The following is a 93,971-nucleotide window of genomic DNA, read 5'->3' on the forward strand; positions in this document are numbered from 1 at the left end:
TGCCGCAGTTCAAATTGTTTGGTGCTGCCCGCCAAAAAAGGAGGAAAAAGAAATGGAAGAAAAGAAAAAATTCAAACTCGGATTACTGCCCAAGCTCATCATCGCCATCATTGTCGGCATCCTGTTCGGCCAGTTCCTGCCGGAAGGCTTCTGCCGCTTTGTGGTAACGCTCTCGTCGTTCTTCAGCCAGTTCCTGTCGTTTATCATCCCGCTGATGATCCTCGCGTATGTTACCATGGGCATTGCTAACCTCAAGAGCGGCGCGGGCAAGCTGCTGCTCATCACGGTTGCCATCGCCTACTGCTCGACCCTGATCGCAGGCTCGGCTTCGTTCTTTGTAGCCGACACCCTGTTCCCGCACTTCATGAGTGCGGATGCGCTCGACAAGATCGCCGCAACCGCAGGCAACTCGCTGGAGCCGTACTTCAGCCTGGAAATTCCGGCGCTGATGAACACGCTGTCCGCTGTTGTTACGGCGTTTGTGCTCGGTCTGTGCATGTCCAGCCTGCGCGGCAAGACCATCGGCAACACGCTGTACAACGGTGTGTCCGACTTCTCCGGCATCATTGACTGCGTACTGCACAAGGTCATCATTCCGCTGCTGCCGCTTTACATCTGCGGCACGTTCACCGATATGACCAAGTCCGGCAAGACCTTTGCTATCCTCGGTATTCTGTGGAAGGTATTCATCGTTGTTATCATCATGCACCTGATCTGCATCTGCATCCAGTTCGTAATTGCAGGTCTGGTCAGCCACAAGAACCCGTTCACGCTCATCCGCAACCAGATTCCGGGCTACGCAACCGCACTGGGCACCCAGTCCTCTGCGGCTACCATTCCGGTCAACCTGCAGTGCGCTGAGGCAGACGGCGTTTCCTCGGAAATCCGCAACTTTACGGTTCCGCTGTGCGCGAACATCCACATGGCAGGCTCGATGATCACCATTACCGCCTGTGCGACTGCCGTCTGCCTGATGAACCAGCTGCCGATCTCCATCGGCACGGTCATTCCCTTCATCATGACCCTCGGTATTGCCATGGTGGCGTCTCCCGGTGCGCCGGGCGGCTCCATTATGACCGCCCTGCCCTTCCTGTACATGATCTTCGGCACCGAGGCCGGCGACCCGAGCGGCCCGATCTGCGCCATCATGGTTGCACTGTACATCACGCAGGACTCGTTCGGCACCGCATGCAATGTTTCCGGCGACAACGCGATCGGCGTGATCGTGGAGACCATCTACCGCAAGTTTATCTGCAAATCCTCCGCTCAGTAAGGAGAATCCCCTATGTCCTTTATCAGTGTTTTTGATGTGCTGGGACCGAATATGATCGGTCCCTCCAGCTCCCATACCGCCGGCGCAGCCGTTATCGCGTATCTGGCGCACAAGATGATCGCGCCGCCGCTTAAAAAGGTAGATTTCACGCTGTACGGCTCATTCTCCAAGACCTATCACGGCCACGGCACTGACCGTGCGCTGCTCGGCGGCATCATGGGCTTTTCGACCGATGACACCCGCATCCGCAATTCGTTTTCGATTGCGACCGAGCGCGGTCTGTCCTACTCATTCACGCCGTGTGAGACCGAGACCGATGTCCATCCGAACACCGTGGACATCCGCATGGAGAACGTCGCCGGTCAGGTGATGACCATCCGCGGCGAGTCGCTCGGCGGCGGCAAGTGCCGCATCGCGCGCATTAACGGCGTTGAGGTTGACTTTACCGGTGAATACAGCACGGTCATCGTCGTTCAGCAGGACAAGCCGGGCGTTGTGGCGCACATCACCAAGGTGCTCAGCGACAAGGGTGTAAACATTGCGTTCATGCGCCTGTTCCGCGAGTCCAAGGGCAACACCGCTTACACGATCGTCGAATCGGACGGTCATTTCCCCGAGGGCATTGAGGAACCGCTCAAAAACAATCCCAACGTCCACGATGTCATGATCATCGAACCGTAAGGAGGAGAGCAGATTATGGATTTCAAAAACGCATCCGAGCTGCTTGCACTCTGCACGCAGCAGCAGCTCCCCATCTCCGAGATCATGCGCCGCCGCGAGTGCCAGCTGGGCGAAACCACGCGTGATGAGGTCACGCACCGTATGAAGAAGGCACTCGAAATCATGCGCTCATCCGCGCTGACACCGCTCAAAACGCCGGTCAAGTCCATGGGCGGCCTGATTGGCGGCGAGGCAAAAAAACTGGCGCAGCACGCGGCCAAAGGCCGCTCCATCTGCGGAGATGTACTGCACAAGGCGGCACAGTACGCGATGGCCGTCCTCGAGGTCAACGCCTCAATGGGCCTTATCGTGGCCGCGCCGACCGCAGGCAGCGCCGGTGTTCTGCCGGGCATGCTGTTTGCCTTGCAGGACTGCTACAACATCTCGGACGAACGGCTGATTGACGCCCTGTTCAACGCCGGTGCGATCGGCTACCTTGCCATGCGCAACGCAACCGTTGCAGGCGCGGTCGGCGGCTGTCAGGCCGAGGTCGGCATCGCATCCGCAATGGCGGCCAGCGCAGCTGTCGAGCTGATGGGCGGCAAGACTGAGCAGTGTCTTGACGCGGCCTCCACCGTGCTGATGAACATGCTCGGTCTGGTCTGCGACCCGGTCGGCGGACTGGTCGAGTATCCGTGCCAGAACCGCAACGCGGCAGGCGTAGCCAACGCGCTCGTTGCCGCTGAGCTCTCGCTCGCAGGCATTCACCAGTTTATCCCGTTCGATGAAATGCTCGATACCATGTACGCGGTCGGTCGCCGCATCCCCATCGAGCTGCGCGAGACTGCCCTCGGCGGCTGCGCTGCCACACCGTCTGCATGTGCGAAATGCGGACTGTGCTCTTAAATCAGATCATATCGATACTCTTTTTCGCAGGACATTCCCACCCCTCGGGAATGTCCTTTTCGCTCTTCATTTGCCAAATGAAATGATATAATGAAGCATCTCTATGGGTAATGCCGGACGGAACCGTGCAGGATGTTGCAAAAATGGTGCACATCGCACAGAATATCAACTTCTACGAGCAGGATTACTATACGCCGTCCAACGATGGCTTCAAGGTGTTCCGCACGCCGTTCGACAACGTCATCTGCTTCGATCGCCATGTGCAACCGTGTCGGCACAGAAGGCAAAATGCAGTTTGCCGGCGAATCGCTCGTCATTCATCCGAGCGGCAAGGTGCTTGTCAAAGCAAACGACACTGAGCAGCTGCTCATCTGCGATATCAATCTGCAGGAGGTGCAAAAAATCCGCAGGAATCCGGACTATCTGTCGCTCCGCAGACCGGATATGTACGTCATATAAGCCAAAAAAATCCCTCCTGATCATAAACCGGGAGGGATTTTTGTATCATTTGATTATCACTGATACTCCGCATTGAGGAATATGGGCTTGATGGCGACAACCTCATCGTATTCCTCCTGCGAGACGGTGACATCCGCGTTCAGCGCCTTCAGGTCTGCCTTCACAACGTCGAGCGCCTGCGCAGCGGTCACTGCGCGGCCATCCATGACGGCACGCTGCATGCGGCGCAGCACAACCGGATGTGCATAGCGGGCCGGCAGCGGGAAATTCATATAATCCGCAAGGTAAGCCTGCATTTTCTCCTGTGCCTGCGCATCATTCTGCATGATGGAGGTACGGTTGTTGCGTGCTGTCGGCAGGACGCTGAAGCCTGCAAACGTGAAAATCGCGGCAAGACCGAACAGCGTAAAATAAATCGAGAACGAGCCGTGACGCACGAAGGAAACGATACCGTAAGCCAGCGCCGCAAATCCCAGCAATGTGATCGCCATAGCGGCCCAGCGGTAGCTGCCGTTCGTACACTGAAAGTTCCGGCGGCGTTTTGCGGCTGCGCTCAGTCGTTCGGTCAGCTCAGGACGGCGCTCCAGATAGTCGATTGCGTTATCGAGTGCCTGCACGGTTTTCTCCGCCTGTGCGCTCATCGGCGGACGATTGCGCTCTTCTTCCTCCCGGCGAGCCTTCTCCTCGGCAATGCGCTGCTCTGCCGCCGCGCTGACACACGGAATAGACGGGTGCTCAGCTCGGATAACGCTCAGAAACTCATCGACCTGCTGCTCATACTTGAAATTGCACACCTTCTGTCCGCCGTCGAACTCCACGACCAGATAGGACAGCGTGGCGAAAATGCCCTTGCCGGAAAAGCCGCCCTTGCTCATCGCAACGCGCTTGTACACACGCGTTACCATGGAAAACGGAACATAATACCGCCGGTCAACAAAAAAGCTGTTCAAATAGAGGGCATGCCTGCCGATGCCGCACGGACCGATTTTCCGACAGGTTTTTTTATCCTCGGCAAGCGACGCGTCATCAATACGTCCCGCGCTGAGCGGATAAGGTTTCAACATTTTCCGTCACCCCGCAATTATCGTTATGGATGGCCGCAGCCGACCGCACAAAGGAACGGCCGGCTGCAGCAATGCTATTATATTCAAGCAGATTTCTTTGCGCCGCGCTTCTTGGTCGCACGGATGAACAGTGCGAGCAGCAGTGCCGCGAATACAATACCGATCGGGTACGCCACTTCGGTATTGTAAATTACCGCGCCGTCCGCCGTCTTGCTGTTCAGCAGGCTGCCGAGGCACTCCGGTGCGAGGATGAAATAGGTGCAGGAAACTGCACTCATGAACGTAGCCGGAACAGCTGCAATCCAGAAGTTCTTCTTTTCGGTAAACAGGTACATAGCTGCTGCCCACAGAACGATCATAGCGAGCGTCTGGTTGGTCCAGCTGAAGTAACGCCAGATAACCGTGTAGTCGATCAGACCGGTCGCATTGCCGATGCCGAGGATAGCGCCGATACCGAGTACCGGGATGCACAGCTTCAGGCGGTTTGCGTACGAACTCTGATCCATGTGGAACCAGTCGGACAGCGTCAGACGAGCGGAACGGAATGCGGTATCACCGGAAGTAATCGGGCAGATAACAACGCCGATCATGGCCAGAGCAATACCAACGCCGCCCATGGTCTTGGAGCATACATCGTAGATCGCTGCGGACTGACCGCCTGCCAGCGCTTCCGCCAGACCGGTGTTGAGACCGCCGGTGACCTCATACAGAGCACAGCCGGCTGCCGCCCAGATCAGTGCGATAATGCCTTCGGCTACCATTGCACCGTAGAATACGAAGTGACCCTGCTTCTCGTTTTTCATGCAGCGCGCCATCAGCGGCGATTGCGTGGAATGGAAGCCGGAAATTGCACCGCATGCAACCGTGATGAACATGAAGCTCCATACCGGCGTACCGGACGGGTGCATATTGTACAGGTGAGACCAAATCTCCGGAATGGTGTAATTCGGGTTGGTGAAGATACCGATGATAACACCGACCGCCATGATGATCAGGCACATGCCGAACAGCGGGTATACCTTACCGATGATCTTATCGATCGAAATAAAGGTTGCAATAAAGTAGTAAACCAGGATGAGGATCAGCCAGAACAGCGTGGTCGAAAGCACACCGGACACACCGTTGCTCTTGCACAGCGTAACGATCAAACCGGCCGGGCCGACTGCAAATACCGTACCAACCATGATCAACAGTACAACTGAGAACACACGCATGATATTCTGCATGGTGTGACCGAGGTACTTGCCGGTAACCTCTGCGATGGAGGCACCGTCGTTTCGCTCACTGATCATGCCGGAGAAATAATCGTGTACGCCGCCGGCAAAAATGGTACCGAATGTGATCCACAGGAATACGACCGGACCCCATAGAGCGCCCTGCAGTGCGCCGAAGATCGGACCAAGGCCGGCGATGTTCAGCAGCTGTACCAGAAACAGCTTCCACTGCGGCATGACAACGTAGTCAACTTTAATTCCTCTTTTCCCTTTCGGCAATCCCTATTATGAACCTATGATATAAAAACCACAAGGACAATATGTTATAATTTTAACAAGAAAAATTTGCCGAAATTTGTTTCCTTTAGAAAAAAACTATCAGCGCAATAAAATCCCCCGACCAATGGCCGGGGGATTCGTTCGCCCTTATAGGAAAGTATTTACTTTTCCAGTTCGGTCCAATCACGAGTTTCGCGCAGCTTGCTCCACTTCTCGTGCTTGTTTCCCTTGATGTCGTAATAGTGGCTGTTCGTAGCCTCCTGTACGGCCAGGTAATACCATGCGGAAGTATCGGAGTTGTCGCTCCACTTGATCATGTTGTTGTGCAGATCCTTTGCAGTCTCCGGAAGGCGCTTGAGGACGCGGTTTACGAGCGTCATCGCCTCGGCACGGGTGATCTTGTTATTCGGACGGAAGGTGCCGTCGGTATAACCGTTGATCCAGCCGTTGTTGGAAGCGGCGCTGATTTCGTTCTTTGCCCAGTGGGATGCAATGTCGCTGAAGTCAACAGCAGTCGTGTTGGCCTTGTCGTCAAAACGAGCTGCGATCGCAGCGAACTCCGCACGGGTGATCGGCGCATTCGGATTGAACTTGCCGTGGCTGTCACCCTTTACAATGCCCATAGCGCTCAGCGTAGAAACTGCGTGGTTGTACCATGCACCGGCTGCTACGTCGGAGTAGCTGTTGGTCTTCGTAGAGTTTGCATTGCGGGTCTCGTCGGTCAGCAGACGGAAGAAGATGGTTGCTACCTCAGCACGGGTAATGCCGTTCTGCGGACGAACGGTGCTGTCCGGATAGCCTACGATGTAAGCATAGTGGTCATCGCCGTTCAGACCGGTCGGTACATTATCCGGAATGGTAACGGTAGGCTTGCGGCCGCCGCCGCCACCGCCGCCGCCGGAGGAGGATTTTTTCGCATAGGTATAGGTGAAGACGGTGTCCTTCTCAACCTTTGCATTACCGACAGGAGTCGTATCCCAAGAACCAGCACGGTAGCCGGAGTTCGGCTTGTCACCCACGGCCGGGATACGGGTGATCGGAACCACAACGTATTTGAGCTCATCGCCGTTTTTATAGTCCTTGAACGGAACGTAAACAACGATGTCAGCGTTGCCGCCGTTGTTCCACTCGCCGTTTACAACCTTGAATGCAAGACGGTACTCCCATGCGTCCGGGGTGCCATTGCCGGTCTCGTCCGGCTTCTCACCGCCCTTGACGTCAAGGTAGTAGTACAGGTCGATGGTAACGTCCTTGGTCAGCTTTTCAAGGTTATCGGTAACCTTGGTCAGACCCGGAACGTAAACGTAGGTCTTGCCGTCAACGGTCTGGTTTACCGCATCATTCTTGTAAAGCTCAGCAACCAGTGCATACTCATTGCCGGTCTTGGTCTTACCGTTCTCTACCTTAACCTCAACGTCCTTCTCGTTGTAGAAGTGCTTGTTGATGGTGTAATGCTGCGTATTCTGTGTAAAGAAGCCTTGGATGATAACGTTGCTCTTGATATTGAATTCCTTTGCAGCTTCGTTACCAATCTTCCAGCCAGAGAAGGTGTGGCCTTCCTTAACAGCGTTGTCACGAATCTTTACCCGAGTGCCGTAGTTATAAGTCTCCTCGTCACCCTGCTTCTCGCCGTCAACGTAGTAGGTTACGGTATACTGGCGGGTAATCGGCTTAAATACTGCGATGTAAGTTACGTCCTTAACCACTGCGATAGTAGTCGGGTCAACCAGTGCAGTATCTGCGGTGCCTGCCAGCTTCCAACCTGCAAACTCGTAAGTATACTGCGCGTCAGAAGCCTTGCTTGCCTGATCCTTCGGGTCCTTGGTCGGCTTGTTGTTGTAAGCAACCGTCTGAGTATCGAGAGCATTTACAGCGTTATCAGCATTCTTCCAAGTTACGGTGTACTGGCGGGCAATCGGCTTAAAAACTGCAATGTAGGTTACGTCCGCAGTAACTGCTTGTTCCTTCGGATTAACCAGTGCAGTATCTTCAGTGCCTACCAGCTTCCAACCTGCAAACTCGTAAGTATACTGCGCGTCAGAAGCCTTGCTTGCCTGATCCTTCGGATCCTTAGTCGGATAACCATTGTAGTTTACCGCCTGAGTATCGAGAGGATCTACAGCGTCATCCGAGTTCTTCCAAGTTACCGTGTACTGGCGCGTTACCGGCTCGAATACCGCAATGTAGGTTACGTCCGCAGTCACTGCGCGTTCCTTCGGATTAACCAGTGCAGTATCTGCAGTGCCTGCTAGTTTCCAACCCTTGAACCTGTAATCATACTGAGTGTCAGAAGCCTTGCTTGCCTGATCCTTCGGATCCTTAGTCGGATAACCATTGTAGTTTACCGCCTGAGTATCGAGAGAATCCTCTGCGTCCTCAGAAATCTTCCAAGTTACAGTATACGGATTCGGAATCCACTTTGCGTACAGATGCAGGTCGGTCATCAGAAGATGCTTAGAGCCAACTTCATACTTGTTACCGTCAACATACCAGCCGCCGAAGCTGAATCCGGTCGGGACGGTGAACATGTTATCAAGAACGGTATATGTATCACCGCTCATTGCAGCAACTTCGCGGGAATCGTCGGTCGTGCCGGGGATAGTACCATAGTTAGAATGATAAGTAACCTTAACCGGAACACCGGCTACATAGCCGTCGACATGATAGCCGTCTACCTGATACTTAATGGTGTACCATACAACTCTAATATTATTCACATTAAAGTTTTCGCCCAGTACCGAGAACGGATCAGAGGGATTGGAATCCTTGATGTAGGTTTTGCCATCTTCCGACCAGTTGGCCTTGGTGAAGAAACCGAGGTTTTCCGGAGGATCCAGATATTCGCTTTCAACGCCATCAATCTTGGTATAACCGTTCGTGGCATCGTAGATGCTGTAATTCTTATCAGCAATCTTCTTGCCCTTCGCGGTCAGATAGCCTTTGTAGCCTTTGAAATTGTCGCGGTCGGTAACGCCGCCGTCCGAGGTGTCATTCGGCAGGTAGCTTTCTTGGCCCTGGCTTTCGCCGCTCGTCGGCTTATCACGGTTCGGCAGAAGCACGAAGTACTTGGCTTCCTGCTGCCAATTCCATGCGCGGTCGATTTGAACCTCCTGCACGCTAATTGTATCCGTCGGAGAATTGCTTACTGCATCATTATTCTGAGAATCATTTTCATTGGAATTGCTATTATTGCCAGTCTCCTCGATGTCCGTACCGCCGGACGGTGCCTGTGCAGGATCCTGAGCCTCAGGCTGTCCTTGGGTCCCAGCATCGGGAGTTTGAATGGTGTCTTCTGCGGGAGTACTGTCGACAACCGGCATCTGGTCTTCCGGTGCCGGAAGGGTAGTGATGCCTTCATCGTCGGCCAGCGCCCAGGTCGGGCACATGGTCAGCGCCATGATAGTCGCAAGTGCTCCTGCGAGCAGACGTTTACGCATATTCTTTTTTAACATAGGAATACCTCCTTGGTCAGCGTGCATGCTGATCGAGAGGGATTGCAAATGTATTTCTGGCAACCGGCTGCCATGCGGAGAGAAAAAAACCTCCGTTTAGGCCCCTGGCTTTGCGAGACCGGCTTTCACCGATGGTGCCTTTGTCTGTACAACTTGCTCCTCAACGAGCCGCACAGATCATGTGTTTGTGGGTTTGCGATAATCTCAGAATGCAATGCAGTTTCAACCTCCAAATAAAATACCCCCTTTACAGCGCGCATAGCTCTGCAAGGGGGTATAAAGCACCTTTGGCAGCCGGCTGCCATGCGGAAGAAAGTCTTCCGTTTAGGCCCATTTAGCTTTGCGACACCGGTTTTCACCGGCTGTGCCTTTGTCTGTATCTGTACCCCTTTACGGAAGTCATGCACAGAATTTTACGATCTTTTCTGTCGGCAGATACGCCGGACTGCATACACAGCCCTTTGCCCGAGCCGGACAGAAATCCTCCGGATCCTCTTCTTCAGTATACCATAAATGCCCGCGAACAACAAGCAAATACTGTAAAAGCAAAGAAGAGTTTCAATCCGGAATCGTTTTTTATGCAAGAAATCGCCGCTGATTGGGCATAAACGTATCCCATCAGGACCATTTGCATACAAAATAAAATGAAAAAGTGTTAAGCCGCAGCTACTGCAAGCGCATCGCTGGTGTTGGTGTAGGTCAGCGGAGATACGCAGTCATGCAGGGTTTTGGCGTTCTTCACGCTGCGGGTAACCGCATAGGTCAGGTCAATCTGATACCACTTGCCATTCAGGTTTACCTTGTTCCAAGCGTGGTAGCTGGAGCCGGCGTAACCCTTGGTCAGTGCACACGGGATGCCCTGGCTGCGGCACATTGCTGCAAACAGCGAGGAAAAATCGTAGCAAATACCGGTGGTGCCCTTCAGGGTAGCGGCGGTATCCGGGATGTACTTGGTAATCTTGCCGCTGGTGATCTCATTTGCCAGCTTGTTATCATAAGTATAGCGGCTTGCCATGTAGTTGTAGATGGCGATAACCTTAGCCTCGTCGGTCTTGGCGTTCCTGCAGAGCTCAGCAGCCTTAGCGGATACCGTATCACCCTTGGAGAACTGAACCTCGGAAGTGGAAACCAGATACGGAGCGTAGCTGTCCTTAACGGTTACGTTCATGGACTTGGACTCGACCTGCTGATAGGACGTACCGGAAACGTTGCGGTACAGCGTTACGGTGTACTTGCCGTTGCCCTTATCGAGAGAGAAGGAAGCATCCTTGCCGCTCGGGCAATCATGGAATACGGTCTTGCCGTCGTTGTACTGAATACCAACCTTGAGCCTTGCACTCGAGGAGTAGTTTACGGTAACATAACCGTGGGTGGAATTACTCATATCCACAACATCATTTACTGCTGCTGCGGTAACGCCCATCGAGAGGGCAGCTGCTGCAAAAACTGCGCATACAATACGAAAAAGCCGCTTCATATCCGGCGATCTCCTTTCGGTAACTGGCTGCCAGCCCTCTCGATGAGGGGTAAGGCCCTATAGCTTTGCGTCGCCACCTTTCGGTGGGTTTGCTATTATCGTTTGAGATGCGGTCAAAGCGACTGCATCATCTTCTTTTATCCACACTATAGCGCATCTATCGTGTTTTGTCAACAGGGTTTGACAAAAAAAGAAGAAATTATGACACATTGCCGCAGATTTACCGAAAATATGACATTTTTCCGTCTCTTTCGCTCATATTGCAGCGGTTTGTCCGGGAATGCAGCTCGCTCCAAAGCGTGAAATGGCGGCAAAAAAATCGGTAAACAGACGGCGGCAGGGGAATTCCCCTGCCGCCGCTTTCCATCGGTTGATTTGCTTATTTGCTGCCGTACATTCTGTACAGGAACGTAACGATCTGTGCTCTCGTGCAGTTGTTATGCGGACCGAACAGACCGTTTCCGATGCCGTCGGTGATGCCCTTCTGCTCTGCCCATGCTGCCGCATCGGCGTAGTATGCATCGGCAGGTACATCGGTGAAGGCCGCGCTGCCGCTGACCGCCGGACTGCCTGCCGCACGGTACAGGAGCGCTGCGCCTTGTGCTCTCGTGCAGATGGTGCCGGGTGCAAACGCTGTATCGCTCGTGCCCTCGGTAATACCATTCTCAACCGCCCACGCAACCGCCTTGGCGTAGTATGCATCTGCCGGAACATCCGCGAAGCTGCTCAGCGCCTTCGGTTCAGGCGAACCCGCCGCGCGCCACAGGAATGTTACGATCTGCGCTCTGGGGCAGGCAGCGTTCGGAGCGAACAGCGTGTCGCTCATGCCGCCGGTAATGCCCTTCTGCGCCGCCCAGAGGACTGCGTCATAGTAATAATCCTCCGCGTGCACATCGGTGAAGAAGTTGAGCATGGTGTTGTCGTCCATAAAGACTGCCTTCACCGTGACCTTGCCCGCCGGCATGACGAAGGTGTACTTTCCGCCGCCCTTGTCGGTCAGTTCGAGCACCTTGCCGTCCTTGTCCAGCACGGTCAGGCTTTCGAGGGTGTAGCCCTTGTCGGGGATTGCCGTGATGGTCACAGTGTCGCCCTTGGACGCGGATTTGGGAGATACGGTGACAGTGCCGTGCTTTACATCATCTACAGATACCGAATAGCTGGGTGCGGAGAAGCCTCCTCCGCCGCCGCCACCACCGCCGCCGCCGGACGAGCCTCCGCCGGAGGTGGAGTCTGTGATGCGAATGATAATCTTCTTTTCCACGATCACATTGGTGTCTGTATTGACCGCAGCACAGATCAGGGTCATCGTGCCATCCTGATCACCAAAGCTGAGTGTATTTCCGCTGATAACGGCGTGCGTATCATTCTTTTCCAGCGTCCATCGTACAGAAGCCGGATAGGCCGCCAGCTCTTCCGGAGTAAAGGCCTTGCCGAACTGATCGAGCGTCGTTACCTTAACTGCAGACAGATCCAGCGTAGTGTTTTTCCGAACGGACGACGGAATTCCGTCTGCGGTGATCGCAATCAGCCGTCTCGGGGCATTGACCGTCAGCGTAATGTGGTTACTCTCGATGTCGCCGGAACGGGCATAGATCTCGGTAGAATCTTCTTTCAGTGCCTTGAGTGTTCCGTTTTCGAGCGAAACCACATCCGGCTTGGAGGTAATCCATTCAAAGCTGCCGCCGGTCATTTCTCTGCCATACTGATCGTAGCCGACAGCGGTAAACTGATCTGCAAGAACCGCATTTTCATCCAGCCGCAGGACAAAACCGTCCTTCATGTCGGCGCGGATTGTCTTGAGGGTCGGCTGCTGTTCGACCTTAACAACGACATTCTTTGCAGTCTTGCCGGCAGAGGCAGAGAAGGCTTCCAGAATCACATCCGCATAGGAGGCATCCGGGACACTGCCGACCGCAACGAGCAGTTTTCCGTTTTCAATCGTGGCATTGGTCTGATTGGTGTCTGCCAGCGTCCACTCGATGTCCGACGGAATTCCACAGGGATTGCCGTGCTGATCACGCGCCAGCAGCGGAATGCGGGACAGATCATACTCTGCGCCCTCTACTGCGGCGGGAGCGCCGTCATTATAATACAGCTCATTCAGATACGGTTTTGCCGTCACCTGTACAGGCAGCGGCTGTGCCGTCCGATAGACCTTTTCGCCCTGCTCGTCCTGTCCGACCGGATAATACAGGGTAACCGTATCCGTGCCGACTACAAGACCGGTGATTACGCTGCCGCTGATTTCGGCATAGCCCTTGTCCGTGGCAAGCCGCCACTCGAACAGGCCATCGTCAAGCGTCATGTCCTCGCCATACTGATCCTTGGCCTCCACATTGAGCGTGCTCAGGTCAAAGGTGTTCGCCGTATCATCATTATAGATGAGATTGGGAATCGTGCCGTTCACGGTCAGCGTATCGAGCTGCCGTTCGGGCAGAACCTGCAGCGGTACACGGTTGGATTCCGTGCCGTTCACTACGGCATAAACCTGATAGGTTCCCGGCGCGGTGAACTTGATGCTGCCCGTGGTTTCGTCAACCGTAATGTCATCGTTTGCTTCTGCATACCACTTGACCCTGTCGGTTACGTTGAAGTCGTTGCCGTTCTCGTCCTTAGCGGTCACGGTCAGGCTCGAAACATCGGCGGTGTTGCTGCCGTCGTTGAAGTAGAACGGCTCAAAGCTGCCCTCTACCGTAACCGAGGAAAGCACAACGGGCAGGATGGTCAGTTCAATCAGCTCGCTGTTGAAATCATCCGTTGTTTCGATCGTATCCTTCGGCTGATAGCGCAGGAACAGTTGCTTTTCGTCATTCGGCTTGAGTGCATTGAGGACGGGGTAGCCATTGCGGTTTGTCGTGACCTCGGCGTACTCCGAAGCGTCGTTCATGTCTTCGTCCACAACCGTCCATTCGCCGCTCAGGCGGGGATTGAAGCCGTACCAGTCCACGTCGTGTTCGTTTTTCGCCTCGACCTTGATGCTGTCCAGACGCAGGCTTTGCTGCTCGTACAGCGAGACCTGTTCGGTATCAGGCACCAGACGATCGAGCGCATAGATCGGGTACACCTTCTGCGGGGTGATGACGGTGTTCTTGGAGGTGTAATGGAACGAACCGAAGTACGGCGCAACCGGCTGACCGGAGCGCAGCTGATCGGCTGCCGTCTTGAATGCGCCCTGATACAGGGTGCTCATATCCAAACCGTCGGGGTCGTAGCCGGAGACATTCCGGTTTTCGATGCGGGCATCCAGATCTTCGATTGCGCTTCTGCCGTCTCGGCCGAAGGTATACTGCTTGAATTCCCGTCCCCTCCAGCTGTCCATCGAGACACCGTTCGACTTGGTTCGATGATAACCGGTAACTGAGAGGAGCATGGTCTTATACTTGATGTACACCGCGCCGGTATAGGGGATGGTCGTTTGCAGGTCGGTCACATCGACATTGATGTCAATGCCCGTATGTGCCGGCAGCGGTACGGAGATGGTATCCGTAATGGACTGCGCGTAGGACTCCTCCTTGCTGCTCTCGTAGGTCTTTTCCATGCCGTAGGAGTAGGAAAAGCTCTGCTCTACCTTGGCAGTGGGCGAAAGCGCGGTCAGAACGGGCACGCTGAATTCAACGCCTACCGTGGTCTCCTCGGTCCAGTTCTGCGAATAGGTATTGGAAACCGTAGTCGAGGTCGTGGTGCTCTTTTCATAGGTGTAGCTTTTCTCGACCGTGTTTTCAAAGTCGTTGCGGTTTTCCGCCGTTACCTTGTAGCTGTCCGAGCTGCCGCCCAGATTAAACCGGTAGCCCTTCTGTTCGAGCGATGCCGTTGTGTCATCCGTCTCGATGGAAGGCGTTTCAAACCGATTCGCAATACCCTGAATTTCAAAGTCGTAGAACGCCTGCACATAGTAGCCGTAGCCGGTACTTACATAAGAGTGATGGTCATCGCGTTCCTTCTCCGCTCTGGTAGAGACATAATAAACCGGGGTTTCTTCTTCCGGAAGGCTGTTCAAAACACCCGATCCGCTCAAAACCGCACCCTGGTCAACAACGCTGCTGACAGCATCCCGCAGGCCCTTGGATGTATACTGTACCTTTGCGTAATCTGCCGCAGTCAGAGCGGTATACGGCTCATGATAGCCGTGTTCATTGTTGTCGTTATCGTACGTTTTTGACAAAACATTGTTTGCAATAGCCGCCCACTGCTCCGCAAATTCGGGGCTCTTGATCATCTCCTGCAAAATCTGCTCCTGTGTGCCCGGCAGATTGTAGGTGTCTGAGGCATCAAAGATCTCCCAGTCGTTTTCTGCCGTCACCGCCGCCCCGGCTGTCGGGGGCATCGCCCCTATACACATCACCAGAGCCAGCAGTCCGCACAAACCTCGCCGTCGTATTATCTGCTTTTTACTCATGCCATTCTCCTCCTTTTCTGTTTCAGTGCTCCTGCTCGGCCATGGAAAACAGCTCGTTATGGCTCATCTCCACATCGCCGAAGCGGACAAAAATGCCGTTTGTCACCGCGCTGTTCCACACCTGCGGGTCAGAAAGTGACCGGAATCGGAATTTATCCAGATAGGGCTTCATATCCAGCAGCAGGCGGCTGCCGGAGATAAAATCGACCTGCAGAACGTGGTCGGTCAGCGGCTTGACTGACTGAATGTATTTCCGGTCCAAATGCGTACCTCCTCTCGCCTACACAAAATGAAAGGTTCACCGTACCTATAGGATACGGTGAACCTTTCAAAAAAACCATTCACAAGTTGTTAGTTTTTATCCGCAAGCAGGTCGAGCAGCAGCTTGCGCTTTGCGCGCGGCTCTCCTGCTATTTGCAGTTTGGTATAAATTTGATTCACATACTGCCGGATACTGCCCTCGGACAGATACAGCTTTTCCGCAATCTCGCGGTTGTTCAGCCGCTGTGCCATCAGCCGGACAATCTCATATTCCCGCTCGGTCAGCGCAGACAGGGCTTCCGGACGGTCAAATCCGGCCTTTCGCCGCTCTGCGGCTTCTCCCAGTTCGATGATCTGTGCAACCGTTCCGGTTTGCAGCCGCTCTGCCAGCAATGGCTTGAGATAGCGATAATTCTCCGCAAACGGGATGACAAAGCCGTCCGGTTCCGCGTCGGTCAGTGCCCGATCGAGCTGCGCCTGTGCCTCCGCGTGCTTACCCAGCATTTCATATGCCGCTGCCGTCTGGATACGGATATGCAGCGCGACCAGTGCGTAGTGCATACCTTCGCACACAGCGAGCATCCTTTCGCTCCGGCCGACGACACGGGCGTAGTCGCCCTGTGCCAGACCGACCTGATTTTCGATCATCTCGATCATCGGCTTGCCCGGTGCAAGTGTATGCACGGTTGAAAGCCTGTGCGCGCGGAAAACCTCCGGAATCTTGTCGGTTTTGCCAAGCAAAGCGTAATAATACGCCGCAATCGCGTTCCATAGGTTCAGCCAGGAAGCATTGTGCTGCCGCAGCAGCTCCGCGTGCCGCTCGGCAAGCGTGCAGTGATACTTCATCTCCGCAAACAGCGACAGCCGCCACGCCAGAAAATCACAGCACAGCGCCATATTGGCCTGCCCGTTGTCCTGAATCCGGGCGCACGCGCTTTCGAGTTCGATATGTGCATCCGTTAAGCGTCCCTGCAGGAACGCCGCCTCGGCACGCATGATAGTCTCGGCACCCTGACCGTGATTGCCGGTGATTTTATAATAGTGCGGCATGCACTCGTCCATCTCGGCAAGCTCACTCTGCAGCTCGCCCGGTGCGCGGTAAAACATCATCAGCACAGACGGCGAGCCGAAGGTCCAGCCGCCGCCGGACTGGATGCTGATCGCCTTCCGCGACATCTGCGCGCTGGCACTCCGGTGCAGGCGGCTCATGGCGCTGATATCGTTGTAGCAGAGAAAACTCATGATCAGGTCACATTCTCCCCGCAAATCGCCTTTTTCCTGTGCGGAAAGCGCTGCATTTTCGGAAATCGCCGTCAGCAGCAGCTCCTTCAGCTCCAGCATTTTCGGAATATTGCGCCAGTTGAACATACTCCGCATAAGCACCAGAATCGCCAGCGGATGACTTGCGAGCACAGCTGCCGGGCATTCGTCCAGCACTGCCAGCACTGCCTTCGGGGGCAGCGAGGAAAGCAGAATGCCTGCATCCTTCTGCAGCGTGCGCAGCATCGCATCGTAATCGCCGTTTTGCCGGTACTCGGTCATAGCATGCAGATACAGCCGGTGATCCTCATACCAGATGCCGAGCCGCCCGCGGTAGACGGTCTGCCGCTCCTTCGGCATGGACAGGAAGGTGTGCAGGGCGCATTCCTTCATCATGTGATGGAACCGGTAGGTCGCGCCGTCCGGCAGACGCTTGACAAACGCATTCTGCCCGGTCAGCGCGGCAAGCAGGTCCTCGGCGTGCGCGTCTGCCATGACGAACTGCGCCATTTCGACCGTAAATTCGTCGGCAAGTCCCATCACCGCAAGGAATTCCCGCTGTTTTTCGGGCAGCGGATCAATCATCGCAGCCGTAAAGATGGATGAAATATCCGAATTCGGGTCCGGCAGCACACCGTGCTCGGAAAACATCCGCAGATTCAGATAAACCGCCGAAAACCAGCCCTCGCTGTAATACAGCAGCGTATCTATCTGCTCGTCGGAAAGCGCGGTTCCGCACCGATTGGTGTAGACCGCCAGCTCGGTATGGTTAAGCCGAAGCTGCGCCGTGCCGATCTGGTACACCTTTCCGCCCAGTCGGACAAGCTCTGCCGCCGGCAGGAACAGGTCACGGCTGGCTAAAATCAGATGAACATTGGGCGGCAGCCGTCCGGCCAGCGCACACAGGAATCCCGGTGCGCGCTTGTCGGTCAGCAGGTGAAAATCGTCAATAAAAATATAGCAGGACTTCTCACCGGTCAGCGCATGACACAGATCGTCGATCAGCAGTCCGCCGCTCGCTCCGTCGGTCGGACAGTCATATTCCCGCAGAAAGGCAAAGCCTGCACGCGCAAAGGCATCCTGCACACTTTTCCAGAAAATCGCAAGATTGCCCGAGTACACACTGATGCGCACAATGTACGGTGCTTCGGCTCCGGCACGTTCCGCGAGATACCACTCCACCGCCGTCGTTTTGCCGTATCCCATGGGTGCAACCACGGTCGTCATGGCACAGCGCGAGATTGGCCGCAGGCTCTCCTGCAGTCGCTCGGATATGTAGATCGTGTTCAGATTCCATTTCGATTTTGGCATGGCGCACCTCCGAATACTGTAATGTGCTCTCCTGTCCGTTATACTGTCTAAATTATACGGGATTTCAGAGCGGGTGTAAACCGTGTATGCTGTTAAGGCAGCATGCATAAATAAGGGAGCCGCCTTCCGGCAGCTCCCCTGCAGCTGATGTTTTTATACCTTAAATATACGGTGCAGCAGCGTACCGCCAGCAGAGCATGCTGAACAGCCGTGCGTATATATGCCCTCAATTTGAGCGTCAAGCCGCTTTTCCAACCGGCAGTGTTACCAGAACAGTCGTTCCCGTATCTGCGCTCTGTTCAACGCGCACTGTGCCGCCATGCAGGCGGACAATCTCCTGCACGAGCGCCAGTCCCAGTCCCACGCCGCCCATTGCGCGGCTGCGCGACTTATCCACGCGGAAAAACGGCTGAAAGATGCTGTCCCGGTACTCCTCGGCAATGCCCGGACCGGTATCGCGCACGCGGATTGCCGCCTGACCGCCTTCCCGCTCGACAGACACTTCCACCGAACCGCCCGTGCGGTTGTACTTGATCGCGTTCTCTGTCAAATTGAACAGCAGCCGATACAGCAGCACATCACTGCCGATAAACTGCACGTTTTCGCCGGTCTGCGTCAGTGTAATACCGTTTTTCTGTGCCAGCGGTGTCAAATCGACCAACACCTCCTCAACCATCGGTGCAAGGTCGATACGGTCGGTGCGCGGCACCGACCGCAGGTCGCTCATCTCAAGCAGGGTACGCACAAGCGCACTCAGGCGCTCAACCTGCTCCTGCTGAAAATGCAGCAATTTCGCAGTTTCTTCGCTCATCTGCCGATGTTCCGCCGCAAAGAGCTCCAGCCTTGTCTGCATCAGCGCCAGCGGTGTCCGCAGCTCATGGGCGGCGTTGCCCGTAAACTGCCGCTGTGCATCGAACGCCTGCGCCAGCCGGTCCAGCATGCCGTTCACCGACTCGCTCAACTGCCGGAACTCGGCAGTCGTATCCTCCGGCAGACGGGTGTCCGTCAGGCTTTCTTCGTTGATCTGTTCGGTCTGCTGTGCAAAATCCTTCAGCGGCTTCAAAGCCTTTCCGCTGAAAAAATACGCGATAATGGCGCTCAGCAGTGTCACCAGTGCGGTGATGCACCAGCCTATGCGCTCAAAACGCACCTTTTCTTCATTGACCTGCTGCGAAAAGTCACTGAAAAATGCCTGCATATTCTCTTTGGGTATCTGAATGGTCATTTCCTGCTGGTTTTCCGTCTTGTATTCCACCACAAAGCCGTTCAGCGCATCCATGCTGTCCGAGCCTGAGTAAAACAGCAGCAAATTCAGGCTCACACACGCCGCCGCGATGAGCAGCGCGGTCAATATCGTAATGCGCCACTGGACAGAAATTCGTTTGCTCATTCGCCCGCTCCTATCTCGTAGCCCTGACCGATCTTGTTGCGAATCGGGTCGTATCCCAGTGCCGCACGCAGTTTTTTCCGCAGCATGGAGATATGCACACGGATGGAGTTGCTGAAGCTGTCCACGCTGCTGTCCCACACATGCTCGATCAGCTCCTCCTGGCTGACGGGCCTGCCGCGGTTGAGCAGCAGATATTCCAGAATGCCGCTCTCCTTGCGCGTGAGCGAAAGCGTTTGTCCGTCTGCTGTGGCCGTGCGGCTGCGGGTATCAAACGTCAGCCCGCCGCACCGCAGGCACACGTCCTGCTGCACAAATCGGCGGCGCGTCAGGCTGCGCACACGCGCTTCCAGTTCCTCTAAATGGAACGGTTTGGACAGATAATCGTTCGCACCGGCATCCAGTCCATCAACCTTGTCGGATATTTCACTGCGTGCCGACAGGATGAGCACGCCGGTCTCCTGATCGTGCTCCCGCAGAGTACGCAGCACCGTCATACCGTCCACCTTAGGCAGATTCAGGTCGAGCAGCACCAGATCGTATTTTTCTACCGTCAACAGCTCCAGCGCCGCTTCTCCGTCAAAGCAGATATCCGCCTCATAGCCGGACAGACGCAGTTTTTTTGCAATGTCCTCACACAGATCGCGCTCATCCTCTATCACCAAAAGACGCATGGTCCTTCCTCCTTGCCGTTTCGTTACCTTTATTATAGCAGATACGGATAAAGTTTGTGTTAATGAAACTGTCAAAAAACTTCATTTTTCCGAGCAGCCTTTGAACTTGCTTCGCAAATTCTATTTTATACGCGCTTCCGCGCGAAACACTGTATGCTCGAAAAATTGACTTTATCGACAGACTGTATGGAACTCTCACAAAAAATTTTCCGCATTTCCAGCCTGTTAACAAAGATTTTATGTCGTCCGCTGTATACTGTTCACAACAACTGTGAGAGGAGCACGACTATGCCGCGTTACAAAACCGCCGCTCAGCTGGTGCTGCTGCTGAGTGCTATTGCGATGATTCTTCTGGGCATCCGCCTCGGCGAAGCCGAAACCGTATTATCAAAGGCGATCCGCCTGTGTATGGAGTGTGTTGGCATTGGATAAGAAAAAAATCCCCTTTTTAGCCCGCTTTCGCGGTTGGATACAGGCGGCAGCCACCCTGCTGACCAATATCCACCTGCCGAATTTTGTACAGGGCAAACTATATCAGGGAAGCGGCAAGACCGTCTGCGTACCCGGACTCAACTGCTATTCCTGCCCCGGTGCAACCGGCGCGTGTCCGATTGGCGCGTTTCAAGCGGTGATCGGCTCATCAAAGTTTAAATTTTCCTATTATATCACCGGAATCCTGATTTTATTCGGTGTCCTGCTCGGACGGTTCATCTGCGGTTTTCTGTGCCCATTCGGTTGGTTTCAGGAGCTGCTGCACAAAATCCCCTCGCCAAAGCTGTCTACCAAAAGGCTGAAGCCGCTCCGCTATGTGAAATATGCGGTGCTGCTGATCATGGTGGTGCTGCTGCCCGCACTTGTCACAAACGAACTCGGCATGGGCGATCCGTTCTTCTGCAAGTACCTGTGTCCGCAGGGAGTTCTCGAGGGCGCATTGCCGCTGGCGGCGGTCAATTCCGGTATTCGTTCCGCGCTCGGCGCGCTGTTTACATGGAAAGCAGCCGTTCTGCTGACCGTTATCGTGTGCAGCGTACTGTTTTACCGTCCGTTCTGCAAATGGCTGTGCCCGCTCGGCGCTTTTTACGCCCTGCTGAACCGCGTTTCACTGTTTCAGATGCAGGTGGATACGCATAAGTGCGTATCCTGCGGCGCATGTGCCAAAGCCTGCAAAATGGATGTGGACATCACGAAAAACCCCAATCATGCCGAGTGCATCCGCTGCGGCATGTGCATGAAAGCCTGCCCAACCGATGCTATCTGCTACCGTTACGGTCTGGGCAATAAAACCCAAACGACTGACAAAGGAGAAACTATCTAATGAAAAAGAATCGACTGATCGCATTTGCCCTGTCCGTAAGCCTGCTGCTCGGCGCATCCGCCTGCGGCAAACCGGCAAAAACCGTCTCCGAGCTGATAGCGGAGGAAAACGCCATCCTCGACCAGCATCAGGAGCTGTGGACAACGGCTCTGAATTCGCTCGACAAGGACAATCTGTCGCAGAGCACCCAGAGCACCAACTACGCCGATGTACTCGATCTTGCGATTAATAACGTCAAGGACCAGCTCTCGGCCGAGGACTACAAGACGCTGACCGACGATGCCGCCAAGGTCCGCAAGCTGGAGGACCAGCTGCAGGAACTTCCGCCGGAGGAAGGCACCACCACACCCGCCAGCGACGCGTTCCCCGCTTTCGAAGGCAAAGACCTGGACGGCAACGCTGTGGACAGCAGCTTGTTCGCTGACAACGCGTTTACGGTCGTGAATTTCTGGTTCAGCGGCTGCAAGCCGTGCGTGGCTGAACTTGGTGATCTGGACAAGCTGAACCAGACCGTCAAGGCGCAGGGCGGCGAGGTTATCGGCATCAATACGGAAACGCTCGATGACAATGCGGATGCCATTGCTACCGCTAAACAGATTCTGCAGACCAAAGGGGCATCCTACCGCAACATTACCTTTGCATCCAGCAGCGAGGCAGGCAAGTTTGCACTGAACATCATGTCATTCCCGACCACCTATGTTATCGACCGGAACGGAAAAATCGTCGGTGAACCGGTACTCGGCGGCATCACGAACGAAAACAGCATGAAGCAGCTGCAGGAGAATATTGACACCGCGATTGCAAACGACGGAAAATAACACCCGAGTGTGATTGCCGCTGCAATCTGCATCATAAATATACACAGCGCAGATTGTGTTGAAAAAAATGATACTGATATGAAAAGACACACTTTTCTGCGTTGATCATCAAGTGCCTGTGGCACACGCCGTGCGAGGAAAACGGCTGGTATAATCCGGAGGTCAAGCATCCGGGCAATCGCCGCGGCAGATATATCAATTTCCAGCTGAGCGATAATTCGGAGCAAAGCGCCGTAGATGACGTGGAATACATCAGAAATCATCCGCTGGCAGCGTCCAGTATTCCGATTTACGGTTATATTTTACGATGTAAAAACAGGCAAACTGATCGAGGTTGAAAAGGCAACGGAGATTGGCAGAGCCAAGTAAACGCCAAAGAGAAAAGCCGCAGACTTTCGTCTGCGGCTTTTGCGTGCCTGCGGAAATATCCACGAAGATATGCACAAACCTGTGGATAAATTTGAGGACGGAACTTTTCCTTGTTTCTCCTATATGGTATACTAAAATTATACAAGCGCAAATCGCAGGAAAAAGAGAAACACGAGGGATAAACATGGGACTGTTTTCAAAACCGGAGGTTGTGATTGCGAAAGAATCCAGCAACGCAAAGGAGTATCTGCGGCAGCTGGAAGAGCTGGCGGAAAAGGCAACCGGAGAAAACGCGAAAAAAATCGCAAAAGAGATTGCCGTGGTGAAAGCCGGCATTATCGGTGAGGATAATATTCTGTTTGAGCTGAAAAACAGCGGTATGGATATGGTTGTGCTGCACGATTTGTATATTGAAAGCGTGTCCGGTGCCTCGGCACAGATTGACTTTCTGGTACTGACTCCAAAGATTAACTTTGTGTTGGAGTGCAAAAATCTGTTCGGCAATATCGAGATCAACAGCAAGGGCGATTTTATCCGCACAATTCGCTGCGGCGGTCGGTACTATAAAGAGGGAATTTATTCGCCGATTACGCAGAATCAGCGGCATTTGCAGGTGCTCAAGGAACGAAGGAGCGAAAATGACGGCAAACTCCTTGCCGCATGGAAGAATTACTTGTTTAAGGACTTTTTTAGGGGATTAGTCGTGCTTGCCAACCCGAAAACTGTTGTCAACGACCGATATGCGAAGAAAGAGGTCAAGGAACAGGTCATTCGAGCAGACCAGTTGATTGAAACGATAAAACGAGTGAATAAGGCGTCCAAGGAATCGGCTTCTTCCTTGAAAGATTTGAAGGAGATGGGTGAGCGGTATCTGCTGATGCACATTGAAATGCCAATCACCTATATCGAAAAATTCAAGCAGGAGGAGCTGGAAGACCAGCCTGCCGCCGAGCGGCCTGCACCTGCGCCGTCGGAGGGAAAATGCTGTCCGAAGTGCGGCAAGCCGCTTGTCATGCGGGAGGCCAGACGCGGCACACATATCGGCGAAAAATTCTGGGGCTGCACAGGATTTCCTCAATGTCATTTTATAAAGAAAATCGTGAAAACCGAAAACAAATAAACAGAAAAGCGGCATGACTTGCATCAAAGTCATGCCGCTTTATGGTTACTTAAAACACAAACGCCTCGCTCTGCTCGATCTCAATCCCGCAGTCCGCGATAACCGTCTGATACTGCGCGTAAACTTCGGCTTCCATGCGCCACGCGATGCCGCATCCGGCGGACAATCTGCGCGGTACCGGCACCAGCCGGCCGGCAATACCGTTCTGCTTGCAGAATGACTCCATCTCCATGGCAGCATCGGTGGTGTGGAAGGTGAGCACCTGATACGGCTTTTTCTCTCGCATTACGCCTGAAAAACGATCTCGAAGCACCCGTCCGGACGCACGGTCGTCTGACCGGACTTGTTCTCATACTCGAGCATTTTCTCGATATTCTTGCGGGTGTGTGCCTCGTCACCGAGCACACGGATCAGCTTCCCCGGGTGATCCTGCATCGCGTCCATCGCCAGCAGAACCGGCTCCGGACAGGACAGACCGCGAACATCTACTTCAACATATTCAGCCATTGCACATTCTCCTTTTCCGACTTACTTTGCTGTCTTTTTGCGGCGCAGATTGGTGCCCGCAATGACAAACAGCACGATAATGCAGACGATCACGGCGATTTTGCCGGCTGCCGCCGGACCGCCTGCGACTGCAGGCTCGGTTTCGGTTGCCGCCTTGGCAGCCGCGCCGACCAGACCGAAGTTATGCGCGAATGCCGCACCGATCAACATACCGAGGAAGGTGACCGCGCTGTCAGACGAACCCTGACCTGCCAGAATGAGCTGACGCAGCGGGCAGCCGCCAGCCAGCACAGCCGCAAAGCCTACAACATACATGCCAAGAATGTTCCACAGGTGCTGGGAATGCGCGATCGGCTGACCGGCAAAACCGAGGTGAAAGCTGCCAGTTGCCGCATTGTAGACTGCCATCACGGCAAACAGGGCCGCGATAATGCTGATCAGGTCGAAATTCTTCATCAGAATGATGTCGCGGATGCTGCCCGCAAAGCACATGCGGCTCTTCTGCGCGAGCGCACCGATGATGAGTGCAACGACCAGAGAAAGGATGATCGGCGCATGCTTGCTGCCCGGGCCCTCGGTGCTGACCGCGTAAGCGCCGGTCGCCACGCCGATTACGAGCAGCGCCGCCAGCACAACCGGCAGAACGGCACCGCCGACCGGCTTGGCCTCATACGCACGGCCGAGCGAGAAACCCTTCTTAAGGAAGAACGAGCCGGTCGCCACACCGCCTGCAAAGCCGATAAGCGCGACCCACGCATTCAAGTCACCGGCGGCCATGCGAAGTACCATGCGGAGCGGACAGCCGAGGAATACGAGGGCGCCGATCATCATCGCAGCGCCCAGAATAAAACGCACCATCGGCGAGGAACCGGCGGTGGACTTATACTCCTTGGTCAGCAGCGCCAGCAGGAACGAACCGCAGACAAAGCCGACGACCTCCGGGCGGAAATACTGCACCGGAGCCGCTGTATGCAGCTTGAGCGCACCCGCTGTATCGCGGATGAAGCAGGCAACACAGATCGCCATGTTGGCAGGGTTGCCGTAAATTGCCAGAAGCATGACCGGCAGTCCGATCACCGCACCGGACACTGCCAGCTTCCATGTCTTGTCAAACAGTTTCATGATTTTCTCCTTTTTTGTGAAATGAGGGAATTTTATGCTGTATTCAGTATATCATGCGGTGTTTTCAATGTGAAATCGATTCTATTGATAATTTGATTGAATCTATTGATATAATCTATAAATACAGCTATAATGGAGAAAACGAAAGGAATGCCGCCCATGGATATTCGTCAGCTGGAAGCCTATGTCTATACCGTGAAGTACCGCAGTTTTTCACTTGCTGCACAGAAGCTGTATCTGTCGCAGCCGACCGTCAGCGCGCACATCTGCAATCTGGAAAAGGAGCTGCACACGCAGCTGCTCAAGCGCACGACGAAAACACTTTCGGTGACACCGGCCGGCCAAACGCTGTATAATTATGCCGCAGAAATCCTCGATTTGCGGCACAAAGCCATTCTGGAGCTGTCCAACGAGCAGGAAACCATGCTGCATATCGGCGTATCGTCCGTGCCGTCGCTGTATCTGCTGCCCGAGCTGCTGGCAGCGTACCACGAGAAGGCCCCGGAGATCCGGTTCCGCACCAGCTGCTCGGACAGTCTGGATGTGATAAACAAGGTCGCAGACCGCACCTGCGATATCGGTCTGGTCGGCACAAAGACCGCAGAGGCCAACTGCGAATTTCTTCCGGTCACCTCGGACGAGCTGGTAATCGCCGCACCGAACACGCCGCATTTCCGTGCCTATCAAAGCCAGCCGGACCCGCTGACAGCGCTCCTGCACGAACCGTTCCTGCTGCGCGAGGACAACTCGGGCACCAAGCAGGAAACACTGTATTTCCTCCAGAATCACGATCTGTCGCTTGATGAACTGAATGTCATTGCCGTCATGGATGACGCGGCAGCGCTCAAACGGTGCATTACACTGGGCATGGGCATTTCCATTCTGTCGCGCGCAACTGTGCAGACCGATGCACAGCAGGGACGCCTGCTGCTGTTTCCCCTCGGACGGTCAGCGTTCCTGCGCCGGCTGTACATTGTGTATCCGTCCATACGGCGTATGTCCGAGCAGGCTATTCACTTTCTGGATTTTATGAAAAGGTATTATCGGATTGGATGACAGCCGTGCTGTCCGGTTTGATATAGCCAATCGGGCAGGAGGCTCTCCTGCATAGAAAGCCGACCTCGCACACCACCGTGCGAACCGACCGGTACACGGCGGTTCTATCCGCAAGATCAAAACGGACAAAGCGGATTCCTTAAGGCAACACCGGATTATATGGAGGCGGGAAAGGCATCCATTCTGTGTTCCTGTGAACCGGCTGCAGCAATGGTATTTGGCTTTTTCTTGTTTAGAGAAATTCCTGCGGTGCTTTCGATTACAGATCTAATCATTGTACTGATCGCACCTGCTATGCTCGTACTTTCTAATAAAAAGCCAGAAATTGTGGAGGAAAATGATCATGTCAAAAGATGAGTATTTGATTACCGATGCGCCGCTGAAAGCGCTGACGGTTTTTGCCATGCCGATGATTCTCGGCAGCTTTTTTCAGCAGGTATACAATATGGCTGACTCCATTATCGTCGGTCAGTTTGTCGGCTCCTCCGCTCTTGCGGCGGTCGGCGCCTGCGCTGCCCTGACCAATGTTTTCATTTGTGTGGCACTGGGGGCCGGTGTCGGTGCAGGCGTGCTCGTAAGCCGTTATTTCGGCGCCAGAGAATATGGCAAAATGAAAACCATTGTATCTACCTCCTTGATCAGCTTTTTACTTCTGAGTATCATCCTTGGCGTCTTTGGCTTTTGCTTTTCCCATGCGATGATGAGCGGATTACAGACCCCTGCCGATATTCTGAAGGAGGCAGTACTGTACTTGCGGGTCTATTTCGTAGGTTTTCCGTTTTTGTTCATGTACAATATTCTTTCTACCATGTTCACTTCCATTGGTGAATCAAAAATTCCGTTGGGACTGCTGATCTTTTCATCAATCCTGAATATTGTGCTGGATCTTTGGATGGTAGCCGGTCTGGGACTTGGCGTGTTCGGTGCGGCGCTTGCAACGCTGATTGCACAGGGCATTTCGGCTGTGTTTTCACTTTTGATTTTCTTTTATCGGATGCGGCGGTATAAGAGCAGCTTTGTCTGGTTTGACGGGCAGGAGCTGCGTTCGATGCTTCAGATTGCTGTTCCATCGGTTCTTCAGCAGTCTACCGTATCCATCGGTATGATGATCGTACAGGCGGTGGTAAATCCCTTCGGCACACAGGCACTCGCGGGATACGCGGCGACGATGCGGGTGGAGAACGTCTTTTCTCTGATTTTTGTGTCCATCGGCAATGCGGTTTCGCCGTATGTTTCCCAGAACCTTGGCGCAAACAAAACCGAGCGCATCAAAAAAGGCTACCGCGCAGCATTGGTGCTGGATGTATGTTTTGCTATTCTTGCCTTCCTTGTCATTGAAACGCTGCACACACAGATTTCCTCGCTGTTCCTTGGAAAAGACGGAACCGCCCTGGCTTATCAGGTGTCCGGGGATTATATGAGATGGATTGGTTTCTTCTTTGTCTTTATGGGCATCAAAATGGCAACCGATGGCGTTCTTCGCGGACTCGGAATCATGCGGCCGTTCCTCATTGCCAATATGGTAAACCTTGCGATTCGCTTGTCCGTGGCGTTGATCTGTGCACCGCGTTTTGGTATTGCATTTGTCTGGCTTGCCGTGCCGGCAGGCTGGCTTGCCAACTTCCTGATTTCCTATACGGCTCTCAGGAAATCCTGGCCGACTGAAAAAAGTGGTGTTATCTCGGTAAATTCCAGTTTACCAAAAAGATGAAATCCTTCGGAACGGCATCTGAAATATTAACAGCGAAGTAAAAAAACATCCCGAATCCTGTGTACAGTCCGGGATGGAACTGCACCCCCTCTGTCAGACCGTATATCATACTGTCTGACAGAGGGGGTGCTTTATTATGTTAAGAGGAAAACCGAAACTTACTCTCCAATCTTCACCCTCAACTCTTTACGCTTTGCACAGTCAGTCGATAATCTTAATGCTCTCAATAACCGGCTGATTTTCCGTCTTAACCGTGCCGTTATCGTCCTCGACCGGCGTATTATCGCAGATTTCATCCACAACATCCATGCCCTTGGTCACATAGCCGAAGCAGGCGTACTGGCCGTCGAGATAGGTGCTGTCCTGCTGAACGATGAAGAACTGCGAGGATGCGCTGTCCGGATTGCTTGAGCGTGCCATCGAAACCGCACCGCGCGTGTGCGACAGCTTGTTCTCCACGCCGTTCTCCGAAAACTCGCCCTTGATGGTGTTCTCCGAGCCGCCGGTGCCGTTGCCCAGCGGGTCGCCGCCCTGCATCATAAAGCCGGTAATAATGCGGTGAAAGGTCAGTCCGTCGTAAAAACCGTCGTTTGCCAAGTCCATAAAGTTCTGAACCGAGATAGGCGCTGCATCGCCGTCCAGCTCGATGTCGATCGTGCCGTGGTCCTTGATGGTGATCTGTGCATGGTGCTGACCGATGGGCTGTGCGGTCTCCTCAGCAGTCGTCTGCTGCGAGTTATCGCTCGTGTCGGCGGCATCATCCGTCGAGGTCTGCGCGCCCGACTTGCCGCCGCAGGCGGTCAGAACCAGCATCGCCAACAGGCCAAAAAGCAAAAATGTACGTTTTTTCATGTGAAATTCTCCTTTTTAGGCAATACCGCATCATTGAACAAGAGCGATTTGCGAGTAAATTTCGCATTCTGATTAGGCGCGGGTTTGCAGCAATACTTTGTGTATTGCAAAAATCCGCAACGACATCAGAGCGTAAAATTTCCGCAAAGCGCCGCAGCTTTAATTATGCGGTGTTGCCTTATATCCTGAACGGGTGGAATATGAAAATGTTCCCGCGGTACTCCCCTATTATACGGTACTGAGAACGCGAAAACCAGTGTTTTTTCGGTGTCTGCAAAAAAATGCACCGCAAAACTGCGGTGCATTTTCTATCAAACGATACAGTACGGAGCCGATTCCTGCACAAACCGTGTCGTTCCGCGACAGGTCATAGCTTACTTCATAATGTCCTTGTCGTGGGCCGCCTTGGCAACCAGACCGGACAGCGCCAGCAGCGCGATCAGGTTCGGGAATACCATCAGGCCGTTGAACAGGTCGGACAGGTTCCATACCAGGTCAACATGCAGCGCGGAGCCGATCACGATGCAGATAACAACGATAGCGGCGTAAACCTTAACAGCCTTGCTGCCGAACATTGCCTTTACGTTCTGCTCACCGAAGAAATACCAGCCGATGATGGTAGAGAACGCAAAGAACAGCATGCAGATCGCAACGAAAACCATGCCTGCCGAGCCGAGGGAAGCCTTGAAGGCTGCCTGTGCCAGCTCGGTGCCCTGCAGACCATCCGGTGCGCCCGGATTGAGCATACCCGAGGTCAGAATGACCATAGCGGTCAGCGTCAGTACAACAAAGGTGTCGATGAATACGGAAACGATAGCAATTTCGCCCTGATCCTGCGGACGCTTTACCTTAGCCAGTGCGTGTGCGTGCGGGGTGGAACCCATGCCGGCCTCGTTCGAGAACAGGCCGCGTGCAACGCCGTAGCGCATTGCCTGACGAACCGTGATGCCTGCAGCGCCGCCGAGGATAGCCTGCGGGTCAAATGCTGCAACAAAGATGGACTTGAACGCCGGAATGATTGCCGCGTGGTTGATGCACAGAATGACAACACAGCCCAGCATGTAGAACATTGCCATGATCGGAACGACCTTTTCGGTAACAGCCGCAATACGGCCAACGCCGCCAAGGAAGATAAACGCTGCAATAATCGCACAGATGATGCCGACAACGATCATCGGTGCGCCGAACGCGGTGTTGAACGCTACGCTGATCGAGTTTGCCTGTACCATGTTGCCGGTGAAGCCCAGCGCAAAAATAATTGCAATCGAGAAGAAGCCGGCGAGGAACTTGCCGAATTTACCGGTAAAGCGTGCGCGGATGTAGTAGATCGGACCGCCGGTAACGTGGCCCTTGTCGTCCGTGGTCTTGTACTTCTGCGCGAGAACCGCCTCGCCGTAGATGGTGGACATGCCGAAGAATGCACTCAGCCACATCCAGAAAATCGCACCCGGTCCGCCGGAATACAGTGCGGTAGCCGCGCCTGCGATGTTGCCGGTGCCGACCTGCGCCGCGATTGCGGTGGTCAGCGCCTGGAACGGACTCATGCCGTCCTTGCCCGCCTTCTCACCGTTGAGCGAGAAATGGCCGAACAGATGCTTCCAGCCTGCGCCGAACTTACGCACCTGAATGAAGCGCGTGCGGATGGTAAACACGATGCCGGTTCCGACCAGAAGGTACAGCAGCAGGCCGTTCCACACGACGTTGCTGATTCGGCTTACCCAGTCTGCCAATACTTCCATTGTCATTTTACATACCCCTTCTTTGTTTTGCGGCAAACAAAAAAGCCGAACCCAATCAGCATCGGGTTACGGCTCCAAAGAAACGGAAAGACAGCAAACAGACGGTACATCCTGCACCGTGAGAAAACATTTGCTGTGGTTCCGCGGAACTTATTTTTATATCCTAACGTCTATAAAAACAGGTTCATCTCTGTCCTTTTGCCTGAGAGATTGGCACGCAAACCCCTTTTGCGCGCGTTGCACCTTCGGCAGTCCCCTTGAGGAACGTTCTCCAGAGCCACATCCATTTACAGTCCTCATCCGGAAATCCGGACGCCTGAGAGTTTTGCTCCTTCGGCAAGTCTTTGACTTTTTCCTGCAAACTTCGTTTGTCGCGTATGTAGTTTATGGATTCAGTGTAACACCGTGACAACATTCTGTCAATGTCAATCAAGATATTCGTGAAAGTTTGTGAAAAACAGCAAATTTCTTGACAACCTATGCTATAATAGATAGGCTATACTGGTAGTATTATTGGTAAATCCAAGTAATCAACAGCATCCCTCGAAAGGAGGAACTTTACATGAATGATGCTTTGCAGCAGCTTCTCGACAGGCTGACGGCTCTGCTGGCGGAAAAACCGCTCATTGGGGCGTGGTACACGACCGTTGTGCGCTTTGTATTCCCGCTGCTGGCGCTGATGATCCTTGTCGGTGCGATCCGCTCGCTGTGGAAGGTCAAGCACCCGGATGAGGTCTGGGGCTATCTGGTGCTGCGCAACGGCGCCCGCCTGCCCATCACCCACTGGGAGAACATCATCGGACGCGCCCCCAGCTGCGATGTGCAGCTGGAATATCCATCGGTATCGCGTCAGCACGCCGCGCTCATCCGCGAGGATGACGGCAGCTGGACGATATACGACCTCGGTTCCAAGGGCGGCATCAAGGTAAACGACCTGCCGGTGGACGAGTATGCGCTCGTCGAGGACGGCGACACGGTCACCTTTGCGGGCATTCCCGCTATCATGGAGCCCATTACCGCTGAGGAGAAGCGCACACAGATGGTCGAACGCCGCATTGAGGGCAAGCCTGCCGGCATGTGGGGTTCGCTCGTACTGCTGACGCTGTTCCAGATCCTCACCGGTCTGCAGCTCATTATCGCACAGGGCGACAAGGCGACCACCACCATTCCGCTCACCTTTTTTGTCTTTACGGTAATCTGCTGGGCGTATTTCATCGTCATGCGCCTGTTCCGCCGCATCGGCTTTGAAATGGAGACGATAGCGTTCTTCCTATGTACGCTGTCACTCGCCGTCACCGGCTCGACCGTGCCGGACGAGCTGCCCAAGCAGCTGATTGCGATTTTGATGGGTCTTGCCATCTTTGTCGTGCTCGGCTTCTTCCTGCGCGACCTGACCCGGGCGCAGAAGGTGCGCTGGTTCATGAGCGCAACGGCGGTCGGACTGTTGGCGATTACACTGCTGATCGGCTCGTCGCAGGGCGGCGCGAAGGCATGGCTGCGTCTCGGTCCTCTGTCTCTGCAGACCTCGGAAATTGCGAAAATCTGCTATATTTTTGCCGGCGCAGCAACGCTCGACCGCCTGTTCAACAAGCGCAACCTGTGGATGTTCATCGGCCTGACCGCCATCTGCGGCGGCTGTCTCGCGCTGCAGAACGACTTCGGCACCGCACTTGTGTTCTTCGTGACGTTCCTTGTCATCGCGTACCTGCGTTCGGGCGATTTCGCCACCATCGGCCTTGTGTGCGCCGGATGCTTCGGCGCGGGCATGGTCATGCTGACCATCAAGCCGCACGTTGCCGCACGATTTGCCTCCTGGGGACATATCTGGGAGGACGTGTACGACAAGGGCTTCCAGCAGACGCATACGCTGACCGCAGCCGCCTCCGGCGGCATGATCGGCGTAGGCGCAGGCAAGGGCTGGCTCTCGAATCTCCCTGCCGCGGATACCGATATCGTGTTCGGTATGCTGTGTGAGGAATGGGGTCTCGTCATCGCCGTACTGACCATTCTTTGCATCATTACGCTGGCGGTGTTCGCTGTCCGCGCCTGCCGCGCCGGACGCTCCAGCTTTTACACCATCGCCGCATGCGCGGCCACCAGCCTGCTGGTATTCCAGACCTGCCTGAATGTGTTCGGTGCAGTCGATATTCTGCCGTTTACCGGCGTTACGCTGCCGTTCGTATCCAACGGCGGTTCGTCCATGCTGTCGGCATGGGGTATGCTCGCCTTTTTGAAGGCGACCGACACCCGACAGAATGCGTCGTTCGCAGTTCGTCTGCCCAGCCGCCGCGAGCTTAGAGGGGAGGAGTAACCATGCGGAAAATCGAAAAACGCAGTATTTTCTGTCTGATCCTTGCCGCGCTGCTCGGTCTGGGTCTGGCGTTCTTCTGCTTCCAGTTTGTCGTAGACGGCGGCGACTGGGCCTCCTACCCGTACAACCGTCATCTCTATAACAACTCCGGCCAGCTGAAAGGCGGCACCATCCTAGACCGGGACGGCGATATGCTGTCCACACTCGACGAGGACGGCAACCGCATCTACAACGATGACGCAGCCGTCCGGCGCGCCACACTGCACGCCGTCGGCGACAAAAACGGCAACATCGGCGCGGGTGCGCTCACCTCGTTCGCGGATAAGCTGTCCGGCTACAATCTGCTCACCGGCGTATATTCTCCGCTCGGCACCGGCAACAGCCTGTATCTGACGATTGATGCCTATTTGAACAATATCGCTTATCAGGCTTTGAACGGAATGAACGGAACGGTTGGCGTTTATAACTATAAAACCGGTGAAATTTTGTGCATGGTGTCCACACCGACATTCGATCCGGCCAATCCGCCGGACATTGCGGCGGATGATCCCGCATGGGACGGCGTTTACGTCAACCGACTGCTGTCCGCAAACTCGATTCCGGGCTCCATCTTCAAGGTTGTGACCATCAACGCCGCTATCGAGAACATCCCCGACCTGTTCCAGCGCAAGTGGACGTGCACCGGCTCGGTCAACATCGGTGGCGAGGAAGTCACCTGCCCGCACGCTCACGGCGAACAGGATATCGAGGAAGCGCTCGCCAACTCGTGCAACGGTGTGTTCGGTCAGCTGGCCGTCGAACTCGGCGGCGAAACCATGCAGAAATACGCGGATGCGGCAGGACTGACCAAGTCCATCAAGGTGGACGGCATCCAGTCCTCGGTCGGCAAGTTTGATTTCTCGGGCAATGACAATCAGCTGGCATGGTCGGGTGTCGGTCAGGGTCAGGATACCCTGTGCCCAATCAACATGCTCCAGTATATGGGCGCGATCGCCAACGGCGGCAAGGCTGCCGTGCCGCGTCTGATTGAAAAATCCACCACAGATTACGGCCTGCCGACCGGCATTTACTATCCGCACAAGTCGGCACAGCTGATTGACGAAAAGACCGCGGGTACCATCGCGGATATGATGCACAACAACGTCATAGAGACCTACGGTCAGGATCGTTTCCCGGGCATGGATATCTGTGCCAAGTCGGGCACCGCCGAGGTCGGCGCGGATAAGTCACCGAACGCATGGTTCACCGGCTTCCTGCGCGACGAGGCTACGCCGTATGCTTTCATCGTTCTCGTCGAGAACGGCGGCGGCGGCTCGTCTGTTGCCGGTACGGTGGCTTCGCAGGTGCTGCAGGCTGCGGTAGAAAAAGCCTACTAAGGAGAGAGAAATCATGGCGCAAAGCACTGAAATACTCCCTAACGGACTGCAATTATTACAGGACGACCGTTTTTTTAAGCTCGGACAGGACAGCGTGCTGCTCAGCGCGTTCGCCAAGCCGAGACGCAATGCCAAACTGCTCGACCTCGGCTGCGGCACAGGCGCTCTGGCGCTGCTCGTATGGCGGCCCGACCTCAAGATCACCGGACTGGAACTGCAGGACGGCCCGCTCGACCTGTTCCGGCAGTCCATCGCGGCAAACGAGCTGGAAAACGTAACCGCTCTGCAGGGCGATCTGCGGCAGATGCGTACGCTGCTGCCGCACGGCAGTATGGATTACGTCATCTGCAACCCGCCGTATTTCGACCGCAACGCGGGCGCGAATGCGCCGACCGCCGAAAAGCGCACCGCTCGCCAGGACGCCACCTGTTCGGTCGAGGAACTGGCGGTTGCGGCCTCGTTCGTGCTGCATACCGGCGGTAAAGCCGCGTTCGTATTCCGGCCGGAGCGGCTGTGGGTGCTGCTCGAAGCGCTCTCGCGCGTGCGGCTCGTGCCGAAAAGAATGCGGTTCGTACACCAGAGCGTGCAGGCCGCGCCGAGCGTTGTCATGGTCGAGTGCCGAAAAGGCGGCAGCGCGGAAGGACTTGTTGTTGAGCCGCCACTGATCGTTGAGAGTGATGAATATTTCCGTATTTACGGAATTGAGAATTAGCGCTATCCTTGCGTGAGTCCCGTCCGCGCTGCGCTGATACGCGCAATGCGCGATGATTTAGCCGCACCTTCATTTTCCATTCTCAATTATCCATTCTCTATTCTCCATTTAAGAAATTCCGGAGGGATTAAATTGTCTACATTATACTTAGTCGCAACGCCGATCGGCAACCTGAGTGATTTATCGCCGCGGGCACGCGAGGTGCTCAGCACGGTGGATTTCATCGCGGCAGAGGACACCCGCGTGACGCAAAAGCTGCTTAACGCCTGCGAATTGCCCAAAAAGCCGATGATCTCGTACTACGAACACAATCGCCGCGCACGCGGTGAAGCAGTTTTGGAGAAGCTGCTCGCCGGTGAGACCTGTGCGCTCGTAACCGATGCGGGCACACCTGCGGTTTCCGATCCGGGTGAGGATCTGGTCGCGCTGTGCGCCGAGCACGATGTACCCGTTATCCCGATTCCGGGCTGCTGCGCGGCGGTCTGCGCGCTGGCGGCATCCGGTCTGCCGACCGGACGCTGGTGCTTTGAAGGCTTCCTGTCGGTCAACAAAAAGGCCCGCAGAGAGCATTTGGACGCACTGCAGGGCGAAAAACGCACGATGATCTTCTACGAAGCACCGCACAAGCTGTGTGCAACGCTGCGTGACCTGCGCGACGCCTTCGGCGGCGACCGCCGACTGTCGCTCTCGCGCGAGCTGACCAAGCTGCATGAGCAGACGCTCCGCATGACGCTCGATGCGGCGGTTGCATACTTTGACGCCAATGCGCCGCGCGGCGAGTTCGTGCTCATCCTCGAGGGTGCGCCGGACGAACCGGAGACCGAGCAGGACGAGGCCGAGCGTCTTGCCTCTGCCGCTGAGGCAGTCCGCCGCCGCGTGGAACAGGGCCAGACCCAGAAGGACGCGGTCAAGGCAGTTTCCGCCGAAACCGGCGTAAAGAAAAACGCGCTGTACCGCTATGTGCTCGATCACGAAGAATAACGAAAAAACCGTTGCTTTTGCAACGGTTTTTTCGTTTTCTGCACCTATTTGAGATGTTTCGGACAGTCGCTACGGCAGCAATGTCCGCGTCCGGGACACTGCGCATGACGCTCGCACAGCGCAACATCGCCGCCCTCGATCACCAGTCGTTTGCCGTTTACAAGGCAATCTGCCAGCTTGCGGCGGGCATTGTTGTAGATCAGCTGCACCGTTGTGCGGGCCACCCCCATCTGCGCGGCAGCCTGCTCCTGCTGCAGATTCTCCAGATCCAGCAGACGGATGGCTTCATATTCATCGAGCGTCATTTGTACGCACTCTGTCGTACTTTCCTGCGGAGAAAACTCGCTGAACGGCGGCATACTGCAGATTCTGCGGCACTTTCTCGGTCTCGGCATGGATTATTCGTGACAGTGACCGCCGCAGCCGTGGCTGCCGCAGGAATGGCCTTCGCCGTGATTATGGTGCGTGCAGTGTACATTGGGATCAAACGCCAGCGTACCGTTCAGGAAAGCCTGCACCGCCTCATCTGCGTTGCCCTGCACGCCGCCGATCAGACGGATATTGGCCTCCGCAAGCGCTGCCTGTGCGCCGCCGCCAATGCCGCCGCAGATCAGCGTATCCACACCAAGCTGTGCCAGCAGGCCGGCCAGCGCACCGTGACCGCTGCCGTTCGTATCCACCACCTGTGTATGCAGCAGCTTGCCGCCGGATACCTCGTACAGCTTAAACTGCTCCGTGTGGCCAAAATGCTGGAAAACCTCTCCGTTTTCATAGGTAACTGCAATCTTCATAACCATTTCCTCCGAATCCATTTCTGACATATGTCAATAACGCTACTTATAGTCTATCACGTTTTCGGCATATGTCAATAATAAGTTTGGCATACCACTATCTCATTATATAGGAAGCAGATGCCAATATCCGGATAAAGCAAAAACCCTTCCGAAAATCGGAAGGGTTTTGGAGCTTGTGGCCGGACTCGAACCGGCGACCTGCGCATTACGAATGCGCTGCTCTACCAACTGAGCCACACAAGCACTTATGCGTCCTGCGACGAATCTCTGCCTCGTTCACAGTGTTTTCAGTATATCATGCTTTTGAAAGTTCGTCAATATTTTTTTGAAATTTTTCTTGACATTCTCCGTGTATCCGTTATAATGGTATAGTATCCTTGCTCACATCAAAGGATGTGGGCCAAAAGTCCAAAAGGAGGTGCTAAGAATATGGCAAAGATTTCTGGCAAGTACGAGACTATCTTCATCGTTAACCCCAAGCTGGAAGAGGCAGCGGCTACCGCTGTTGTGGACAAGTTCAAGTCTCTCGTTGAGGCGAACGGCACGAACGTAGAGGTCGAGGACTGGGGCAAGCGCCGTCTGGCGTACCCGATCGAGGATCAGACGGAGGGCGTTTACACGCTGGTTCGTTTTGAGTCCAAGCCCGATTTCCCGGCTGAGCTGGACCGTATCTACAAGATCACGGACGGCATCATGCGTTCCATCATCGTCTGCCTGGACGACTAAGGCGGTGAACACCAATGCTCAATAAGGCGATTCTGATGGGTCGTTTGACCCGCGATCCCGAATTGCGCCATACCCAGTCCAACATGGCTGTGTGCTCGTTCTCGCTTGCGATCGACCGTGGTCGCAAGGATCAGAACGGCGAACGCCAGACCGACTTCATCGACTGTGTCGCATGGGGCCGTCAGGCAGAGTTCGTTGCACAGTGGTTCACGAAGGGTTCTATGGCAATCGTAGTCGGCCGTATCCAGTCCCGCCGCTGGCAGGACCAGAACGGCAACAACCGCACTGCAATCGAAGTAAATTGCGACGAGGTTTCCTTCGGTGAAACGAAGAAATCCCGCGATGCCTACAATGCAGGCAATCAGGGCGGTTTTGGCGGCTATGACAACGGATCGCAGATGCGGCCCGAGCCTGCCGCGTCCCAGGTTGCTCCGGCTTTCGATCTTCCCGCAGGAGATTCGGATTTTCAGGAGCTTGCTGATGACGACGGCGATGTCCCATTCTAAACTGAAGGAGGTTACGTGATCATGGAAGAAACCAAGAAGGAATTTACTCCCCGTCCGGAGCGTGCAGAGCGCCCGCAGCGCGGCCGTCGCCGTCGCAAGGTATGCGCATTCTGCGTAGATAAGGTTGCACACGTTGACTATAAAGATGCCGGCAAGCTGAAGAAGTACATGTCCGAGCGCGGCAAGATCCTGCCCCGCCGCATGACCGGTACCTGCGCTGCTCATCAGCGTCAGCTGACCGAGGCTATCAAGCGTGCACGTCACATTGCTCTTCTGCCCTACACCGCAGAGTAAGCAATTCGTTTTTTATAATCAAGGATACGCAAAGCGTCGTTTTCGCAAGAAAGCGGCGCTTTTTTGCACTCTTGTTTCTCGTTTGCGGCAAACAAAAAGGACGCGTTATGCGTCCTTTTTTCGTTATTCCTGTGTTCAGTTCATCAGATCGAGCAGCTTATAGCAGCGTGTTTTGGTGTAGCTCTGCTTAAAGCTGTAGGATGCAAGCTGCTTTGCGGTGTCATCCTCGGTCTCCTTTGCGGCATTTTCCGCACCGGAATCCCGCTCCTGCACCCACTGCTTGTAGCTTGCCTCCTCGGAAGCGTACTGATCGGCGTTGAGCACAGTCGCAAGGTAGTCGTACATCTCACTCAGCAGGTTATCCCATTGCTCGAACGAGCTTGCGGTCATGGCCAGCTCATCCTCCTGATTCTCTGCCGACGAAATTTTCAGATCGTCACTTTCCAGCTCATCCATCTTTTTGCTGAACGCATCGCGCTGCTCGGCCTTTTTCTGGCTGCTCTCTTCCTGCTGCTTTTCCTGCTGCTGTGCATCGGAAAGCTGCTTCTGCAGCTCCTTGACCTGCTTTTTCTGGTCATCGGTCAGCGAATCATCATTTGCCAGAGAATCCAGCTTGCCGCTGGCGGCATCGTACTTTTTATCGTCCAGATAGCTCTGTGCCTCGTCCAGATCGGAGTTGAACTGATCGTCCGACTGGGCAGACTGCGCCTTATCGAGCAAATCCTCGATGGCCTTGTACATCGCGGAATCCGGGTCGGTGACACGGTTCTGCAGCTGCTTGAGCGCCGCAATGGCCTCGGTGTACTGGCCGTTGCCCACATAATCCTCGGCAGACTGATAGTCCTTGATCAGCTGAATGGTCGCATCCAGAGCCGCCGGATCCTTGGCTTCCGCCTGCGCCTTCTGGTAATACTCGAGCGCCTTGTCGAAGTCACCGCGATCCATATACTTTTCGGCCATGACGAGGTTTTCGTCGGTCTTGTGTGAATTTGTAAAATACCACACACCGCCGCCAATCAAAGCCGCCACGATGATGACCACCAGCGCAATAATCAGGCCGCGTTTTCCCTTGGACGGCTTTTTGTAAACGCGGTCCTTCGGATCGGCCTCACCGTTGTAGTAGGTCGTGCGGCGCTCGGGCGTGCCCGCAGCACGGCGGGTCGGCGGCGTGTCGATCGGATGCATGGCAGCCTGCGTGGGAATGCTCGGATTCGGAATATTGGGATTGGTGTCTGCCAGCGGATTGGCAGCCGTGTCGTCCACCGGAAGCTGCTGCTTTTCGGCCCGCATAGCCGCGTCAAACGCGCTGGTGTCAATCGGACCGGTCTCAACAGGGTCCTTCATATCATCCGGCAGGGTGGTAAATACAGCTGTTTCGTCATTGACACCGGTCTGCTCGACAGCTGCGCCGCAGAAGGGGCAGAATTTTCCGGCGATCGGCAGCTCCTTGCCGCAGTTTTTGCAAAGCATGGGTGATTTCCTCCTTTGAAAAAGGGTCGTTTTTATGCTTATTTTATAGTATAACATGCTGTATTCAGATTGTAAAGCGTGGATGGCCGTTCCCAGTATTGGGATTGCCGCTTGCGAAGCGAGGGAAGCTTGCCTGCCCTCTTGCCCTCTCGGCGTGGGTACGCCGTCCCCAGCGGACAGCGAAATGTTTCGGAACTGAAACCTTACTCATCTTGACAAGCTCTGGTCCGGAACGTAAAATATAGGTAATAAAGTAAGGCAGAATGTCCGCATTCTGCAACTGTCAAAAAGGGGATAGTATTTTGAAGTTGACAAAACGCATTTTCAGCGGTCTGCTGGCCGCCATGATGCTGTTCACCACTGCTTTTGCCGTAAATGATTCGGCGACAACCACGGCTGCAAACGCGCTGATGTTTGCACTCAAGCCGATCACCGGCAGCGCGTACGACAGCACTGCTCTCCAGACCGATCTGGCAGCAGCGCAGAAGACCATCTCACAGCGCATGCAGCTTGAGGGTCTGACCGGCGCGTCTGCCGCCGTTTCCGGCGATGTGATCACCGTTTCCATTCCGAAAACAGCTACCGGCAGCACTGCCGCTTACTGGGCCGCTCGTCTGGGCGACCGCCGTCTATGCAGTGTGACCGACTTTCTGAACGAGGAGTGGCAGTTCGACCGTGCAGATTTTGCCTCTGCCAAGGCAACCACCGAGAACGGCGCAGAAGCCGTTGAGATCGCCCTGACCGACTCCGGCAAGACCAAGCTGACCGAGGCCCACAACAAGGTAAAGGCATACCTCGCGGACAGCAAGAACGACGCTGACAAGGCGCAGTGGCTCACCTTCCACTGGGGCACCACCACCTTCCGCATGCTAGTGGACGACAGCTTCTCCGACAACAAGCTGGTAATTGGCGGTGATTCCGATCCGCTGCGTGCCGGTGCGTCCAAGTACATGCCGCAGTATCTGATGCTCGATCCGCTCCCGTTTGCAATGGAGCAGACCGCCGTTCCGACGACCACCGTTCCGACGACTCCGACCACTCCCACCGAACCCACGACTCCGACTGACCCGACCACACCTTCCGATCCGGCGACCACGGATTTCCCGGATATCGACGGTCACTGGGCTGCCGCTTCGCTGCGCAAGGGTGTTGAACTGGGTCTTCTGAAGGGCATCAACGGCAAAATTATGCCGAACAACTCGGTCAAGCGTTCCGAGGCTATCGTTATTCTCAACCGCGCGCTTGGCGCAACGCAGGCCGACAGTGTATCCGGTCTGGCTGCCAGCCAGCAGTCCGCATGGTACAGCGGGGATCTGGGCAAGGCCATCCACCTCGGTCTGATCACCGCAAACGACAACCGCAGCTTTGACACTGCAGCTACCCGTGCCGAGGCTTTCGTGCTGATGGCTCGTGCGTTTGCGTACGACCGCGCAGAGACCGCTGCCGATGAACTGAGCAGCTTCACCGATACCTCCTCCATGACCACCGAGCAGAAGCAGGCAGCTGCCGCTCTGATCAGCCAGGGCGTTGTAAACGGTACCTCTGCTGCCAAGCTGTCTCCGTCGAACAAGCTGACCCGTGCACAGTTCGTCACCATGATCGTGCGCATTGCAGCTGCCACCAACGCAGACAGCGCACCGACTGAGCTGGCCGGCGGCACCGTACTCACCAATCCGAGCATCGCTCTGACCGGCGCTGTCGCAGACGGCGACTGGATCTTTGCCGCTCCCACGAATGAAATTTCGCTCGATTCCGTCAGCAGCTCGCACCGCATCGTCCTCAAGGGCGAGGAGCGCGCTGTACTGAATGCCACCAAGCAGACCAGCATTTCCACGCTTGCTGTTGACCCGGCAGGCACGGCGGATGTTAAGATGGACAACACTTCGTCCGTAAACACGCTCGTTATCGCAGGCAAAGGCGGCTCCGTTGGCTACAGCGGCGCAGTCTCCAACATCGAGATCACCGCTTCCGGCCGCACGATCGTGCTCGAAGGCATGACCTCGGATGCCATCACCATTACCGGCAGCAACAACACCATCCTGCTCAAGGGCGACGCGGATACCGTTTCCGTACTGCGCGGCTCCGGCAACCGCATCACGCTGTCCGGCACGGTCGGCACGATGGTTCTGGCCGGCAAGAACACCACGGTTGACGGCACCGGCAAGATCGGCACCGTAGACACCCGCATGGTCGGCTGCACCGTAACCGCTAATACGGATCACACCATTGACAATATCGATCCCGGTCTGGATGGCGTTCAAATCACGATGACTGTTCCGGATAAGGTTAAGGCCGGCGGCTCGCTGACTGCCAAGGTCAGCTTCTCCGGCGTAAAGGAAGGCGTTACCTGCACTGCAATCTGGTATCAGGACGGCTCCGCGATCAAGGGCTGCACGAACAACAGCTTCGAGCTGACCAATGACAAGACCTCCAGCCACACCAGCACCTTCACCTTCACCAAGAATATGAAGACCAGCACGGCGATTGGCTTTAAGCTGCTCTACGACAACCCGTCCACCGGCGAAACTGAGCAGGTTTACGCCCAGAAGACCGTTCCGATCGAGAATTACTCTGCCGAGTGGTATGCACAGCGCGACGCTGCCGCTATCCTCAAGCAGGTATCCTCGGTTTACCGCGGCAACTACACCACGTCCTACGCCGCTAACAACGACTACTCCAAGACCACCAAGGAGGTCTGGATCAACGCCAAGGGCTACTCCAGCAACACCAATTATCTGGTCTGGATCAACCGCGCATACCAGCATGTAAACGTATTCACCGGCTCCAAGGGCAACTGGAAGCTGACCAAGAGCTTTATCGTCGGCACCGGCGCTGCCTCCACCCCGACTCCGGTCGGCGTAACCACTGTCAGCTACAAGCTGAAGGCAGGCTGGACCACCGGTACTTACACGGTTCGTCCGGTTGTAGGCTTCTACCCGGGCACCGGCTACGCGTTCCACTCCCGCCTGTGCTATCCCGGCACCGATACCGAATACGACTTCAGCAGCGGCTATCCGGTTTCGCACGGCTGTGTACGCATGAAGCACAACGACATCAACTGGATTTACGACAACGTACCGATTGGCTCGACTGTCGTAATCTACTAAACCGCAGCTGCAAACACCGATATTCTCCGTTTTTCCGGAGAGTATCGGTGTTTTTTTGCCGCAAAACAGTGTGTACATCATCAACATCCTGTCTTGCATCGCAACGATAAATTCTCACCATGATAATGTAATTCGTCATTTTATACGCATTTTTCGCAAATGTAATTGGTTATCGTTGTGACATTTTAATGTTGACGCCGACAACATCAGGGACTATAATAAACCCATCACAACAAACAACGAGGTGAGAAAATGGCCGATCAGTATCATCACGGAAATCTCAAAAGCAAGCTGTTGGAGGAAGCGGTCACGCTGATCTCGCAGGACGGCCTTGAAAATCTTTCTCTCCGGCGGCTGGCAACGCAGTGCGGCGTGAGTCACAACGCCATCTACCGCCACTTTGACAGCAAGGAGCGCCTGATCGACGCCTGCCGTGCCTACGTCATGCAGGAGCTGACGCGCACACTCGAGCTGACGCTCAGCGGTCTGGACGAAAGCCTGCCGCAGACCATGGAGCAGCTCGGCACCGCCTATCTGGATTTTTACATGCGCAACCCGACGTATTTCAGCGCGTATTTCCGCAATGCGTCCCAGAAGCTGACGTTCTCGCTTGAGCCGATCGAGGGCAACTACCCGCCGTTTTCCGTTTTCCGCCGTGTGGCTGTCGCTATCGCGGAAAAGCAAGGCATTCCGCAGGATGAGACACGATGGCGGCTTCTGCGCTACTGGACGATGCTCAACGGCATGTTCGCCATGTGGATTTCCTCCAACGTGGAACTGCCCGAAAACTGGAAAACCTGTCTGAAAAACGAATTTTAAGGAGCGTTTACGATATGAAACAGATCATTCTTACGGGCGACCGCCCGACCGGCAACCTGCATGTCGGCCACTACGTCGGCTCACTGGCCGAGCGCGTGAAGCTGCAGAATTCCGGAAAATATGACGAAATTTACATCATGATTGCGGATGCACAGGCGCTGACCGACAACGCCGAGCACCCGGAGCGCGTGCGCCAGAACATTATGAAGGTCGCGCTGGACTATCTTGCGGTCGGCATTGATCCGGAAAAGACGAATATCTTCATCCAGTCCATGGTGCCGCAGCTGACCGAGCTGACGTTCTACTACATGAATCTTGTCACCGTGTCCCGTGTACAGCGCAACCCTACCGTTAAGGCAGAGATTCAGATGCGCAACTTTGAAGCCAGCATTCCGGTCGGTTTTTTCTGCTATCCGATCAGTCAGGCGGCGGACATCACCGCATTCAACGCTACGGCTGTTCCGGTCGGCGAGGACCAGGAGCCGATGCTCGAGCAGTGCCGCGAAATCGTGCACAAGTTCAACACGATTTACGGTGAAACGCTGACGATGCCGCAGATTGTTCTTCCGTCCAACAACGCCTGCATGCGTCTGCCCGGCACGGACGGCAAGGCGAAGATGAGCAAGTCGCTCGGCAACTGCATCTACCTTGCGGATCCGGAGGAGGTCGTTCGTGAGAAGATCATGTCCATGTACACCGATCCGGACCATATCCGCGTGCAGGATCCCGGCAAGTTGGAGGGCAATACCGTGTTCACCTATCTGGATGCTTTCTGCCAGCCGGAGCACTTCGCAGAATTCCTGCCGGACTACCAGAATCTTGACGAGCTGAAAGCGCACTACCAGCGCGGCGGACTCGGCGATGTGAAGGTGAAGAAGTTCCTGAACAACGTCATGCAGTCTCTGCTGTCGCCCATGCGTGAGCGCCGTGCGCAGTGGGAGGGTCGCCTGCCTGAAGTCTACGAGATTCTCAAGAAGGGCAGCGAAATCGCCGCTGAGACTGCTCAGGGTACGCTCGATCGAGTCCGTCACGCGATGAAAATCGACTATTTCACCGATAACGGTCTGCTCAAGTAAAAATAGCAAAATAAAGGACGAACCACTTGGTTCGTCCTCTATTTTTACACTTTCGGGATTTGCTGGGTCACGCAGTGGATATTGCCGCCGCCAATCAGAATATCACGGGCAGCAATCGCAACCACCTTACGGGTCGGGAAAAGCTCCTGCAGGATGGCCTGCGCCTTTTCATCCATCGGGTCACCGAAGGCAGGCATGACAACAGCCTCGTTCGCAATGTAGAAGTTGACGTAGCTTGCCGCCAGACGCTCTCCCGGGGTGCGGGTCGGCTCGCCGTCGCACAGGTCAAGGCCGTCGCACTCCTCTGCGGTGATGGTCACCGGCTTGGGCAGCGGCAGCTTGTGCACCTTGATCCTGCGTCCCTTGGCATCGGTCGCGGCTTCCAATGCATCCAGACTCGCCTTGGAAAGCGCATACTGCGGGTCGGTCTCGTCGTCCGTCCACGCGAGCACAACCTCGCCCGGAGCCGTGAAAGCGCATACGTTGTCAACGTGTTCGTTGGTCTCGTCGTTGTAAATACCGCGCGGCAGCCAGATCACCTTGGAAACGCCCAGATAATCGCACAAAACCTGCTCAATTTGAGTCTTTGTGAGATCGGGATTGCGTCCCGCGCTCAGCAGGCAGGCTTCGGTGACGAGCGCGGTGCCCTCGCCGTCCGAGTGAATGGAGCCGCCCTCGCAAATGAAATCGCGTTTGTCATATACGTCATTGTTCAGCAGGTCGCAGAACTTGCGCGCCACACGGTTGTCCTTCTCCCACGAGGGATACAGGCCGTCCACATCGCCGCCCCACGCGTTAAACCCCCAGTCGATGCCGCGGCGCTCTCCCCTGTCGTTGATAACAAAGGTCGGGCCAACATCACGCGCCCACGCATCGTCAGTCTCCATCACGACCAGACGAACGCGGTCGGGCAGCTGTGCACGCGCGTTGTCATACTGCCCTTCCGAGCAGAGCACGGTCATGCTTTCGCTTTCGGAAATCGTCTCGATTACACGCAGAAAGGCTTTCCGGGCCGCATAGGCGCCGTACTGCCAGCTGTCGGCGCGTTCCGGCCAGATCATCAGGCAGCCCTCATGCGGTGCAAACTCCGCAGGCATATAAAACCCGTCCTGCGCGGGTGTAGTGTGCAAAATTTTCATGGTATCTCTCCCGTTCGGTGGTACATCAAGAGTACAACATTTTGATGGAATTTGCAATGGTCGTAGGCGGTTTGAAATGAAAAATTGAGAATGGAGAATGGAAAATGAACGTAATATTGAACGGTATGCGGGCGGTCGCCGACCGTCCCTGCGATTCCACGATTGCCGCCGTTTCTTAATGATAACGCCATTCTCACCTGATAAATACACCGATTTTCCCCTCACCTGCATTCTCCATTCTCCATTTTCCATTCTCAATTATTCAACTTTCCCTTTATCAACCCCGCAGAATATGGTACACTAAAAATGTATCAACCCATTTCCAAAGGAGAGGTGCATACCATGAATTACACTTACACCTATACATACACACCGCTTTTCACAATGATTCTGCCGATTCTGGCACTTTTACTGATTCTTGCGGGCGGCATCGCGCTGTACACGCTGTTTGTCCGCAAACCGAATCACTATCACGGTGCAGCGGCAAAGCTGCATGATTTTCTCAATTTCCGGCACGCGTACACCGAGGGTCTGCTGAAAATCCTGTACTGCATGACGGTCGCTGCGCTGGCTGTTTACAGCGTTATTCTGCTGTTTTTCCACTTTTTCTGGGCGATTCTGCTGTTTATCATCGGAAATATTGCTGCACGGCTCGGCTATGAATTTATTATGATGCTGTTCAGCATGCACCGCACCCTGCGCAGCATTGACCGCAAAATGCCCGAGCCGCAGCCGTTCGAGCAGCCGGCTCCCGAGCCGCAGAATACACCGGAAAATCCGCTCCCGCCCGATCAGCCGTAACACAGACCGCTGTTTCCGCTTGAAATTTGTTCAACGCAGATTGCAAAAACACGCAAGTCATGATAAAATAGATATACTATTACAGAATTTCGCGGCAGGACCAACCCATGTGCTGCCCTACAGAAAAGAGTATCTTAGAAAAGGAGGTCCGTGCATTGAAAATTCAGGAAAGCGCGGAAAACTACCTGGAAGCCATCCTGGTTCTGACGCAGAAAAATGGACAGGTGCGCTCGATCGACGTTGCGCACTACACCGGCTTTTCCAAGCCGAGCATCAGCCGTGCCGTTGGCCTGCTGCGCGATAACGGTTACGTTTCCATCGACCAGAACGGTCTGCTGGGGCTGACCGAATCCGGCATGCAGATCGCCACCAGCATTTACGAGCGCCACACCGTGCTCACCGCGTTCCTCACCGCTCTCGGCGTGGACGCTGAGACCGCCGCTGAGGATGCGTGCCGCATCGAGCATGTGCTGAGCGAGGAAACCTTCGACAAGCTCAAGCAGCATGCGAAGGCGTATATCGACGCACAGGGTAAATAAGACCTGTTGAAAATCCTGCCTGAAAAGGCAGGATTTTTTATATCAAATTTTATCGAACAAATTTTCGATAAAATCATTGCATTCAAATCGGCACCCTGTTATAATGGGTGTATCGAATCCGAATACACCGCCGCTCTGCGGCTTTCATATTTGTAACTTTTTCAGGAGGAAATGCTATCATGGCTACCAAAAAGCAGTTGGAACCAGTCGCTCCTGCGGCTGATAAGAAGAAAGCACTTGCCGCTGCGCTCGGTCAGATCGAAAAGCAGTTCGGCAAGGGCTCGGTCATGCGTCTGGGCGAAAACACCGGCATGAACATCGAACACATCCCGACCGGCTCGATCGGTCTGGATCTCGCGCTCGGCATCGGCGGTCTGCCGCGCGGCCGAATCATTGAGATCTACGGACCGGAATCCTCCGGTAAGACCACGGTTGCGCTGCACAGCGTTGCAGAGGCGCAGAAGCTGGGCGGCACGGCTGCGTTTATCGATGCCGAGCACGCGCTCGACCCGGTTTACGCCAAGGCACTCGGCGTTGACATTGACAGCCTGCTGGTCTCCCAGCCGGACACCGGTGAGCAGGGTCTGGACATTGCGGAAGCGCTTGTGCGCTCGGGCGCGATCGATATCGTCGTTATCGACTCGGTTGCCGCGCTGACGCCGCGCGCCGAAATCGAAGGCGAAATGGGCGATTCCTTTGTCGGTCTGCATGCCCGCATGATGAGTCAGGCGATGCGAAAGCTGGCCGGCTCGATCGCCAAGAGCCAGTGTGTAGCCATCTTTATCAACCAGCTGCGTGAAAAGGTCGGCGTCATTTACGGCAATCCGGAGGTCACCACCGGCGGCCGTGCGCTCAAGTTCTATGCGTCTGTCCGCATGGAGGTTCGCCGCGTGGAGCATCTGAAAAACGGCACCGAGCTGATCGGCAGCCACACCCGCGTAAAGGTTGTAAAAAACAAGGTCGCTCCCCCGTTCAAGCAGGCTGAGTTCGATATTATGTACGGCGAAGGCATTTCCCGCACGAGCGAGCTGGTCGATCTCGGCGTGGAATTCGGCATCCTCAACAAATCCGGCGCGTGGTTCTCCATGGGCGATACCCGTCTGGGTCAGGGCCGCGATGCTGCCAAGCAGTATTTCAAGGATCATCCGGACATCGCGGATGACGTACAGAAGCAGATCATGGAAAAGGTTGCCGAGGAGCGCAGCAAGCTGGCGCAGAGCCATGCGGCACGTCCTTCCGCCGCTGTGCCGACCGAGAAGGCCGAAAAGCCTGCGGATAAGGCACCGCGTCCGTCGTCCTCCAAGGCGGTCTCCATCGACGCGGACGATTTTGACGACCTCGACGAAGAATAATGAGCGAGGATAAATACCGCGCAGCCCTCGATATGGCGGCAAAACAGCTGTCTTACCGGGCGCTGAGTGCGAAAATGCTGCGCGACAAGCTGCTTGCCAAGGGGCACGATGAGGAAGCCGCCGATTACGCGCTTGCGTGGCTGACCGAACGCAGTATGCTCAATGACGAGCTTTTCGCGGAAAGCGTTGTGCGCGGCTACACGCGCAAGGGCTACGGCGCGGCACGCATCCGGCAGGAGCTGACCCGCCGCGGCATAGACCGCGACACCGCAGAAGCGGCTATGCAGACCTTCTCTCCGGATGAGGCGCAAATGCTGGCTCTGCTCGAAAAACGCCTGCGCGGTGACGTTTCCGATCGCAAAGAGGTCGAAAAAGCCGTTGCGGCACTCCAGCGTCGCGGTTTTGCGTGGAATGATATCAAGCGCGCACTCGAAACCTACGGCAATTCGCTGCCGGAGGAAGAATAATTTTTTATTCAAGGGTTTCTATCCTCAAGTGAATCTTTTCGCGCGATAGCGCGCATGAAATAGAATTTGCTGTGCAAATTCCAAAAAAGTCAGGGTGTGTACCTGACTTTTTTGACTTATAGAGGAAGAAAGTTTCTGCACAGGAACTTTCGGACGACTCTGGAGCGGCCCACGGTCCGTTCCTCTTGTCGGCAAAACGGTAGTTTTGCGACAGGGTCTTGCATGAATCCCGCGGTTGGAGTATCATAATAAGAGGAGAAAACTCTACCGGAAAGGAAGTATTTCCATGGAAACCAATAAAATTCCCGCCCGCGCAGATGTGCCCGCAAAGGACAAATGGGCGATTCAGGATCTGTTTGCGACCGACGATGACTGGCGTGCTGCGTTAGCGAAGGCCAAGGAGTTCATTCCGCGCATCACCGCATTCCGCGGCAGACTGGCCGAAAGCGGCGCTGTTCTGCTGTCTTTTTTCCGTCTGGATGATGAAATCAGCCTGGCATTCGACGCGCTCGTACACTACGCCCAGCGCCGCAGCGATGAGGACACCCGCGTCGCCGCCTATCAGGAGATGGTCAGCCAGGTGACGCGCTTCGCGGTCGAAATTCAGTCTGCCGCCGCGTTTGAGACCCCTGAGCTGCTCGCCATCAGCGATGAGGACATGAACCGTCTGTACGCCGAAGCACCCGAGCTGGAGCTGTACCGCCTGAATATCGACCGCATTCGCCGCCGCCGAGAGCATGTGCTGTCCGACAAGGAGGAGGCAATCCTCGCCGCTGCAGGCGAAATGGCCGCCAGCCCGGATGACATCTACTCGATGCTCAACGATGCCGACCTCAAATTCCCGGACGCAGTGGACAAGGACGGCAATAAGCACCCCGTCACGCACGGCACATTCATCCCGCTGATGCAGTCCTACGACCGCGTGCTCCGCAAGTCCGCGTTCGATTCGCTGTACTCGGTTTACGGCCAGTTCCGCAACACCTCGGCGGCAACGCTGTCCGCGCAGCTCAAGCAGCTGCTGTTCTTCGCGAATGTCCGCAAGTACCCCTCGACGCTGGATGCCGCCCTTGACGGCAATGAAGTGCCGACCGAGATTTACCGCAACCTGATCGACGCGGTGCACCGCTCGTTTGCGCCCATGTACCGCTATGTTACGCTGAGAAAGAAGCTGCTCGGCGTGGACGAACTGCACATGTACGACCTGTATGTGCCGGTCGTGGACGGCGTGGAAATGAAATTCACGTTCGAGGAGGCCAAGGAGATCGCACTGAAGGCGCTCGCGCCGCTCGGCGAGGACTACCTGAACCTGCTCCGCGAAGGCTTTGCAAACGGCTGGATCGACGTGTACGAGAACGAGGGCAAGCGCTCGGGCGCGTACTCGGCAGGTGCGCGCGTACACCCGTATGTGCTGCTCAACTTCAAGGGCACGCTTGACGATGTGTTCACGCTTGTGCATGAGATGGGCCACTCCATCCACTCGTACCTGTCCAACAAGACCCAGCCGACCGCGTATCAGGATTACGTTATCTTTGTTGCCGAGGTTGCATCCACCTGCAACGAGGCCCTGCTGATGGAGTACCTGCTGTCCGTCACGACCGATAAGAAGGAGCGCGCGTACCTCATCAACCACTTCCTCGAGCAGTTCCGCGGCACACTGTACCGTCAGACCATGTTCGCCGAGTTCGAGCTTGCTACCAACGAAATGACCCAGCGCGGCGAGGGCACGACCGCCGAAGCGCTCTGCGCGATGTACAAAAAGCTGAACGAGCAGTATTTCGGACCAGAAATGAACGTAGATGAGGAAATTTCGCTTGAATGGGCGCGTATTCCGCACTTCTACTACGATTACTACGTTTACCAGTACGCGACCGGCTACGCCGCTGCCATTGCACTTTCGCGCCGCATTCTGCGGGAGGGTGAACCGGCGGTGAAGGATTACCTCGGCTTCCTGTCCGGCGGCTGCTCCGCCGACCCGATCACGCTGCTGCGCGGCGCGGGCGTGGATATGGCAAGTCCGAAGCCGATTGAGGACGCAACAAAGCTGTTTGATGAAATGATCTCGGAGATGGAAAAGATTCTGAATTGAGAATTGCGGATGAAAAATGGAGAATGACGTTTCTTTTTGCATTTTTCATTGTCTGTAACACTCGATTAGAGTAAAGAAACGGGCTGTTGCACAAGGAAGAAAGCCAGTGCAGCAGCCCTTTTTCTATCTTTCTCGGCGTAAAAATGAGGAAAACAAGCGTCAAACGAGTAAAATGTCGAAAACTTAGTCAGCAAAAATAGACCCTTCCGACTTTTAGAAGTCTTTGGAAGAGTCTATTTTTTCGTTTTTCAGAAAATCAGAATTTCAGGTAGGCTTTTGGCTGGATGAGATGCTGCTTCTGTAAGCCGCGGTTGCATTTGGAAACGAAATGTGCAATGTTCTGAGAAAGCCCCAGAAAGAGCAGTTCTTCCAGAACCTTAATGTTTCCACCGGTCAGGAAGCGTTTGAAGCTGCGGTTGTGCTTGAGTTGTCCGAAAGCTCCTTCCGCCTGGATGGAACGGTTGCACCGAAGCAGCTTTCCCTCTTCGGAGGTAATATTCCGGTAAGACTGCTGGCGCATCTTCTGAAATTCCCAGCAGACGGAAATCTCTTTTCTTCTATTCTCATCTTTTGCCTTGCAGCAAACAGAACGGTAAGGACAATCAGAGCAGTCTTTACAGCGGTAAACAGAGATTTCTCGCTCTGTGTACCATCTTTGGTGTGAGAAGTATATTTTGAAACATAGTCCAGATGTCTGCCATTCTTGCAGATAAAGCAGTCATCCGGTTCGTAGTAGCCCATGTTTTCCATTCTGCCGATCTGAGCCTTAAAGGAACGCTTCTGACCGGATTCGTAATTGTTATACGCCTTTTATGTAGGCGCATACCAGCACCTTGAATAACACACGCTCGATCTGCGATTTTCGGATTCCCGAATAAGCGAAATACAATTTTGTATAGTCCAGTTCCTCAAGCTGGTCGCTTGCTTGACAGAGCGCATGATGTTTGTCGATTTAAATTTCTGTCTGCATTCGAAATTTTAACTGTTGACTTTTCTCCTCAATTTCGATATGCTGTTCTTGCTTTATCCGTTTCATTTAACGTTAAAGCAAAAGACCAGAGTTGTAAAGCCTTTTGGCTAAATAACTCTGGTCTTTTTGTTGGGCCTTGTGCAACAGCCCCTTAAAAGCAGGAATAGATGATTGCTATGAATGGATTTTACTGATACCGCGTCCAATCCGGCGCTTTCGTCAGCTTCGTCCACTTTTCGTTAACCTCGCCCTTACGGTCAAACTCGTGGCTGTTGGTCGCCTCCTGAACTGCGAGGTAATGCCAGTCGGTCGGATGATTGTCCGGCCAAACGGTCATGTCGTTCAGCAGGTCATCCTCACTCTGCGGCATACGGCAGAGCACGCGGTTGATCATCGTCATTGCCTCTGCGCGGGTGATGTAGTTGCCGGGGCGGAACGTTCCGTCAGAATAGCCTGCGATCCAGCCCAGTGTTGCGGCTCTCTCAATGTACTTTTCTGCCCAGTGACCGGAAATATCCGTGAAGTTACTGCCGGTGCTGATCTGTGTCTTATCGAAACGAGCGCAGATCGTTGCAAACTCGGCGCGGGTAATGGGAGCGTTCGGGTCGAAAGCTTCAGCATTGCGTCCCTTAACGACACCCAGTTTCGCCATCGTGGAAATCGCCTTGTTGTGCCACTGCCCATCCGTTACATCAGCAAATGTGTTTTCAGCGGTGAGGTTGCCATCACGCACTTCCTCCTTGAGCAGGCGGAAGAAAATCGTTGCAACTTCGGCGCGGCTGATGTTCGCGTTCGGACGGACGGTGCCATCGGAGTAACCGACTACATAGGCGTAGTGGTCATCGCCGTTCAGCATATCCGGCACCCCTGTTGCCGTCCAACCGGCGTAGACCGTCTTATTGCCCGTCATTTTCACCTTGGTGATCTTGTCGGTCAGCGCTTTGTCGGCGTACCAGCCGGTGAAGGTATAGCTCTCGCGGACAGGAGCCTTATCCAGCGTCACAGTCGTGCCGGAGGAATAGCTTTCGTCCTTATAGGAAGTACCGCCATTGCTCTCATAGTGCAGCGTCAGTTTCGTCGACGTACTGCCGCCGGAAGTATGACCGCCGCTGTGCGTCCGGCCAAAAGTATATGTATAGATCACAGAATCCACAATACCGTTCGGTTCGATATTCGGCGCAACGTCCCAACTGCCGGCTGCGTTTTCATAGCCTGCCGCCGGGATCATAATGGAGGGCACAGAGCTTGCGGGCAATGTGCCGCCGACGGAGCCGTCTGCCTGGGGATACAGCACAACGGTAACATTTCTGTCCTCGGCTGTTTTGCCGGACCAATAGCCGTTTACAATTTTAAACGTAACTGTGGCATTTTTTGCCCAGCGGGCATAAACGGTCTTTGCACCAGTAAATGTCTCGGTGTTGAAATCAATGATTTCCCCTGCATCCTTATAACACCAGCCGAGGAAGGTATATCCCTCTTTCACAGGCGGACGCAGCGCATCGATATGGTCGTTTGCATTTGCCAGTACCGGAACATATCGGCTCTTCGGCTGACCTTCGGAAAGCTTCCACTCTCCGCCGTTGGCGTCAAAGGTAACGATAGGCCACCATTGGGCAACAAAGTTCCAGTCACGCTTCACCGTCATCGTCTGAATCGCTCTGCTGGTGTAGAAAATATTAGAATTGGAATCTTTGTCCATCCATCCCTGGAAATAGTATCTGTCAGTGCTATTGGGAGCCGGCGCAGGAACTTCTTCTGGAAGTTCTGCAAGCGTAGAACCATAGGGAACGATATAGCTGACGGAATAGGAACCATTGTTGAAATATCCAAGGGCCGGTTGGCCATTATCTGCATCAAAAGTTACAGTGCAGTCCTCGTGGCGCCATTTGCCGTAGAGCGTCAGGTTTTTATCAGTCGTATTGCCAAACGAATATGTGGTGTCGGAAATCGGCTTATCGTTTTCAGTGATTTTCGATGTAGTGTACCAACCGTCAAAGTGCCACTTGTCGTCAGAAGATTCCTTAGGCTGCTGAATATCAAATTCAGGCTTCGCTCCGCTGCTGGTGTCTTCTTTAGACTGCTGCTCAGGCAATTTTACGTCCTCCGGTACCTCTGTACCCGGCACCCACCGATAAGTGATGGTATACGTATCCTTTTTCGGGAAGGTGTAGGTGTACTGATAGGTTCCGTTCTCTGTGATGGCATCCACATTGGTATCCGGCGCAGAATCCCCCCAAGTACCGGGTTTCTTATATTCATTCGAAGGCTGCATATCACCGCGATCGACATAAGGAATCAGATCCGTGGTGAGGGTGCCTTTGCCGTTCCGCAGAGGAACCTGAACGGTAACGGTATCGGAGTTTTCATCGTCCACACTGGCGGCTGGTTGTTTGTACCAGGTGCTGTCTGTGTTCCAACTGCCGTTTACAACGGTAAAAGTAACCTCTTTTGTGCCGAGCTTTATCCAACGCCCATAAAGGTCTGTATTTGCACTCAGATTTTCGCCATTGCTGTCATAGCGCTTGGTGCAGGCGGAGTTCTTATACCAGCCGTCAAATTCATAGCCAGCCAAAGTGGGGGTTTCGGCCCGATAGAAACATCCGCCGGCGTCACCCAAGGAAAGGGAAACCGGGGACGGCTCGTCCAAGTCCTTCGGGATCACAGAGCCGATCCAATGGAAATTCACATCAATGGACGGCAGCCAACGGCCGTAAAGCTGCAAATCGCTGCCGAATGCGGCGTATATGGTATTCTGATAGGAAACATATTTCTGGCCTTTATAGTTCCATGTCTTCTTCCCGTCTTCCTCCTTATCCACGTCGTCGTTCCAGAGACGGTACCAACCGTCAAATTTCAGCTTTACATTCTTTGTGCTGACCTCCTGCTGTCTCGGGTTTGCAGGGCTGATGGTCGTATTGCGCGCCGCATGTTCGTGGATGGGAGGGTCAAATGGCGGTTTCCAGTCGCCTACCCACTTATAATCCACACATACGGGGTCGGTAATGGTGATCACAGCCTTTTCTCCGTAAGCACTGCCCCCCTCCTTTGCGGGCGGGATGGGCACAAGGTTCAGGGTGGTTTGAATGCTGTCCCCGTTTCCGATCTTAGAAATGCTGAGATTGGCATGTCTTACAGGTGCCGACATATCAAACTGGGGAGTTTTGTCCTTATACCCCGTAAACCGGTAGTAATCGACAGAGGCGATCTCGTTGATCGAGCTGCTGGAAAGAATGTGGTGCTTCGCTTTTATCTGCGCCCAGTCATGGGAGGTATCTTTACTGCCTGCTTCCTGAAAAGAGGTCACATCGATGAACAGTTTTTCCGCATTGGGATTCACGTTGGCATCGATCTGAATCAGCAGCTCGCTCAGCGCTTCATCAATGTCGTGCGCTTGGCTCAGCCCTTTGAAATAGGCAGCGCCATCGGTTGTATTGGTGTTGCCGCAGATAGAAGCCATCGTCGCATTGAAGTTGTTCCGCTGTTCTGCCTCTGTGAGCCCATTTTTCAGGTTCAGTTTGTTGAAGTCGCCAAAGCCAAAAATCGTTGCGCCATAGTCTTTCTTCAATTTTTCTGCCGCTGCAATCGCCGCGTCGGGGCGGAGCGTCTGATATCCGCCGACCTCGTTCTGATAGGGCAGGGAACTGGCGGCGATGAAGACGATCAGATTCCGGTCCTTGTCGGACGCTTTATGAGCCTTTGCGATCTGTGCCAGACTTTCTGTCAGCTGCAGCCCGGCGTCCATACGGGAGGCCTGTGCGTGCCAGGACACCATCTTATCTGCGTCGATGACATTCTTGGCGTCGGAAATGCGCATAAACACATCGTCATAGGCCTCATTCGCAAGATAGCCATTCGGCATCTGAGGCAGCGTTTTGTCGTTGCTCCCTTCCACCTTGCTCCACTCGGTCCATCCCTTTGCGGAGTGGAACACCGGGGCGTTATCTTTACAGGTATAATAGCCTGTATTCAAACTCAGGTTCTCGGAAGGATCCAGCTTTTTTCCCGGATATTGATTTGGGACATAGGTATCCGAATTGCCGGCATTATTGATGCGTCCATAACCCGAAATCGCCACCCGGTGTTCGCCGCCTGTTGTGGGCGCCGGGATGGCATCCAGCATCTTCTCCATGGTGTTAAGAATATCCGCACGTTCCTGTCCATATAATGTGGTGTTGCTCTGGGTGTTCATAAAGGTGGACTGCTCGATCAAGAAGATGATGTCGCAGGGCTTGACCGTGCGGGTTTTGTTGGCGGAGTCGGTCAGATATGCTTCGATCTGTGCGGTGATCTGTCCGGTTTCCGCCCCATCGTCACCCATCTCATGCTTTATGGTTGAAAGGATATGCGGCGCTGCCTGCTCCGTTCCGTCCTCTGCCGCAGCCGCAGATACAGGCATCAGCGTCAATATCATAGCGACCAATAAAACGATAGATAACGCACGCTTTCTGATTCGATACATGTTTCATCTCTCTGTTTCTGTGTGACAGTACTTGAAAGCTGAACACATTATAGCGCGCTTTATCGCATTTATCAACCGGTTTTTTGTATCTGTATGTTTTTTAGAGAAGATATTCCGGAGATAGGCATGGATCATATATCCCCAAGATTTTCTGTTTGGGTCAAAATGACGATGAAAAAGCTAATAGTGGAGAAAGCATATTATTTGCGCGGATATCAATCTAAATTTTATTTTCATTATACCCACTGCACAAACGAAAAGCAACAAATCCTGCTCTCATTTTATCCCCGTTGGGGTACAGTTGGGGCTGGAGTGCCTATCCGCGCATCTTCAAATCCTCTGAAAATACAAAAAAACCGCTGATTTCTCACGAAATCAGCGGTTAAACATGGTTGCGGGGACAGGACTTGAACCTGCGGCCTCCGGGTTATGAGCCCGACGAGCTACCAACTGCTCTACCCCGCGATATAGATTTTATCGCAGCTCTCTTTCAGAGTGCTTATATACTATACCATAGGATAGCACAGTTGTCAAGCATAATTTTCAATTTTCTATTCGACAAATTCAGTCTTTTATCTTGCTGTCCTCCGCGGGCAGCAGATCCGGCAGCTCAAACCAGAAGCAGATACCGCCTTCGACGTTCTCTGCGCCGCAGGCGCCGTGCAGGGTATCCGCGATGGCGCGGACAAGCGACAGACCGATGCCGGTGCCGCCGGCCTCTCGGGTGCGGGCGCGGTCGGTGCGGTAGAATTTCTCCCAGATCTTCGGTAGCTCCTCCTCCGGCAGACCATCGCCTTCATTGAACACGGACAGGCGCACGCTGTTGCCGGTTTTTGCGGCCGAAATCTCAATGCGCTTTCCCTCAGGCGTGTAGCGGATAGCGTTGGACAGGTAATTCATCAGCACCTGATCGAGCAGATCGCCGTCTGTGCGGACCGTAATATGCGCGTTCTCATATTCCACGGTCAAACCTCGATTTTCACACAAAACAGCGGTTTTGCGCACCGCTTCCGCGCAAAGTGCATGCAGATCAATATCCTCGTCGAACGTCTGCTCTGCACCCAGCTCCAACCGCGACAGACTGAGCAGCTGCATGACCAGCTTGTTCATGTGGTCGGCCTCATCGGCGATGGTGTCGCAGTAGAACTTGCGGTCCTCAGGATCATCGGCCACGCCGGCCGTCAGGCCCTCGGCATAGCCCTGAATAAGCGCAATCGGCGTTTTCAGCTCATGCGACACGTTCACGATGAACTCCTGCCGCATATTGTCGATACGCTCCTTCTCCTCGATCTCCTGTGCCAGCTGATCGTTGGACTCCTTCAGCTCACCGATCGCCTGCTCCAAATACGCAGACAGGCGGTTGAGCGACTGTCCCAGCTGGTCAATCTCATCGCCGTCCCCCTTGCCGGTGTACTGCATAGAGAAATCCAGCTCACTCATCCGGTCGGCCAGTCCCGCCATTTGAATAAGCGGGCGCGTAAACTGACGCGAGATAACATAGCCGCACCCCAGACAAATCAGCAGCGCACAGCCGCCGGCAATCAGCAGAAACACCAGATTCAGCGAAGAATTCTGTTCGATATACGCATAGGGCATATATGCGATCAGATATTCACCGTGTTCCGCATTCAGCACGCCGATGAGACACAAATACTGGTCATTATCGCGCAGACTGATCGTCATAAAGCGGTATTCGTTTTTACCCAAATCTACCCAGTCACGATTCTGGACCACGGACGCCAGCACCGCAAAGCTGCGGAACTTCTGCTCCATGTGCCCAAAATCAAACCCTACGTCACCCTCCTGCATGGCAGACGAGGTAATCACATCGCCGTTATCGGTCACCACTGCCAGACGAATGGCACTGCGGCTCTCATAGCTGTCCAGCAGCGCGGCAACATCCGAGGAATCACTCGCGTAGCTGGTACAGATGCTGCCGTAGGCATCACGCAGCTCGCTCCGGCGTGTCATCATATAGTAATCCTGATAGAAAAACACGTTGAGCAGCACAAGAATACCGATAAACACCAACGCGATAATGCTGATCGCAGCAAAAAACGTAACCCGGATTGACCGATGCTTCAGCTTCATACCTCAAAGCGGTAACCGTAGCCGCGCACGGTTTCGATCATGGTGCCGCACTCGCCGAGCTTGGCGCGCAGCTTTTTAACGTGCGTATCCACGGTACGCAGGTCGCCGAAGTAATCGTAACCCCAGACTGCATTGAGGATACTCTCGCGCGACAGCGCAATCGCACGATTGTTCTTGAAGTAGATAAGCAGCTCGTACTCCTTGGGGGTCAGGTCGATCGGCTTGTTCTCCACCATGACCTCACGGCGCAGCTCATTGACCGACAGCTTGCCAAGCTGTTCGAGCGGTGCACCGGCACGGCCTTCTCGTTTGAGCAGCGTGCGCACGCGGGCCGCCAGCACGATCGGCGAGAACGGCTTGGTGACGTAATCGTCCGCACCGCCTTCCAGACCGCGCACCTGGTCCGCGTCCTCGGCACGGGCGGTGAGCAGCATAACCGGCAGGTGGGTTTCGCCGTGCTCCTGCTCGCGCAGCTCCCGCAGGACTTCAAAGCCGTCCATTCCCGGCATCATCACATCCAGAATGGCCATATCCAGTCCCGGACGGCGGTTCTCCAGAATATTCAGTGCTTCCTTGCCATCGGCGGCCTCGACGATGGTATGACCGTCCCGCTTGAGAAAGTCGCTGACCAGACGACGGATACGCGCCTCATCGTCTGCGATTAAAATAGTAGACAATATAATTCCACCTTACATTCTTATAATACCGCAAGTATACCGCCGGTGTTTGTTCGTTCTGTGAACAAAATCATGGGTTTTCAATTTTTGTTGAACGGGAGATTGCTGCTTGAGAAGCGAACGGGTCTTGCCTGCCCGGCAGGGGCGCCGTACCCACGGCGAGGGGCACAAGAGGGGTGGACACCTATGGTTTCCACCCCTCTTGTGAATCTCCCCGCTTCCTCTTAGCGTCTGCCTGTCATAGAACTGAGCCTCGCCAGAGAAACGGCCATATTGTTTATCTTCCGTAGGGGCGACCAATATGTCCGCCCATTTCTCTACCTTTACGCAGTGTCAGATACTCTGCTGCTACACATACGGTTTAGTCTACGCAGGCGCGACACAAGGTGAATTGCCCGAAGGGCAAGAGAAGGTCCCCTGGTGGATACCCGTGTCGCGCAACTCGTTTGCACGTTATTGTGCACGGCACCGTTGGATTAAGCCGTGAATAACTCGTAGCTATACGGCATCCACAGTGCGGGCAGACTGCTGTCGGCTGTTGCCTTGTGCATGGTCAGCTTGACGTATTTGCCGTTCTCTTTACCGGTATTCGGGTCTGTAAACCGGTATGTCAGCGATGCAAATTCGTTATTATCGCCGTAAAGCTTCACAGAATCACCGTCAAATATGCCGTACATATCACCTAAACCAAGGAAAAATGCGGCTCCCTGTTCCGGTATCTGATCTTTCTGCAATACTCTTTGCAGATTTGCCAATTCATCATCGGTATAGACCGGCAAATCAAGCGTACCGTACAGCAAATCAAACTGCTCTGCGGTCAATCCCTTTGCGGAATCGGCCAGATGCTCCACCGTTGTCGGTTCGGTATTGGTAATATCCTCGAAAGTCACCCTATCAGCGGCATAGACCTTATACTGTGCTTCGGTTGTCCAGTCGATACGGCTGACATAGACCTCACAGGAATTATTATCCGTATTAACGGCAACCTGATACGGCTGGTCATGCTGTGCGCCCATATGCAGTACCGCATAATGTGCACCGAGACTTGTCAGCAGCTGTGCACGGCGAACAGTACCGTCCTTATCCGTCAGGTCGTCGAGTGCAAAATCATCCGCGGTGATATTCTGCGCGGCAGTGAACATTTCCTTGTACTTGGCGGCAATCTCCTGATTGGACGGGTCATACTGCACATCGGATACATATTCGAGCAGGTACGTCAAGCCGTCCTTCTGCGCAAGCTCCTTAGCCGGAACCGGATAATTCTCCGTCCAGTTATCGCCGTATGTACTATGCAGAACAGCAGTCGCATCCGCGCGTAATGTCATAATTGCACCGTCCTCGGTCGAGTCGCGGCTGTCATCGCCCATGGCATTCTTCATGCCGAACAGGATACTGTCGTCCTCCGGATTGCGCTTGGCGTAGCCGTTATCAACGAAGGACTGCGGCAGCCTGAGGCTGTAATTCAGCGAATCGTTGTAGTAATCCGTTGAGGTAATATCGCTGTCCTCGTTCTCGTCCGCACTGTCGCTCCCGCTTGTATACACCGCAATCGCCTTATGCTGAATATGGCTTGCGTCCGTGTATTCCAGCATGATAGCGTGGTAATACGGATCGCTGATGGTGCTCGAGAGCATTTCACCAAGGCTCGTCGGCACGGTATAGACCCAGCCATCGCCGGATTTCTGCAGCGTGATCTGCTCATCGATTACACCAAACTGCAAGCCGTCCTCCCAGATCACCAACCGATTGGTGATCTGCACACCGCCGACCGGCTCGGTTTCAAACGTAAGGGTAATTTTGTCACCGACAGCCAGATTCGGCATTTTTCCGCGTGCCATCGCAGAACGCGCATCCGCGCCGATACCCAGTTCCCGGTCTCCGCTCTTGGCGGTGACAGAATCCACCATGCCGATCGGTTTCCAGTAACCAGAATCATCCTGCACCATCTGGATTTTAACCGGTGTACTGCCGTCCGCAAAGTTCAGCTGCACGATTTTGCTCTGATAGCCGTCCGTAGAGGTGACCTGCCAGTCGAGTTCCGTGCTGCTGATCCATGGGGTTTCCCAGTCGCTCATGTCCTGCTCCAGATTGCTGCCGAAGTAGTAGAACGCGTCCTTAGCGGCTTCTTCCGCGTTCAGGCGATCCTTGCCGCTGAAATTGCCGACCTCATCGGGCAAATCCGGCCACGACAGACCGGTCGCATAGTACGTCCGGAACAATTCGCTCTGCGTCATGCTGTCCGTACTGAGTTCGCGGATATAGCCGATCACCGAGCTGTTTTTGTTCTCGCGGATGGTCTGCACGATGTAAGCCGAGCGCGCATCATTCACGCCGCTGCCAGACAGACGGAATACAACGCGGCAGCTGTTTTCGTCATCGGTGGGTACAAGCACGAAATCCGTTGCAGACGGCGAGGACGGACCGTATTTCCACGTCCACTGCTCGCCGCCGGTCATAGCCATCTGCTGCGCGATAAGGTCTTTCTGACCGTCCGGCGTCAAAATCGGGAAAATATACTGTGCACTCTTGTGCAGCACACCGCGGGCATACTGCTGCGCGAGATCCGCCGCAGTGCGGGAGCGAACGCCGCTGCCGTCCGTCCAGTCCTGCGGCAGCCAGCCCTGACCGAACTGGTTGACCATCGTGACAACGACCTTGCTGTTATCCTTAAACGTGAAAGTTACCTTGCGGATGTCGTTGTACGGTGCGGCATCTTGGTTGCTGCCTTCCACCTGACTGACCGCCGGAAAAATACCGAGCAGCACTTCTGCTGCATTTACCGGGTCGCTGATATTGTAGCCGTTTGTGATTTTCCACTGGTTACTGTCCGAGAGAAAATCCGGCAGACCGAGGTCATTCTCATACAACAGCTTAAATTCATCCAGAGAAGTCACGCGGCCGTTTTCCAGCACAATTTCGCTGTTCGATACGGCCCACTCTCCATCCTGTTTAGCAAAGGTCAGCTTTTGTACCACACGTCCGGGAATGGTTTCGCCCGGATTATCGCTAAACTCTCTATCCGTGATTAAATAGGTGTCTTTTCCGTCCAATTTGACCGTATAACCGAGATTTTCCGACTCATTCGCCTGTTTTTGTGCCAGCTGCATACGCAGCTCTTTCGTTAGACCCTTATCATTATCGCCCACCGCGATCATGCAGCCGAGCGAGCCGACCAGAAGCGCGATCATCACAACGAGCGCGACACCGCGTTTTTTGACTGACTTGTCAAACAATCCCTCAAACCGACGCATGAGCGTTTTTTTGTCATCACCGAAGCAGGACACCAAAGCCTTTCTCTTTTGCGCCTGCGCGATAGCTGACCGCAGGATGGTCTCGCCGTAGGCTCGGCGGTACGCGCCATCGTGTCCGCGAACAACCGCGTCGTCGCACGCCGCCTCAATATCCTCCTGCGCAAATCGCGCGATCAGATGCACCAGTGGATTGAACCAGTGCAGACAGCGTGCCGCCAGAAGCAGCAGCTTGAGCCACAGATCGCCGTGCTTGTAATGCGTCAGCTCGTGGCGGAAAATGAACGCCGCGTCCGTCCGGGAAATGCGCTCATCCGGCAGATACAGCGTCGGATGGATAAATCCGGCCAGCATCGGGCAGTCCGCCGCCGAGGATACCCGCAGCGGGATTCCCCGGTCAATAACCAGATCGGTGCACTGCTCCTGCAAAATCGTGTGCAGATCCGCGCGTTCGACCGAATGGGACTTACCTTTCAGGCTGCGTATCAGCCGGTAATAGCCAATCCCCTGCCAGAGTACGCAGGCAATCACGCCTGCCAGCCACAGCGTCAGCAGAATGTCGGTAATATCCACGGTCTTGACCGTGCCGGTGTCTGCCGCGCTGAGCGTTTGCGCCTGCGTGCCCGTCACCCATCGGGCTGGGTTCTGCACAACCGGCAGTCCGGCCTGCCGGAACGCCGTCTGGTCGCTCTGCACCACATAGTTGGTGCGCGGCATGACCTGCACCGGCGCCTGCGGCAGTGTCAGCTGCACCGGAACGAGCAGCCGCAGCGCGAGAATCGCCCACACCACACATACCATACGGGCCGGATAGCGTTTTTTCATCAGCCGCCGCAGAATGAGCGGCACGAGCGCCGCCAGCGATACGGTCAGGCCGATCTGCATCAGATTGTTGAGCAGTTTTTCCGAGAATTGCAGCATAAGATCCCCTCCTTAGTGCGCCTGCCTGTCGAGGAACGCGCGCAGCTCGTCGATGTCCTGCTCGGTCAGTGCGCCCGCATCCGACAGACTCGCGACCAGATTTTTCACCGAGCCGCCGCACAGCCGGCGCAGAAAACCGACGCTCTCGCGCTGACGGTAGTCCTCCTCGCTGACGAGCGGCGTGTACAGGTTTTGCCGTCCCTCCTTCGTGCAGGAAAGAAATCCCTTGTCGCACAAGCGGGACAGGAACGTGAGCACGCTGGTCATTTTCCAATCCTTATCCGCGTGCTGCTGCACCTCGGCCGCCGTGACCTGTGTGCCCAGAGACCAGATTGTCTGCATGACCTCCAGCTCCGCATCGGGCAATCGCTTGTCGTTTCGCATAGTCTAACCCTCCTTCTATTCTACAAATGTAAAACACCTTTTATTGCTTATATTCTACAATAGTAGAAGATGGTTGTCAATCCTTATTGCACAAATTCCCGCAAAGTACGCTGACATATACAAATTGTTTACATTTTGTAATTTTTATTGCGTTGACAGTGCTGTTTTTTTAGGATATGCTTTAATTAGATGAGTTTGATTTATCAATTCGGCACGGATTTTTCTGCACCTGCTGCGCGGGGTATGCGAACTGCGTAAGCGTGTTCGCCCCTAACGGGCGGGAGGTTTTTCGCTGAGGTTCAGCGAGGGAGTTGCGCTCTGCGGAGCGCGGGAGTTTGCCGCGCCCGCGGCAGGGGCAAAAAGGAAGGACAACCTGCGGTTTTCCTTCCTCTTTGAACTCCTACCTTTCCCTTGCTTCCTAATCTGGCGCAGATTGCCTACATGTGACCGCTGCGAAAAGGGGAACGGCAGAGGATTTTTTCTTCCGTATCTTTCTCCACCTTTTCGCAGTGTCAGATAACGTACTGCTACACATATGGGCAACTCTACGCTGGGTGCGGCATAACAGTGCCGCACAATTCGATAGCGCGTTATGATAGACAGCACCTACGAAGATAAATTGTACCAAACGCCTACATTCGCAGGTGCTGTCCGTAAACTCCAGACTAACGAGTTGCGCAACACTGTTATGTTGCGCCTGCTCAGAGTAAACCGCCTGTGTAGCAGAACAGTATCTGGCACTGCGAATAGGTTAAAAAAACACGGTAGAAGAAATCCTCTGCCGTTCCCCTTTTCGCAGCGGTCACATGTCGGCAATCTGCGCCAGACTATCCAAGGGAAAGGGGTGATTCTCAAGAGGGTGGAAACCGCAGGTGTCTACCCTCTTGTGCGCCCGCGCGGCGTCAGCGCACTCCCCCCGCCGCGGGGCGCGGCGAACTCCCGCGCTCCGCAGAGCGCAGCTCTCCGCTTGATTTCAGGCGAAAACCCACCGTTCACAACCAGAAAAAGTTTACAGAAAACCTAAAGGAGTTAATTTTCCATGCGAAAAACCGTTTCGCTCGTGTTGGCCATCTGCGGCACGCTGCTGCTTCTGCTGCTGTTCGCCACCGGACGTTTGATCTATACCCACGTTTACAGCCAGGACTTTTCCGACATAGCGGAAACCGGACCGCAATCCACCATCACCCTCACCGAGAATGACGTGGAGGTACCGCAAACCGACGACAACCAGAAAACCGCTATCATACAGCTTCTCAGTGAGCAGACCTACACCGCCTATCCGCACTTTATCAAGCCCAGCCAGAACAAGCTGACTGCCAACCGCCTGACCGTAACCTTCCAGAACGGCAACTCGATCGGCGTGAATACGGACGGCTATGTGTTCGTCAACGGCAAGCTGCGCGCCATCAAGAGCGGTGACGGACGCAATCTGTACCACGATCTGTTCGTGCTGTTCTATCCTACGGCGAAGGAGTAACAGAATATGAAAAAATTAACCGCTTTATGGCTGTCTCTGCTGCTGGCGTTCGGCACACTGACCGGCTGTGCCGGTCAAATCGGCATTATTGGCGGGGCGGACGGACCGACCGCCATCATCACCTCGGACAGCGCTTCCGCTGTTTCCGTCACCGAAGATGGGCAGTACGACAGCAAGGACGAGGTTTCCGCCTATCTGACCGAATATGGGCACCTGCCCTCCAACTACATCACGAAAAAGCAGGCACAGGCACTCGGCTGGCAGGGCGGCTCGCTCGAGCCGTATGCACCCGGCTGCTCGATCGGCGGCGACCGGTTCGGCAACTACGAAGGCACCCTGCCGGACGGCAACTATCACGAGTGTGACCTCAACACCCGCGGAGCCGACAAGCGCGGCGCGGAACGGCTGGTCTACGCGGATGACGGCCGAATCTACTACACCGCCGACCACTATGAAACATTTGAAGAAATCACAGAATAACAATTCAAATTTCGGGGGAAATGAGAATGAAAGAACTGCTTTTGGATGCGGAAACGCTGTACACGCGCGAGCAGCTGCACGATGTGCTGACCAAGGTGTGCGGCTTTCCTGCCGACTACGGCCGCAATCTGGACGCACTGTACGACCTGCTGACCGCCTATCCGGCGGCGCGGCTTACGCTGCGGCACCCGGAGATGCTGGTCGTACATCTCGGCAATTACGGCGAGCTGGTGCTCCGCGTGCTGGCGGACGCAGCCGCCGAAAATCCGGCGTTTACGCTCAATGTACAGTAACAGATAAAACAAAAACCGAGGCCTAAGCCTCGGTTTTCTTTTTATTCCGGCTTGCTTGCAAGCCGCACCCGCATGGCAGGATTTCGTCCAGAAATCCGAGCCATTGGCTCCGCCGCAGCGGACAGCGCGTAAGCGCGCATATAATAGAAAAAGGCGGTCTATGCCGCCTCTTTTCATAAAATCCCGCGACATGTGCGTGGGATTTTATACAAGTAAGGGATTCTGTGTGCCCGCAAAGCGGGCGCGCAGAATCCCGCCCCAGACATGTCCGAGCTATTGCTCGGCATGTCCTCCTCGATCACGAGCGTGGTCGTGATCGAAGTTAGAATACGGTTACGACTGCACCCTTATAGGTCTCGTCAACGTACTTCTTAACGTCGTCGCTCTGCAGCGCCTTCTTCAGCGCCTGAATCTTGTCGCTGTTCTCCTCACCGGAACGGCAAGCAACTACGTTTACATAGACCTTAGCGTAGTCCGGGTTCTCGGTGATGAGGGAGTCCTCAGAGGCGTTCAGGTCTGCCTGCAGTGCATAGTTGCCATTGATAACAGCAAGGTCAACGTCTGCCAGAGAACGCGGCAGCTGCTCAGCGGCGATCTCCTGAATGTCCAGGTTCTTCGGGTTCTCGGTGATATCCAGCTTGGTAGCGTCAGAGGTCGGGTCAATGCCGTCCTTCAGCTTGATCAGACCGGCATCCTGCAGCAGAAGCAGTGCGCGGGTCTCGTTGGAGCCGTCGTTCGGGATGGCAATAGAAGCGCCGTCCTTCAGTTCCTCGATGGAAGCGGTCTTGCCGGCGTAAATGCCGAACGGCTCGTAGTGCATATCGAATGCAGCAGCCAGATCCGTGCCGTTCTCCTTGTTGAAGTTGTTCAGGTACGGGGTGTGCTGGAAGTAGTTTGCATCCAGATCACCGTCAACCAGTGCGGTGTTCGGCTGCACATAGTCGGTGAACTCAACAACATTCAGGGTATAGCCCTCAGCCTCGAGTGCGTCCTTTGCCGCATTCAGGATTTCAGCGTGCGGAGTCGGGGTTGCGCCAACGGTGATCGTCTTGTCGTCGCCTGCTGCGCTGCTGTTGTCAGCTGCAGAGCCGTCGGTCTTGCTGCCGCCGCAAGCGGTCAGTGCGGTCAGGCACAGGGCGCCTGCCAGAATTGCTGCGATTGTCTTCTTCATTGGAATTCGCTCCTTTTCTGATATATATCATTTTTAATGATAACAAAATAAAATTGAGAATGAAAAACGATTATCTGTTTCTCTTATCCAGATGGTGTGCAAGACGCATGCCGACCTCCTGGAAAATCTGAACAACGATAACGATAATGATAACCGCTACCAGCATGATCGGGAAATTATAGCGGTTATAGCCGTAGTTTACGGCTACGGTACCCAGACCGCCGCCGCCGATAAAGCCTGCCATCGCGGAATATCCGAGGATGGTAACGACCGAGATCGCGCCGCCGACCATCAGGGACGGTTTTGCCTCCGGCACGAGCACCTTCCACACGATCTGCCACGGGCTTGCACCCATGGACTGTGCGGCTTCGATCACACCAAACGGCACCTCCTTGATGGAGGATTCAACCATGCGGGCTACATACGGTGCTGCCGCAAAGGTCAGCGGAACGATCATCGCGGTGGTGCCGATGGCCTTGCCGACAATCGCGCGCGTAATCGGCGTAATCATAACGGCAAGAATCAGGAACGGGATAGAGCGCATGATATTGACAACCACGCCCAGAACCGTGTTGACGACCGGCATCGGACGGATACCGCCCTTATCGGTAACAACCAGCGTCAGACCGAGCGGCAGACCGATCGCATACGAGATAACGGTCGAAACAATGACCATATACAGGGTTTCCCAAAGGCTCTGCGCCCAAACATTAAACGGAAGCATAATCGGCTACCTCCTCTGCGTGTACGTTCTGGGTTTCGAGGTACGCCAGTGCGCGTTTTGCCGCGCGTTCGTCCTCGGGAAGCTGCAGGATCATCTGACCGTAAGCCTTGCCATCCATGTTCTTGGTGTCCGCGAACATAATATTTACCGGCGCCTTGCACTCGAGCACCATGTTGGAGATTACCGGCTCGAACGACGAATTGCCGTCGAACACAATGCGGCAGTACCGCTTGCCGGTCGCAAGAGAATTGCGCTTGCCGTCCGGATAGATAAGCTGCTTGGCCATTGCGGATTTCGGTCGGGTGAACACCTCGTCCACCGTGCCGACCTCGGCAATACGACTGGAATCAATAATCGCAACTCTCTGGCAGATTTCCTCGATGACCGCCATCTCATGCGTGATAACGATGATGGTGATGCCAAGCGTCTTGTTGATCTCCTTGAGCAGCGCGAGAATGGAGCGCGTTGTCGTCGGGTCGAGTGCGCTTGTCGCCTCGTCGCACAGCAGGATTTTCGGGTTGGTCGCCAGTGCTCGTGCAATCGCCACACGCTGCTGCTGACCGCCGGACAGCTGGCTCGGATAGTTATCCGCTCGGTCTGACAGACCGACGATCTCGAGCAGCTCACGTGCCCGTTTTTCCGCATCTGCTTTGCCGGTTCCCGCAATCTCCAGCGGAAAACAGATATTCTGCAGTGCGGTTCTCTGCTGCAGCAGGTTGAACTGCTGGAAGATCATACCCATCGACCGGCGAGCCTCCAAAAGCTGCTTTTTGCTCAGTCTGCCGAGTTCCTCTCCGTCCACCGTTACCGTGCCCTCGGTGGGTTTCTCCAAAAAGTTGATACAGCGTACCAGTGTGGACTTGCCTGCGCCCGAAAGACCGATAATGCCGAAAATCTCGCCGCGATAGATATCAAGGTCGATACCGTTCAGCGCAACTACCGTTCCGGCTCTGCCGCGAAAGGTCTTGTTCAGGCCCTGAATCCGGACGATCACATCCTGTGCCACATTCATTCCTCCTTACATTTTCAAAAGAAAAGCGGAAAGCAGGTTTCTGCTTTCCGCCCGTTTTCTGTATCAGCCGCATGAAAAGCGGCCCGCCTATGCGTTTCAGCCTTACGGCTGCTTCGCAGAAAAACGAGCAGAACCACACATCATGCACATTTCCATTCGAACTGCACGCACGGTGATTTCCTCCTTTTCCTGCGGTTTAAATACTCTAAGCTGTGGGATAAGTATAGCTTTTTACAGGCGGTTTGTCAAGTAGTTTTGTCCAAACAGAGCGTAAAATACGATCACTCGATCAAATACTGCTTAACCAGACGGGCATAGAACATATTGCCGTAGGCATACCGCCAGCCGCCGTTTTCCTGGACTGCCATCGGGTTATCATACTGGATGGTATTGCCGCCGGACTGCTTCTCCGCGAATTTCTCAGCCAGCTCGGTGCTGTACACACCGTTGAACTTGGCCGCGTAATCGAGGAAACCGCTGCCGTAATTATACGCCTGAATGATGCAGTCCAGATCACAGTCCAGCGATTTGCCCTTGCTCAGCAGGTGTGCAAAATAGGTGCAGCCCTGCCGGATCGAGCTCTCCTCCTCGAGTGAATCGTTCGGCAATCCGGCGCTGCCGGAGGACTGCATGATGTCGGTCAGCTTGCCGCCGCTCTCCACCTGCATGATGGCCAGCAGTACATCCGTGTACTCAGGAATGCCGTTCTGCTCGGCATATTTCTGCACCACCGGCTGATAATACATAACCGACTGATAGACATTCACTGCCTTGGCTACCTGCTTGACCTCCTCGGTCGCGCTCGTGCCGGAATTGCCGGTATCACCGTCCGCGCCGCTCTGCTGCGGTGTGCTGATCAAATGCCGAAAGGCAAAAATAAGCACAATGAGCAGGACTGTCAGCCCGAGCAGCGCAAACTGCCGACGGCGTGCCCGCTGTCTGCGGCGCACTTCCGCCTCGGGCAGACGGCGTCTGACCGTTTTCTGCGTTCTTACCGGCTGCATATGCCGCGTACTGCGATGTGCATGGGCGGTTTTCCGCCGATAGCTGCCTCTGTTATGTCGTTTTTGTTGCTTTCTTGCCATGTTATCACTTTCCTGTGACAAAGTGGTTGCTCTCACCGGTGACCGGGCGGAACCTTCCCTGTCACCATTGGCATTATTGGCTATTTTACCACAACATTGCGTTTTGAGCAACATTTCAGATGATTATCATGTAATATTTTCCAATTCCGATTTGCTCCGCAGCAGCCCCTCCTGCTGTGCCCAGTCGCGCAGCACGCGATTTTTTTCGTTGACCGGACCGAACAAATCCAGACAGCAGACCGCATGTCCGCACTGCCGTACAAGCGCCTGCGCACGCGCGTAAGCGTCCTCACCGATCGGCTGGTACGCCCGCTCGGTGACGGTCTCGACCGCCAGAGCACGAGCCGTCGGCAGCTCTACATCGTTCTCCGGCAGAATGCCTGCCGCGAACGGAATGCCGCGCCGCTGCAGTCTGCGGTACAGTGCTGTTCCGCTTCCGCCGCCGCCGATAACGAACACGCGCGGCTCGCCTGTCACCCGCTCGAGCTCCAGACTGCCGAACTGCTCGTTATAAGTGCCGCGCTCGAGGTCATACAGGGTGCGGATGTAATCGCCGGTGAATACCTGCTCCGGCGTACCGCAGCGCTCAATTCTGCCGTTGTGAACGCAGATGAGCCGATCGGACAGCTTCTGCGCCAGATCAATCTCATGCAGCGAGAGAATGACCGCCACCTGCTTTTCGCGCACCAGCTGCTTGAGCACGGTCAGCAGTTCCAGCTTGTAGCGAATGTCGAGGAAGGAGGTGGGCTCATCGAGCACAATGACCTCCGGCTCCTGGCAGATGGCGCGGGCCAGCAGCACACGCTGCCGCTGTCCATCGCTGATGCAGGAAAAATCGCGGTCGGCAAGTTCATCCGCGCCGACAAGCGCAAGCGCCTCGTCCACCTTGACGCGGTCCTCGTCACTGAGCAGACCCAGCCGTCCGGTGTACGGATAGCGGCCTGCGGCCGCCACATCCCAGCAGGTCATCAACTCCGGCCGCACATGCTCGGTGAGCAGCACGGACATCGTGCGCGCAAGATCACGCTCGGGCAGGGTCTGCAGCGATTTGCCGTCCAGATACACCGTACCGCCGATGAGCGCCAGCTGACGAATGAGGCTTTTGAGGATGGTCGATTTACCCGAGCCGTTCGGACCGATGAGCGTTAAAATCTCACCGCGGTGAACACTCAGGGCGATGTCGCGGATGAGCGGCACACCGCGGTAGCCAACGGTCATTTCTTTTGTTCCGACAAAAGGATGGGACATTTTGTACCTTCTTCTTTAACATGATTGCTTACGAAGCAAGAGAATCTTGCCTACCCGGCAGGGGCGCCGTGCCCACAGCGAAGGGCATAAGGGTGGACACCAAGGTTTCCACCCTTACGAATCCCGTTTCCTTTTGGGATAGCACAGCGGCAATTAGAGAACTGAGACTATAAGGAGAACGGCTGTACTGTTCCTCTTCCGTAGGGGCGAACCAATGTGTCCGCCCATTTCCCTACCTTAGATGCTCAAGCTGTTTTCTGTCTGCTACACATGCGGGTTCATCTACGCTGGGTGCGGCACAAGGTGAATTGCCCGAAGGGCAAGAGAGGGTCCCCTGGGGGATGACAGTGCCGCACGATTTGTGAGCCGGTTATAATAGACAGCATCTGCGTAGATAAATTCTACTAAGCAGAAAAATTCGTAGGTGCCGGGCGTTACAACGTGCCCAAGGGTTGCGCGGCACTGCCATGCCGCGCCTGCGGAGACCTTCCGACCTGTGTAGCAGTACGTTATCTGTGAACCGCGAAAAAGCGGAGAAAGACACGAAAGAGTAACCCGTCTGCCGTTCCCCCTTTTCGAAGCGGTCGCCGGTCTCTGGTATGCGCCAGACTATCTAACAATAGGAAACTGGAGTTCCAAGAGGATAGAAACCTTGGTGTCTATCCTTTTGGTCCCCAAGCCAAGGGTTGGCTCCCACTCCCTCTGCGTGAGGACGCAGACTCACCCTCTGGAGGACTTCCGGTGCACCATAATATAAATGACGACCGGCGCACCAAACAAGGCTGTCACGGTGCTGATACTCAGCTCCGTCGGTGCAAACACCGTCCGCGCGATGAGATCGCACAGCAGGCAGAATCCCGCACCGCCGAGAAAGCACGCCGGTATCATCAGGATCGGCTTTGCCGTGCCGAACAGGCTTTTCGCAAGATGCGGAACCGCGATGCCGACGAACGAGATCGGTCCGGCGAACGCCGCTACGCACGCCGAGAGCACGCTCGACAGCAGGATCAGCACCACGCGGAACGCGGTGATATTGACGCCCATGCTGCGGGCATACCCCTCTCCGAGCTGGTACGCGCCGATCGGCTTGGACAGCAGAAACACGCACACGAGCGCCGCGAGCACGACCGGCGTCATTATGCGGATATTGTCCCAGGAAATGCCCGAAAAGCTGCCCATCGACCAGTTATGCAGGTTGACAATATTGGAATCCTCGGCAAAGGTAATGACGAAATCCGTCACCGCCGAGCAAATATAACCGATCATCACGCCGCTCACGACCAGCAGCGGCATCTGCCGCACGCGCTGCGCGATGAGCAGCACAAAGCCCATCGAGAGCATGGCTCCCGCAAAGGCGGCTGTTATCATGACAGCAGAGCCGAGCACGCGCCCGCAGGACAGCGCGCCTATCATCGTCAGCGCAACCGTCAGCTTAGCCCCCGAGGAAATACCCAGCACGAACGGTCCCGCGATCGGGTTGGCGAAAAAGGTCTGCAGCAAAAAGCCGGAGACAGACAGCGCACCGCCGAGCAGAATGGCCGCGAAGATACGCGGCAGACGAATCTCCCACACGATGACCGCATTGTCGCCGCTGTGCGTCAGCAGAATCTGCGCGACCTCTCGCACTGACAGGTGCAGGCTGCCCGAGTTGACATTCCACACGAACAGCACGGCCAGCAGTGCCAGCAGCACGGCAAACGCGCCCGCATAGCGCATTTTAGGCTGCGGTTTCACGGGAAATCCTCTCCTTTCAGGACAGTTTGTGTAAATATTTCAGCGTGGACGGGTCTCCGTCTGCAATGACGGTATGGAAGTCGCGGATCAGCTCGTCCAGTTCCATTGTGGACTGGTACAGATTCTTCTCTGTACACCACACATTGCCGGTTTTCACGGCCTTGAAGTCCGCAAGCAGCGTACTTTTTTCCAACAGCTGGTCAAGCGTCTGCAGCTCACTGTCGATGGTGGCGTTGTAGATCATCACATCCGCGTCCTTGGCTCCGGCGTAAAAGCTTTCCATCTGCATATTGACGGTGGACTTTGCCGTATCGTCCGTCAGATCATCAAAAATGTACTTTCCTCCTGCCAGACTGAGCATCTCCGCGATATAATCCGTGGATTTGCGAACATTGACCGCACCGTTTGACGTGATGTAAAAGAACGAAACCGTCTTGCCGGCTGCCGGCTTCTGCAGGATGTCCACAATACCGTCCACCTTATCTGCAAACAGCTTTTCCGCCTTGTCCTCGCAGCCGAGCAGCGTACCGTACACCTTGATCCATTCCATGCGGCCGAGTGCGTGCGGCTCGTAGCTGGAACGCTCAACAAACACCGGAATACCCAGCTTTTCGAGCTGCTCCTTGACCTCAGGCGTATGGTAGATCATGGTGTTCTCAATAGCAAGATTGCAGTCAGCGGAGTAGATGGTCTCGTAATCCGGCGCGCTGTACTTGCCCGCGTAGACGATTTTTCCGTCCGCCATCGCCTGCTTGGCTTCGTCGATGTACCAACCGTCCTGCCTGGTGCCGGACAGTGAAATGCTGTCCAGCGCATCCAGTGCAACGAACTGGTCCATGACACTTGAGGAGACCAGATAAATGCTGTCCAGCGGCTGCTGCAGCACCACGATATCTGCGTCCAGACCGTCCGGCACGGACGCGTTTTCCGGAACGACCAGATAACGTGCGTCGTCCTTCACGGTAATGAGCGAATAGCCGCCGTCATAGTGATCGACCGAGAAGCACTCGGCATACTCCAAATCCACGCTGTCGGTCGGCTGCATGTCGCTCCACGAGACCGCCGCCTGCGTCTGTGCGGTCGATTGCCGGGCAGTTCCGCAGCCGGACAGACCGCCGAGCAGCAGTGCCGCACTCAGGCACCATGCTGTAATTCTTCTCATTTTGCTGCCGGAGCGATGGACGCAGAGTCAAAACGCAGCGTGTACTCGATCTCGTGCGGCTCACTCATTGCGGTGGTGTCGGCTACGACCGGCATCGCCCAGTCAAAGCCCGCAACCGGAATTTCAAACGTGGAGTGCTCATTTTCGATCACAGCATCGTACTTTTCGTCGTTCACCTTCATGTAATCGTAGTTTTTGCTGCTCCAGATGATCTTAGCCGTCACCTTGCCGCCCGAAACGGTCAGCGCTGCAGGAGATTCCACGCTTGCACGGCCGGAGCCGCCGGAAAGCGTTACATCAGCGGTGTAGGTGCCGTCTGCGAGAGACAGGCTCTCAGCGGTGGTCATTACGCCGTCTGCCAGTGCATCTGCCGGCAAAGAGTCCGCGCGGAACACCAGGGTGCGGTCGTACCACTTCTCCTTCTTCTTGCTGAAGGCTGCGCAGTCAATTCCCTCATCGAGCGCCTTGACCGGAACGGTAAAGCTGTGTGTGCCGTCGGCTTCCTCGGTGAACGGAATGTAGTCGGCCTCCTCGGCAGCGGCAGCCTCCTCGCCGGTGCCCATGTAGACGTACAGATAACCGGTACCGCCCATGTGCATCTTAGCGGTCATTTCGCCGTTCTTGACGGTCAGCTCACATGCGGTAACATTGAACATGTTGGAGCTGGAATCGACGGTTACATCGTAGGTACCGTCCTTCACTTTGTCGCCGGTGATCGGCGTCATACCGTCCTCAACAACGTCCTCGACACCGGCCATATCGGACGCAGAAGCGACCTGAGAGGTGGTGCTGCTGTCCTGCGCGGAGGTATCCTGCTGGGTGCTGCCGCCGCAGGCGGAGAGCAGCATGAATGCCGCAAATATGGCGCTTAACAGTGCTTTTTTGTTCTTCATTGTGGTTTCTCCTTTGTTTTGCGATATAAAAACGGGATTTTGATGAATGGTTGCCATTCGGGGCATTTGCGCTTGAGAAGCGAACGGAATCTTGCCTACCCGGCAGGGGCTCAAGGTGCATTGCCCGAAGGGCAAGAGAAGGTCCTCTGGGGATAACCGTGCCGCACAAATCGTTAATATGGATATTGCAGACAGCATCTGCGAATGACACCTATCACGTTCTCTTCACTCTGAGTATAATTTTCCACTCTCCATTTTCAATTCTGCACACCGAAATCGACAATCAAAATTTCCACAAAAACAGGGTCCGTCCGCATTTCACGGCTCGGACCCTGCTGTTTACTTGATTTACTTCAGGGAATCAATCGCTGCCTGTGCGTGTGCAACAAACAGATCCTGGATTGCCTGCACAGAGCCAAGGCCCTCAACTACGGTGGTTACCTCGAAGCCTGCCTTCTCAAACTCGGTCTTCCAGGAGCCGTCCTCGTCGCCTGCCATATCGTTATTGGCATGGTCGCCTGCAACGATCATCAGCGGACGCAGAACAACCTTCTTATAGCCGCCTGCCTTAACGGCTGCGATTACGTCATCGAGGGACGGAGTTGCCTCAACAGTGCCGACAAAGTAGTTGTCGTAGCCTGCGGCCTTGAGGGTTTCCTGCATCTTGGTGTAAACGCTGTTGGAATCCGCCTCGGTGCCGTGACCCATGAAGCAGATTGCGGTCTCGCCGTCGTCATACTCCTTGGTTGCGTCTACGATGGCATTCATAACCTTCTGGAAGTCGTCGTCAGAGGTCAGCAGCGGCTCACCGAGCACGATCTTCTCGAAGGAATCCGAATAGCCTGCCAGCTCATCCTTGAGATCGTTGTACTCCAGGCCGTTCATCAGATGGGTCGGCTGAACAACCAGGGTCTTTACCTTGTTGGCTACGGCGCGGTCCAGTGCCTCGGTTACGTTGTCGATCTTCTCGCCGTCACGCTTGTTTACATGATCGATGATGATCTGGCTGGTGAAGCCGCGGCGTACCGCGTAATCCGGGAACGCCTTCTGCATAGCCTTCTCGATGGCGCCGATGGTCTCACGGCGGCTGTCGTTATAGCTGGTGCCGAAGCTGACTACGAGCAGCTCGGTATCGCCAATTTCATCCTGATTCAGCGGATCGTCCAAGGAAGCGTCACCCGTTTCATAGTTTTCGTCCGGATCGGTCTGATCCTGCGCATCGGTCTGTGCAGTGGTGTTATTGTCCTTCGTGTCATCCGTAGCTGCGGTCTTGCTGCCGCCGCAAGCGGTCAGCATGGACATCAGCATGCTGGAAACGATCAGCATAATGCCGAGCTTCTTCAGTTTGCTTACTTTGCTCATGGTTTTCCTCCTTCATTTTGCTCGCAAAGCGAAAGCGCACACTTTGAAAGAAAAGGGGTACGGAAAACACACAGTCCCCCCATCAATATATGATGAAAGGGACTGCCTGAATCAAAAATCATGCGGTATCAGTACAATCAATAACTCGTGACCCGGAAGCAGCTTCCCGTACCAACAGACCGGCAGGTTTCCTGACTTGCGGCTCTTAAGGCAATACCACATAATTGAACAAGGGCGATTTGCGAGTAAATTCTCGCGTACTGACGAGGCGTGGTTTTGCGGTAATACTTGATGTATTACCGTGAAATCACAACGAAGTCAGGACACAAAATTTCCGCAAAGCGCCGCAGCTTTCATCATGCGATGTTGCCTTAGAACTGCCGCCTTCCCGATACCGCAATATCAGTGACGTAAATGGCAGTCCATTCCCCGCTTACAGTGACGAGATCGTGCAGGATTTGCACCTGCTTCCCTTTTACCCGCTGTCCTGTTCGAAAACATACAGCGGCACCGACTGTTCGCTTATTTTCTTATTGCGCGGGAAATTCCCGCATTGCACGAGTATTATACTATATTTAACCGTCAATTACAACCGTTTTCCGAAGAAAAACGCGCTCTCATGTCTCCTGCGGCCGGAAAACCTTTTTCCGCACGATCAGGTAGCACACAAAGTGCGCCAGGATGGTCAGTATCCACGAGATCGGGTAGGAGGCATACAGGATGAACAGCGTATGCTGTGCGCGAAAGACCGTAAAAATCCAGATGATACGGAACACACATGCGCCAATCAGCGAGACGATCATTGGCAGCATGGAATAGCCCAGACCGCGTATTGTGCCCGCGAGCACATCCATCATGCCGCACAGGCAGTAGGTGACGCTGATGACCGACAGGCGCTGCATACCGAACGAGATGACCTCCAGATCATCCGAGTAGATGTGCAGCAGATGATTGCCGAGCAGATGTGCGCCGTTGCCGAGCACCAGTCCGATGAGCGCGACGATGCACAGGCAGCGGATGAGCGTCTGGTCGATGCGGCGGTAATTTTTTGCGCCGAGGTTCTGGCTGGTGAAGCTGATGGAGGTCTGATAGAGCGCGTTCATCGAAATGTACACAAAGCCCTCAATGTTGGCGGCTGCCGTGTTGCCCGCAACCGTTACTGCGCCGAAGCTGTTGACCGAGGACTGAATGAGTACGTTCGAGATATTGAAGATAACGCTCTGCATACCGGCAGGCAGACCGACCTGCATGATTCTCAGGAACTTATCCATGTGGAAGTGCAGACGGCGCAAGTCGAGATGGCACATGCCGTCCGATTTTACAAGGCACAGCACGGTCAGCGCCGCAGAGACACACTGGCTGAGCACGGTGGCGATCGCAGTTCCGGCAACGCCCATGCCGAGCAGGCACACAAACAGCAGGTCGCCGAGGACGTTCATCACGCCGGCCGCCATCAGGAAGTACAGCGGACGCCGGGTATCGCCCACAGCACGCAGTACGGCGGCACCGAAGTTGTAGATCATGGTTGCCGGCATGCCGATGAAATACACCTGCATGTACAGCACAGCTTGGTCGATAACCTCATCCGGCGTAGCCATCAGCGTCAGCATGGGACGTGCGAGCACAACGCCGAGCACGATCAGTATCGCGCCGCCGATCAAGCCGGTGAGCAGCGCCGTCTGGATGGTCTGCTGCACACCGTCGTAATCCCGCTCGCCGTAATGCCGCGCGACAAGCACGTTCGCACCGACCGAAATACCGATGAATGAGTTGACCAGCAGGTTGAACAGCGAGGTGGTCGAGCCGACCGCCGCCATCGCATTGCTGCCCGCAAATTTGCCGACTACGACAATGTCGGTCGCGTTGAACAGCAGCTGCAGCACACCCGAAAGAATCAGCGGCAGCGAAAACAGCAGGATTTTGCTCAGCAGCGGACCGCTGCACAGGTCCATCTCGTAGCTGCGTTTCATTCGTTAAAGCACTTCCCTTCTTGCGTAAAGTTTCTCTATTGCCTATATTATCTATCGGAATATCGGTGGTGTCAATGGGTGATTGTGTTTCGGACGCATTCATGGTATAGTGAAGTCACAGTAGAATGATAAATCGAGATTTGATAAAGGAGCGTGATTGCATGAAAAAAGGTGTCATTCTAAAAGTGATTAGTATTGTTTTTGCTCTCATAACCATTTTTGCAATCGCCTGTGCTATTACAGGTTCAGGAAGTGGCTTCTTGGATTTGAGCAATATTGCGAGAGCTGTATGCATCGGAGTTGCTGTAATCTGCGGTATTCTTGCATTTGTAACTTGGAAATGCTCTAAGTCAAAAGCTTGACCAATTCCAGTTTGATCAAACAAAGAAATTATTGGAGAGGAAAATAAGGAATTAGAAAGCGAAAAGAAAGTGATTGCAGATAAAGCAGCATCCAAGGAGACGATTATATGAAAAAACGCCTGTTATCTGCCGTTTTGGCGCTGATTCTATGTGCTTATCCCGCTATGGCGGCTGATTTCGACACGCTGACAATCTCCTCCGACCGTGAGGTCATAGATGATTCTGTACTGTATGAGCTTGCCGAAGCAGACGAACCCAGCACGCTCACCTTGCGCACACCGAACGGTGAAACCGGCTCTCTGACGTTCGATGGAACAAAGTATCACCTGCAGCCGTGCGGACAGACTGACGAATTCATCTATTCGGTTTTGTTTTCCGCAGACGGCGAAAACGCCTATGGTCTCCCCTACACCGAATGGTTTATGTCCGATTCCGACATTGGGCAGCACATTTTTGATCCGGTGACCGAGTGGGACGCCCGGCATATCTGTTCCGTGCCGCGCTGGCGCGACTGCGGTACACTGCACCTGACCGGACAGAACAAGCTCAAGCCGCCGTATGCACTGCTGACGCGCTTTTTTGCAATCCATCGAGATCGGAATGCTGCTATTTCTCTGGAAATGCAGCCTACTCTGGGACAGCCCCTGTTCCTTGCATACCATAATGGAACTTACACGCTGACCGAAACCGGTCCGAACCGGTTTATCCGCACCGAGTGGACACAGCTTGTGCCGCTGCCGACGAATGACCTGCGCACGCTGTCCCTCACGCTGATCAACGCCAGCGGCGAACAGCGCCCGCTGTTTACGTTTCCACATCCGGTAACGTATCTGACATTACCTTCTATTGTGTAACAATCAAATTTGCAGGAGAGTCCCCCGCTATGATTAGAGAATTACGAAAAGCAGATATCAATCAAGTTGCCGATATATGGCTGGATACCAATATAAAGGCACATTATTTTATCCCTGCCCAATATTGGAAAAGCAATTTGGAGCTTGTGAAAGAACTGCTGTTGCAGGCAACTGTCTATGTCTATGAGGACAATCAGAAGATACAAGGATTTATCGGGCTGAATGGCGAATATATTGAAGGCATTTTTGTTTCTGAGGCAATGCAGTCGCAGAGTATTGGTAAAATACTGCTGAATTATGTAAAGAATACAAAAAGCAAACTGATTTTGAATGTATATCAAAAAAACACACCAGCAATATCTTTTTATCAAAGAGAAGGATTTGAAATTCAGTACAGCGGCCTGGATGAAGCTACCGGGGAAAAAGATTATAGAATGGCGTGGCAGCAGAAGTAAAAACTACAGTTTTTCAAACAGTTATAGAAACACAAAACCCCGTCAAAGACGGGGTTTTGTTATGCCTGAAAAGAAAGAGTGGAAAGCGCTTCACTCTCCACTCTCAAACTTTCACTCTAAATTAGCGGCTCTCCAGCAGACGGGTCGTCTCGGAGGAATCAATCAGGTTGGTCATACTGCGCAGGCTGATGCCCAGCGTAGACAGGTTGTGCATCATCGCAGAGGTTGCGGGAGCCAGCACGCCGGCAACGCCCAGACCGATCAGCGAACCGTTAAAGCCGATTACGAAGCGGTAATTGGAGTTGATGCGGCTCATCAGACCCTGTGCGATACGGCGCAGCGCAACCAGCTCAAACAGATTCTCCGCTGCGATGGTGATGTCCGCAATCTCACGGGCGATGGCAGCGCCGTCGCTGATGGCTACGCCAACGTTAGCCGCCGACAGCGCCGGAGAATCGTTGATACCGTCGCCGAGCATGATAACCGTATGGCCTGCCGCGCGTTCCTGCTCGACAAAGTTTGCCTTGTCCTCCGGCAGAACCTCAGCGCGGTAGTCGTCCACGCCGACCTCAGCCGCGATAGCCGCTGCCGTGCGCTCACTGTCGCCGGTCAGCATGACTGTGCGCTTGATGCCGAGGGCGCGCAGCGCCTTCATCACATCGCGGGCCTCCGGACGAAGCGGGTCTGCGATGCAGATAACGGCCGCCAGCTCACCGCCGATGGCCAGATACAGGTGCGAGAACTCGGGCGGGAGTGCATCATACTTCTCCTGCTCACCGGCCGGAACCGTACACTTTTCATCCTCGAAGATAAAGTGTGCACTGCCTATAACGACCTTCTTGTTTTCAACCATGCTGGAAATACCGTGCGCTACGATATACTCAACCTGCGAGTGCATTTCCTCGTGCGCCAGATTGCGCTCACGCGCAGCGCGGACAACGGCGTTCGCCATGGAGTGTGGGAAATGCTCCTCCAGGCAGGCTGCAACGCGCAGCATGTCGTCTTCGGAACGACCACCGAACGGAATAACCCTGGCAACCACCGGGCAGGCGTGCGTCAGCGTGCCGGTCTTGTCAAATACAATGGTATCTGCCTGCGCGACAGCCTCGAGGAACTTGCCGCCCTTGACCGTGATATGATACATGCTTGCCTCACGCATGGCGGACAGAACCGCCAGCGGCATAGCCAGCTTGAGCGCACAGGAGAAATCAACCATCAGCACGGACAGTGCACGGGTGACATTGCGGGTCAGTGCGTAGCTGAGCGCACTGCCGACCAGCGTATACGGAACCAACTTGTCCGCCAGATTGGCGGCATGGCTCTCAGCAGCACTCTTAAGCTGCTCGGACTGCTCGATCATGGAAACGATCTTGTCGTAGCGGCTCTCGCCAGAGGACTGGGTGACCTCGATCACGCAGTCGCCTTCCTCGATGACCGTGCCGGCGTAAACCTGCGTACCCGGACGCTTTGCAACCGGCATGGATTCTCCGGTAAGCGATGCCTGATTAACCATGACTTCGCCTTCAACAACCTCACCGTCCAACGGGATAACGTTGCCCATGCGAACCAGAATACGATCACCGACAGCGATGTTGGACAGCGGTACAAGCACCTCTGCGTCATCAGTCTTGAGCCATACTCTTTTTACGTTGAGCGACATGCAGCGTGCCAGATCGTCAACCGACTTTTTGTGCGTCCACTCCTCGAGCAGCTCACCGATATCGAGCAGGAACATAACCGAGCCTGCCGTGGAGAAGTCCCGGCGTACCATCGAAACACCGATGGACAGCGCGTCGAGCAGCTCAACCTTCAGCTCTCTGTGAATCAGGCGCTTGAGACCGCGGCCGAGGAACGGCAGCGACAGCCAGATCGTGCGTGCAATCTGCAGCGGCGCTGGCAGGAACAGCGTGCAGGCAAACTTCGTAATAACCTTGCCGACCAGCTTTTCCTGATACTCACGGTTGAGCGCACGGCCGCTGTGAGTCGGCGTCAGCGCCGTAACAGACGGTGCAGTATAGTTAAACTGAGCGATCGCGCGGATGATATTCTCGCGGTCACCGATGTAGCGGATGACAGCACAGCAGGTGCGCTCGTGCACGGTTGCGTTGAGTACACCCGGCTGATTCTGCAGATACGCCTCCAGCAGATCAGCCTGCTCCAGCGTCATGCGGTACTGCTTCATGCGCACGCGAAGCCGTCCGCGGCTTTCGTGTTCAATGAATGCTTTCATAGTAAAATTACCTCCAGCTTACTTCCGGTAGATAGGAAAAGAGGGGCTCTGCCCCTCTTTGATATTCGTCCTGCGCGCCGCAGCGCGCATGAAACAGGATTGCTGTGCAATCCATAAAAACCGTGGACATGTGCCTTGGTTTTTATTCCCTAAGAGGGAGAAAGTTTCCGAACGGGAACTTTCGGACGACTTTGGAACGGCTTACAGCACGTTCCTCCTGTCGGCCAAACCGTGGTTTGGCGACAGGTTCTTATGCCTCAACCGGAGCGGCTGTCGGATCCTCATCGGTCAGCTCAACCTCAATGTCTGCATCCTCAACAGCAGCAGCCTCTGCCTCAGCAGCGCGCTTCTCGTTGATCTCCTCTGCGGAAGCGAGGATGTCGCCGGCGTTCTCCTTAACGCAGTCAACGGTGTTCATAACAGTATCCTTCATGCGAAGAACTGCTGCGGCAGCATGGGTATATACGTTCTTAGCGTCCTTGCTGCTCAGCAGCTTGATACCTGCGGAACCGAACAGAGTGCCGCCAACAAATACGGCGATGTCCTTGTAAATCTTCTTCATAATATGTTCCTCCTATCAATCTCACTTGCGCTTACAGCCGGTAATCATCGTCATTACCATGCAGAACAGCGCGGCCCATGCCCAAAAACGATGCTGCTTCATACAGTACACCTCCAAACATGGTGTGTTTTTTGTTTGCGATTATCATATCACAAATTTTCTCGCTTGTCGCACAGCTTTAGACATGAAACGCACGGAATCGGACATTTTGCAGTTTGTTGCCGCTAATCTTTAGTTTTATCATCAAAATAGTTGCATTTTGCTAACTTTTTCGGGATTGTCGGCGGTACTGCGAGGGCGTCAGCTGATAGCGGCGCTTGAACGCCACGCCGAACTGACTGGCGCTGTTATAGCCGACCGCCGCCGCAATATCCACGATGGAGAGCGGACTCCGATGCAGCAGTTCGGCAGCATGCTGCACCCGCTTTTCAAGCAGATACTGGTGGATCGGCCGACCGTAGGTCTGCCGAAATATATCCTTCAGGGCGGTTGGTGAAATGCGGAACCGTGCGGACAGCTGGTCGATCGTGAGCGGGTCGGACAGGTGCGATACCATATACTCCTGCACCTGCCGCACCGTATCGGTCAGATAGTGATCGCGGGAGACGGATTCCGGCGGCATCGTCAGCAGCGGACTGTCTGTGCTGATAAGGTACAGCAGCTCAATGGCTTTGATCGCACTGTAGGCGGCTCTGTCCCGCTCCGGAACGGACTGCAGTGCCGCAACCAGATTATCAATCCACACCGCGCTGCGCAGCACTACGCAGCCCAAATGCGGAATGACGCGGGCTTTGATTCGTGCTGCGTTGACCGTCAGACGGCACGGTGCCGCTACGCTCTGCTCGATGAGCACCAGCTCACCGCCAAACAATCCGTCCGCGACCGAAAGGCTCTTCACACTTGCGCCGAGCAGCAGCAGTACCTCGTGCTCCTGCAGGAACACTTGCCGCCCATCGGTCATGGTCAGCCGCAGACCGCCCTGCCGGCAGAACAGCACCTCGCACGGCACCTCGGATGGCTCTGCAGGCAAGGCCGGCGGCACAGTCAGCGCGCAGTCAAAATCGCACACGCGCACGCCATCCATCGGCTGGGTCCAGCGTACGCAGCCGGACAGCGATGCGCCGGTATTCGGTTTGAGCAGAGTTTCCAGCACTGTGATTTCCTCCGTTGGTATATATCGGTTTATCAGGTTAGATTTTGCTAACCTGTGTTGAAAAGTAAAGCCGCTGCAAGGCGGCCTTACTCTGTTCATTTATGCAGAAAGGAGAACAGTCCCTTTTTCTCATATGGCTCCTTGGAGAAGGACGTAACGGTGTAGCCGGTAGCGTTTACCGCATCGCGGACAGCCTGCTCATCGAGGTCCTGCTCGGTGAGGATAACCGTCTGCCCCTTGCCGTGAGAGGAAGTGACCTTCTTCACGGGAAATGCCTTGCGAACTGCGTCGTTGACATGGCTTTCGCACATGCCGCACATCATGCCGTCAACGCCGAGAGTAATTTTCAACATGGGTGTAATGCTCCTTTTGTACCTGAGCCGGTTAGCTTCTACTAACTAACAATATATCATGAAATAGCGCAGATTGCAAGGGGAAATCCTTAGTTTTTGCATAGGAGTTTGCTCATGCAGGATTCGCCGCACCCGCGGCAGAGGCAAGAGGGTAGACACCTGCGGTTTCTACCCTCTTAACTCCCGTTTCCCTTTATTTCTTAGTCTGGCGCAGACCAAAGACCGGCTATCCACGGGAAAGGGGTGATTCACAAGAGGGTGGAAACCGCAGGTGTCTACCCTCTTGTGCGCCCGCGCGGCGTCAGCGCAGATTCCTCTCGCTTCGCAAGCGCCCCACTCCCGATGAGCATATCATCAAGATTGACAAATACCCGCAAAAAGGGTATACTAATCTTACCTGCGGGTATGGCGGAATTGGCAGACGCGCCAGATTTAGGTGATGTCACCTCAGTGAAGGTTTTGCCGTTCCATTCGTCGCCTGCTCCCCCAAAACTAAATATGCGCCTGTGATGGAATTGGTAGACATGCGAGATTTAGGTTCTCGTGCTTTCAGCGTGTGGGTTCGAGTCCCTTCAGGCGCACCATGGTCGTTGGCTTGCGCTAACGACCATTTTTATATGCGATTGTCAAGTGTGAAAATATGGTTTAGAATAAAATGGAAATTAGGGTTGAGCAAAACTCCAATTTGATCATGAGTCCATACAATAAATAGTGCCATCCGACTTGCTTGAAGCCTATATATTGTGACTCAACTTTGCAAAACTCACGTTTTGCTCAACCCTAAATAGAAATAATCCAAGAGGTGATTTTAATGGAGTGGGCTTATTTTCAGCAAATCGTTACCCTGTTACTTGGTAGAATGGCAGTTTTTCAGGTGCTTGACGATAGGATAGAATTCACTATCGAAACCGAAACATTTACATATTTTCGAGAAGAATTTGATTCTACTATTGCACAGCTGAAAATGTACAGATATACACCTACACAGTGTTATTCACCTCGGGAGTACGAGGTGTTTGTAGAACCTGTTGAGCCACGTTATGGGTATCGAATTATTGACGAGCCCATTGAGATAAGTGATGACAGCTCTGCATATAGACTTGGATCACCTTCCGATGAATTGGTCTTGGCCTTTCTTTCTGGTATTCCAAGTGACTCTGTTCGCAACTATAGGCGAATATTATCATCTCGCATGATAAATGTTCGCACTTTGCGAAATGATGCTGGAGAGATTCACTTGTTGGATCTAATCAAAAAGGTAACTAAAATATCTCTTTCTTTAAAAATCTCCTTATCAGAAGGAGTATCTGCAGAAACCATGCTTAATCGTGCAACATCGTTTCTATTTTCTGTAGCATATAATACAGATACCGCCGTCAAAATAATCCACTCTGTAAATGAACTCGAATTTGAAAGAGGTCATTTTTCATCTCGTCGTAGCACCAATTTGAGAAACTTTGAGTCTCCAAAACTTTTTTATAATCACGAACTCATTGAACAGTATAACCTGTCCTTAACTTCCGAAGATCCGTTTATCAAGTTTATCGGATACTATCATATACTGGAGTATTTCTTCGATGCGGTTTATACTGACGAATTGATTAACAGCGTAAAAGATATCATCCTGCATCCTGGTTTCTCTACAAAAAAGCCTAAGGAAATCAATAAAATTATTGATACTGTTCGCAAAAAAACAAGAGCGAATCAAGATGCTTTCCAAGGCACAGAGCTCGAAGCGCTTGAACTAACAATAAAACGGTTTGTCTCTTTGGAGCAACTCCATGAAGATTTAGCAAATTATCGACCAGACTTGATTGCTTATTACAAATCCCATGAAATTAGTTTTTCGAATGGCGATGCGATTGATTTAGATAACTATACAAGCGATAAATTGCCTAAAAAAATCGCAGCTCGTATCTATAAGACTCGAAACGCTTTGGTTCATCACAAATCAAACACCGCCCGTCTTAAAGAGCGCGGAATATATCATCCATTCAAGGATGAGGCTGAGTTGTCAAATGAAATACCTTTAATGCGTTTTGTCGCTGAAGCCATTATAATCAAAACTGCAACTGAGATTTAATGTTGAATACCACTTCTCCATATAGTTTTTCACTACAAGGCTTTATTGGCCACTCCTATTTTCTCCATCACAACCCCATCTATCTCTTCTTCCAGTTCCAGCACTTTCTCCTGTAACGCAGAAATGTGGGCGTCAAGGATTGGTTTCCTCAACGCCCACATTTTTTGCATCTGTGCCAGTTTCTTCAGTTCCTCCGTGCGGCTCTCACGAGCCGTGGAAACGAGCTCCCATACCCTCGCATCCAGTGTTTCCTCATGGATACGGTGGGAGGCGCAATAGGTTTTTCCATTCCGGTGGTATCCACGGCATACATATTCCACACGGCTCTTGCCATTCCAGCAGCGGATCATAGGAATGAACGTATTCCCACATTCCTGGCAGGCCAGCAGTCCCGCGTAACGGTGCTTGCTCTGATTACCGTTTGCAGGTCGTGCCTGCCGCTTGAGTAACGCCTGTACCTGCTCCCATTCCTGTTTTTCTATGATCACAGGAAAGAATCCCTCGTGGCGATACCAGTCGGTTTTGTCTATATGCTTGGCTTTTCCGTTGTTGTATTCTCTGCGGTGGTTGTTCAGCACGCCGGTATACGCCTCCTCCACCAGAATGTTTTTCACACTGGCGTATGTCCATAGGAACTGGCCGTCACGGGTTTTGTGCGTTTGTCGTACTTCTCTGCCGCACCGCTCGGCCCGGAGCTGTGCCGGTGTCTTTCGCCCCGCGGTATTAAGCCGCCGGGCGATCTCTTTCTGCCCACAACCCTGCAAGTACAGAGAATAGATGAGCTGCACTGTGACCGCCGCTTCTGTGTCAACCTTGATCTGCCCCGTGTTTTTGTCTTTCCAGTAGCCGAAGGGCGGCGTGATCACGATGCCGTCTTTCTGCTTCTGGCGGTATCCCGCCCGGATCTTTTTGCCAATATCCTTCGCATAATAATCATTCATCAGGCCGCGGACGCCGATGATCAAATCATCTTCGTCGCAGAATGTATCAACGCCCTCCGTGGCAGAGATCACGCGCACCTGGTGTTCCCGCAGGTAATCAATAAACAATGCAGTCTGGGTCCTATGGCGGCCAAGCCGGGATAGGTCTTTTACGATGACAGCGTCAATTTTATCAGCGTCCACAGCCGCCATGAGCTCGTCCAGCCCACGGCGGTCAAAACTCATGCCGCTTATGTTGTCATCGAAGGACTGTCCCACGATGATGTACCCGTGCTGTTCGGCAAACGCCTGGCAGATCTCCCGCTGATTCAGCAGGGAGTTCATCTCACGGTCATCATCGTTAGAAAGCCGCGCGTAGAGCCATACCCGCACCTGTTATCACCTACCCCGCATAATAATTGCCATAAATTGCCGCACCCAGCCGGTCATAGTCAAAATCCGTTGAGGCGAAGCAATCTGTCTGCTCTCCGTTTTCGAATACATCCAGATGGTCGCGGAAGGGTGCTTTCAGCCGGATCTCCAAATCCAGCTTGCCGTCCTCTTCATGAACAAGGATCTTCTCCACCAGCATCCTCAGATGTGCTTCTGACATTTTGCCCTCTCGCAGGATGTCGTCGATCAGGCTGATGTCCCGCTTCAGCTTGGCCTGTCGGCTGCGGAGCATTTCTGAGATGTTTTGCAGATCTTCGATTTGCTTCTTGGCCTCCGCAATCTGCTCCTCGCGCTTGGCGATCATGCGGTCGTAGCGTTCCGCGTTGGCCTTATCCCGAATGCGTTCCATCAGGATCACCTCCACTTCCTCCTCCAGTAAGAGAATTTGTTCTTGCAGTTTACTTATTTTGGCGCTGGCCGTGGAAGCTTTCGGCGTCCATCTCTCAATGAGCCATTCCATCCGCGACCAGTTTTCCTCATACATTTTCTTTGTTCGCAGGATCTCCGCGCCGATCAATCTGTCCAATGTTTCCTCGTCCACCATGTGAGAGGAGCAATGTTCTTTGCCATACCGATGGTAGGTGTCGCAGACATAGGCGACCCGTTCCCCGCTTTTCAGCTTGATTCGTTTTCCGATAAAGGTTCGGCCACAGTCCTTGCAGCGGAGTAATCCGCCGTACCGGAGGATACCACAGTTGGTACCAGCACGGACATTTTTCTCTTTGCGTTCTGTAAGGAGCGCCTGTGCTTGTTCCCATATCTCACGAGTCACGATCACTGGCAGATAATTCTCATGTCGGAACTGCTCCTCCGGGTCTGTGAAGCGGAAGGTCTTATTGATCTTATTGCGCTCGCTCTTGTGGCAGATCAAAGTGCCGATGTAGCTTTCATCTCTCAAGATTCGCGCCACCATCGTTGCGTCCCACAAATATTTCTTGAGGATGCCATCCTGGGTGTTGGGCAGGCGCTTATTTAGCAGTTCCGCCTGCATAAGCGCCGGCGTTTTCCTCCTCTGTTCATTCAGTGTGCGGGCAATGGCTTTCATGCCGCTGCCGCCGACATAGGCAGAGAAAATCAGTCGGACCGTTTCGGCGGCTTCTTCTACGACAACGACCTTTTTTGTGTTCTTATCCTTGAAGTAGCCGAAGGGCGGGATGGTCACGATACCTTCCTTTTGCTTTTGCCGGTAACCGGTTCGCACACGGCGGCTACCGTCGCGGGCATAGAAGTCGTTGACCAGCCCCTTGAAGCCGATGATGAGATCATCGTTCTCGTTAAAGGTGTCGATATTTTCCGTTGCGGATAGGACCCGCACATCATGTTCTCGGAGGTAGTCAATAAAGAGTGCGGTCTGCGTCCGGTGACGGCCCAGGCGGGACAGGTCTTTAACGATGATCGCTTCGATCTTGCCCGCTTCGACCACCTCATAGATTTTGTCGATGCCCTCACGGTTGAAGTGCATACCGCTGACATTATCATCGAAGGATTCGCCCACCACCTCGTGACCGTTGCTGACGGCAAAGTTGTATATGATTTTCCGCTGGTTGTTCAGAGAGTTCAGTTCTTCATCCTCATCTCTGGACAGCCGGTAATAGAGCCAAACTTTCATAATCGTTCCTTTCCGCTATGGTGTGCCGATCATGCACGACACACCATAGCACACAAGTTTCGCAATAGCTATCAAAACAAATCAAGCGACTTCTGTTTCTACTTTAACAACAAAATCGGCGGTTCGATTTGTATATGGATGATCCACAGACAGATAGTCGTGGATCATCATTTTCAGAAAATCATCAAACTGATCGTCCGTACCCACATAGGAGTACATGACGCTTGCAATATTGGATTCTTTTTTCTTTCGGCCCATAGAACTCCTTCCTCCCGAAACCAATTCGGGCAACAAAAATAGCAGACCGTCACATGGTCTGCTGCCAGTCATAACTCACCTCGTCCTCGTGGTCATCAGCCTTATGACCGAGGGCGATTTTCTTTTCCCTTTCTTTTTGCAGTGCCTTTCTGTCGGTGTAGTGCCGCGCAGGAATCACAGGCTCAGCAGGCTGGAGCTGCTCAAGACGGTGCCCAAGCCCCACCAGAGCAGAAGCAACGCCCCCGTCCCCATCAGCAGAACCGCCCATGTGGGACCATCCAGGTGTGGCAGCCGCAGTCTGGGTAGCCTGATGCCGGGCAGAGAAAAACGCTTCTCGTTCCGTTTCCCATCCTGTTCGCTCATCTGCTCCAGACGCTTCACCGCTTTCAGCAGCTCGTCCATCTGCGTCCGTGTGGGAAGCTGCGACATCTGCCTGCTGATACTCTCCAACAGATCCGTCTGCCGATCCGCATGGTACCACAGTGTATCCAGATCGTTCATCATTCGCCCCCAGTCCGCTTTCGTGGGACTCGCTTCGTGAGGCGTTGTCAGCGTCGGAAGTACTGCCTGCTGGGTGTTGCGCTGCTTGAGTTCTTGCATAGACAATCTCTGCCCGTATTCTGAATTCATGCTCCATGGCCTCCTTGCAATACTTTTCCTCGTGTAATTTGTTGTCGCGGCACTTTAGTCCGTCCGGCGTGGTGTAGGTGATGTACTTGCGCCCGTTCTCCCAGCGGACGGCGCAGCCTTCGGACGCCATCAGGGAAACGAAAGCGTCCCTGTCAGCGGCATAGCGCATACACTCGTCTATCGCATTTGTCAGCCGCAGTTTCCAGCTTTGTCCCTTGAGTGCGACATGATACTCCGCGCCGCTCATGCCGCGGGCCTGATGTGTGGTCGGCTCAAAGACCGGCAGGCCCATTTCCAGACAGATCGCGTCGTTGCGCCGCATCAGCTCCTGCAGTTGTTCCTTCGCCATGTGCAGCTTTTTGCCAGTTTCGAAGTTAACGGAGTTGATGACGCAGTGGGAGTGAATGTGCTCGCGGTCAACATGGGTGCAGACCAACACCTCGCAGCCCTCGAAGTATTCTGCCAGCCGCCGCGCGGCTTCGTGGGCCTGTCGGGGATCGACCGCCGCGCCCTTCGGAAAGCTCTGCACCATGTGGTAGAACATCACGCCGCCGTCCTTGTGGTAGAGCAGCTTGGTGTTCAGAAAATCGTCGTAGACGCTCTGCGGCTGGCAGTTGATGCCGCTGACGAGCGGCTCGCCCTCCCATGCGGTTTTCTTTTCCTGCATGACGTAGAGCATCACGCCGCGCATGGCGGCGCGGGACTGTGTGCCCCGCTTGTAGTTCACAAAATGTACGATGGCCATACGGCTCACCGCCCTTCCATGACTGACCGCAGGGCGGCGCTGACCTCGGATAATTCCTGTGCGGCCTTGTCGAGACCGATGACCTGCACCTTGCCCATGTTGGCGAGGACAGTGAGGCGGTTGATGTTGCCGCCGATGCCCTTGAGCTGGCGGAGCAGTTCCTTCTGCTCATCGATGACGGTGATCCGCTTACCGAGACAGCAGGCGGTGACATAATCGCTCATGGACATGTGGGCCTTCGCCGCCAGTGCCCTGATCTTCTCGCGGTCAGCGGACGCCATGCGCGTGCTGAATTTAATATCTTTTTTCATGCTTTTCTCCAATCGTAGCTAAAAGTGGGTCCGGGCTTCCGCCCGGAATTTGGGTGCAGGGCTTTGCCCGCTCGGTGCATTTGGCAGGGCAGCGGCTTCGCCGCAGACCAGACAAATGCGATGCTGGCCGTCGTCCGAGCGGACGACGAATCCCTCGTCCCGCCGCAAGCGGCTGGACTCGCTCTCTCTGTCGCTCGTCCTCTTCCCACCGAAACCGCTTCGCTGGGTTTCGGCGGGAGCCCTGTTGGGGGAGATGATAAGACTCCCGTTTTGCATTTTCGGCATTTCCGTGTGGGGGGTGGTATCATTACTCTCGGCGTGCGCTTCATGCCGTTGTAACGCTGGACGCGCAGGGGGTTTGGCGGCGTATTCGTCGTTTTTATGCCGCCACAGTGCTCGCCCTGTGCGGGCTGAATCTCCCCTCGTCGGGTACACACACCACCCCAGCCTTTAATCGCGCACACAGCGGCTCACACGCCGAAACACGGGGCGTTTTCACCGCCTGAGACATCGGCAGGGTCGATAGGGTCAGCAGCTCGGGTACCCTGCGCATCGTCACTTTCGGCACGGCGCAGTTCAATGAGCCGCTTGCCGTTGCTGCGGCGCACCACGGCGGAAATGCCGATTTTGCTTAGTGCGGCAACGCTTTGCAGGATCAGGCGAGACACCTTCTTCGGCGTGATGCCCTCGCTGCCCGCAGGGTCGATCTGCGCGGACAGCTCCGTGGGAGTGCCGATAAATTCCGTGCGGTCACGCATCAGCTCAGAGAGAAGAATGACGATCCGGCCACCCAACAGCTCCGGCTGCGTCCGGCTGTCCGACACCAGCTCCCACACATTTTCCGCGCTGCGCTCCAGCGTCAGCTCCCGGTACTCGATGTCGCGCCCGATACAGGAGAGTGTTGCCTTGCCGCTGCCGCGCTTGTCTTCCACCAGCGTGAAGCTGGAATCCACCGCGCCGCTGATGGCCGTTGTGCCGGAGATACGGCTGAACACATCGTCGGCAAGCTCCTTTCGCAGATGGTGGATCAGCAGAATGGCGATGCCGTGGGCATCCGCGATGTGCTTCAGCACGGAGAGGTCACGGTAGTCATTGGCGTAGGTGCTGTCATAACCGGCGCCGCGGATCATTTGCAGCGTGTCGATGATGACCAGCACCGTGTCGGGGTGCTCTGAGAGGAACGCGCGGAGCTGCTCCTCCAAGCCCTTGCCAAGGGTGTCGCTGTTTGTGGAGAAGTGGACATTGGCGGGAGCGTCCTCCGTGATCTCGAACAGACGGTTCTGGATGCGGAGGGTGGAATCCTCCAGGCAGAGGTAGAGCGTGGTGCCCTGCTTCACGCCCATGCCCCAGACAGCTTCGCCCTTTGCCACCGTGACGGCCAGCCAAAGCGCCAGCCATGACTTTCCCACCTTGGGTGAGCCTGCGAGGATGTGCAGACCCTGAGAGAGCAGCGTGTCCACCACGAAGTTCAGCGGTGTAAGCGGCTGACTCATCAGCGTTTCTCCGTCGATGGTCAGTAATCGGTTTTCTTTTTTCAATTTCGAATCCTCCTTAAAAATATTGCTCCCATCGGAACGATGAGAGCGAAAAAAGCAGAGGGGCGTTACCACGGGACGGCGCGTGGTTTCTTCCCTCTGCTTGTATTGTGGAGAAATTTATGCTATGCTGAGAAAAAGCATGGACAGATTAAAATTCATGTAGGACAGATTTTAGCAGGAGGGGTACGCATGGAGGGCAGCATCGTTTTCTACACCTATGGCAGTACGCTGGAGCTATACGGTCAGCAGTTCACTGCCGGTATGTTGACCGCCGATCTGCTGAATTTGTCGCCGGACGAATATCGACCCATGAGCAAACGCATGAAGCAGGTCACCAGCCTTGCGGAGGAATATGAGCAAAGCGGGAGCATAGAGCTTTGGTGGAAGCTGAACGAGGAGCTGGCGGCGCTATGCGGAGTGCTGCGCCGCTACGCTGTGTTCCGCTTGCTGCTGGACGAGAGCGAGGACGCTTTTTTCTCTGTCATACGGGAGGTCACGGGGCAGTTCGATTTGTTTCCGAAAGAGGAGCATGAGCCGTCAGAAGAGATACAACGGAAACGACTTGAGCGCGTGGCGAATGAAATCTCCGCGCGCAGTGAAACGGTCAAGGATGTTCCGCTTGGCCTGTTCCATCCGAGCGAAGCAGCTTTAGAAAAAGGCGATGCCTTTTATTACGAAATGCTTCGTGCCATCGGTCCTACCAAGGACGCATGGCGTGATTACAAAAAATACATCCGCCGTTATGAAACATATCTTCACGACATTCGCGCTTTCAACGGTACTATTCGGAATTTCATCAGCTTTAGTCTGTCCAAGCTGAAGCATAACAGCCCAGAGGACTATGCCGCAGCACTCT

The 93,971-nt window shown here is 54.5% G+C and carries 77 protein-coding genes, 3 tRNA genes and 5 riboswitches; of the genes, 34 read left to right on the plus strand and 46 right to left on the minus strand.

What is annotated here, in order from left to right:
- Positions 1-52: 52 nt before the first annotated feature.
- The 4 genes from ACWVX6_RS01885 (at position 53) to ACWVX6_RS01900 (ending at position 3,298) form a co-directional block, all read left to right on the plus strand.
- Positions 53-1,273: a dicarboxylate/amino acid:cation symporter gene (locus ACWVX6_RS01885; protein ID WP_119189859.1), complete on the plus strand. Its 1,221-nt coding sequence runs from the start codon at positions 53-55 to the stop codon at positions 1,271-1,273.
- Between the two features lie 12 nt (positions 1,274-1,285).
- Positions 1,286-1,954: an L-serine ammonia-lyase, iron-sulfur-dependent subunit beta gene (sdaAB, locus tag ACWVX6_RS01890; RefSeq protein ID WP_270383962.1), complete on the plus strand. Its 669-nt coding sequence runs from the start codon at positions 1,286-1,288 to the stop codon at positions 1,952-1,954.
- A 15-nt stretch (positions 1,955-1,969) separates the two neighbouring features.
- Positions 1,970-2,839: an L-serine ammonia-lyase, iron-sulfur-dependent, subunit alpha gene (sdaAA, locus tag ACWVX6_RS01895; RefSeq protein ID WP_455152194.1), complete on the plus strand. Its 870-nt coding sequence runs from the start codon at positions 1,970-1,972 to the stop codon at positions 2,837-2,839.
- 204 nt (positions 2,840-3,043) lie between these two features.
- The gene (locus tag ACWVX6_RS01900) at positions 3,044-3,298 is read left to right on the plus strand and encodes a nitrilase-related carbon-nitrogen hydrolase (protein ID WP_455152195.1); all 255 of its coding nucleotides are present in this window, start codon (positions 3,044-3,046) and stop codon (positions 3,296-3,298) included.
- A 56-nt stretch (positions 3,299-3,354) separates the two neighbouring features.
- On the opposite strand, the gene ACWVX6_RS01905 is transcribed toward ACWVX6_RS01900, so the two are convergent.
- From ACWVX6_RS01905 to ACWVX6_RS01945, 9 genes are all read right to left on the minus strand, one after another.
- The gene (locus tag ACWVX6_RS01905) at positions 3,355-4,362 is read right to left on the minus strand and encodes an ATPase P (RefSeq protein WP_455152196.1); all 1,008 of its coding nucleotides are present in this window, start codon (positions 4,360-4,362) and stop codon (positions 3,355-3,357) included.
- A gap of 83 nt (positions 4,363-4,445) precedes the next feature.
- Positions 4,446-5,855, minus strand: coding sequence for a carbon starvation CstA family protein (locus tag ACWVX6_RS01910; protein ID WP_455152197.1), 1,410 nt, complete (start codon positions 5,853-5,855; stop codon positions 4,446-4,448).
- A gap of 161 nt (positions 5,856-6,016) precedes the next feature.
- On the minus strand, positions 6,017-9,307 hold the full coding sequence (locus ACWVX6_RS01915; protein WP_455152198.1) for an S-layer homology domain-containing protein: 3,291 nt from the start codon (positions 9,305-9,307) through the stop codon (positions 6,017-6,019).
- A gap of 55 nt (positions 9,308-9,362) precedes the next feature.
- Positions 9,363-9,456, minus strand: a riboswitch (cyclic di-GMP riboswitch).
- 137 nt (positions 9,457-9,593) lie between these two features.
- A riboswitch (cyclic di-GMP riboswitch) is annotated at positions 9,594-9,686 on the minus strand.
- A 276-nt stretch (positions 9,687-9,962) separates the two neighbouring features.
- Positions 9,963-10,784 carry a transglutaminase-like domain-containing protein gene (locus ACWVX6_RS01920; protein ID WP_455152199.1) on the minus strand — a complete coding sequence of 274 codons (822 nt, stop codon included), beginning with the start codon at positions 10,782-10,784 and terminating at the stop codon, positions 9,963-9,965.
- Positions 10,785-10,799: 15 nt separating this feature from the next.
- A riboswitch (cyclic di-GMP riboswitch) is annotated at positions 10,800-10,888 on the minus strand.
- A gap of 275 nt (positions 10,889-11,163) precedes the next feature.
- Positions 11,164-15,180, minus strand: a complete 4,017-nt coding sequence (locus ACWVX6_RS01925; protein ID WP_455152200.1) for an S-layer homology domain-containing protein — start codon at positions 15,178-15,180, stop codon at positions 11,164-11,166.
- Between the two features lie 22 nt (positions 15,181-15,202).
- On the minus strand, positions 15,203-15,442 hold the full coding sequence (locus ACWVX6_RS01930; protein WP_110435615.1) for a DUF2442 domain-containing protein: 240 nt from the start codon (positions 15,440-15,442) through the stop codon (positions 15,203-15,205).
- Between the two features lie 89 nt (positions 15,443-15,531).
- On the minus strand, positions 15,532-18,012 hold the full coding sequence (locus ACWVX6_RS01935) for a LuxR C-terminal-related transcriptional regulator (protein ID WP_455152201.1): 2,481 nt from the start codon (positions 18,010-18,012) through the stop codon (positions 15,532-15,534).
- Between the two features lie 238 nt (positions 18,013-18,250).
- Positions 18,251-19,402 (minus strand): sensor histidine kinase, encoded by a 1,152-nt coding sequence (locus ACWVX6_RS01940; RefSeq protein ID WP_455152202.1) that lies wholly within the window; start codon positions 19,400-19,402, stop codon positions 18,251-18,253.
- A complete protein-coding gene (locus tag ACWVX6_RS01945) occupies positions 19,399-20,073 on the minus strand; it encodes a response regulator transcription factor (RefSeq protein WP_455152203.1) in 675 nt (224 codons plus the stop codon). Before ACWVX6_RS01945 ends, ACWVX6_RS01940 begins: the two co-directional genes overlap by 4 nt.
- Positions 20,074-20,361: 288 nt before the next feature.
- Here ACWVX6_RS01945 and ACWVX6_RS01950 point away from each other — a divergent pair, with 288 nt between their 5' ends.
- The 4 genes from ACWVX6_RS01950 to ACWVX6_RS01965 all read left to right on the plus strand — a co-directional run bounded on the left by ACWVX6_RS01950 (position 20,362) and on the right by ACWVX6_RS01965 (position 23,695).
- Positions 20,362-20,505, plus strand: coding sequence for a CD1871A family CXXC motif-containing protein (locus ACWVX6_RS01950; RefSeq protein ID WP_117490152.1), 144 nt, complete (start codon positions 20,362-20,364; stop codon positions 20,503-20,505).
- A complete protein-coding gene (locus ACWVX6_RS01955; RefSeq protein WP_455152204.1) occupies positions 20,498-21,388 on the plus strand; it encodes a 4Fe-4S binding protein in 891 nt (296 codons plus the stop codon). Before ACWVX6_RS01950 ends, ACWVX6_RS01955 begins: the two co-directional genes overlap by 8 nt.
- On the plus strand, positions 21,388-22,206 hold the full coding sequence (locus ACWVX6_RS01960; RefSeq protein ID WP_455152205.1) for a TlpA family protein disulfide reductase: 819 nt from the start codon (positions 21,388-21,390) through the stop codon (positions 22,204-22,206). Before ACWVX6_RS01955 ends, ACWVX6_RS01960 begins: the two co-directional genes overlap by 1 nt.
- Positions 22,207-22,759: 553 nt before the next feature.
- The gene (locus tag ACWVX6_RS01965; protein WP_455152206.1) at positions 22,760-23,695 is read left to right on the plus strand and encodes an NERD domain-containing protein; all 936 of its coding nucleotides are present in this window, start codon (positions 22,760-22,762) and stop codon (positions 23,693-23,695) included.
- Positions 23,696-23,744: 49 nt separating this feature from the next.
- On the opposite strand, the gene ACWVX6_RS01970 is transcribed toward ACWVX6_RS01965, so the two are convergent.
- Genes ACWVX6_RS01970 through yedE form a run of 3 tightly spaced genes read right to left on the minus strand, consistent with a single transcriptional unit; the run spans position 23,745 to position 25,324 of the window.
- Positions 23,745-23,981, minus strand: a complete 237-nt coding sequence (locus ACWVX6_RS01970; RefSeq protein WP_110435623.1) for a DUF3343 domain-containing protein — start codon at positions 23,979-23,981, stop codon at positions 23,745-23,747.
- Positions 23,981-24,202, minus strand: coding sequence for a sulfurtransferase TusA family protein (locus ACWVX6_RS01975; RefSeq protein WP_118284744.1), 222 nt, complete (start codon positions 24,200-24,202; stop codon positions 23,981-23,983). Before ACWVX6_RS01975 ends, ACWVX6_RS01970 begins: the two co-directional genes overlap by 1 nt.
- A 21-nt stretch (positions 24,203-24,223) precedes the next feature.
- A complete protein-coding gene (gene yedE / locus ACWVX6_RS01980; protein ID WP_455152207.1) occupies positions 24,224-25,324 on the minus strand; it encodes a YedE family putative selenium transporter in 1,101 nt (366 codons plus the stop codon).
- Between the two features lie 159 nt (positions 25,325-25,483).
- Here yedE and ACWVX6_RS01985 point away from each other — a divergent pair, with 159 nt between their 5' ends.
- On the plus strand, positions 25,484-26,380 hold the full coding sequence (locus tag ACWVX6_RS01985; protein ID WP_455152208.1) for a selenium metabolism-associated LysR family transcriptional regulator: 897 nt from the start codon (positions 25,484-25,486) through the stop codon (positions 26,378-26,380).
- A 337-nt stretch (positions 26,381-26,717) separates the two neighbouring features.
- Positions 26,718-28,091, plus strand: coding sequence for an MATE family efflux transporter (locus ACWVX6_RS01990; protein WP_455152209.1), 1,374 nt, complete (start codon positions 26,718-26,720; stop codon positions 28,089-28,091).
- A 201-nt stretch (positions 28,092-28,292) separates the two neighbouring features.
- Here the strand turns inward: ACWVX6_RS01990 and ACWVX6_RS01995 are convergent, their stop codons facing one another.
- Positions 28,293-28,943, minus strand: a complete 651-nt coding sequence (locus ACWVX6_RS01995; protein ID WP_455152210.1) for a peptidylprolyl isomerase — start codon at positions 28,941-28,943, stop codon at positions 28,293-28,295.
- A gap of 374 nt (positions 28,944-29,317) precedes the next feature.
- Positions 29,318-30,682: an alanine/glycine:cation symporter family protein gene (locus ACWVX6_RS02000; RefSeq protein WP_455152238.1), complete on the minus strand. Its 1,365-nt coding sequence runs from the start codon at positions 30,680-30,682 to the stop codon at positions 29,318-29,320.
- A gap of 180 nt (positions 30,683-30,862) precedes the next feature.
- Positions 30,863-30,967, minus strand: a riboswitch (glycine riboswitch).
- 277 nt (positions 30,968-31,244) lie between these two features.
- On the opposite strand from ACWVX6_RS02000, the gene ACWVX6_RS02005 reads away from it, so the two are divergent.
- From ACWVX6_RS02005 to rsmI, 4 genes are all read left to right on the plus strand, one after another.
- Complete coding sequence (locus ACWVX6_RS02005) at positions 31,245-32,993, plus strand: FtsW/RodA/SpoVE family cell cycle protein (protein WP_455152211.1); 1,749 nt, start codon at positions 31,245-31,247, stop codon at positions 32,991-32,993.
- A 2-nt stretch (positions 32,994-32,995) separates the two neighbouring features.
- Positions 32,996-34,369: a penicillin-binding transpeptidase domain-containing protein gene (locus tag ACWVX6_RS02010; protein WP_455152212.1), complete on the plus strand. Its 1,374-nt coding sequence runs from the start codon at positions 32,996-32,998 to the stop codon at positions 34,367-34,369.
- A gap of 13 nt (positions 34,370-34,382) precedes the next feature.
- Positions 34,383-35,081 (plus strand): tRNA1(Val) (adenine(37)-N6)-methyltransferase, encoded by a 699-nt coding sequence (locus ACWVX6_RS02015; RefSeq protein WP_455152213.1) that lies wholly within the window; start codon positions 34,383-34,385, stop codon positions 35,079-35,081.
- 132 nt (positions 35,082-35,213) lie between these two features.
- Positions 35,214-36,062 carry a 16S rRNA (cytidine(1402)-2'-O)-methyltransferase gene (rsmI, locus tag ACWVX6_RS02020; protein ID WP_243036849.1) on the plus strand — a complete coding sequence of 283 codons (849 nt, stop codon included), beginning with the start codon at positions 35,214-35,216 and terminating at the stop codon, positions 36,060-36,062.
- 44 nt (positions 36,063-36,106) lie between these two features.
- Here rsmI and ACWVX6_RS02025 read toward each other — a convergent pair whose 3' ends face one another.
- The 3 genes from ACWVX6_RS02025 to ACWVX6_RS02035 form a co-directional block, all read right to left on the minus strand.
- Positions 36,107-36,457 (minus strand): DUF134 domain-containing protein, encoded by a 351-nt coding sequence (locus tag ACWVX6_RS02025; RefSeq protein WP_455152214.1) that lies wholly within the window; start codon positions 36,455-36,457, stop codon positions 36,107-36,109.
- Positions 36,458-36,460: 3 nt separating this feature from the next.
- Positions 36,461-36,853, minus strand: coding sequence for a NifB/NifX family molybdenum-iron cluster-binding protein (locus tag ACWVX6_RS02030; RefSeq protein WP_455152215.1), 393 nt, complete (start codon positions 36,851-36,853; stop codon positions 36,461-36,463).
- Positions 36,854-37,023: 170 nt separating this feature from the next.
- Positions 37,024-37,099, minus strand: a tRNA-Thr gene (locus ACWVX6_RS02035).
- 186 nt (positions 37,100-37,285) lie between these two features.
- Here ACWVX6_RS02035 and rpsF point away from each other — a divergent pair.
- From rpsF to rpsR, 3 genes are read left to right on the plus strand one after another with little or no spacing between them, the layout of a single operon-like run.
- A complete protein-coding gene (rpsF, locus tag ACWVX6_RS02040) occupies positions 37,286-37,582 on the plus strand; it encodes a 30S ribosomal protein S6 (RefSeq protein ID WP_110435639.1) in 297 nt (98 codons plus the stop codon).
- A 14-nt stretch (positions 37,583-37,596) separates the two neighbouring features.
- Positions 37,597-38,088: a single-stranded DNA-binding protein gene (locus ACWVX6_RS02045; protein ID WP_110435640.1), complete on the plus strand. Its 492-nt coding sequence runs from the start codon at positions 37,597-37,599 to the stop codon at positions 38,086-38,088.
- A gap of 21 nt (positions 38,089-38,109) precedes the next feature.
- Complete coding sequence (gene rpsR, locus ACWVX6_RS02050; protein WP_110435641.1) at positions 38,110-38,382, plus strand: 30S ribosomal protein S18; 273 nt, start codon at positions 38,110-38,112, stop codon at positions 38,380-38,382.
- Between the two features lie 135 nt (positions 38,383-38,517).
- Here rpsR and ACWVX6_RS02055 read toward each other — a convergent pair whose 3' ends face one another.
- The gene (locus ACWVX6_RS02055; RefSeq protein ID WP_455152216.1) at positions 38,518-39,852 is read right to left on the minus strand and encodes a lysozyme inhibitor LprI family protein; all 1,335 of its coding nucleotides are present in this window, start codon (positions 39,850-39,852) and stop codon (positions 38,518-38,520) included.
- A 302-nt stretch (positions 39,853-40,154) separates the two neighbouring features.
- Here ACWVX6_RS02055 and ACWVX6_RS02060 point away from each other — a divergent pair, with 302 nt between their 5' ends.
- The 3 genes from ACWVX6_RS02060 (at position 40,155) to trpS (ending at position 44,854) form a co-directional block, all read left to right on the plus strand.
- Entirely contained in the window at positions 40,155-42,959 is a 2,805-nt protein-coding gene (locus tag ACWVX6_RS02060; RefSeq protein ID WP_455152217.1) for a L,D-transpeptidase family protein, read from the plus strand.
- A gap of 252 nt (positions 42,960-43,211) precedes the next feature.
- Positions 43,212-43,778, plus strand: a complete 567-nt coding sequence (locus ACWVX6_RS02065; RefSeq protein WP_110435644.1) for a TetR/AcrR family transcriptional regulator — start codon at positions 43,212-43,214, stop codon at positions 43,776-43,778.
- Between the two features lie 14 nt (positions 43,779-43,792).
- Positions 43,793-44,854, plus strand: a complete 1,062-nt coding sequence (trpS, locus tag ACWVX6_RS02070; RefSeq protein ID WP_118761450.1) for a tryptophan--tRNA ligase — start codon at positions 43,793-43,795, stop codon at positions 44,852-44,854.
- Positions 44,855-44,898: 44 nt separating this feature from the next.
- Here the strand turns inward: trpS and aguA are convergent, their stop codons facing one another.
- Positions 44,899-45,993: an agmatine deiminase gene (gene aguA / locus ACWVX6_RS02075; RefSeq protein ID WP_118761449.1), complete on the minus strand. Its 1,095-nt coding sequence runs from the start codon at positions 45,991-45,993 to the stop codon at positions 44,899-44,901.
- Positions 45,994-46,335: 342 nt separating this feature from the next.
- Here aguA and ACWVX6_RS02080 point away from each other — a divergent pair, with 342 nt between their 5' ends.
- From ACWVX6_RS02080 to pepF, 5 genes are all read left to right on the plus strand, one after another.
- Positions 46,336-46,794 carry a DUF4282 domain-containing protein gene (locus ACWVX6_RS02080; RefSeq protein ID WP_118761448.1) on the plus strand — a complete coding sequence of 153 codons (459 nt, stop codon included), beginning with the start codon at positions 46,336-46,338 and terminating at the stop codon, positions 46,792-46,794.
- Between the two features lie 155 nt (positions 46,795-46,949).
- Positions 46,950-47,333: a metal-dependent transcriptional regulator gene (locus ACWVX6_RS02085; protein ID WP_110435666.1), complete on the plus strand. Its 384-nt coding sequence runs from the start codon at positions 46,950-46,952 to the stop codon at positions 47,331-47,333.
- Positions 47,334-47,512: 179 nt separating this feature from the next.
- A complete protein-coding gene (gene recA, locus ACWVX6_RS02090) occupies positions 47,513-48,685 on the plus strand; it encodes a recombinase RecA (protein WP_110435667.1) in 1,173 nt (390 codons plus the stop codon).
- Positions 48,685-49,152, plus strand: a complete 468-nt coding sequence (locus tag ACWVX6_RS02095) for a regulatory protein RecX (protein WP_455152218.1) — start codon at positions 48,685-48,687, stop codon at positions 49,150-49,152. The genes recA and ACWVX6_RS02095 overlap by 1 nt, the downstream gene beginning before the upstream one ends.
- Before the next feature lie 286 nt (positions 49,153-49,438).
- Positions 49,439-51,238 carry an oligoendopeptidase F gene (gene pepF, locus ACWVX6_RS02100; protein ID WP_455152219.1) on the plus strand — a complete coding sequence of 600 codons (1,800 nt, stop codon included), beginning with the start codon at positions 49,439-49,441 and terminating at the stop codon, positions 51,236-51,238.
- 256 nt (positions 51,239-51,494) lie between these two features.
- Here the strand turns inward: pepF and ACWVX6_RS02105 are convergent, their stop codons facing one another.
- From ACWVX6_RS02105 to ACWVX6_RS02135, 7 genes are all read right to left on the minus strand, one after another.
- Positions 51,495-51,956: a transposase gene (locus ACWVX6_RS02105; RefSeq protein ID WP_118761444.1), complete on the minus strand. Its 462-nt coding sequence runs from the start codon at positions 51,954-51,956 to the stop codon at positions 51,495-51,497.
- Between the two features lie 439 nt (positions 51,957-52,395).
- Complete coding sequence (locus ACWVX6_RS02110; RefSeq protein WP_118761443.1) at positions 52,396-56,667, minus strand: S-layer homology domain-containing protein; 4,272 nt, start codon at positions 56,665-56,667, stop codon at positions 52,396-52,398.
- Between the two features lie 389 nt (positions 56,668-57,056).
- A tRNA-Met gene (locus ACWVX6_RS02115) sits at positions 57,057-57,132 on the minus strand.
- 99 nt (positions 57,133-57,231) lie between these two features.
- Entirely contained in the window at positions 57,232-58,758 is a 1,527-nt protein-coding gene (locus ACWVX6_RS02120) for an ATP-binding protein (RefSeq protein WP_455152220.1), read from the minus strand.
- Positions 58,755-59,435 carry a response regulator transcription factor gene (locus ACWVX6_RS02125; protein ID WP_110435724.1) on the minus strand — a complete coding sequence of 227 codons (681 nt, stop codon included), beginning with the start codon at positions 59,433-59,435 and terminating at the stop codon, positions 58,755-58,757. The genes ACWVX6_RS02120 and ACWVX6_RS02125 overlap by 4 nt, the downstream gene beginning before the upstream one ends.
- 476 nt (positions 59,436-59,911) lie before the next feature.
- A complete protein-coding gene (locus ACWVX6_RS02130) occupies positions 59,912-63,604 on the minus strand; it encodes a M56 family metallopeptidase (RefSeq protein WP_455152221.1) in 3,693 nt (1,230 codons plus the stop codon).
- A 12-nt stretch (positions 63,605-63,616) separates the two neighbouring features.
- On the minus strand, positions 63,617-63,988 hold the full coding sequence (locus ACWVX6_RS02135) for a BlaI/MecI/CopY family transcriptional regulator (RefSeq protein ID WP_118360575.1): 372 nt from the start codon (positions 63,986-63,988) through the stop codon (positions 63,617-63,619).
- Between the two features lie 1,039 nt (positions 63,989-65,027).
- Between ACWVX6_RS02135 and ACWVX6_RS02140 the strand changes: the two genes are divergently transcribed.
- Genes ACWVX6_RS02140 through ACWVX6_RS02150 form a run of 3 tightly spaced genes read left to right on the plus strand, consistent with a single transcriptional unit; the run spans position 65,028 to position 66,238 of the window.
- Positions 65,028-65,465: a hypothetical protein gene (locus ACWVX6_RS02140; RefSeq protein WP_117750705.1), complete on the plus strand. Its 438-nt coding sequence runs from the start codon at positions 65,028-65,030 to the stop codon at positions 65,463-65,465.
- A 6-nt stretch (positions 65,466-65,471) separates the two neighbouring features.
- A complete protein-coding gene (locus ACWVX6_RS02145; RefSeq protein ID WP_455152222.1) occupies positions 65,472-65,945 on the plus strand; it encodes a ribonuclease domain-containing protein in 474 nt (157 codons plus the stop codon).
- A gap of 26 nt (positions 65,946-65,971) precedes the next feature.
- Positions 65,972-66,238, plus strand: coding sequence for a barstar family protein (locus tag ACWVX6_RS02150; protein WP_158574361.1), 267 nt, complete (start codon positions 65,972-65,974; stop codon positions 66,236-66,238).
- A gap of 322 nt (positions 66,239-66,560) precedes the next feature.
- Here ACWVX6_RS02150 and ACWVX6_RS02155 read toward each other — a convergent pair whose 3' ends face one another.
- From ACWVX6_RS02155 to ACWVX6_RS02200, 10 genes are all read right to left on the minus strand, one after another.
- Entirely contained in the window at positions 66,561-67,409 is an 849-nt protein-coding gene (locus tag ACWVX6_RS02155; RefSeq protein WP_455152223.1) for a MetQ/NlpA family ABC transporter substrate-binding protein, read from the minus strand.
- Positions 67,410-67,479: 70 nt separating this feature from the next.
- Positions 67,480-68,133: a methionine ABC transporter permease gene (locus ACWVX6_RS02160; protein ID WP_118284818.1), complete on the minus strand. Its 654-nt coding sequence runs from the start codon at positions 68,131-68,133 to the stop codon at positions 67,480-67,482.
- Positions 68,120-69,145: an ATP-binding cassette domain-containing protein gene (locus ACWVX6_RS02165; protein ID WP_270385039.1), complete on the minus strand. Its 1,026-nt coding sequence runs from the start codon at positions 69,143-69,145 to the stop codon at positions 68,120-68,122. The genes ACWVX6_RS02160 and ACWVX6_RS02165 overlap by 14 nt, the downstream gene beginning before the upstream one ends.
- A 281-nt stretch (positions 69,146-69,426) precedes the next feature.
- Complete coding sequence (locus tag ACWVX6_RS02170) at positions 69,427-70,149, minus strand: lysozyme family protein (protein ID WP_455152224.1); 723 nt, start codon at positions 70,147-70,149, stop codon at positions 69,427-69,429.
- Positions 70,150-70,356: 207 nt separating this feature from the next.
- Complete coding sequence (locus ACWVX6_RS02175; protein WP_455152225.1) at positions 70,357-71,478, minus strand: ABC transporter ATP-binding protein; 1,122 nt, start codon at positions 71,476-71,478, stop codon at positions 70,357-70,359.
- Positions 71,479-72,198: 720 nt separating this feature from the next.
- On the minus strand, positions 72,199-73,194 hold the full coding sequence (locus ACWVX6_RS02180; protein ID WP_455152239.1) for a FecCD family ABC transporter permease: 996 nt from the start codon (positions 73,192-73,194) through the stop codon (positions 72,199-72,201).
- Positions 73,195-73,228: 34 nt separating this feature from the next.
- Entirely contained in the window at positions 73,229-74,374 is a 1,146-nt protein-coding gene (locus ACWVX6_RS02185) for an ABC transporter substrate-binding protein (RefSeq protein ID WP_455152226.1), read from the minus strand.
- Entirely contained in the window at positions 74,371-75,267 is an 897-nt protein-coding gene (locus tag ACWVX6_RS02190) for a hypothetical protein (RefSeq protein ID WP_455152227.1), read from the minus strand. Before ACWVX6_RS02190 ends, ACWVX6_RS02185 begins: the two co-directional genes overlap by 4 nt.
- 348 nt (positions 75,268-75,615) lie before the next feature.
- Positions 75,616-76,629: a sirohydrochlorin cobaltochelatase gene (locus ACWVX6_RS02195; protein WP_455152228.1), complete on the minus strand. Its 1,014-nt coding sequence runs from the start codon at positions 76,627-76,629 to the stop codon at positions 75,616-75,618.
- A 164-nt stretch (positions 76,630-76,793) separates the two neighbouring features.
- A riboswitch (cobalamin riboswitch) is annotated at positions 76,794-77,159 on the minus strand.
- 87 nt (positions 77,160-77,246) lie between these two features.
- Positions 77,247-78,599 carry an MATE family efflux transporter gene (locus ACWVX6_RS02200; RefSeq protein ID WP_455152229.1) on the minus strand — a complete coding sequence of 451 codons (1,353 nt, stop codon included), beginning with the start codon at positions 78,597-78,599 and terminating at the stop codon, positions 77,247-77,249.
- Positions 78,600-78,760: 161 nt separating this feature from the next.
- Between ACWVX6_RS02200 and ACWVX6_RS02205 the strand changes: the two genes are divergently transcribed.
- The 3 genes from ACWVX6_RS02205 (at position 78,761) to ACWVX6_RS02215 (ending at position 80,270) form a co-directional block, all read left to right on the plus strand.
- Complete coding sequence (locus tag ACWVX6_RS02205) at positions 78,761-78,961, plus strand: hypothetical protein (protein WP_455152230.1); 201 nt, start codon at positions 78,761-78,763, stop codon at positions 78,959-78,961.
- Between the two features lie 107 nt (positions 78,962-79,068).
- Positions 79,069-79,815, plus strand: coding sequence for a hypothetical protein (locus ACWVX6_RS02210; RefSeq protein WP_455152231.1), 747 nt, complete (start codon positions 79,069-79,071; stop codon positions 79,813-79,815).
- A gap of 29 nt (positions 79,816-79,844) precedes the next feature.
- The gene (locus tag ACWVX6_RS02215) at positions 79,845-80,270 is read left to right on the plus strand and encodes a GNAT family N-acetyltransferase (protein ID WP_455152232.1); all 426 of its coding nucleotides are present in this window, start codon (positions 79,845-79,847) and stop codon (positions 80,268-80,270) included.
- A 121-nt stretch (positions 80,271-80,391) separates the two neighbouring features.
- Here ACWVX6_RS02215 and ACWVX6_RS02220 read toward each other — a convergent pair whose 3' ends face one another.
- From ACWVX6_RS02220 to ACWVX6_RS02235, 4 genes are all read right to left on the minus strand, one after another.
- Complete coding sequence (locus tag ACWVX6_RS02220) at positions 80,392-82,500, minus strand: heavy metal translocating P-type ATPase (protein ID WP_455152233.1); 2,109 nt, start codon at positions 82,498-82,500, stop codon at positions 80,392-80,394.
- Positions 82,501-82,750: 250 nt separating this feature from the next.
- Positions 82,751-83,062, minus strand: a complete 312-nt coding sequence (locus ACWVX6_RS02225; RefSeq protein ID WP_110435742.1) for a DUF6110 family protein — start codon at positions 83,060-83,062, stop codon at positions 82,751-82,753.
- 262 nt (positions 83,063-83,324) lie between these two features.
- Positions 83,325-84,215, minus strand: a complete 891-nt coding sequence (locus tag ACWVX6_RS02230) for a helix-turn-helix domain-containing protein (protein ID WP_455152234.1) — start codon at positions 84,213-84,215, stop codon at positions 83,325-83,327.
- Positions 84,216-84,310: 95 nt separating this feature from the next.
- Entirely contained in the window at positions 84,311-84,568 is a 258-nt protein-coding gene (locus tag ACWVX6_RS02235) for a heavy-metal-associated domain-containing protein (RefSeq protein WP_110435744.1), read from the minus strand.
- A 500-nt stretch (positions 84,569-85,068) separates the two neighbouring features.
- Between ACWVX6_RS02235 and ACWVX6_RS02240 the strand changes: the two genes are divergently transcribed.
- Positions 85,069-85,152: transfer RNA gene (locus ACWVX6_RS02240), tRNA-Leu, on the plus strand.
- 227 nt (positions 85,153-85,379) lie between these two features.
- Positions 85,380-86,651, plus strand: a complete 1,272-nt coding sequence (locus tag ACWVX6_RS02245; RefSeq protein WP_118761430.1) for a hypothetical protein — start codon at positions 85,380-85,382, stop codon at positions 86,649-86,651.
- A gap of 32 nt (positions 86,652-86,683) precedes the next feature.
- Here the strand turns inward: ACWVX6_RS02245 and ACWVX6_RS02250 are convergent, their stop codons facing one another.
- The 6 genes from ACWVX6_RS02250 to ACWVX6_RS02275 form a co-directional block, all read right to left on the minus strand.
- Positions 86,684-87,964 (minus strand): recombinase family protein, encoded by a 1,281-nt coding sequence (locus tag ACWVX6_RS02250; RefSeq protein WP_118761429.1) that lies wholly within the window; start codon positions 87,962-87,964, stop codon positions 86,684-86,686.
- A 10-nt stretch (positions 87,965-87,974) separates the two neighbouring features.
- Positions 87,975-89,633 (minus strand): recombinase family protein, encoded by a 1,659-nt coding sequence (locus ACWVX6_RS02255; protein WP_455152235.1) that lies wholly within the window; start codon positions 89,631-89,633, stop codon positions 87,975-87,977.
- Between the two features lie 81 nt (positions 89,634-89,714).
- Entirely contained in the window at positions 89,715-89,891 is a 177-nt protein-coding gene (locus tag ACWVX6_RS02260; RefSeq protein WP_158580269.1) for a hypothetical protein, read from the minus strand.
- Positions 89,892-89,940: 49 nt separating this feature from the next.
- A complete protein-coding gene (locus ACWVX6_RS02265; protein ID WP_118761427.1) occupies positions 89,941-91,266 on the minus strand; it encodes a relaxase/mobilization nuclease domain-containing protein in 1,326 nt (441 codons plus the stop codon).
- A 5-nt stretch (positions 91,267-91,271) separates the two neighbouring features.
- Complete coding sequence (locus ACWVX6_RS02270) at positions 91,272-91,577, minus strand: MobC family plasmid mobilization relaxosome protein (RefSeq protein WP_118761426.1); 306 nt, start codon at positions 91,575-91,577, stop codon at positions 91,272-91,274.
- Between the two features lie 470 nt (positions 91,578-92,047).
- Complete coding sequence (locus tag ACWVX6_RS02275; RefSeq protein WP_118761424.1) at positions 92,048-93,115, minus strand: AAA family ATPase; 1,068 nt, start codon at positions 93,113-93,115, stop codon at positions 92,048-92,050.
- Between the two features lie 189 nt (positions 93,116-93,304).
- Between ACWVX6_RS02275 and ACWVX6_RS02280 the strand changes: the two genes are divergently transcribed.
- On the plus strand, positions 93,305-93,971 hold a 667-nt coding region (locus ACWVX6_RS02280), incomplete at its 3' end, for a hypothetical protein (protein WP_455152236.1).

The sequence above is a fragment of the Butyricicoccus sp. genome, assembly GCF_977037065.1.

Bases quoted from the DNA above. Each gene is read 5' to 3' on its own strand.
- ACWVX6_RS01885 (WP_119189859.1), top strand. From the start codon at position 53: ATGGAAGAAAAGAAAAAATTCAAACTCGGATTACTGCCCAAGCTCATC.
- sdaAB (WP_270383962.1), top strand. From the start codon at position 1,286: ATGTCCTTTATCAGTGTTTTTGATGTGCTGGGACCGAATATGATCGGT.
- sdaAA (WP_455152194.1), top strand. From the start codon at position 1,970: ATGGATTTCAAAAACGCATCCGAGCTGCTTGCACTCTGCACGCAGCAG.
- ACWVX6_RS01900 (WP_455152195.1), top strand. From the start codon at position 3,044: ATGGCTTCAAGGTGTTCCGCACGCCGTTCGACAACGTCATCTGCTTCG.
- ACWVX6_RS01905 (WP_455152196.1), bottom strand. From the start codon at position 4,362: ATGTTGAAACCTTATCCGCTCAGCGCGGGACGTATTGATGACGCGTCG.
- ACWVX6_RS01915 (WP_455152198.1), bottom strand. From the start codon at position 9,307: ATGTTAAAAAAGAATATGCGTAAACGTCTGCTCGCAGGAGCACTTGCG.
- ACWVX6_RS01920 (WP_455152199.1), bottom strand. From the start codon at position 10,784: ATGAAGCGGCTTTTTCGTATTGTATGCGCAGTTTTTGCAGCAGCTGCC.
- ACWVX6_RS01925 (WP_455152200.1), bottom strand. From the start codon at position 15,180: ATGAGTAAAAAGCAGATAATACGACGGCGAGGTTTGTGCGGACTGCTG.
- ACWVX6_RS01935 (WP_455152201.1), bottom strand. From the start codon at position 18,012: ATGCCAAAATCGAAATGGAATCTGAACACGATCTACATATCCGAGCGA.
- ACWVX6_RS01940 (WP_455152202.1), bottom strand. From the start codon at position 19,402: ATGAGCAAACGAATTTCTGTCCAGTGGCGCATTACGATATTGACCGCG.
- ACWVX6_RS01945 (WP_455152203.1), bottom strand. From the start codon at position 20,073: ATGCGTCTTTTGGTGATAGAGGATGAGCGCGATCTGTGTGAGGACATT.
- ACWVX6_RS01950 (WP_117490152.1), top strand. From the start codon at position 20,362: ATGCCGCGTTACAAAACCGCCGCTCAGCTGGTGCTGCTGCTGAGTGCT.
- ACWVX6_RS01960 (WP_455152205.1), top strand. From the start codon at position 21,388: ATGAAAAAGAATCGACTGATCGCATTTGCCCTGTCCGTAAGCCTGCTG.
- ACWVX6_RS01965 (WP_455152206.1), top strand. From the start codon at position 22,760: ATGGGACTGTTTTCAAAACCGGAGGTTGTGATTGCGAAAGAATCCAGC.
- ACWVX6_RS01970 (WP_110435623.1), bottom strand. From the start codon at position 23,981: ATGCGAGAGAAAAAGCCGTATCAGGTGCTCACCTTCCACACCACCGAT.
- ACWVX6_RS01975 (WP_118284744.1), bottom strand. From the start codon at position 24,202: ATGGCTGAATATGTTGAAGTAGATGTTCGCGGTCTGTCCTGTCCGGAG.
- yedE (WP_455152207.1), bottom strand. From the start codon at position 25,324: ATGAAACTGTTTGACAAGACATGGAAGCTGGCAGTGTCCGGTGCGGTG.
- ACWVX6_RS01985 (WP_455152208.1), top strand. From the start codon at position 25,484: ATGGATATTCGTCAGCTGGAAGCCTATGTCTATACCGTGAAGTACCGC.
- ACWVX6_RS01990 (WP_455152209.1), top strand. From the start codon at position 26,718: ATGATCATGTCAAAAGATGAGTATTTGATTACCGATGCGCCGCTGAAA.
- ACWVX6_RS01995 (WP_455152210.1), bottom strand. From the start codon at position 28,943: ATGAAAAAACGTACATTTTTGCTTTTTGGCCTGTTGGCGATGCTGGTT.
- ACWVX6_RS02000 (WP_455152238.1), bottom strand. From the start codon at position 30,682: ATGGAAGTATTGGCAGACTGGGTAAGCCGAATCAGCAACGTCGTGTGG.
- ACWVX6_RS02005 (WP_455152211.1), top strand. From the start codon at position 31,245: ATGAATGATGCTTTGCAGCAGCTTCTCGACAGGCTGACGGCTCTGCTG.
- ACWVX6_RS02010 (WP_455152212.1), top strand. From the start codon at position 32,996: ATGCGGAAAATCGAAAAACGCAGTATTTTCTGTCTGATCCTTGCCGCG.
- ACWVX6_RS02015 (WP_455152213.1), top strand. From the start codon at position 34,383: ATGGCGCAAAGCACTGAAATACTCCCTAACGGACTGCAATTATTACAG.
- ACWVX6_RS02025 (WP_455152214.1), bottom strand. From the start codon at position 36,457: ATGCCGAGACCGAGAAAGTGCCGCAGAATCTGCAGTATGCCGCCGTTC.
- ACWVX6_RS02030 (WP_455152215.1), bottom strand. From the start codon at position 36,853: ATGAAGATTGCAGTTACCTATGAAAACGGAGAGGTTTTCCAGCATTTT.
- rpsF (WP_110435639.1), top strand. From the start codon at position 37,286: ATGGCAAAGATTTCTGGCAAGTACGAGACTATCTTCATCGTTAACCCC.
- ACWVX6_RS02045 (WP_110435640.1), top strand. From the start codon at position 37,597: ATGCTCAATAAGGCGATTCTGATGGGTCGTTTGACCCGCGATCCCGAA.
- rpsR (WP_110435641.1), top strand. From the start codon at position 38,110: ATGGAAGAAACCAAGAAGGAATTTACTCCCCGTCCGGAGCGTGCAGAG.
- ACWVX6_RS02055 (WP_455152216.1), bottom strand. From the start codon at position 39,852: ATGCTTTGCAAAAACTGCGGCAAGGAGCTGCCGATCGCCGGAAAATTC.
- ACWVX6_RS02065 (WP_110435644.1), top strand. From the start codon at position 43,212: ATGGCCGATCAGTATCATCACGGAAATCTCAAAAGCAAGCTGTTGGAG.
- trpS (WP_118761450.1), top strand. From the start codon at position 43,793: ATGAAACAGATCATTCTTACGGGCGACCGCCCGACCGGCAACCTGCAT.
- aguA (WP_118761449.1), bottom strand. From the start codon at position 45,993: ATGAAAATTTTGCACACTACACCCGCGCAGGACGGGTTTTATATGCCT.
- ACWVX6_RS02080 (WP_118761448.1), top strand. From the start codon at position 46,336: ATGAATTACACTTACACCTATACATACACACCGCTTTTCACAATGATT.
- recA (WP_110435667.1), top strand. From the start codon at position 47,513: ATGGCTACCAAAAAGCAGTTGGAACCAGTCGCTCCTGCGGCTGATAAG.
- ACWVX6_RS02095 (WP_455152218.1), top strand. From the start codon at position 48,685: ATGAGCGAGGATAAATACCGCGCAGCCCTCGATATGGCGGCAAAACAG.
- pepF (WP_455152219.1), top strand. From the start codon at position 49,439: ATGGAAACCAATAAAATTCCCGCCCGCGCAGATGTGCCCGCAAAGGAC.
- ACWVX6_RS02110 (WP_118761443.1), bottom strand. From the start codon at position 56,667: ATGTATCGAATCAGAAAGCGTGCGTTATCTATCGTTTTATTGGTCGCT.
- ACWVX6_RS02120 (WP_455152220.1), bottom strand. From the start codon at position 58,758: ATGAAGCTGAAGCATCGGTCAATCCGGGTTACGTTTTTTGCTGCGATC.
- ACWVX6_RS02130 (WP_455152221.1), bottom strand. From the start codon at position 63,604: ATGCTGCAATTCTCGGAAAAACTGCTCAACAATCTGATGCAGATCGGC.
- ACWVX6_RS02135 (WP_118360575.1), bottom strand. From the start codon at position 63,988: ATGCGAAACGACAAGCGATTGCCCGATGCGGAGCTGGAGGTCATGCAG.
- ACWVX6_RS02140 (WP_117750705.1), top strand. From the start codon at position 65,028: ATGCGAAAAACCGTTTCGCTCGTGTTGGCCATCTGCGGCACGCTGCTG.
- ACWVX6_RS02145 (WP_455152222.1), top strand. From the start codon at position 65,472: ATGAAAAAATTAACCGCTTTATGGCTGTCTCTGCTGCTGGCGTTCGGC.
- ACWVX6_RS02150 (WP_158574361.1), top strand. From the start codon at position 65,972: ATGAAAGAACTGCTTTTGGATGCGGAAACGCTGTACACGCGCGAGCAG.
- ACWVX6_RS02155 (WP_455152223.1), bottom strand. From the start codon at position 67,409: ATGAAGAAGACAATCGCAGCAATTCTGGCAGGCGCCCTGTGCCTGACC.
- ACWVX6_RS02160 (WP_118284818.1), bottom strand. From the start codon at position 68,133: ATGCTTCCGTTTAATGTTTGGGCGCAGAGCCTTTGGGAAACCCTGTAT.
- ACWVX6_RS02165 (WP_270385039.1), bottom strand. From the start codon at position 69,145: ATGAATGTGGCACAGGATGTGATCGTCCGGATTCAGGGCCTGAACAAG.
- ACWVX6_RS02170 (WP_455152224.1), bottom strand. From the start codon at position 70,149: ATGCAGCCGGTAAGAACGCAGAAAACGGTCAGACGCCGTCTGCCCGAG.
- ACWVX6_RS02175 (WP_455152225.1), bottom strand. From the start codon at position 71,478: ATGTCCCATCCTTTTGTCGGAACAAAAGAAATGACCGTTGGCTACCGC.
- ACWVX6_RS02180 (WP_455152239.1), bottom strand. From the start codon at position 73,194: ATGCGCTATGCGGGCGCGTTTGCCGTGCTGCTGGCACTGCTGGCCGTG.
- ACWVX6_RS02185 (WP_455152226.1), bottom strand. From the start codon at position 74,374: ATGAGAAGAATTACAGCATGGTGCCTGAGTGCGGCACTGCTGCTCGGC.
- ACWVX6_RS02190 (WP_455152227.1), bottom strand. From the start codon at position 75,267: ATGAAGAACAAAAAAGCACTGTTAAGCGCCATATTTGCGGCATTCATG.
- ACWVX6_RS02195 (WP_455152228.1), bottom strand. From the start codon at position 76,629: ATGAGCAAAGTAAGCAAACTGAAGAAGCTCGGCATTATGCTGATCGTT.
- ACWVX6_RS02200 (WP_455152229.1), bottom strand. From the start codon at position 78,599: ATGAAACGCAGCTACGAGATGGACCTGTGCAGCGGTCCGCTGCTGAGC.
- ACWVX6_RS02205 (WP_455152230.1), top strand. From the start codon at position 78,761: ATGAAAAAAGGTGTCATTCTAAAAGTGATTAGTATTGTTTTTGCTCTC.
- ACWVX6_RS02210 (WP_455152231.1), top strand. From the start codon at position 79,069: ATGAAAAAACGCCTGTTATCTGCCGTTTTGGCGCTGATTCTATGTGCT.
- ACWVX6_RS02215 (WP_455152232.1), top strand. From the start codon at position 79,845: ATGATTAGAGAATTACGAAAAGCAGATATCAATCAAGTTGCCGATATA.
- ACWVX6_RS02220 (WP_455152233.1), bottom strand. From the start codon at position 82,500: ATGAAAGCATTCATTGAACACGAAAGCCGCGGACGGCTTCGCGTGCGC.
- ACWVX6_RS02225 (WP_110435742.1), bottom strand. From the start codon at position 83,062: ATGAAGAAGATTTACAAGGACATCGCCGTATTTGTTGGCGGCACTCTG.
- ACWVX6_RS02235 (WP_110435744.1), bottom strand. From the start codon at position 84,568: ATGTTGAAAATTACTCTCGGCGTTGACGGCATGATGTGCGGCATGTGC.
- ACWVX6_RS02245 (WP_118761430.1), top strand. From the start codon at position 85,380: ATGGAGTGGGCTTATTTTCAGCAAATCGTTACCCTGTTACTTGGTAGA.
- ACWVX6_RS02255 (WP_455152235.1), bottom strand. From the start codon at position 89,633: ATGAAAGTTTGGCTCTATTACCGGCTGTCCAGAGATGAGGATGAAGAA.
- ACWVX6_RS02260 (WP_158580269.1), bottom strand. From the start codon at position 89,891: ATGGGCCGAAAGAAAAAAGAATCCAATATTGCAAGCGTCATGTACTCC.
- ACWVX6_RS02265 (WP_118761427.1), bottom strand. From the start codon at position 91,266: ATGGCCATCGTACATTTTGTGAACTACAAGCGGGGCACACAGTCCCGC.
- ACWVX6_RS02270 (WP_118761426.1), bottom strand. From the start codon at position 91,577: ATGAAAAAAGATATTAAATTCAGCACGCGCATGGCGTCCGCTGACCGC.